Source organism: Methylobacter tundripaludum, assembly GCF_002934365.1.
Taxonomy (GTDB): Bacteria; Pseudomonadota; Gammaproteobacteria; order Methylococcales; family Methylomonadaceae; genus Methylobacter_A; species Methylobacter_A tundripaludum_A.
This window is the reverse complement of the sequence record NZ_PTIY01000010.1, coordinates 57,672-173,014: the sequence shown is the minus strand read 5'-3', so window position 1 is coordinate 173,014 and position 115,343 is coordinate 57,672. Positions and strand designations below refer to the sequence as shown.

The following is a 115,343-nucleotide window of genomic DNA, read 5'->3' as shown; positions in this document are numbered from 1 at the left end:
CATTTAAATTTCATTTGTTGCGATAAAAATATTGTTGAATTCTGATTTAAGGAGTGGGTCGTCTGTCATTGTCAATTTGTGGGTGTTGTCGATATTAGCGGGGGCTAATCATAGAGCAAACTGCGGCTTATACCCATTACTTATTTTTGCAGGTCAAATGAAGGGGTGCAGAGCAATATAAGGGATATGGCGCACCAACTCATTAAACTATGTTATTTAACTTAGTTTAATGAGTTGGTGTGCAATCAATTCTATTTATTTTTAATAAAATCAGTTGCTTATAAATTGGCATTAATTGTGCTCTCTGTTTTGTACGTTTTATTACTTAATTGTATAGAAGAGGTGTGAAATATGAGTCAGCAAGCAGCATCCACAGAAGTTAACAAAAATAATAACGGCTCTTTGTTATTAGGAACCGGTTTAGTTGTTGCGTCGATGATTTTAGTGCCGGCTTTGGCTGTCAGGCTGGGTCTGGGCGCTAGTTTGACAGGGGCGTTAAGAATTGCTCTGATGAAGGCTTCAAGTCGGGCGGTGAGTGGCAGGGCTGATGTGTCTAAGGCAGCTTAAGTAATCCCGGAGTTGTTATTTTTTGCTCAGACATTGTATGCCAAAATATACAATGGATGGGTTATAATGGAACAGCTTTAATTTTTGCCTCAGCTCATTTGTTAGTCATGCTGCTTGAACGATGCAATTACCCAGTTAGCGATGTGAATAAGTCGTATGCTGTTGTAGGGAGATTCATATTTTGCTAGCATTGGCAAACAGGTTAAATAACATAGTTTAAGTATAATGACCGATACTAAAAAAGTGTGCGATCTTTGCGGATTGGATGTTGAAACACCGAGTTTTACATTGAAAACAAAAGAAGGCGATAAAGCGTTTTGCTGTGAAGGATGTAAGGGCATTTATCAACTGTTAAATGAAGATCAGATTCTGCCCGATCCTGACCAGGATTAATTGTTTGAATTATTAAGGGAAAAATCAATATGAAGCTCGCAGCTAAAGGGTCAATTGTTTCATCTACAGTACATACGGGGAGTAGACTAATGAGTAATGTTGCTAAACATCCGGTTCTTGTTTTCGGTATGGGCGTGGTAGCCGGCTATCTGGTCTACAAATACAGAAAAGAAATAATTTCCGGCACCACCAAGGCAGTAGACGCCGGTAAAGATTTTGTGCTGCAACAAAAAGAAAATCTGGAAGACATCGTCGCGGAAAGCAAAGAATAACAAACAGATTCTTCAGTCAACGTCGGTTCATTTCTTACAGAATAACGGGTGTTCTTCCTGTCTGCATAAAGCCAGGGCGCCCGTTTTGTTTTTTCAGGGGTTTTCTTAAGTTATGTCTATCCAAAAAGAGTTTGTGCTGCGTTATCGTGTGGACGGGCATGTAAGATTTCAAATACCCGCTCAGGTTTGCAATGTTGATGCAGCCAAAGCGGTGACGGATGGCATCTCCAAAATAGACGGTGTGTATCGCGCCAAGCTCTATCGTGGGCAGCAGAAATTATCTATTCGCTTCGATGAAGCGGTTTGCGATTTCAAGTCGTTGGCCCGGCAATTGTTTCAATTGCTCGCCGATCTGGAAAAAAACGGCGACTTAAATCCAAAGCCTGTTTCAAAGTCAATGCTGTGGAAGGAAAAAGTCAAATCGAAATTAGACGGTTTTAAAGCGACACGCTGGGCCAAAGAAAAATTTGGGGATGCGAAAGAAACCGTTCAGGCCGCTAAAATCATTACCAAGATGGGCATGAAAAAGCCTGCGGCTTTCATGAAAGACCCGGAAAAAGCCATCATTGATTTTTTAAACGATATTTTGGTGATCTTTCTTATCAGGCTGCACTGGAACAATATTACTCAACATTGGCTGGTAAGACCTTTTGCGCATCGTTATGAATGGATGGCTCTGTTTTATATGTTCTTTTTGTTAGTTCGCTCACGCAGACAAAAATAGAGAGAGGCGAAAGGAGCATGTTGACGATTGTTTTTTAGCCTTTCGCCTAATCCTCATCTCTCACTTTGTAGTGGCGAGTTAGGTTTGATACTGTTTTCGTTATACCCTCCTGCCCATACCTGAGAACTGTCGCTATGGATACCCAAACTTCTCATCCGGCTCCGAAAAATTTTCAGCTGGTTCACCAATTAACCCGACGTATCCGAATCATCTCGCCGATCTTGAAAAACGATCAGGAGCGCGGCTATATTTTCGAGATTCTTTTAAAAAAGCGGCCTGAAATAAAAAGGGTGCGCTCAGTATACGCGTTGGGCTCTGTGGTTATTCAGTTCGACCCGACCCGGTTGCCCAAAAAGAATTTACTGATTATGTTGGATGCGGTGCTGGGCAATATTGCCCGGAAACAGGCCGAGCAGCACGAACAACAAAAGAAGGTCTTTGAAGGTCCGGTACAGGAAGTCGATCTTGCCGTTGAAGGCATGACCTGCGCATCCTGCGCCTTGCTGATCGAAATGGTGCTAAAGCGCGACCACCGAATCAAGCAAGCCAGCGTAAACTTCGGAACCTCAACCCTGACCGTTCATGGTCAGTTAGTCAAGGATGACGTGAGCGCCAAGGTTGCGACTCTGGGCTATCAAACCTACGCGATGGATACCTTATCGCAACGTAAAAAACTGATCGAAAAAGAGCAGCAAAGGATTGTTGTCGCCAAACGCCGGTTTATCTGGTCCGCTGTTTTGAGTTTTCCGGTTGTCGTTGTCGGCATGAGCATGCCGACCTCGCGCTGGCTGCATTGGATGCAGTTTGCGCTGACCACGCCGGTGGTTTTCTGGTCGGGTTGGACGTTTTTTACCAAAGCCTGGCGCTTGGCAAAGCAACGAACAGCCAATATGGACTCGTTAATCGCTCTCGGCGTCGGCTCGGCTTACGGCTACAGCTTGCCTGCATTATTCAGGCGCAGCGGTCATATCTACTTCGAAGCGGGCGCGGCCATCATCACTTTTGTGCTGTTGGGGCGCTTTTTAGAGGAGAGAGCCAAAGGTAAAGCCGGCGAAGCGATACGCAAACTGGTCGACTTGCAACCGCAAACCGCAACCCTGATTCGCGACGGACAGGAAATAGTCATTGCCGTTGACGATTGCGCGATAGACGATGTGCTGCTGGTGCGTCCCGGCGAGAAAATACCGACCGACGGCATCGTCATCCACGGCGTATCGACGGTTGACGAGGCCATGGTGACCGGAGAAAGCCTGCCCGTCGTCAAAGACGTGGGCCACCAAGTGATTGGCGGCTGCGTCAACGGCAACGGCGCGTTGCGTATCCGCGTAACGGCGGTGGGCATGGATACTGTGTTGGCGGGCATAGTGCATATGGTCGATCAGGCGCAGGCGACCAAGTTGCCGATCCAAAAACAGGTCGATAAAATTTCCGCCGTGTTTGTGCCGTCGGTGATGGTTCTTTCCGGTTTAACCATGGCCGGTTGGCTGCTGGTAGGCGCGCCGTTCGGCTTCGCTTTCGGTAACGCGATCACGGTATTGCTGATCGCCTGTCCTTGCGCATTGGGCTTGGCGACACCGGCGGCGATTATGGTGGGCGCGGGGCAGGCAGCGCGCGAAGGGATTTATATCCGCAACGGGGAAAGCCTGGAGACGGCGGCGAAGCTCAATGTCGTCGTTTTCGACAAAACCGGCACGATTACCGAAGGCAAACCTAAAGTCACCGATTTGCTCAAACTGTCCCGGCTCAGCGAAGAAAAAATAATCCGGTTGGCGGCCTCGGCGGAACACAGTTCGGAACATTTTTTGGGCAAGGCGATTGTGACTTATGCCAAGGAACGGTCTATCGAATTGCAGGAATGCACGCATTTTTACAGCGAAACCGGCCGGGGCATCGAAGCGTCAGTTGACGGCAAAATGCTGTTGCTGGGCAATAAAGCCTGGCTGTTGGAGAAAGGCGTAGAGGTTGAGGGTTTGTTGGCTGCGGCAGGCGATTTTTCAGGGCAAGGTAAAACGCCGGTATTTATGGCGGTCAACGGCAAAGCGGCGGCTGTATTCGGCATTGCCGACAAGCCCAGGCCTCAGGCCGTACAAGCCATTCAGCACCTGAAAAAACTCGGCGTACATACGCTGATGGTAACCGGCGACACCGAAAAAACCGCAAATTATATTGCCGCTATCGTGGGCATTGAAACGGTTATCGCCAATGCCAAGCCCGAACAAAAATTGGCCATCATTCACCAGTTTCAAAATGAAGGCAAAAAGGTCGGCATGATCGGCGACGGCATTAATGACGCACCTGCATTGGCAGCTGCCAATGTCGGCTTCGCGATCGGAACCGGCACCGACATCGCGATTGAGTCGGCCGATATGACGCTGGTGCACGGCGACATCACCAAAGTGACCGAGGCTATCCAGTTAAGCACCGATACCATCAGGATCATCAAGCAAAACCTGTTCTGGGCGTTCGGTTACAACGTCGTTGCCATTCCGGTTGCGGCGATGGGAAATCTCAACCCGATGATAGCCTCGGCCGCGATGGCTTTAAGTTCGGTTTCGGTTATTGTTAACTCATTAAGATTAAATAAAAAATAGGAACGCAATGGATCATTCAACGATGGATCATGGCATGCAGCATGTCGTTGCCGCTGCCGGCGGATTTGATTACGGTCTGGCTTTTATGGCCGGTGTACTGGGCAGCGGCCACTGTGTCGGAATGTGCGGCGCGCTGGTTTCAGGGTGTTTTATGAAACCCGGCATGTCAAAAAGTTATTTGCCGTATTTCGCTTATCAGATTGCCAGAATATTCGTGTACACCTTGGTCGGATTTGCAGCGGCCACCCTCGGCGTCGTGCTGGTTTCCAGCGGGGTGTTCGGCCAAGTTCAAAGCATCCTGCAAATGATCATCGGTGCCGTTGTGATTGTTCTCGCCCTGGGTATTTTAGGCTGGATTCCCTTTCAAGGCTCGGTAAAGCTGTTGCCGATGAATGTGTTGCGCCGGGGTTATGCCGAATCGAGAAGCAAAGGCCCCTTGCTTGGCGCAACGATTGCCGGATTGTTAAACGGCCTGATGCCGTGTCCGTTAACCTTTGCGATGGCGGTTAAAGCGACATCGGCGACGACCATTATGGAAGGCGGTTTGCTGATGTTGACGTTCGGAGCGGGCACGCTACCTACCATGCTGTTTGTCAGCGTGGCGTTCGGCAAAATGAGCGCCCAATTTAGAGGCTTGATGTTGAAGTCTGCCGCGCTGATTATGATCGCGATGGGCTGCAACACGATCTATATGGGATTATCGTTCTATGCCGCAGAAAGCTTCCAGCAACATAATTTCATCCACGATATAAAAAATGAAATCGATTCAGTTATTCTGTTTCTGCAACAAATGCTTGAATACTATACCGGCTTGATTAAAAACATTCAGGGCAGTTAAACGTAACGCGTTGATTTTGTGCGCAGAGGCATGCTGATTCAGATTCAGGCGTGTGAACACAATGTAAAAGTCTGGATTCGATCCGGCATAAATGAAATCGAATTTGGATTTATGCCGATATTATCTAAAGATCAAAAATATGAATATCTGCTTTCGGCCATTTCCTGTCTTTCAAAGGATTCTGGAATGGCCGGTTTATGTTAGAAACTGCTCATTCATAACGCGAAGCTCCGCTGGAGCGTTGGCTTAAGCTACATTCAATAATTTACTTGCTAAATTCCTGCTCACCGTAGGAGATGGCAAAGGCTTCCCATCATTTTTGATAGTTTCAACCCATTCATTCACAATCTGACAAAGCTCGGTATAAACTTGAATCTCATCATCTCCATGACAGCAAGTATCAATTATTCCGGGACAAGAACCAACAAAACATCCATCTTCATCGGACCATTCAACAATTTTGATATAGCGGTCACTTTCTTTCATTATTTTGACTCCATAATCTTTCTCTTTGTCTCGCGAATTTGATAGGGTTTAGCATCATCTGAGAGTTGCCCAGAAATAGTAATGCGGCTACCGTTTGGGTGTTCATAGTTTCTATGGCTACCTTTTTATATTCCAATTATTTGCTTTTAGACTGAAATGTCGGGCAACAAAAGGCGGTTACCCGACCTACCCGGCTCTATAAGATCGAGTATATTGCTTTGTTTATTTCTACTTCCTTGTTTGTAAAAAATCATTTCTTTACTAGTTTTACCTGCAATACCCTTTAATTCAATCAGAGGAGTAAAAGGTAAATAATTTGCGCCGATTCCTTCGCAACAAATTATTTCTCCTTTTCTGGATAATGCCCATTTAGCAAGTTCTGTGTAATTAATCAATGCACTACTGTGGCGGTAGCCCATCCCAGGCTCGCCTAAATAGGGTGGGTCAATGAACCATGTTGCTTCAATATCAGGAGCTTCCGTAAAGTCTCCGCAGATGATTTCCCAATGCTTGATTTCATGCAAATGTTTGGCAAATACTCTTCTACTAATTTCCCAGTTACGAGCAAGAACTGGCGTTACCTTAATTCTTTTGAATGCAAAAGCCATTTTGGTTGCCGCGTGAATTATATGAAGAAACTCTGTACTTCTTTCCCCTGGCTGTAGGTCAGGAAGCGACTGTATGTCTCGTTCAGTTGCTTCGTGAATAAACCATTTCCAAATGTTGGCAACCTTTTCATCCTTTTCAATCAAAATAACTTTTTTAGCTATTGAATTATGATGAAACGAATATGCCGCCGCCCCTGCAAATGGCTCTATAATGACATCATAGTTTGGTATTGGGTAGTGCTTAGCAATCTGCTTTTTTCGACCATAGTAATAGAACATGTTTATCGTTCCAGAATAATCTTTAATTTAGCTGAATATTTTTTCAGATACATTTCTTTATCAAGTAGTAAAACCCATCCGCTACCCATTTTCTTTTTTCCTGATATTTTCATGCCAGTAACTTTAGTATTTCTTCCTGTTGTCCCGCTAATTTCTCCCCAGTCGTTTTCGGTAAGATCATTTGCATAAAATACCCCAGTTATAACAGGATAATATTTACCCTCATGTAAAGTTCCTGCAAAATCAATAGTAAGACCAAGTAGACTTTTTACCTCTCTATGGTGTGCTTGCCATGTTATTCCCGTTAATTGATTTATGCGTGGAGTACCAGGTTGTAAATTACTACCTGTTGATACGTTGCCAACGGTAACTTTAATTTCAAGTCCATCTGGATAGTTTCTCAGTTGTGCTTCAGTAGCGATGTGTCCAGAAGCGGGAATAATATCAGGATGCCCTTTTTCAATAGGATTGACAATTGCACCCACTTGTTCGGCAAGGTCACCTACAAATACTGCGCCAACAATAGCACTCAATGTTTTTAGGTCGATACTTTGGTAAAGGGAAAATGGGAGTAGTTGTAATTGTTCTGCAGTTGCATTTGACGCAGTCAAGATGTCTTGCCCCGATACTTGGAATCCACATTGAATTGAAAAATTGTCTTTAACCTTATAAACAATTTCGGGTTCTTTGATGGCTTTCGGAGATAAATAAGATTCAGAAAATAATGCTGCAATAGGAACATTAAGAGCATCAGCCATGATTTTAATATTTTGAAGGCTGATATTTCTTTTACCTTGTTCAACTTGACTAACATAAGTGCGATCAAGCTTACATTCAAAAGAAAAACTCTCTTGAGAAAAGCCCTTGCTTTTTCTAAGTTCACGAATGCGTACCCCAAAAATTTTTTGTATGTAGTCGGATGTTTTCATGAAACAATTCGACCACGTTGTTGATTATGAGTCTACGGACTATAAGTCACATTACAATGAATTTCAAGAAAAAAAGCAAAGTCTAACAAGTAATTAAATGGTTTTCTCTATATCATCAAAACTGCGTCAATAGACGTTTTTGGAGGTTGCTATGTTGGCCGTTCCCGAATCACTCAGTCAGGCATTCGAAGCTCGCTCAGTTGTAGGTCGAGCAACATCTTTTCGTTGCCCGACGTTTCAGTGTTCGGGCATGGGCAAATTGATAGTCATTTCCATATTCAACCATCGAAATGTTGGGCATAAACAGCATGCCCAACCTTTTTGAAGCCTTTCCCCCATCCATCTACTTGCGCTGCAACCTCAGGGAATTAAGCACTACCGAAATGGAGCTTAACGCCATCGCACCCGACGCAATCATCGGGTTGAGTTTGCCCAGGGCCGCGACCGGAATAGCAATCGTGTTGTAACCCAACGCCCAGAACAGGTTTTGCTTGATCACGCGCAAGGTCTCGCCGCTCAATTCCATCACATCGGCGACCTTGCTGATGTCGCCGCTGACCAGAGTAAGGTCTGCGGTTTCGATAGCGACATCGGTGCCTGTGCCGATCGCAAAGCTGACATCGGCCGATGCCAGGGCGGGCGCATCATTGATACCGTCGCCGATCATGCCTACTTTATTACCCTGAGCCTGCAACTCGCGGACAATTTCGAGTTTCCGGTCCGGTTTGGCGTTCGCAATGACGGTATCGATGCCTACCTGTTCGGCAATGTAACGGGCGGTTTGTTCGGTATCTCCGGTGACCATCATGGGCTTGAGCCCCAGCTTGCGCAGTCTTTCTATAGCCTCCCCGGCGTTCGCCCTTGGCTGGTCGGCGATGCCGAACAACGCGGCGACCTTGCCGTCCACGCTGACATAAACCGGGGTCTTGCCTTGTTCGGCTAAGGGTAGGGCGCGTTTCGCCAGGGTTTTTAAATCAACGCCCGATTCTTCAAGCCAGGAGCGGTTGCCGATCAAGACATCGCAACCGTCCACCCTGGCATGAATGCCGTGGCCGGGGACATTGGTAAATGCTTCGACCTTGACCGGGCTGACATGATGTTCTTGGGCATAAGCAACGATTGTTTTCGCCAGAAAATGCTCGGAGCCGGATTCGGCCGCAGCAACCAAGGTTAATATGCGTTCTTCGCTCTTTTTAGCAAGGGTAATAAAGTCGGTAACCCGAGGCTTGCCCTCGGTGATGGTTCCCGTTTTATCGAACACGATCGTGGTCAGCTTCGACGCCATCTCCAGGCTTTCCCCGTTGCGGATGTAAACCCCGCGCCGAGCCGCCTGCCCGGTGCCGACCATGATCGCCATCGGCGTCGCCAAACCGAGCGAGCAGGGGCAGGCGATCAGCAGTACCGCTACGGCATTGCTGAAGGCGATTCGAAAACCCACGCCGACCGACAGCCAGGCCAGGAAGGTAAGTGACGATACCGCTATCACGGAGGGCACAAAAACAGCGGAAATACGATCCACGGTTTTTTGAATCGGTAATTTGGACGACTGGGCCTGGTCCACCATATGAATAATGTTTGCCAGCACCGTATCCGTGCCGACAGCGGTGACGCGCATTTTTAGAACGCCGTTGCCGTTAATGCAGCCGCCGACAAGATGGTGACCGTGCTCTTTTACAACCGGCAGACTTTCGCCGGTTATCATGGATTCGTCGACCGTCGAAAGGCCGTCAATCACGATGCCGTCAGTCGGTATTTTTTCGCCGGGGCGAATCAGCAATATGTCGTTGACGTGAACCTGATCAACGCTGATCAGGACTTTTTTATTGCCATGCATGACGGTTGCGTTTTGCGGCTGCAAATCGACCAAAGAGCGGATCGCTTCATGGGCTTTGCCTTTGGCTTTTTCCTCCAGGTAGCGGCCGATCAGGACGAAGGCTATGATCCCGGTTGCGGAATCGAAGTACTGCCCCCGTTTACCGGCCAGCAGGGACGCCACGCTGTAACCGTAAGATGCACCCACTCCCATCGCAATCAGGCTGTCCATGTTGGTGGCCCGTTGCCGGGCCAGTTTTACGGCTTTATCAAAGAACGGCCATCCTGCCCAGAGCACGATAGGCGTGGCGAGCAAATGCTGCGTCCAGTGCCAAAACCGGGACGTGGGCGCGGTCATGCCGATAATCATGACAGGCAGACTCAGCACTCCGGCCAAAATGGCGCGCCGCCGGGCATCGATCAGGCGTTGTTTTTCGCGCGCGATCATAATTTGGCGCTGAGCCAAACTATCAAGATTTTGCGCTTTGTAGCCCATGTTCCCGATCAACATGCAGACGTTTTCTTTGGTGGTTCGACCGGTCACCGTAGCGGTTTCTGTAGCGTAATTGACGTTCGCCGACGAAATGCGCGGGTCCCGGTTCAACAGCATCTCGATTAAAAGTGCGCAGGATACGCAGCTCATCCCATCGACACTGAGATTGAACTCCTGTTCGGCAAGATGTTCATCGCCCTCGGCAGGTATTAATTGCGTAGCGTTATTGAAAACAGTTGTGGTTTTTTTGCCCAGATTCGCCAGTAACGCATCCAACAGGGAGAGCAGCTTTGTTTTCGGCAGTTTATCGGGATCGAAGTGGATGACTATGGAAGCAATATCGGGAACTGTGCGGACTTTTTCGATGCCTTCCCGCTTTTGCAGCAGGATCTCCAGAACGCATGCCCGTTCAGGATCTTTGCGCAGAATCGGGGCAATAATACGGACTCGCCGGTTCAGTGCATGAACTACTTTGCCGTGGGTTAAACTGCCGGTATCGGAAGCTTTCATTTCAGTGTCCATGATAGTGATATTTCAGAACTTTTACCGGCTATGCCTTAAGTAAAAGACTGTCAACTTTAAGGTGGCGGGATGCACGCCTCAAGGCTTAACCGCTTGCCTGAGCCTGTCATGAGCTTGTCGAATGGGGGCCGCTCATGCTTCGACAAGCTCAGCACGAACGGATTTTGTGCATTCCAACTGATCTTTTTAGGTTTATTCTTGTTACCGGGTTTCGTCGGAAGCCGAAATGATAGACTTGCGATACTTATAAATATAGTAGCCTGCAACGACACCGAGACCGAAAAGCGTCAAGGGATGTGTGATGATTTTTTTGATAACGCTTTTCCCGGCGCTGGAACCGGCGGATACGGCAACGCCCGAAGCAATTGCAGGCGTTTTCATCATCGATCCCATGCCCTCGCTCATCATTGAGCTCATGCTTCCCTCCATCATCGACCCCATGCCCATTTTTCCCATTGTGGAGTCCATCATTTTTGCCGTTCCAGTCTCGGCTACAGCCTTTGCTCCGTGTACATGTGCCATAATTTACGCTCCTTATTCAATGTTATTAACAGGGCTCAAAAGCTGAATACACATTTTGAGCCGGACGATAGTTTGCTCTTAACCGCTTATTCTGTATCCGTAAAGATTGCGATGAATCATAAAGCCGCGTTGACAACATGACGGAGTACAAGGCTAGCCTTGTACTTGTAAATTGTTCAAAGCCGGCTTTGAACTCCAGAACGTCATTATCGGCTTATCGCGCGCTACGGGATTACCTTATTTTGTAGTGTCAGTGTCTTCGGCATCCTGCAGGCTTTCCGCAAGGAAGTCTTGAAGATGTTCTTTTTGCTTCAAGACAAAATCCTTGCTTTGTTCGGCGGTTTTGCTAGTGAGCACAATAATTTCTTTACGGTATTTATGCGTCAGATAACCGGCAACAAAACCCATTCCGAACATCACAAGCGGGTGTTTGGCCAGCGTAGTCATGACGCCTTTGCCCGTTTCCAGGATTGTTGCCGCCGCCATGGTCGTTGCAACGCCCTTCACTACCAGCTCGCCTTTAGTCGAATGGCTTGCTGTCATGGCCGTTTTTCCCTGGTTCGGGGTCGAATGTGTTTCTGTAGATATGTGATTCATCGAATACCCTATATTGTAACTAAAATTTATTTAAGACAATTTTTATAATTAAGTCAATTAATATTCAGTTTTCTATGTCATTGCAGTAAGGATATTATCAAAAGCAGAAAAACTTACTGCCGTATATATAACTTGACAGTTTATTTAAATGTACTCCACTGAACTTCATTGTGCAATAGATCTGCTGGGTAAAAATAAACTCTTACTTGACCCCTATGCTGGGTATTTAATAAGCTATATCCGATTTACTTCAATAATCCTATTGTTAATGGATTTATTCTTACGGTTCTATGCCAATCCGAAGGATTTTACCGATGCTTAACATCTAATCATGAATAGTAACAACGAGAGTTTTCAACCTGATCCGGTTCATCGTCCTAACGCTTTGTTTTCGGTATTAAAAAAAGTCGTAGCGGTCACATTTGCGCTTTTTGGCATCGGCTTGATTCTTTGGCTCGACAGCTGGTTCATGAGTCATTCCGACATGCCTAAACTCAGTCGCGACATGAGTTATGGCCTGTTGATCCTGATCGGCTTCCTGACCAGCTTTCACTGCGTCGGCATGTGCGGCCCGCTGATTCTCGGTTACACGGCAAAATCGGCTACCAACGGACATAAATCCTACGCCACGCATTTTCTTTACGGTATCGGTAAAACGATTTCTTATACATTGATCGGCGCGCTGTTTGGTGCGTTCGGCTCAATCGTTGCGTTCACCCCTTACACGCAAGGTGCAGTCGGCGTCGCGGCGGGCGTTTTTCTTGTTCTGTTCGGATTGCACATGCTGGAAGTGTTTCCGTCGTTGAGCCGTTTTCAGTTTAAAGCGCCGAAGTTCCTGATGCGCTTTGTCGGCAAGGAGTACCGCAGGCACAGCAATCCATTTGTGATCGGCTTGCTGAACGGTTTGATGATTATTTGCGGGCCGCTGCAAGCGATGTATGTGATGGCGGCCGGCACCGGCAGCTGGTCGCAAGGCGCGGCGATTCTGTTCTTTTTCGGCATCGGCACTTTGCCGTTATTGCTGGGTTTCGGGTTTCTGACCAGTCTGCTTTCGACCAATCTGACGCCGAAACTGCTGAAAGCTTCCGGGGTGATCGTCATGGCGCTGGGCGCAATCATGCTGAACCGCGGCTTGGCGGTCACCGGTACCGGCGTTGATTTCAATACCCTGGTTGCCCGCGTGTCGCAGCAATTGTCGCCGACGGTCGCTGAAAGCCCTTCCTGCGAAACCGAACAAATCATCAACATGGATGTGATTAAAACCGGATTCAAACCGAACAAATTTACATTACGCAAAGGCGTTCCGGTCAAATGGGTGATCAACGCCAAGGAACTAAACGAATGCAACAAGGCAATCGTGGTGCCGCAGTACGGGCTTGATATTAAGTTCGAGCCCGGCATTCAGGTCATTGAGTTCACGCCCCCCGAGACCGGCGTGGTGCCGTGGAGTTGCTGGATGGGGATGATTTCCGGAACCTTTATTGTCGTTGACAACGAGCCTGAAGCGGGTAGGGCGGAAAAAACGCAGCCTGTGGAGCAGGAAATTCCGGCAACAGAAACCGAGCAGCAACGCTTGATTCGGGAGTTGAAGCAGTTGTGGCGCCGGGTTATGCCGGAATAATGGGGTCCAGCTGCCCGGCGGTTGCCGGGAACACGGATGGCGCGGATTTTACGGATAAACGCCGATAAAAAAGAAAATCAAATTCGTCCGGTTCTGTGCTTCCGTGTTTTAAAAATCCGGCCGGTCTAACTAATCTCTGCCGAATAGCTACGATCGGTTTAAATAAGTAGTTATTAAGGATATTAATTCTTTTATTAAACTGTGTTATTTAACGTAATTAATGTGGGATATAACATAGTTTAATTGGGTTTTTTTCGTTCTTTTTCTAATGTTTTGATTAATTTTAATTAAATATAAAAGGCATATATTGTGCTCTCTTAATCGAATCGCGCTTAGTGATATTTGAGTTTTATACTAAAGTTTTATAATAATCGAATATATTGTTGCCAGACCTGGATCATTTGCCGATAATTTAAAAGCAAGAGCAATTGAACCGCCTTTAAAAGCGGGTAATTCAGTTACCCATTACGCACAGAACAATCCTTGAACGACTGGCGCATTTTTGAGCATTGCCGATGAGAAATTCCTCGTTATTTTTTTTGTATTTATCGACCGGCGTTTTTTTTCTGGGTCTGCTGCTGATGCATGCCTCTTTTAGCGCAAAGGCGCAGCAGGAAAGCCTCGAAGAAAAATCGGCGCTGGTCAAGGCACTACAGCTTACCGATCTGTGCCTGTTCACCGAAGCCCGCTACACCCGGCATCTGTCGCAAGCCGATTTAAATACCGCGTTCCAGGACCATCCGCTGTCGCTGGAACACTTCCCGTCCGGTTCGTTCACCCAACCACCCGAAAGGATTATCGATCGCCCATGAGAAACTGGATTGAAAAACAACGTTACATTATCGATTTCACGATCTCCTCGTTGCTGCGCAGAAAGGTGAAAAACTTCGGCTTGCTGGCTTTATATACGCTGATCGTCTTTATTCTGGCCTCGACGATGTTCTTCACTTATGCGATTAAAAAAGAAGCCTCGCTGATCCTGAAGGGCGCGCCGGAAATTGTGGTGCAAAAAATCGTCGCCGGGCGGCACGATCTTTTTCCGGCCAGTTATATCGAAACCATTAAAAGCATCCGAGGGGTGGCCTCGGTCGAAAGCCGGTTATGGGGTTATTATTACGACAGTCTGGTTAGCGCCAATTACACGCTGCTGACGCCGCCAAGCAGCGACGCCGCCAAGCCGTCCGCGAAGACCACGGTGGTTGAAAGCGAATCCGGCGGACAGTCGGCCAGACCCTTGTATGAGCTCAATGGCGCGGTGCTCGAACCGGGAACGCTGATTATCGGCAACGGCGTCGCCCGTCTTCGCAACATCGGCAAGGATGATTACATGCCGTTTCGCGCCTTTGACGGCAAGGTGATGAATTTCAGGATCGCGGGCGTCCTGTCCTCGCAATCGGAACTGGTTTCCTCCGATTTGATGCTGATTACCGGCGAAGATTTTAGAAAACTGTTCGGCATCGACCAGAGCCATGTGACCGATCTTACCGTCGCCGTCAACAATCCCAGCGAAGTGGAAATGGTGGCGTCGAAAATAAAGAAACACCTACCCGATGCCCGGCCGATTATTCGCGACGAGATTCTGAGGACTTACGACTCCATTTTCAACTGGCGCGGCGGCATGATGATCGTCATTTTCTCGGCGGCGGTGCTCGCATTTGTTATTTTCGCTTGGGACAAGGCTTCGGGTCTGAGCGCAGGGGAGCGGCGGGAAATCGGCATACTCAAGGCGGTGGGCTGGGAAACGTCGGACGTGATCCAGATGAAATTTTGGGAAGGGGCCGTGGTTTCGCTGACGGCTTTTTTCAGCGGCGTGATTCTGGCTTATGTGCATGTGTTTTTTACCGGCTCCATTGTCTTCGAACCGGCGCTGAAGGGCTGGTCGAGTCTTTACCCGAATTTCGAGCTGACGCCTTTCGTCAATCTCGAACAGCTGACGACGCTGTTTTTCCTGACTGTGGTTCCCTACACGGTGGCGACCATTGTTCCGATCTGGCGGGCTGCAACCATCGACCCTGATTCGGCGATGCGATTTACTGGAGAATAGTCATGATCGAACTGGTCAATGTTAAAAAAGTGTTTAATGCGGGCAATCCGAGCGAGTTTTCGGCGCTGAACAGTGTCAATTTGCGTATAGCGGAAAACCAGGTCACCGTGCTGAAAGGCCCCAGCGGTTCGGGAAAAACCACGCTGCTCAGCATCGTCGGTTGCATGAGCCGCCCTTCGGCGGGGCGGGTAAAGCTGCAAGGACGCGAAATCACCAGCCTGCCGGAACGGTTCCTGACCGACATACGCCGCAAGACTTTCGGTTTCATTTTTCAGCAACCGAACCTGATTAAGGGTATATCGGTATTGGATAACGTGATGTTGCCTGCCTACCCGCTCGGGGAAAAGCGTTCGCATCTGAAAATCAAGGCGATGAACGGTCTGTCCGAACTTAATATCGCCAACAAGGCCGCTTCTAAGGTGGAGTGGTTGTCCGGCGGGGAAGCCCAGCGCGCCTCTATCGTGCGCGCCCTGATCAACGATCCGCATATCATCATTGCCGATGAGCCGACCGCCCATCTCGATACCAAGCTGTCGTACCGGTTCATGGAAATCATCGAGAAATTCAAGGCGGAAGGTAAAACCGTGATCATCACCAGCCATGATCCGCTGGTCTATGAATCTTCGATGGTGGACCGGGTGGTCAACCTCCGCGACGGCCAAATCGAGGGTTAGTTGTGATTCTGCATCCCACTGTTATCGCCAATCTGCTGGCCGCCTATATAGGCAGCGGTATGGTTTTGTATGCGGTGTTTTACGGCGTGCAAATCCTAAGACATTGGGATATACAGAGCGGCCACGAATTGCAGTTGGTGCTGGAGCGCAAAACCTACCTGATTTCGACGCTGCTCTCGTATGTTTTCGGCCTGCAACTGCTGTCGCTGTTTTTGTACATATTTACCGCCGACAGCCTGACCCCGCTGTTCGTCGGCGCAATGTGCGCCGCCGGCACCTTAAACGTCGACGGTTTCGGCTATCCGACGCTGGTACTGAAGATTTTCAGCTTTATCCTGGCCGGATTGTGGCTGGTTTTGAATTATGCCGACAACCAGGGTTACGATTACCCGCTGATCAAGAAAAAATACCTGCTGCTGGCGTTCATCGCGCCCTTTATTATCCTGGAGACGATACTGGAAAGCGCCTATTTTTTGAACATGGAGGCCGATGTGATTACCTCCTGTTGCGGCAGTTTGTTCAGCAGCGAGCGGGTAACGGGCATAGGTTCCGAAATTGCATCAATGCCTGCATTGCCGATGATGTGGATTTTTTACAGCGCCATGTCGGGTACGCTGCTTTGCGGGATTTTTTTCTATTTAAAAGGTTTAGGCGGCTATCTGTATGCCGCGTTGAGTCTGCTGATGTTTCTCGTCTCGCTGGTTTCCATCGTATCTTTCATCTCGCTGTACATCTATGAACTGCCGACCCATCACTGTCCGTTCTGCATCATCATGGAAGACTACAGCTATATCGGCTACCTGCTTTATATGCTGTTGTTCGGCGCAGTGGTGTCGGGTCTCGGCGTCGGCGCGCTGCTTCCCTTTCGCCAAGTGGAAAGCCTGCAAGCTATGCTCGGCGGATTCATCCGCAAACTGGCTCTGGCTTCCGTCATTTTATATGCCGCGTTTACCGCGCTGGTCAGTTATGAAATTGTTTCCTCAAGTTTGGTGATTGCCTATGAAGTTGTCTATTAAATCGGTTCCTGCACGCCCTAAGCCGGGAACGGGGATATATCCCAAAATAATGCTCGGGCTGTTTCTGCTGTTCAGTATCAACATCAGCTATGGCGACGAACCCACGGTTACGATCAAAAAAACCGACCGCTGTCCGGTATGCGGCATGTTTGTCTACAAGTACCCGAAATGGGTAGCCCAAATCATGTTCACGGACGGTTCTTACTATTTCTACGACGGCGCGAAAGATATGTTCAAGCATATCTTCGACACAGCAAAATATACGCCCGGAAAAGCGGCGGAAAACATCAAGGATATTTACGTTACCGATTATTACGAAGTGGAGTTGATCGATGCCAAATCGGCCTTTTATGTGCTCGGTTCGGATGTATTGGGTCCGATGGGGCATGAATTGCTGCCGTTCAAGGATCGGGAAGCGGCCCAGGAATTCCTGGAGGATCATAAAGGCAAATCCATCATCCGCTTTCAGGAGGTAACCCCCGCCGTTATCGAATCGTTGGATCGCAGGACATGAGCACGATCAACCCGGTGAAACTACTGCTGCTGGCCCTGCTGATCGCTACGGCGCTCGGCGGCTGCAATAAGCGGGCAGGCTTGCAGATCGGTGATGTTATCCCTGATGTCACGCTGACCGACTTTCAGGGGAAATCGGTGTCCTTGCCTAAAGACATTAAAGGCAAAATCGCGCTGCTGCGCTTTTGGGGTGTCGATTGTTGTTTTTGCGACAAAGAGATTCTGTTGTCGCTGGAACCTCTTTACCAAAAGTACAAAGACCGGGAATTTATGCCGGTAGCCATTAATGAAAGCCGAACCGACAAAACCGACGAGCGACTCAAAAAATTCGCTCACCTGACCTATCCGATGCTGATCGATGAATACGGATTGGTGGCCAAACAGTTCGGCGTCATCGGCTTGCCGACCACTTTCATTATCGACGAGGAGGGTATTGTCCGGGACAAGATCACCGGGGAAGCCGGCATCGAAGAATTTGAAAAACGCTTTACAACCATTCTGAATAAAGGAGTTTTTTATGAAAACGGTCATTAAAACAGCGTTCATACTGATGTTAATCCAGTTTACATTGCTGTCGGCCTCTGTATCGGCCGAAGAGGCGCACAAGCGTGAAAGTTGCCGGGTTTGCGGCATGTGGATCGACCAGTACCAAAAGAGCGCCGCCGAACTGGTCTACAAGGACGGCAAGAAGGAATATACCTGCGGCGTCGCCTGTATGCTGAGGGAAGTTGAGGATGCCGGCGGCATATCCGCATTTGAGTCGGTAAAAGTGCATGATTGGGTTTCAGGCGAGTTGGTGGATGCGCAAACGGCTACTTATGTGCTCGGCAGTAAGGTGATTCCCGATATGGTGCCCAACTACATTGCTTTCGCCAAGCGCGAGGAGGCCGAAGCGTTTGCCGCCAAGGAAGGCGGCGAACTGATCGATTTTAACATTGCCTACGATGATGTTTCGCCGGTAGGCACAACCGCACCGTTTCGTATCCGTACCGCGGTGACGCCGGGTAAAGGGAACTTCAGCGTCGGCATGGTCTACGGTTATACTCAAAAAGACAATCTCAAGATCGGCTCCAATGGCGAAGACCCGAATAATTATATTCGCAGCAACAGGGCCCAGCCGAAAACGCCGAAAGAAATGCAGGTGCAGCAACAAGCCTTGACGGTGAATTACTCGCCGACCGACAATCTCGCGCTGTTCATGAACGCACCCTGGTTTGAAAAAAGGATGACTACCCTGCTGCAACCTACAGCAGGAACATTTGGGGAAACGGTCGATAATACCAACGGATTCGGCGACATTACCCTCGAAGGGCGCTACAATTTATGGCGCAGCACCCGCTGGGATCAGTTCGCCACCGTCCTGCTCGGCACCAGCTTGCCTACCGGTCAATTCAACGCCACCCGCGATGCCGCGACCGGCTTGATTTCCCAATCACCGGGACTGCAACTCGGCAAAGGCACCGCGACCTTCACGGGGGGGATGCTCTATTCCCAACGTTGGAAGGACTTCTGGCTGCACGCCTCAGCCCTTTACAATGTCAACCCGGAAAATAGCGACAATTTTGAATTCGGCGACGTTGCTACAGCGGGTCTGGCCTTGCATTACACGCCAAACTACGACTGGATGATCGGTATCGAAATGGATGCCGGCTATACGGATAAAAATAAAGACCGGGGCAGCAAGATCGGCAATTCAGGAGGCACGTCCACCAATCTGGCGTTCGTTTCCGACTACCGGTTCCTGAATGCCTTTGGCGGCAACTTCAAGTTACGGGGGTCGGTCGGCTTACCGATTTACGAGGACCTGAATTCCCAAAAGACTAGAAACGCCAGAGGAGAGTACCAGCAGGTGCAGTTGGGTGACGGCTTCTTCGGTAACCTTTCCGTTATTTGGACCTTCCGGGCCGCCCCGGATTATTGACCATCGGTCGCTCTCAGCGGTTAGAAAAATAAGACATCCCGGAATTATTCACCACGAAGACACGAAGAGCACGAAGAAAAAATATAAACTTCGTGTCCTTCGTGGTGAAAAACAGACCATGATATGCTTGGGTAGATTCTTCACTGGACATCGCCTAAGGATATGGCCAGTAATAACTTCCCGATATTGAACGGATGAAATTTTTCCGTTCGCCCTGAGCTTGTCGAAGGGTGGGCGGAAAAATTTTGTCCCGCCGCGTCAAGCCGATCATGCTTCGACAAGGCCTTTAGTCCTGAGCGTAGTCTAAGGGTCAGCACGAACGGTTTGACGAGCGAAAATAGTGATTTCAAGAAGTTATTTTTAACCAAATCCTAATATTGAATTTCCCCTGCTTTCAATCTAACTCGTTGGAGAGCTTGCTTATGGTTAAAGCTGGAATCTTAAAACTTCTAATTTGCCTGATGTTCGGCGTTGCCGGTCAGGCGTTCGCTGCCGATTCGGCGGATTTATTGCCGGCCGAGCAAGCTTTTCAATTCACATCCAAGGTGAAAAAATCGGACAAGTTATTACTGTCCTGGGACATTGCGAACGGCTATTACCTGTATCGCAACAAATTCAAATTTGTCTCGCTGACTCCCGATATAAAAGTGGGAGAACAGATATTTCCACCAGGCCATACCAAACAAGATAAATTCTTCGGTGACGTGGAAATTTTCCGGGATCATTTAGAGGTAGAAGTCGCTCTTCAGCGGCAGGACCCAAAACAGGACAAGCTGGTATTGGAAGTCACTTTCCAGGGCTGCGCGGATGCGGGCGTTTGTTATATGCCCGTTCAACAAACCGTTTCTTTCGATTTGGCGGATGAAAGTTTCAATTGGTGGGGCATGACTTCCGGTTCCGATAATTTAGCTCCGTTTATCTCGGAACAGGACAGTATCGCCGCCTCGCTGGCGGACAGATCGTTGTGGCTGATTATCCTGAGTTTCCTCGGATTTGGTTTGTTGCTGGCGTTTACGCCGTGCGTGTTTCCGATGATTCCGATTCTTTCCGGCATCATCGTCGGTCAGGGGGCGCGACTGACGACCCGAAGAGCCTTTGTGTTGTCTCTGGCTTATGTATTCGCTTCCGCTGTGACTTATACGATTTTCGGCGTATTAGCGGGACTTTTCGGTAGCAACCTGCAAGCTTTTTTCCTGGAGCCTTGGGCCATTATTGCGTTCAGCGGGATTTTTGTTTTGTTGGCTTGCTCGATGTTTGGAGTTTTTCATCTGCAAATGCCTGCCTTTGTTCAATCAAGAATCGTGACTATCAGCGCCAAGCAACGGGGCGGAAATCTGTTGGGTGCGGCGGTTATGGGCATGCTTTCGGCGTTGGCTGTCGGGCCGTGCATTACGGCCCCTTTAGCGGGCGCGCTGATTTACATCGGGCAAACCGGCGACGCGATGTTGGGAGGATTGGCGCTGTTCTCATTGGGGATAGGTATGGGGCTGCCGCTGCTTATTATCGGGACTTCCGCCGGAAAACTGTTACCCAAAACCGGTGTCTGGATGAATGTCACGAAAGCTGTTTTTGGGGTAGGGCTGTTGGCCGTCGCGATCTGGCTATTGGGACGTGTCATGCCGGAGGTGGTTACCCAATCGCTTTGGCTGGCTCTGCTGATGATTCCGCTGATGTATCTGGGTTGGAAGAAGCTCTGGAAAGGCGCCGGGCTGGTGGCACTGACTTACGCGATCTTTTTACTGGTAGGGATTGCTACGCATCAGCAACGCGACGCTATGCAGCTTTTATGTGTCGCGGCAATCGCCTGCGCAGAGCAGCCGAAGCTGCCGTTTCAGCAGATCAAATCAGCCGACGAGTTGCAGCAAACGTTGGCAGAAGCTCATGCGCAAGGGCGTTGGGTCATGCTGGATTTTTATGCCGACTGGTGCGCCTTATGCAAGGAAATGGAGCTTTATACCTTTTCCGATCCCGATGTTAAGGATGCTTTATCGTCAGTTGTGTTAGTGAGGGCCGATGTTACGCAAAATTTACATGCCGAGCAGGCACTGCTGAAAAAATTTAATTTGCTCGGCCCGCCAGCGATACTTTTTTTCGGACCTGATCAGCGAGAACGCCAGTCATATCGGGTTATCGGTTATATGGAAGCCGAAAAATTTCTCGCCCAGTTGGGCATTGTCAAAAAATAAAGCGGTTGCCGGAATCCCGCTAGCAACAGGGTCGTTGATTCGTAGCCGCCAACGCCAACCGTTTGCGCAGGACAAAACGTGTCGAGCGCAAAGGAGTTAGGGGCTGACTTAAGCATAGCGCCGGACATACTCGCGGACGAATAGCCGCATCGGCGCGTTGCGTAGTTGATATTGTTGGTAAGCCTGATCAGCATCCACCGGCGTGATATGGGCATACACCCCAAATCCGGTTTTCGCGGCAAATTCATCACTTAAAATTTCGATAAACATTGTCCATGATGAATCTACTGTATTTGTGTTTTGCGTTGTCATTGCCGTACTCCTAAAAAAATAGCTAAACTAGATTCATTATGCACCCAGCAAGAAAAATGCCGTTTTCAAAATATTTTTGTAATACATTGCACTAGCGTATCTTAATGCGTTGCTTTTTGGGAGAGATGACAATAAACCGGCAATTCTTTTCCCTTAACTTGTTATCGGCAGTTAGGGTTGTTTTTAAAGAGATACAGAAAATTTATCAGGCGGGACTTGATAATTAATAAACACGAAGATACGAAGGGCACGAAGTTTTAACGTACTGAATATTGTCTTCGTGTCTTCGTGGTGAAAATCCTTTAGTTCTAGTGATCCCGCTGAATAATATAAAGCGACAAATCGCGCAATAAATCGGCCTCGCTGCCGAAAATACTCAGGTTATCCAGCGCTAGTTCATGCAGCTCCTGAGCTTTTTGTTTGGCTCCGTCCATGCCTAAAAGAGCAGGGTAGGTGGGTTTGTTGTTGTCCTTGTCTTTGCCCTGGGTTTTGCCCAAGGTCGCAGTGTCGCTTTCCTCGTCGAGTATGTCGTCCTTAACCTGGAACGATAAGCCTATGCACTTGGCATAATTATCCAGTTTCTTGGCAACATCGGGGTCTATATCGGCTTTAGCCAACGTCGCCATATTGACGCTGGCTCGGATCAATGCGCCGGTTTTATGGATATGCATGTTTTCCAGTTCAGGCAAGGTCAGGCTGGTGCCTACGGATTGCAGATCGATCGCCTGACCGCCGACCATGCCTTGAGAGCCGCTGGCTTTGGTTAAAACGCTGATCATTTTCAAACGGTTTTCGGCGCTTGCGGTGATGCTGGGATCATTGGCCAGTGTTTCAAAAGCCAAAGCCTGCAAGGCGTCGCCGGTTAAAATAGCGGTCGCTTCATCGAAAGCCACATGGCAGGTGGCTTTGCCGCGTCTGAGATCGTCATCGTCCATCGCCGGCAGATCGTCATGGATCAACGAATAAACATGTATGAATTCAACCGCGCAAGCCGGGCCATCCAATGTTTCGGGAGCAACACCCAGTGTTTTGCCGGTGCAATAGGTCAGCATCGGGCGCATCCGCTTGCCGCCGTCCAATGTGCTGTAGCGCATGGCCCGATGCAGTTTTTGCGGCAGTATGTTTTCGCCGGGAAGACGGGCGTCCAAAGCTCTTTCTACACGGTTTTGACAAAAATCAAGATATTCTTTTAACGCATTACTCATCGGTAAAGGGCTCCAGGGTTTGAGTGCCGTTTTTTTCAATCAGGATTTGAACTTTCTGTTCGGCCTCTTGCAGGGCTTTTTGACAGGTGCGGGTCAGGTTAACGCCGCGCTCAAATGACTTTAACGATTCTTCCAGCGAAATATCGCCTTGTTCAAGCTGGTTAACCAACTGTTCAAGTTCGGCGAGTGAATCTTCGAATAAAGTCGGGGTTTTCTTTTTCGGCATGAGATAAAAAAAATTTTAATGGTACGATGTATTATTAAGGCGAAGGGCAAAAGGCAAAAGGCGAAAAATTTTGTGCCTTTCGCCTTTTGCCTTTCGTCCAGCATTATATATGAAATTGAATTTTGAGTGATTAGGAAGTATGAGTAACGAATATAACGCGGCCGCAATCGAAGTTTTAAGCGGCCTGGAGCCGGTGCGGAAACGCCCCGGCATGTACACGGACACCACAAGGCCTAACCATTTGGTGCAGGAAGTCGTCGATAACAGCGTTGACGAGGCGATGGCGGGTCACGCTACGGCTATCGATGTAGTGCTGTATAAAGACGGCTCGGTGCTGGTCAGCGATAATGGCCGGGGCATGCCGGTCGATATACACCCGGAACAAGGTATTCCCGGCGTTGAGGTGATTTTGACCCAGCTGCATGCGGGCGGAAAATTCTCCAATAAGAATTACCAGTTTTCCGGCGGCTTGCACGGTGTCGGCGTCTCTGTTGTTAATGCCTTGTCGGCAAAGCTGGAAATAGAAGTCAAAAGGAACGGCAAGATTTATCAAATGGAATATGCCGACGGCGAAAAACAAACCGAACTGACCGAGACCGGCACGGTCGGCAAGAATAATACCGGCACATCTATCCGCTTCTGGCCGAATGAAAAATATTTCGATTCCAACAAGGTATCGGTCTTAAAGCTTAAGCATGTGTTGCGCGCCAAGGCGGTTTTATGTCCGGGCTTGAAAATATCGCTGAAAGTCGACCAAACCGACGAAGAATATTTCTGGTGTTATCAGGACGGACTCAAGGAATATTTGCTCGACCGCATCGGCGATATTGACTACAGCCCGGAACAGCCGTTTATGGGCAGCATGGCCGCTAATCATGAAGCCGTCGAATGGGGCATCGTTTGGGCGATTGAAAATCCGGCGGAAGTGCTGGCCGAAAGTTACGTTAATCTGGTGCCGACCGCGCAAGGCGGAACCCATGTCAACGGCTTGCGCGCAGGTCTGACCGAAGCGATGCGCGAGTTTTGCGACATCAGGAATATCCTGCCGCGCGGCGTTAAAGTCGCGCCGGAAGATGTCTGGGAAAACTGCCATTTTGTGTTGTCGGTAAAACTGGAAGATCCGCAGTTTTCCGGGCAAACCAAGGAACGACTCAGCTCCCGCGAATGCGTGGCCTTCGTGTCCGGCGTGGCGAAAGACAGTTTTAGTTTATGGCTGAACCAGAATCCTGCCGAAGGCGAGAAAATCGCCGAAATCATTATTTCCAGCGCGCAAAAACGGCTGCGTTCCAATAAAAAAATTATCCGCAAAAAAATCACCTCAGGCCCTGCATTGCCGGGCAAATTGGCCGACTGTTCGGCGCAGGATATAGCCCGGACCGAGTTGTTCCTGGTCGAAGGGGATTCGGCGGGCGGTTCGGCCAAACAAGCGCGGGAGCGTGATTTTCAGGCCATTATGCCGTTGCGCGGCAAGATTTTGAATACCTGGGAAGTTGAGTCCAATCAGGTGATGGCGTCGCAGGAGGTTCATGACATTGCGGTGGCCTTGGGCATAGAGCCGGGTTCTTCCGATTTGCAGAACCTGCGCTACGGCAAGGTCTGCATCCTGGCCGATGCCGACTCCGACGGCAACCATATCGCCACCTTGATCTGCGCATTGTTTTACCAGCATTTCAAGTCGCTGGTGGAAGCCGGTCACGTATTTGTCGCGATGCCGCCGCTGTATCGGATCGATGTCGGCAAGCGGGTGTTTTACGCGTTGGACGAAGCCGAACGCCAAGGGGTGTTGGACCGTATCGCCGCCGAAAAGCTAAAAGGCCAAATCAATGTGCAACGCTTTAAAGGCTTGGGCGAGATGAATCCCAGCCAGCTTCGGGAAACCACGATGAATCCCGACACCCGCAGGCTGGTGCAGTTAACGGTAGCCGAAGGCGATGACACCAACGGCCGGCTGGATTTATTGCTGGCTAAAAAGCGCTCGCAGGACAGGAAGGTGTGGCTGGAAACCAAGGGGAATTTGGCGGATATAGCTTGATGTAAGGCTTGTATAAATGCACCACGAAGACTCGAAGGACAGAAGAAAAATATAACACTTATTTCAGTATTCCTTCGGGCAGGACAAGCAACGCACATCCACATAATTTGCCGGATTCGCGTCGCTTAAAGCGACTATTTTTGAGTGTCCTAATAACAAGCGAATAGTTACAAAATAAAAAAACTTCGTGTCTTCGTGGTGAAAATCTCTTACAGGATTTCAGTATGATCGATTCGCTACCCTATTTAAAAAACTCCGATTTTCCTGCCATTACGCGCAACAAACTGGAAATTCTGCAAGTTAACTTGGGCTATTTATGTAATTTGAGCTGCACCCATTGTCATGTCAATGCCGGGCCTAAACGCACCGAGTCAATGGATAAAGCTACCGTTGATCAGGTTTTGGCTTTTATCGATAAGCATGCGCTTCATACGCTCGACTTAACCGGCGGAGCGCCGGAAATGAATCCGCATTTTCGTTATCTGGTGACCCAGGCGCGGGACCGATGCTTAAAGATTATCGACCGTTGCAATCTGGTTGTTCTGCTGGAAAACGGTTTTGAGGACATGGCCGGATTTCTGGCGGAAAACAAGGTTGAAATCGTTGCGTCGTTGCCGTGTTATTTTAAAGAGAACGTCGATAAGCAGCGCGGCAAAGGGACGTTTAATGCCAGCATCAAGGCTTTGCAATTGTTGAACAAGCTGGGTTACGGAAAAGCCGATACCGGGCTTGAATTAAACCTGGTTTATAATCCGCAAAGCGCACCTTGCCGCCCGAACAGCAGACGTTGGAGAGCGCTTATAAGCGGCATTTGCACGAGCATTACGCTGTCGCGTTCAATCATCTGTTTGCGATGACCAATTTACCGATACAACGGTTCGGCGCCGTCCTGCTCAGTACCGGCCGGTTTGATCAGTATATGCAGTTGCTAAAGGCTAACTTCCATGCGCCAAACTTGGGCAAGCTTATGTGCAAGAATACTTTGAGCGTCGATTGGCAAGGCTTTGTCTACGATTGCGACTTTAACCAAATGCTGCAATTGCCCCTGGGCGGCAAGCAAAATCTGCATTTGGTTCAGGTGCCAGTATTAACCGGCAAAATCATTGCCACCTTGCAACATTGTTATGGCTGCACGGCAGGACAGGGCAGCAGCTGCGGCGGGGCAATCGGTTAAAACCGGATTGCGCGGAATGACTATAGATGCCGAAGTTTTAGAGCGTTATTCGCAAGATGCAGAATAAATGCAGGCAGATAACGCGCCTCGTTGCTGGTAAAATGCTTGCGCGATAGATTCATCGTAGTGCGCCGTATGTTACAGGATAAAGTGTGAGCCCCGAGTTAGCAGAAAATGGTTTTGATGTTAAAGCGTTTTTAAAAAACCTGACCACCCGCCCCGGCATTTACAAGATGCTGAATGATCGGGCCGAGATTATTTATATCGGTAAGGCCAAGAATCTTAAAAACCGCGTTTCCAGTTATTTTAAAAAGCAAACCGCCGGGGCCAAGCAGCAGGCGATGGTCGCCAAGATTGCGAATATTGAAGTCACGGTCACGCATACCGAGGGCGAGGCGCTGTTGCTGGAATGCCAGCAGATCAAGCGACACAAGCCCCGCTACAATATCTGCTTGAGGGATGATAAATCCTATCCCTATATCTTTCTGTCCAGCGAACATGATTTCCCCCAGATCACGCTGCATCGCGGCGCAAAAAAACGTAAGGGCAAGTATTTCGGCCCTTATCCGGGCATCGGTGCGATCAGGGAAAGTCTCAAGCTGCTGCAACGGATTTTTCCGATCAGGCAGTGCGATGATTCCATTTACAACAACCGTTCCCGGCCCTGTTTGCAGCACCAGATAGAGCGCTGCACTGCGCCGTGCGTCGGCCTGATCGACAAGGCCGCCTATGCTCAGGATGTCGACAGCACGGTGTTGTTTCTGGAAGGCAAGGGCGGCCTGCTGATCGACCGGTTGATTGCCAAGATGGAACAGGCGGCGGCTAATCTTGAATATGAGCAGGCCGCAGGTTTCAGGGATCAAATCTTGAAATTGCGCTCGGTGCTGGAAAAGCACTTTGTTCACGGCGAGCGCGGCGATGTCGATATTATCGCCTGCGCGACCAAGGCCGGTGTGGCCTGCGTGCAGGTGTTTTTTATCCGTAACGGCCAGCATTTGGGTAACAAGGTATTTTTTCCCAAGATAACCGACGAGCACGATCCGGCGGCTATCGTCCAGGCGTTTATTCCGCAATACTACCTGGATAAACAGGCGCCTCATGAATTGATCGTCAGCCACCAGCCGGAAGAAGCCGAGTTGTTGATGGAAGTGCTGGCGGCCCAAGCAAAGCATGCGGTGGCTATTGCCCACAACGTCAGGGGCGAGCGCTTGAAATGGCTGCAAATGGCCGGCACCAACGCCGAAAATTCGCTGTTGAGCAAGTTGTCCGATAAACAGGGGCTTTATGCCCGCTTTCTCAGTTTGCAGGAAGAATTGGGTTGCAAGGAGCTGCCGAAACGTCTGGAATGCTTTGACATCAGTCATACCCAGGGCGATCAAACCGTTGCATCCTGCGTTGTTTTCGACCGGGAAGGGCCGGTAAAATCGGCTTACCGCCGGTTTAATATCGAAGGCATCACCGGCGGCGACGATTATGCGGCGATCCATCAGGCGGTGTTCAGGCGTTTTAAGCGGCTGAAACAGGGCGAACATACCGCGCCGGATATATTGCTGATAGACGGCGGTAAAGGCCAGGTGCATGAAGCGCAAAAGGCGCTGGCGGAATTAGACATAAACAATGTTATGATAGTGGGCGTTTCCAAAGGGCCGGATCGAAAACCCGGTATGGAAAAGCTGATACTGGTGGACCAGGATCAGCCGATAGATATAAAGCCCGGAGCCAGCGGTTTGTTGTTGATCCAGCATATCCGCGATGAAGCGCACCGGTTTGCGATAACAGGACACAGGCAGCGCCGGGGCAAGGCCAAAAAACAGTCGGCTATGGAAGCGATTCCGGGATTGGGGCCTAAACGGCGGCAGATTTTATTGAAACAATTTGGGGGGCTGCAAGGTATTTCACAGGCTGGAGTGGATGCACTTTGCAGTGTGGATGGCATAAGCCGTCAGTTGGCGCAACGGATTTACGAACTATTTCATCATCAAGATGACCATTGAATTTAACTTACCGACAAATCTGACGCTGTTAAGGATCGGGTTAATCCCGCTGATAACAGTGGTTTTCTACCTGCCTTGGGAATATTCAAATCTCGCCTGTACGCTGATTTTTATTATTGCGGGTTTTACCGATTGGTTGGACGGTTATCTTGCCAGAAAAATGAGTCTGGAAACCCCTTTTGGGGCTTTCCTTGATCCGGTTGCGGATAAATTGATGGTGGCTATGGTTTTGGTGTTGATCGTTCAGCAACAAGGTAGTCCTTATCTGGCTGTTCCTGCCGCGGTTATTATCGGCAGGGAAATAACGATTGCATCGTTACGGGAATGGATGGCGGAGATCGGCCAACGGGCGAAGGTCAAGGTCTCTCAATTGGGCAAATGGAAAACCACCGCGCAAATGCTGGCGATCGGCATGCTGCTATATCGCGATGATATTCTGGGTTTGCCGGTTAATTATTGCGGCTACGGTTTATTGTATGTCGCAGCCATCTTGACCTTATGGTCGATGGTTAATTACTTAAGGGCGGCACTGGCGGTGTTGTCCGCAAAATAAAATTGGGTCTATGTCTTATAGACCGTTCGGATTTTCACTAACACACAATACAGCGCATTGAATCAGCTGTTAAAGAAGAACATGGATCAGGAAATAGAAGACATTCAGACAAAATCTGAAGTGCAGGATGAAATATTGCTGGCGGCATTGCAATTGTTTGCCGGAAAAGGTTATTTCAATACATCGCTAATCGATATTAAAGAGGCGGCCGGCCTAGAAGATGTCGGCACAATCTATCGGCACTTCAAGAGCAAACAAATAATTGCCGCGCAGTTACGGGCAAATATTCTCGACAGTTTAAACATCTCTATCGATGACATAAGGCGCAAGAATGAAAAGCCATCCGAGCAATTGCGAAGCATAGTCGACTTATTATTCAGGTTAACCGACGAAGCGCCGGATGTGATGCGGTTTCTGTTGATTGTAAAAACCGATGAATTTTTACCGGAAGCGAAGCCGTTGCACGAAGCCGCCGCCTTTATAAAAATCATCAGGATCATCGAGGCAGGCATCAAGGCGGGAGAACTGCGCAATATCACCCCGCAGCTAGGTTATGCCCAGTTCTTCGGTATTATTGAGAACATTTTGAAACTGGTGTTGACCGGCTTTTTTGATAAGAAAGCCGATTTCTACCAATCGCAAGCCTGGCTTACGGCGTGGAATACCATCGTTAAAAAGTGATGTCTTGGGTCAGGCATTAAGTGCATTCATTTGGGACTGCGCTTTGCTTGTCTGTTATTGGCATTAAAACCGATTGCATGCCACTGGTTTCTTGTGGAAGCTTGTTTATTCCGCTTGGAGGAAAATCATGGGCGACGTGGTTCCATTTAAACGACCCAAACCATCTCAGCTGCATAAGGGCAATACCCTATGCAGCAGCGGCTTTCATAAATGGGAAGTCTTAAACGAAAAGCAGTTTGATGTGAAACAGGGTAAGTTGATCACTGTTTATCAATGTAAACGGTGCGGAAAGAGGAAATCAAAAGCGCTTTAGAACGTTTTTATCTTGAGGAGGATATGCTTGTGCGCATCTTCGATCTAAGAATGCGCACAGTTTTGTGTTCAAAGGGCGGCTAAAGCCGCCCTAACAGCATTATCTCGGCAGTTCCGATGTGCCCATCAGGAACTCATCGACCGCTCGGGCGGCTTGCCTGCCTTCGCGTATCGCCCAGACCACCAGCGATTGACCGCGCCGTCCATCTCCGGCGGCAAACACTTTGTCGACCGAAGTACGGTATTGTTTATCGGTGGCTTTGATGTTATTGCGCTCAAGTTCAACGCCCAGCTCTTTTAGCAAGCCTTCGTGTACCGGGTGAACAAAGCCCATCGCTAAAAACACGATGTTCGCTTCCAGCGTGAATGCGCTATCCGGCTTCTCGCTCATTTTCCATTGTCCGCCTTCTTGCTTCCATTCCACTTCAACCGCGTTCAAGTGGGTTATTTTGCCGTCTTTGCCGGTAACGCTTTGGGTGTTGACGCTAAAGTAACGCTTTTTGATGCCTTCATCGTGCGAAGACGTGGTGCGCAACTTGTTGGGCCACAGCGGCCAAGTCAGCAATTTGTTCTCTTTTTCAGGCGGTTGCGGCAGGATTTCGAGTTGCACCACGGATGCTGCGCCTTGGCGGATTGACGTGCCTATGCAATCGGAACCGGTATCGCCGCCGCCGATCACGACGACATGTTTGTCGGTCGCGGTAATCGCATCCTCTTCGGCTATGGCGTCGCCCGCGTTGCGCTTGTTTTGCTGGCGCAAAAAGTCCATCGCATAATAAACGCCTTTATAGTCGTTACGTCCGGGAACTTCCAGGTCGCGCGGCTTTTCAGAACCTACCGCTAAAACCACGGCATCGTATTCGGCGAGCAGTTTTTGCGCGGAAATGTCTTTGCCGATATGGCTGTTGGGCCTGAAGCTGACGCCTTCCGCCTGCATTTGCGCAATGCGCCGGTCAATCAAGTGCTTTTCCATCTTGAAGTCGGGAATGCCGTAGCGTAACAGGCCGCCGATACGGTCATTCTTCTCATAGACCGTGACTTCGTGCCCGGCGCGCGCCAGCTGCTGGGCGCAGGCCAATCCTGAAGGCCCCGAACCTATTACCGCAACGCGCTTGCCGGTGCGAAGTTCCGGGATTTGCGGTTTTACCCAGCCCATTTCCCAGCCTTTGTCGATAATCGCGCATTCTATCGATTTAATGGTCACCGGCTGATCTTGCAGATTGAGTGTGCAGGCCGCTTCGCAGGGCGCAGGACAAATGCGTCCGGTAAACTCGGGGAAATTGTTGGTGCTGTGTAAAATATCCAGCGCCTGCTGCCAATCGCCTCGATAAACACCGTCATTCCAATCCGGGATGATGTTATTGACAGGGCAGCCGTTATGGCAAAAAGGGATGCCGCAATCCATGCATCTTGAGCCCTGTTCAGCGACTTCGGAATCGCTGGGGGATAGCGTAAATTCATGATAATGCTGGATACGATCACTAGGAGAGGCGTAATGCCGCTCTGTGCGTGGTAGTTCCATAAACCCGGTTGGTTTACCCATCTTTAATACCTTCTACTTAAATAGTGTGGCTACTAACTTAACATGATACGTTTAAGGTTAAGCCGTTCGTGGCGAGATCTTCGACTGCGCTCAGGAGGGGCTTGTCGAACCATGAACGGTTTAACCGTTCGCCCTTAGACAGGTTTAGGGCAAGCGGTTAAGCCTTGAGTTGTTTTTGCGTTAAGTTGGTAGCGCCAATAGTGTCGTAACGATTATGCCGCCGCGGTAGCTTGTTCCGCCTGAATTTGTTTGAGCGCTTCTCGGTAATCGACCGGCATGACTTTAACAAAGCGAGGCAAGTAATCTTGCCAGTTATCCAAGATGTGCTGAGCTCTTGCACTGTCGGTATAACGCTTATGGTTTTCAATCAAATGCTTTAAACGCTGCGCATCATGCCGGGTCATATCGGACATAATGTTGACGCGTCCATGTGTTTCCATGTCGCCGCCCTGATGTGCGATAGCTTCCAGCGTGTCGTCTTCCTCCGGGATTGGTTCGAGTTCAACCATCGCCAGATTGCAACGCTTTTCGAAGCTGCGGTCTTCATCCAGCACATAAGCCACGCCACCGGACATGCCCGCCGCAAAATTGCGGCCGGTTTGTCCGAGTACGACCACTACGCCGCCGGTCATGTATTCGCAGCCATGATCGCCGACGCCCTCTACAACCGCCATGGCGCCCGAATTGCGCACCGCAAAACGCTCGCCGGCAACGCCGCTGAAATAGCATTCGCCGCTGATCGCGCCGTACAACACGGTGTTGCCGACGATAATGTTTTCCGCCGGCGTAATCGGGCAGTCCTTAGGTTGGCGTATGGCGATACGCCCGCCGCTCATGCCTTTGCCTACATAGTCGTTGCCTTCGCCTTCAAGATCGATGCTGATGCCTTGCGCCAAAAACGCGCCGAAACTTTGGCCTGCGGTGCCTTTGACGTGAATCGCAATGGTGTCGTCAGGCAAGCCTTTATGGCCATAACGTTTGGCCACTTCACCGGATAACATCGCTCCGAAAGTACGGTTAATATTGTGGATCGGCGTATTGATAACCACCGGTTGCGCGTTTTCCAGCGCAGGTTTGGCCGCTGCAATCAAGGTGTGATCCAGTGCTTGTTCCAGGCCGTGATCTTGGCTTTCGTGGTTATAAATAGCCGTTGCACCGTCAACTTCGGGTCTGTAGAAAACCCGGCTGAAATCCAGCCCCTGGGTTTTCCAATGGTTCAGCGAACGCTGCATGTCCAGTAAGTCCGAGCGTCCGATCATTTCATTGATGTTGCGGAAGCCGAGTTTCGCCATCCATTGACGCACATCTTCCGCGACCATGAAGAAGTAATTGACCACATGCTCGGGTTGTCCGGTAAAGCGTTTGCGCAGTTCGGGGTCTTGCGTCGCTACGCCGACCGGGCAGGTGTTCAAATGGCATTTGCGCATCATCAAACAACCCGACACGATCAACGGCGCCGTGGCGAAGCCGAATTCGTCCGCGCCTAATAATGCGCCTATGACGACATCGCGTCCGGTGCGTAGGCCGCCGTCGACTTGGACGGCGATACGTCCGCGCAGTTTGTTCAATACCAATGTTTGATGGGTTTCGGCAAGGCCGATTTCCCACGGCAAACCGGCGTGTTTGATCGAAGTCATCGGGCTGGCGCCGGTGCCGCCGTCATAGCCGGAAATGGTCACATGATCGGCATGGGCTTTGGAAACGCCCGCTGCCACAGTACCGACACCGTGCTCGGATACCAGCTTGACGCTGATCCGGGCTTCGGGGTTGACGTTTTTCAGGTCATGGATCAGCTGGGCCAAATCCTCAATCGAATAAATGTCATGGTGCGGCGGCGGCGAAATCAAGCCTACACCGCGTGTCGAATGACGCACTCTGGCGATAACCGCATCGACTTTATGGCCGGGCAGCTGTCCGCCTTCGCCGGGTTTTGCACCTTGGCTGATCTTGATTTGAATGTCGTCGGCGTTAACCAGGTATTCTGTAGTCACGCCGAAACGGCCGGAAGCGACTTGTTTGATTGCCGAGCGCATTGAATCGCCGTTGGGCAGAGTCTGGAATCGTTCTGGAAGCTCGCCGCCTTCGCCGGTATTGGATTTGCCGCCGATGCGGTTCATCGCAATAGCCAGGTTGGTATGTGCTTCGTAGGAGATTGAACCGAACGACATTGCGCCGGTTGCGAAACGTTTGACGATTTCCGCAGCAGGTTCCACTTCGTCCAACGGCACCGGTGTAGCACTTTCCTTGAACGACATTAAGCCGCGCAAGGTCAACAAGGCTTCGTTTTGCTCATCAATCAGGCGGCAGAATTCGGCATATTTTTCATAGCTGTTGCTGCGTGTTGCGTGTTGCAAGGTGCTGATGGTCGCAGGCGTCCAGGTATGCGCTTCGCCGCGTACCCGGTATGCGTATTCTCCGCCAATATCCAACGCGTCGCGGTATAACGGCGCATTGCTGAACGCAATACGGTGACGGCGAGTGGTTTCTTCGCTGATTTCAGCTAAACCGGCGCCTTCAACGGTGCTGGTTGTGCCTGTGAAGTAACGATCCAGGAAAGGTTCCGACAAACCGATTGCATTAAATATTTGCGCGCCGCAATAAGACTGGTACGTCGAAATGCCCATTTTGGACATGACTTTAAGCAGGCCTTTGGAGATCGCCTTGATGTAACGCTTGTGCGCTTCATATTCGCTGAGGTCGCTGATCTCTTGGCATAGCCCTGAAATCGTGTCGAACGCCAGGTAAGGGTTGACCGCTTCCGCGCCGTAAGCCGCCAGCAGCGCAAAATGATGGACTTCGCGCGCTTCGCCGGTTTCGACAACCAGGCCGACTTTGGTACGCAAACCTTCGCGAGTCAGGTAGTGATGTACGGCCGATGTTGCGAGCAGGGCGGGTATCGCGATGTGCGCAATATCCAGATCGCGGTCGGACAGCGCCAGGATGTTATTGCCTTCTTCAACCGCCTGTTTCGCAGCAAGACATAGCTTGTCTATCGCCGCTTCCATGCCGCCGGCACCCAAGTCGGAAGGATAGCAAAGCGTCAGGGTTTTGGTTTTGAATGCGCCGCCGGTGCGTGTTTCGATACGGCGAATTTTTTCCAGATCCTGATTGGACAAAATAGGCTGTTCCACTTCCAGGCGCATGTGAGTGCCGCCTTCGTCCAGGCCCAATAAATTGGGGCGCGGGCCGATCAGTGAAACCAGTGACATGACCAATTCTTCGCGGATCGGGTCTATGGCCGGATTGGTGACTTGGGCAAAGCCTTGCTTGAAATAATCGTACAGCATGCGCGAACGTTGCGATAACACCGCCAGCGCGGCGTCGATGCCCATTGAGCTGATCGGCTCCTGGCCGGTTTGCGCAATCGGTTTCAGGATGAACTCGATGTCTTCGCGGGTATAACCGAATGCTTGTTGCCGATCCAAAAGGGTATGCGCGTCCGGTGCCATGGCTGAAACTTCGGGCGGCAGTTCGGCGAGCAGGATTTGTGTTTTGGTCAGCCATTCAGCGTAAGGGTGGAGCGATGCCAAATTGGCTTTCAATTCCGCGTCATCAATGATGCGACCCTGCTCGGTGTCAATCAGCAGCATTTTGCCCGGTTGCAAACGCCATTTTTTGATGATTTTGTGTTGGGGAACTTCCAATACGCCCATTTCCGACGCCATAATGACGAAATCGTCATCGGTGACCAGATAGCGGGCAGGGCGCAAGCCGTTGCGATCCAAGGTCGCGCCGATTTGGCGGCCGTCGGTAAAAGCGATGGCGGCGGGGCCGTCCCAAGGCTCCATCAGGGCGGCGTTATATTCGTAAAACGCGCGCAGTTTTTCATCCATCAGGACGTTGCCGGCCCAGGCTTCGGGAATTAGCAGCATCATCGCGTGGGCCATTGAATAGCCGCCTGCGACTAATAATTCAAGCGCATTGTCGAAGCAGGCTGAATCCGATTGTGCTTCGTCGATTAAAGGCCACAGTTTGTGCATGTCGTCGCCCAATACTTTGGACGCAATAGAATGGCGACGCGCCGCCATGCCGTTAACATTGCCGCGCAAAGTGTTGATTTCGCCGTTATGGGCGATCAGGCGGAAAGGATGCGCTAGATCCCAGGTTGGGAAAGTGTTGGTTGAAAAGCGCTGATGAACCAATGCCAGGGCGCTGACCATGCTTTCATCGCTTAAGTCGGCGTAGAATGATCCGACCTGGTCTGCCAGCAGCATGCCTTTGTATACGATGGTGCGTGAGGATAAGGATGGGATATAAAACGCATGACCACCATCCAGCTTTAAATCACGGACGGCATTTTCGACTTGCTTGCGGATTACAAACAGCTTGCGCTCGAACGCATCCTGGTCTGCGCAATCTTCGCCACGGCCAATAAAAATCTGCCGGATAAACGGCTCGACCAGTTTGACCGACTCGCCCAGTGTGCGGTTATCGACAGGTACATCGCGCCAACCCAACAGTACGGCTTTTTCCCGCGCAATAATGTCGGTTAATAATTTTTCGCAAGTCGCTCGATTGGCTGCGTCACGCGGCAAAAACACCATGCCGGCGGCATAATCGCCTGCGGTCGGGAGGGATATGTCTAATTTGCCGCATTCTGCGCGCAAGAAAGCATCGGGCATTTGAATCAAAATGCCGGCGCCGTCGCCTGCATATATGTCAGCACCGACCGCGCCACGGTGGGTCAGGTTTTTAAGCAGTTCTAAACCCTGACGTACGATTTCATGGCTTTTTTGACCCTTTATATGAACGATGAAACCCACGCCGCATGCATCATGTTCGTGGCGCGGATCATATAAACCCTGTCTGGCGGGTAGCGTACTTTGACTCATTGTTACCTCTAAAAAATATTACAAAAGGGTTGCTAATCTGTAATTCAAGAACCCTCGTTCCGCGCTCGTTCTGATGCGTATATCAGAGGCGGCGATACGGCAAAACCAAGTAATTATACGGATTGCAGGCGATTCTGTCACGCAGTCTTTTGTTGTGTACGCCTGTAATTAGTTGATATGTGGTTCATAGTAGCAAAGTTGGTTGTGGTTTTTGTCATGTTGCTTATGATAGATGTGGTATCTTTCCGCTTTGGTTTTGATGGCTGATTGTTTCCATTGAATATCTCTTCGATTTTTGCAAGCGAACTGTGCTTTTTAGGGTATTGCAATAGTCCGAGTGAATTCACCTTAATATGATTTGGTTGATTATGAAAGAAAATTTTGATGTTGTAGTGGTGGGCGGGGGTATGGTTGGCGCTGCCGTTGCTTGCGGGCTCGGCGGGAGCCCATTGCGTGTCGCAGTGATAGAGAGCGCTCCGCCACAGGCTTTTGCTGCCGATCAGCCGCATGATTTAAGGGTTTCCGCACTCAGTATTGCGTCAAAAAACATACTCGAAACCGTCGGCGCTTGGCGTGGCGTCGCCAATCGCAGGCTTTGCCCGTTCCGTCGGATGCGGGTGTGGGAAACGGCGGGGGATACCGAGTTTTGCAGTGATGATATTAATTATCCCGAACTGGGTTATATCGTTGAAAATAGGGTGACTCAACTGGCGTTATTGGAGCGTTTGCAGGATTTTGATAATGTCGAGCTGATGTGTCCGGCTGCAATTAATAAAATCAATTATTCGGCTGGAAAATCGACCGAAGTGGAGTTGAATGACGGCAGGATTTTGTCGGCAAAAGTGCTGGTTGCGGCAGACGGCGGTCAATCCAGGGTCAGGCAGGCAGTGGGTTTGGGCGTAACCAGTTGGGATTACAAGCAGCACGCTTTGGTGATTTATATCGAAACGGAGTACGGGCAACAGGATATAACCTGGCAACGTTTTGTACCCAGTGGTCCGCAGGCGTTTTTACCGTTAACCGGGCATTATGGCTCTATTGTTTGGTATAACTCGCCGGATGAAGTGTGTCGGTTGAAAGCGTTGTCCAACGAAGATTTGCTACGAGAGTTGACGGCGGCTTTTCCCGATTGCCTGGGTCAGGTTAATGCCATCCTGGGGGCTGCGAGTTTTCCATTGAAACGCCAGCATGCGCAAAGTTATGTTAAGCCCGGCGTGGTTCTGGTTGGCGATGCGGCGCATATGATCAATCCGTTGGCGGGACAGGGGGTTAATATCGGTTTGCTGGATGCGGCGGCATTGGCCGAGGTGCTGATTGATGCAAATAAACAGGGGCTTGAGCTGGGCGATGTGTCGGTTTTAAAGCGTTATGAAAAAATGCGCCGCAATGAAAACTTGAAAATGATGACGGTAATGGATGTTTTTTACCGGGTGTTTAGTAATCGGGTGTTGCCGGTCAAGTTTTTACGCAACTTGGGACTGGGTTTGGCTGAGCGGATTTTGCCCGCTAAAAATAAAGTGATGCGCGGTGCGATGGGCTTGGAGGGGAATTTGCCCAAGCTTGCCCGAGGTGAACCGATTATTTGATCATTGTTTCCGGCGGTATCGGATGCTGGAATAATTAAATTTTTAAACTAAAATCTTTAAATTTGTGTGATGTGATAGTGGGTGTGGATAGTTATGGAAAGAAGGCTTTATCAACGGGTTCCAATACAGGTTTCTGCTATTGTCACTACCGAAGACGGTGTGCGCATTAAGGTGGTTGCGGTAGATGTATCCAGTGATGGGCTTGGTGTTGAGTGTAATATCAGACAACGGAATATGATTACGCCGGGTGGGAGTTTTGTTCGTGACGGTAAGCCGGTGTCTGTATTTGTTGATCTGAATCTGTTTGATGGGGAGGGGCAGTCGTCCAAAATCGCCGCGCGATGCCAAGTGGTTTTTTCGCGGCGCATGTCTAGCGATCAGTGCAAAATCGGGTTGCGCTATGCCGATATTGGAAGCCATGATCATGAGTGGCTGGTTCAATTTATTGAGAGAAGCGCCGGCATCGAGATGAGTTAATCGGGGGCTATGCAGAACACATGTTGGTGTCAGCTTGTTGCACCCAGCATTTTCAGCATCTCTTCGCGTATTTGCTCCTGTTTGGCGGTGTCCGCGATAGGTTGTGAGTGGTTGTCTGTAATGTAAAACATGTCTTCAGCCCGGCTGCCGATGGTGGTTATTTTTGCGCTGTGCAGGTGAATGTTTTTTTGCACAAACGCACGGCCTATTTTTGATAAAAGCCCGGCATGGTCCGTAGTGATGAGTTCAATGATCGTATGCCTGTTTAAAGGGTCCGCATGGAATTGAATGCTGGTGGGGATGGGGAAATGTTTGGCCTGCCTTGATTGGCGGTGAATATTTTTGTGTTTTTTCACTTCGTGATGCAGCAGGTTATTGCGAAGTGCGGTGCAGATATGCACTTCTCTGAACAATTCATTGATGGGGTCTCCCGATTGTTCAAGGACCAAAAAACTATTAAGTACATAGTCATCAGTGGTGGTCATGATTCTGGCGTCAAGAATGGTGAGCCCCAGTTGATCAAGCGTGGCTGTGCTGAGTGAAAAAATAGCTTCTTCATTTTTTGTGTAAACAAAAACCTCCGCGCTGCCTCGTTGGGTTTGCGGACGCAGCAAGACCAGGGGCAGCTCATCTTCCTTGGATGAGGCTATGGCGATGGTATGCCAGGCTATTTCATCCGCTGAATATCTTAAGAAATAATCGTCGCTGGCGTGTTGCCAGGATCTGATGATGACCGGTTCGGAGATACCGAGTTTTATCAGTTCGTCTTTTGCTTCTTTTTTATTTTCAAGCAGGCGGTCCGCTATTTTTACGGGATTGTGCAAGCCTCTGTGCAGGGTGCTGTAGGTCGCCGAATAAAGCTCTTTTAGCAGGGCGTCTTTCCATGCGTTCCAAAGTTCGGGGTTGGTTGCGCGAATATCGGCCACGGTAAGCAGGTACAGGTAGTTCAGGTATTCGATGCTGCCGACGGTTTGTGCGAATTGATGAATGATGTCCGGGTCGCTGATGTCTTTTCGTTGCGCGGTCATCGACATGACCAAGTGATTGCGCACCAGCCAGCATATCAGGTTGGTGTCGTGTGAGGAAAGTTCGTGCTGAATGCAGAATTCCCTGGCGATTTCTTCGCCAATGGCGGAGTGGTCGCCGTTCCTGCCTTTGGCTATGTCGTGGAACAGGCCGGCAAGATACAGTATTTCCGGTTTTGCAATCAGTTGGAAAATGTCATTGCAGAAAGGGAGTTCGTCCAGATGTCTTTCTAAGGCGAAGCGGCGTAAGTTACGGATAACAAAAAGAGTGTGTTCGTCTACCGTGTAAATATGAAATAAATCATACTGCATACGGGCGACAATATTGGCAAAGCAAGGGATATAGGCGGCTAAAATCCCGTAACGATTCATCCGTCTGAGCTGGTCGGTAATGCCTAAAGGTTGGCGAAAGGCTTCTATAAAAAGACGGTTAGCGGCTTTGTTGTGGCGAAATGCGTCGTCGATTAAGTGCAGGTTTTTGCGAATCAGGCGTATGGTTGTTGCCCGGACGCCTTTAATTGAGGAATTCTGTTCCAGGACTAAAAAGAGTTCCAGTAAGGCAAGCGGGTGTCGTTCGAAAAGGGTGTCATCAGCGGCTTCAAGGTAGCCGTTGATGACGACAAATTTGTCGTTAAGGGGGATGGCTTTGCAAATGGCCTCCCCGGAAACGAAGCGTTCATTAAACAATTGCAGCAGCATTTCATTGAGGCGCTCAAGTCCGAGTACGGTTTTAAAGTAAAACTGCATGAACTGTTCGACGTCCTGATTGTATTCCTGATGCTCGGTGCTGAAGCCGAATTGTCTGGCAAGATCGCGCTGATAGTCGAAAATAAGCCGATCTTCGCAGCGATTGGTTAAAAGATGCAGTGCGTAACGAATCCGCCATAGCACTTCCAGGGCGGCAACCAGCTCTAGATATTCGGATTCGGGCATAAAGCCGTATTTAATCAGCTCCTTGAGTGTTGATGAGTTGTAATGGCGCTTAAATACCCAGGCGATGACTTGCCTGTCGCGTAACCCGCCGGGTCCTTCTTTGACGTTGGGTTCAAGATTGTAGGCGGTGTCATGAAATTTCGCGTAACGCTGGCGCTGTTCTTCCATTTTCGCGGCAAAAAACTGATCTGACGGCCAGATTTTGTCTGAAGTGGTTTGTTGTTTTAGTGTTTTGTGCAGCTTTGCGTTGCCGATGATCAGCCGAATTTCCATAAGGCTGGTCATGATGGTTTGATCGGCTATCGCGGCGTCGATGCATTGATTGATAGTGCGGACGCTTTGTCCCAGTTTTAAGCCGATATCCCATAGAAAGGTAAAGAAATTTGACAATGCTTCCTGGTAGGCGGTTGTGTCTTCGGAATCCAGCAAGACAACCAGGTCGATATCGGAGTAGGGGAATAGCTCCCTTCTTCCGTAACCGCCGACGGCGCACAGCGAGAGCTGATCGGTGTGTTCGCCGAGAAAATGTTGCCAGCAGCAGATCAAGATTTCATCGATGAAATCGGATTTGTCTTGAAGTAGTTTGGCGACTGATTTGTGCGGGTTGAATTTTTGTCTTAGTTCAGCATCTTTTTGCTTTAACAGCTGTTTGAATTGTTGCAGGCTGTCTTTTTGGCTGAAAATCGTTTTATTCAAAGTGTTCACATTTCTTCTTGGCGTAAAGTCAGGATTTCATAGCCGTTCTGGGTTACCAGGATGGTGTGTTCCCATTGCGCGGATAAGCTTCTGTCTTTGGTTACAGCCGTCCAGCCGTCGGCCAACACCTTCATATGCCGTTTTCCGAGATTAATCATGGGTTCGATGGTTAATATCATGCCAGCCTCAAGGACTTCTCCCTCACCGGCTTTGCCGTAATGCAGCACTTGGGGCTCTTCGTGAAAGTTTTTACCGATACCGTGTCCGCAAAACTCCCTGACGACGGAGTAGCGATTGGATTCCGCATGTTTTTGTATGGCATGGCCGACATCGCCTAGTGTGGCGCCCGGCTTGACTTGTTGGATGCCTAAAAACATGGCTTCCTGGGTTATTCTAACCAGGCGTTTTGCATGCCGGCTTACTTCGCCGACGCAAAACATTTTACTGGTATCTCCGTGGTAGCCGTCTTTGATGACGGTAATGTCGATGTTGACGATATCGCCTGATTTGAGTTTTTTCCCGCTGGGAATGCCGTGGCAGATCTGCTGGTTAATTGACGTGCAAATTGATTTCGGAAATCCGCGGTAATTGAGTGGCGCAGGTACGGCGTTTTGGATGTCGACAATATAATCGTGACAGATCTGATCAAGCTCGTCTGTGGTGACGCCGGGAACGACATAAGGCTCGATCATCTCTAAGACTTCGGCCGCCAGCTTTCCGGCGATACGCATTTTTTCAATTTCACTTTCGGTCTTAATAATTATGCTCATAAAAATCAGGTGTAAGGCAAAAGGCAAAAGGCGCAAGCGACTGGGTTTTTAGTCATGAATTTCTCTTCTTGCTCCCGTGTAATAAAGCCATTTTAACAGAGATCAGCTTGTTGTGAATGGCTAATTATGGTATAAAGGGAAGTTCTTTTTTGAACTAATACTCACGCCTATCGTCACGTTTGGAAGGGTGCTGGTTACAAATTATTGTAACCGGTTTCCAATCGGGATAGGTGGAGGCGTAACCCAACTCGGAACAGCGGTTCCGAATTTTTTATCTTAGGAGAAATTAATGGCAGCAGTATCTATGCGTCAAATGCTTGAAGCGGGTGTTCACTTTGGACATCAAACTCGTTATTGGAACCCGAAAATGGCTACATACCTATTCGGCGCACGTAACAAGATCCATATCATTGATTTGGAAAAAACGCTTCCAATGTTCAACGACGCAATGAATTATCTGGGTCAGATGACAGCAAACAAAGGCACCGTCCTGTTTGTCGGCACCAAAAAAGCAGCGCGTAAAGTGGTTGCCGAAGAAGCAACACGTTGTGGCATGCCTTATGTTAACCATCGTTGGTTAGGCGGCATGCTGACAAATTTCAAAACCATCAAGAAATCTATCAATCGCTTAAAAGAATTAGAAGCGATGAAGGCTGACGGCACCCTTTATCAACGTTTCGGCAAGAAAGAAGCGTTGGGTATGGAACGCGAGCTTGAAAAGCTGGAACGCAGTTTGGGCGGAATTAAAGACATGAAAGGCGTCCCTGACGTGATTTTCATATTGGATGTCGGTTATGAAAAGAATGCGATTAGTGAAGCCAAGAAATTAGGTATTCCAGTCGTCGGCATTGTGGATTCGAATAATTCACCGGAAAAAATTGATTACATCATCCCTGGTAATGATGACTCGATCCGTGCCGTTAAACTCTACTGCGAAAGTGTTTCCGCGGCAGTCATGGAAGCTAAAACAGCTAGTTTGGGATTATCAGCAAAAGCGGATGATTTTGTTGAAGAAGCGGCAGCTGAATAAAATACGGTTTTATTTTTTTACAGGCGCTTTTTGGGCGCTTAGAAGTTAGGCAAAAAAACGCCTCCTCACGGGGGCGTTTTTATAGTGATGAACTAATGAGGAAAAACAAAGAATGAGTAATACTATTAGTGCTGCAATGGTTAAGGAACTACGTGAAAGAACTGGCTCCGGCATGATGGAGTGCAAAAAAGCGTTAGTTGAAGCGAATGGCGACATGGAATTGGCGATTGAAAATATGCGCAAATCCGGTTTAGCCAAGGCCGATAAAAAATCCGATCGCATTGCTGCCGAAGGCATCATCGGCGTAAAAGTCAGTGATGACGGCAAAACTGTGGCGATTGCCGATGTCAATTGCGAGACTGATTTTGTTGCCAAGGCTGATGATTTCGTGAATTTCGTCAATAACGTCACGGCGGCTTTGTTGAGTTCCGATGTCGAAACAGAAGAACAACTGCTGGCAATGAAGTTGGCCGACGGCACTATCGTAGACGAAGTTCGTCGCGGTCTGATTGCCAAGTTGGGCGAAAATATTACTGTCAGAAGGTTCCTGAAATACCACACCGCTACGGGTGGTACAGCTTGTTATTTGCACGGCAAAAAAATCGGCGTGATCGTTGAATTAGCCAAGGCTGATGACGAATTAGGCAAAGATATTGCGATGCATATTGCAGCAAGTAAACCGACTTGTGTTTCCGACGAGCAAGTGCCTGCGGAACTTATTGAGAAAGAAAAAGAGATTTTCTCGGCTCAAGCTGCAGAAAGCGGAAAACCGGCAGACATTATTGAGAAGATGGTAGTCGGCCGTATCAGCAAGTTTTTGGCCGAAATCACCCTGGTGGGTCAACCTTTCATTAAGGACGATAAAGTTACTATCGGCAAACTGCTTGCATCTAAAGGTAACAGCGTAGTCCGTTTTGCCCGTTTGGAAGTGGGCGAAGGTATTGAAAAGAAAGAAGAAAACTTTGCCGAAGAAGTTATGGCGCAAGTTAGAGGCAATTAATTCACTCTTCGGCTAACTCCGTAGAATACGCATCGATAATAACTACCAGCCCCCGATAATTAAAATGACTAAATTGATTTGCCAGAGAATTTTACTTAAGTTAAGCGGTGAAGCTTTAATGAGTGAGACAGGTGGCAGTATTGATGCAGATATTGTTAAACGTCTTGCTACTGAAATTAAAGAGTTATGCGATGCCGGTCTTCAAATTGGTTTGGTTATCGGTGGCGGTAATATATTGCGTGGCGCGGAAAAAGCTTCGGAAGGATTGGATAGAGTAACCAGCGACCAAATGGGTATGCTGGCTACCGTGATCAATGCCTTAGCCATGCAAGATGCGCTGGAAGCTCACGGACAGCAGGTCAGGGTAATGTCCGCGCTGAAAATCAATCAGGTTTGTGAAGATTATATCCGCCGCAGGGCGGTCAGACATCTGGAAAAAGGCCGGGTTGTTATTTTTGCGGCGGGAACCGGCAATCCTTTTTTTACTACCGATTCGGCAGCCAGTCTCAGGGCGATTGAAATCAATGCCGAGTTGATGATTAAGGCGACTAAAGTGAAAGGCGTTTATTCCGCCGATCCGCAAAAAGACAAGAATGCTAAATTCTATCCACGATTAACTTATGACGAAGCGCTGGATCAGCGCCTCAATGTAATGGACACCACTGCGTTGGTATTATGTCGGGATAATAATGTGCCAATGCGGGTGATGAATATTTTTGAGAAAGGTGCAGTAATGAGATTGATGATGGGCGAAGAGATAGGATCTCTTATTCAACGAGGAACAGATAATGATTAGTGACATTCAACAGGATGCTTCAACCCGCATGGGCAAAAGTATTGAAGCCTTGAAACATGAATTCTCAAAAATAAGGACGGGTAGGGCGCATCCCAGTTTGTTGGATCAAATCAGCGTTACCTATTATGGGACTGAATCCCCTTTATCATCGGTTGCCAACATAGCGGTCGAAGACGCACGTACATTGACGATTACACCGTGGGAAAAAGGCATGGTCCAGGCGATTGAAAAAGCCATTTTGAAATCGGATCTGGGTTTAAACCCTGCTACCAACGGCATGACTATCAGGATTCCATTGCCGCCGTTGACTGAAGAGCGCCGTCGTGCCTTGGTTAAAGTGGTCAAGAATGAAGCGGAGAATGGTCGCGTTGCAATCAGAAATATTCGCCGCGATGCCAATTCAGCAATAAAAGATGCCTTAAAGGAAAAAATGATTTCCGAAGATGAGGCACGTGCGGCCGAAGAAAAAATTCAAAAATTGACCGATCAATATGTAAAAGACGTTGAGAAATTGCTGGAAGCAAAAGAAGCTGATTTACTGTCAATGTAATTGGGATTTAAACAATGTCTACGGATGACTGTAACAGTTTGGAATCGGCCCCCACCCTCAATACAGGGATAAATAGCAACAATCCGCGCCATATCGCCGTTATCATGGATGGTAACGGTCGTTGGGCGCAGAAAAGATTTATGCCTCGCGCCGTCGGGCATCAGGCCGGGGTTAAAGCGGTTCGGAAAATTGTCGAGTATTGCGCGAAGCACGAGGTTGAAGTCTTGACTTTGTTTGCTTTTAGCAGTGAGAACTGGCGTCGCCCCGAAGAAGAAGTGTCATTGTTGATGGGCTTGTTCATGGCGACTCTGCAAAGAGAAATCAATAAGCTGGACCGTAATAACATCCGCTTGCGATTTATCGGCGACAGGACGGCATTTTCTGATAAGTTACAAGCCAAAATGGCCGATGGAGAGGCGCAAACCAAAGATAATAATGCCTTAACGCTGGTTATCGCGGCAAATTATGGCGGGCGCTGGGATATGTGTCAGGCGTTTCGGACAGTGGCGGCAAAAATTGCCGCCGGAGAATTGGAAAATCAGGACATTAATGAGCAGCTGATCAACCAGTACTTATCAACCGCGGATCTGCCAGAACCCGACTTGTTTATCAGGACCGGCGGCGAGCAGCGCGTCAGTAACTTTTTGTTATGGCAACTGGCTTATACAGAATTGTATTTTACCGAAACGCTATGGCCGGATTTCGACCAGAGTTCACTCGAAGATGCTATCAAGAGCTTTAAAAGCAGGCAAAGGCGCTTTGGTTATACCGGAGAGCAACTTGAATCAATTACTTTAAAATAACTGGCCGATTTTTTACTGAAAATTAACACTTAATTCCAACTTCATCATAATAATAATCAAAATGTTACTACAGCGAATTATTACCGCATTAATTCTGGTTCCTCTAGTTGTGCTTGCCGTTTTTCAGCTGCCTTCAGAGTATTTTTCATTGCTTATAGGGCTGATCACTCTTTTGGCGGCATGGGAGTGGGCTAACCTTATCGGTATCAATTCGCCGCTTAAACGCGGGTTGTTTTTGTTCGCGTTGATTCTGCCGATGCTATGGCTGCATTTTTGGACACAATTTCTGGAGCTGGCCGCCCAAGTATTGGATTGGCCTGATATCAGGGACTATTCAGGCGCTCTGGAGTGGCTGGTTATACCGCCGGTGCTGTTCTGGATACTGGTCATGATATTAATCAGGAACACGCCTGAGGGCGTTTTAAAGCTGGGAATGAGAGCCCGATATAAAGCCTTAATCGGATGGGGTATTTTGTTGGCGACATGGATGTTTTTAAGCAGGTTAAGAGCTTTTTACGGCTCGGAAATGACCTTGTACTTTTTGATTTTAGTTTGGACGGCGGACATTGCGGCTTATTTTGCCGGTAAGAAATTCGGTAAAATCAAGTTGGCGCCTGAAATCAGCCCAGGCAAGACGGTGCAAGGCATGTATGGGGCTTTACTAGCCGGCGCCGTTTGGTCCATAGCGTTCATTGGCTATTATAGCTATCGAGATGGTTTTGTCTGGATGAGAGTATCCGATTTTATAATGTTGTCTGTATTGACGGTGTTGATCTCTATTTATGGCGATTTATTTTTTAGCGTGGTCAAACGTCAGCGCGGCGTTAAAGATACGGGCTCAATACTACCCGGTCACGGCGGTATTCTGGACAGGGTTGACAGTTTGATTGCAGCCATTCCATTTTTTTATGCCGGCATATTATTGATAGGACTGATGTCATGAAAGGCATTTGCATACTTGGAGCGACCGGCTCGATCGGTGTCAGCACCTTAGATGTGGTAGCCAGGCATTCAAGTCTGTACAAGGTTGTTGCGTTAACCGCCAATACCAATATTGACACCCTCTACGAGCAATGTCTGGAGCATCATCCAGAGATCGTCGTTGTAGTGGATGAAGATAAGGCGCGAATCTTTGAACAAAAGCTTAAAGACTCGACGATAGCCGATATAAAAGTCCTGTCAGGCGCCAAGGCCTTGGAACATGTCGCCACACTGGACAACGTCGATTCAGTCATGGCGGCCATCGTAGGCGCAGCGGGCTTATTGCCGAGTCTGGCGGCGGCCAAAGCGGGTAAAACCGTATTATTGGCCAACAAAGAAGCGCTAGTGATGTCGGGTTCTATTTTCATGCAAGCCGTCAGCGACTCAGGAGCACAGTTGCTGCCGATCGATAGCGAGCATAATGCGATATTCCAGTGCATGCCAGCAGGCTATAAAACAGGCATGCAGGCGAAGCAAGCCAGACGTATTTTATTGACCGCTTCCGGCGGCCCTTTCCGGGAAATGCCGGTCGATCAGCTGGTTGCTGTAACGCCCGCCCAAGCAGTGGCTCACCCTAACTGGGATATGGGCAGAAAAATTTCCGTGGATTCGGCAACGATGATGAATAAGGGCCTGGAGATGATCGAGGCTTGTATTTTATTCGATATGGCCCCAGATCAGATACAGGTGGTTATCCATCCGCAAAGCGTTATTCATTCGATGGTGGATTATGTAGATGGAACGGTTTTGGCGCAAATGGGCAATCCCGATATGCGCATACCGATCGCTTATTCGATGGCATGGCCGGAACGCTTCGATTCGGGCGTTGAGCCGTTGAATATTTTCGATGTAGGACGTATGGATTTTCAGGAGCCAAGCCTTGAACGTTTTCCGTGCTTACGCCTGGCGTATGAGGCTATTGCTGCGGGCGGTACCATGCCGACTGTTTTGAATGCGGCGAATGAAATTGCTGTCGAAGCATTTTTGAATGAACAGGTTCGCTTTACCGATATTCCGGTTATTATTGAGCGCTGTATGGGAGAATTCGAGGCCAAGCCTGCCGATACGCTGGAAATCATTTTAGATACGGATCAGCAGGCCCGGTTAACGTCTAGGCAGATTATTGAAGAGCTTAATTATTGATGGATTTGCTGCATACACTGTTTTATTTCCTGGTCGCCATCAGCGTCCTGGTTTCATTTCATGAATTCGGACACTTCTGGGTGGCGCGCAAAGCCGGAGTCAAAGTACTCCGGTTTTCGGTCGGTTTTGGCAAGGTTTTATGGTCGTACCGGAAAAAACCAGGTGCGACAGAGTATGCCATATCGGCAATCCCACTGGGCGGCTATGTCAAGATGGTCGATGAGCGGGAAGGGGAAGTCAGCGAAGCCGATTTGCCGTTTGCGTTTAATCGCCAATCTGTATTAGCCAGAACGGCCATCGTTGCGGCAGGCCCCCTGTTTAACTTGGTGCTCGCAGTCGTGTTGTTCTGGAGCGTGTTGGTCATTGGCGAGACCGGCATAAAACCGATACTCGGCGCGGTAGAGCAGGGTACATTAGCCGCAGCCGCAGGCTTTGTTGAAGGCGATGAGATCGTCTCGGTTAACGGCAAGACGACGCCAACCTGGACCGAGGCCATGAGTGTATTAGTATCCTCGGGGCTTGATGGAGAACACAGCATAAAGGTTGAGGTAAGAAACTTTGATGGTCAACAAGCTATCAAGGTGCTTGAGCTTGCCGATAAAGACAGTGAAAGCCCTGATGTATTGTATCAACGCTTAGGCTTTAAGCCTTGGTCGCCAAAATTGCAGCCTATCATAGGAAAAGTGCTCCCCGATAGCGCCGCACTGGCAGCCGGATTGCAACAAGGCGACCTGATTGTCAGCGCTGACGATACGATGATCAAAGACTGGATGCAATGGGTCGACACTGTAAAACGTCACCCCGATGTCGCAATCAAACTGTTGATTGAGCGGGATGGTGCGCGTTTGACCTTAAGTATTACGCCGAAAAGCGTCAAAGTGGGCGATCAAATTGAGGGTAAAGTCGGTGCATCGGTTTACATCCCTGAAGCACTGATGAAGTCGGTGAGCGTTGAATATGCGTTGTCGCCTCTGGCAGCGATTCCTGTCGCATTTGAAACTACTTATTATTATTCCGTCACCAGCTTAAGAATGATGGCGAAGATGCTGATCGGCAAGGCCTCCGTTGAAAATTTAAGCGGCCCTATCAGCATTGCCCAATATGCGGGGCAGTCCGCCACGATGGGCTTGACTCCTTTTATAAAGTACATGGCCTTGGTTAGTGTTAGTTTAGGCATATTGAATTTATTGCCAATACCGGTGCTGGACGGCGGGCATTTATTGTTTTTTGCGATAGAAGGCATTAAAGGCAGCCCTGTTTCAGAGAGGGTGCAAATATTCTTTCAACAAATCGGTATTGCATTACTTGTGTCGTTAATGGCATTGGCTATGTTTTTGGATATTGGACGATTATTTCAATAATTCAGGAATAAGCGGTTTGTCCCTACTCAATTTAAGGAACATTATGAAAAAAGTTATTAAGATTGCCGCAGTATCGCTACTCGGCCTGGCTTTCTCCGTAGCGCATGCCGATGAAAACGCAATCAGGCAAGCGTTGGGCAAAGCCATGCCATCGGTCACAGTGGGAGCAGTCAAACCTTCTGAAATCAGCGGACTTTATGAAGTAACAGTCGGCGGTAATATCGTTTATGTTTCCGATGATGGCAAGTATTTGATTCAGGGACACTTGGTTGATGTTGCAGCGCGTACCGACTTAACCGAAGAAAAATTGGGCGGCGCTCGTAAACAGGCGTTAGAGAAACTCGGTCAGGATAAAATGATCGTGTTCAAGCCTAAAACAAGCAAATATACGGTCAGCATCTTCACCGATATTGACTGCGGTTACTGCCGTAAATTGCATTCGGAAATCGATCAATACATGGCTGAAGGCATTACTGTCCAGTATTTGTTTTTCCCCAGAGCCGGTAAAGGTTCCGATTCATACCACAAAGCCGTATCGGTCTGGTGCGCCGATGACCGCAAAGCGGCTTTGACGGCGGCGAAAAAAGGCGATACACCGCCGGCTAAAACCTGCGTCAATCCGGTTGATGAGCACATGCAATTGGCCGAGGATTTTGAAGTGAAGGGAACGCCGATGATTGTTACCGAAAAAGGTAATATCTTCCCCGGTTATCTGCCTGCAAAGCAGCTGGCTGAAGCGCTGGCCGATGAGCAAGGTAAAAAATAAGCCAACTGCTGGTAGTGTGGGGGCGGCTTTAGCCGCCCTTGTATAGCCTAAAATTACACCTTCCCCTTAAGCCTATAAAGCAACTCCCAAGCCTGCTTCGGGCATATCTTCGAGCAAATCTACGCCAGAGGGTACGCACAGCGTACCCTACTTGACTATAATCCTTTGTTTCGTAAAGAGGCAAGAAGTTCTGGACAGTAAAGCAGTTTGGCATCCTCACTCCAGGTATTAAGCCAGATTAAAACGGCACGTAACGTATCGGTATCCAGGGATTCGGCTTTGACGATGAATTTGAGGAAATATATCGCATCGGCAGCTGTCGCATGGTCGCGCAACCAAGCACAAGGATAGGGCAATATAGCCGGAGGCAGTGTTTTATCAGCCTTACCCAAGCGCTGTAGATAAAGTCCGCGCCTTGGGCCGTAGCATTATTGCCGTGGGCTAGCCAACTTAAAACCGCGTCTTCGATAATGCTACGTTCGCCATGAGCGTTTAACCAAGTGGTGTATATGTAATTGGCTTCAAAACTGAAGCGGTTTTTAACCGCTTTCAGCCAATGCGGCGATGGCAGGCGTGAGCGGGAGAATATTTAGGCCAAGCGACTCAACGATGTCTTCCATGTAAGAGCTTGGCGTATGTTGCGTTGGCAACACCAGCCGATTTTTGCGAAACAGTAAGGCGATTTCCCAGAAGCTAATTGCAGCACAGGCCAGATTGCCTTCTGCTCGCCCGCTATCCAGTGCTTGTTGCGCAACAGCCGTTAATCGATCCTGACGATCCGCCCAAAATAATAGGACATTGGTGTCATAGATTGTCAGCATCGCCCGTCCATTCTTCATCCGACGGTGCAATAATATCGCCGACGATGACGGTGCCGCGCAATGCTTCCAACCGTTTTAACGCGGCTTCGCGTTTGCTTTCATTGCGATCGGGCACGATGCGGGCAATGGTTTTGCCGTGCAGCGTAATTGCGATTTCTTCGCCTTGCTGCACTTGTTTGAGATAATCGGGCAAATGCTGGCGTAATTCGGTGACATTGACTGAGTTCATATCCGCTCCTCATTCTGTACAGTATTAATGTGCATTGTAGGCTTTTATCTTGGTCGGGCTAGCGGTTATTTTTGCCTATGCTTTCACGAAGGAGACGCGACTTCAGTCGCGCACGAGAAACAATAATCACGATACTCTCAATATCGGGCGCGACTGAAGTCGCGGTTTCGGAATAGATCATGAAAATATTTAAACATTTGCATCATTACAGTCGGCTAAACGCAGTCTAGTTTGTCACGTTCAGGACTCAAGACAGCTTAGATGCCTACTTAAATCAGCTGATTGGTTCCGACCTTGAAATGTCCAAAAAACAATGGCGAATCGATCAATATTTGGACAAGTCGCGCGAAGGCGCTTATTTGTATGGCAACATGATTTGCCTTTTGGCGGCATACCTTAAAAGCCTTGAGTCCGATTTTTACGATTTAATCGCTTTTAGCATTATGCCTAACCATGTACACCTTCTGTTTACCCAAAAAACAGGGCTGTCTTGCCTTATGCAGAAACTAAAGGGCGAGTCTGCGATACTCCTAAATCAAGCGTTAGGAAGACAAGGGAAATTCTGGCAAAAGGATTATTACGACAAACAAATATGCGATGAAAGACATTATTGTATTGCTTACGAATACATCAAAAACAACGCGCTTAAAGCTGGATTAAAAGATGCTGATAAGCGCTTTTACGGCATTCACGAGGAACCGCAACTTTAGCTATGCAGATCGGCGCTTTCGACATCGGGCGCGACTGGAGTCGCGGCTCCTTGTACATTTGGGTTTTATTACACCATCCCCTTAAGTCGGTATAGCAAGTCCAATGCCTGTCTCGGGCTCAAATCATCCGGGTTCATGTCTTCGAGCGCCACCACCGCCGGATGGCATTCCTTCGATGAAAACAAATCCAGCTGGTTAACCCCGGTTTCCGCCTGTTGTTCAAGATAGGCGTGGTCTTCCAGATGTCGTAACTTGGCTTTGGCCTTATCGATCACCGAGCGAGGCACGCCCGCCAAAGAGGCTACCTGCAAGCCGTAACTCTGGCTGGCCGGGCCGTCTTTGACCGCATGCAGGAAAATAATTTTGTCGCCATGCTCCATCGCATCCAGATGTACGTTGTGGATGGTTTTTTGTTCTTCGGGCAGCGTGGTCAGCTCAAAATAATGCGTCGCAAACAGCGTAAACGCCTGGGTTTCTTTAGCCAGATGATCGGCGCAGGCCCAGGCCAGCGACAAGCCGTCGAAGGTGCTGGTGCCGCGGCCGATCTCGTCCATCAAGATCAGGCTTTTTGAGGTTGCGTTATGCAGGATGTTGGCGGTTTCCGACATTTCCACCATAAACGTGGAGCGTCCGCTGGACAGGTCGTCGGACGCGCCGATACGGGTGAAAATCTTGTCGACAGGGCCGCAGGTTAAAGACTTGGCCGGAACATAACAGCCGATGTGGGCGATTAACACGATCAGCGCCGCCTGGCGCATGTAAGTCGATTTGCCGCCCATGTTCGGACCGGTAATGACCAGCATTCGGCGCTTGCTGGAAAACGACAAGTCATTGGGCACAAACGGAATATCCGAAACCTGTTCAACGACCAGATGCCGACCGGCTTCAATCGTGATGCCGGGCTTATCGACCAACGTCGGCTGAGATAAATTCAAGGTTTCTGCGCGTTCGGCAAAGTTGACCAACACATCCAGCTCGGCCAGCGCTGCGGCGCACTGCTGCAACGGGATTAACGACGCGCCGATGATGTTCAGCAATTCCTCGTACAAGGCTTTTTCAAAAGACAGCGATTTTTCTTTCGCGCTGAGCACCTTATCTTCAAACGATTTCAATTCCTCGGTAATGTATCGCTCAGCGCCTTTTAAAGTCTGCTTACGGGTGTAATGTGCGGGGACTTTTTCCGCATGCAGGTTGGAAATCTCGATATAGTAACCATGCACCCGGTTGTAATTGACCTTCAGCGTGCTGATGCCGGTTGCCGCTTTTTCGCGGTTCTCCATATCGATCAGGAACTGGTCGGCGTTCTGGCTTAAGTTCCGCAACTCATCCAGTTCCGGGTGATAGCCGGGCGCAATCACGCCGCCGTCGCGAATCAGCACCGGCGGGTTGTCGATGATCGCAGATTGCAGCAGCTTTAACATCTCGGGATGCTCGCCGATCTGTTCGCATAAAGCTGTAAGCTGCGGGTTATCGCCGCCGGACAGCGCCTGTTGCAGCGCGGGCAGTACCGCCAAGGTATTGCGCAGCACCAGCAAGTCGCGGGGCCGAGCCGATTTTAACGCGATACGGGAGCTGATCCGTTCAATATCGCCGACCTGTCGCAGGTGGCTTTGAATGTCGCGATACAACAAGACATTAAGCAGGGTGTCGATACAGGCGTAGCGGTTGTTCAGAATGTCGTGGTCGCGTAACGGCCGGTTAATCCAGCGCCTCAAACAGCGGCTGCCCATCGCGGTTGCGGTTTTGTCCAGCACTCCGAACAGCGTGTATTGCAGTTGCCCGGACGGGTGAAAATCAAGCTCAAGATTGCGGCGGCTGGATGCATCGAGCAAAATGCTATCGTCGCTGTTTTCGGTGCGGATGCCTTGGATGTGGGGCAGAGCGCTTTGCTGGGTGTCCTTGACATATTGCAGCAAACCGCCCGCTGCGGCGATGGCGGCGGGCATGTTTTCACAGCCGTAGCCTTTCAAATCCAGCGTGTTGAACTGCTTGAGCACCAGTTGTTTGGCGCTTTCCGCCTCGAAATGCCAGGGCGGTCTTCTGCACAAGCCGCTACGCTGTTTTAAGCCGGCAGGCAGCGGCCAGTCTTCGCTAAACAGCAGTTCGGCCGGGTTAAGGCGGCCGATTTCGCTTAATAACTGATCGATGGATTCGACCTGTTGCAACACAAAACGGCCGCTGGTTAAATCCAGGCTGGCGATGCCGTGTCGTGAATTTGGGAAGGAGCACACCGCGACCAGCAGATTATCTTTGCGGTCTTCCAGCAAGGCTTCGTCGGTAACCGTGCCGGGTGTCACGATGCGCACTACCTTGCGCTCGACCGGCCCTTTGGACGTTGCCGGGTCTCCGATTTGTTCGCATATTGCGATGGATTCGCCGTGTTTTAGCAGCTTGGCAAGATAGCCTTCGGCGGCGTGATAAGGAATTCCCGCCATTGGGATAGGAAGCCCCGCCGATTGTCCCCGGCTGGTCAGCGTAATATCGAGTAGTTGCGAGGCTTTTTTGGCGTCATCGAAAAACAGTTCGTAAAAGTCCCCCATACGGTAGAACAGCAGGGTATCGGGGTGTTCGGCCTTGATGCGCATAAATTGCTGCATCATCGGCGTATGGTCGGCGGTCTTTTGTTTTATACTCATGGACCTATTTTATCCGAAGTCGCGCGAGGTCACATCATGGAGTCTGAATTATTTGAACTGGCCGAGCAACTGGGCCGCAAATTAAAAGCCAACGGCAAAAAAATAGCCACAGCCGAATCCTGCACCGGCGGCTGGATTGCGCAAACGATTACCGACGTGCCGGGCAGTTCGGCTTGGTTCGACCGGGGCTTTGTGACCTACAGCAATTCGGCAAAAGTGCAGATGTTGGACGTCAGCCCGGAAACTTTGGAAAAACACGGTGCGGTGAGCGCCGAGACCGCAACTGAAATGGCGGCAGGTGCTTTGGCGCACAGCGAGGCGGATGTTGCAGTTGCGGTGACCGGCATAGCAGGGCCGGATGGCGGAACGCCTGATAAACCGGTCGGCACCGTATTTATCGCATGGGCGGATAAATACGGGGAAGCTAAAGTGATCAAAAAGCAATTTGCAGGCAACCGGCGGCAAATAAGGGCGGAAACAGTTGAAAGCGCTATTGAAGGCGTCGCATTGTTTTAGTTATTCTTCAGGAATCGCCTTTTGCGGCATTGCCTGGGGAGAGTCGTTTATTTTGAGCTGTTTAACCGGCCAGAAAATGTGTGCGCCAGCAATGCGCAGAGTATAAGCAGTGTTCCCGCCACCACTTTTATGGTCAGCGGTTCGTGATTGACGGCATGACCCAACAGCAGGGCCATGACCGGCGAAATCAAGGTGATCAATGCAACTCTGGTAGCGCTCTGGTGGATCAGTAAATAGTAATAAAGCACAAAGCCGACCGTCGTGGCTATCATGCCCAGATAGACAATAGATGCCAGACCTATCGATGAAATATCAGCCGGCCAATGCCCGTCAAGTAGCGCCCAGGTAATCAGATAAACTGGCACAGACAGCAGCAGGCCTCCGGTTACCTGAGATAAGGCCGGTATTTTCCCGGCAATGCGCTTGACCCAAACCGAGCTGATGGCTTGCAAAAACGTCGACACCAGTACGCCGACTATACCGAGCACTGCGTTATGACCCAATTGCATCGCCGAGCCGAACATAATCCATAAACCGCTAATGCCCAGGACATAAGCCAGCAGGTTGCCCGGCGTCAGGCTCCGCTCTCCTAACCAGATCGCCGCCAATAAAGCCGTCATCAACGGCGACAGACCGAATATCACCGAAATCCAGCCGGAAGGAATAAATGGCGCCGCCCAATAAACCGCCAGCATCGAACCGTAAATTTGCACGGCCACGGCCAGGTAAGTCTGTAGCGCCTTACGATGCCAGGCCAGGCGTTGCCGCGACAGCGCCAGCATCAATAACAGGCATGCCAAACCAATCGTCATTCGTCCGGCCGCCGCGAACAGAAATCCCGTCCCTTCAGTGCTCCATTTGATCGCCAGCGGTGTCGTCGCCCAAAGTAACACAATACTGATGTAGGCCAGATAGATGCGCATCAATTTAGATCGAATGGCGTACAAAAGCGTATAAGGCAATTTTGAATACTAGGAGTCCTGCTTGGGATAGTTTCGATCGGATAAGTTACTTGGTTGGCGCTAACTCGAAAATAATGAGTTCAGCAACATTGTCGCCGATGTTTTCCACCGACATCAGATCACCGGTTTCCCAAAAAACCTGGCCGGCAGAATAGGTGTTGGTTTTGCCGCCTTCAACGACTTTTAATGTACCCTTGACGACATAACGCGGCCCCGGCCCTTCATGGGTGTGCCAAGGTGTTTTAAATGCGGGTGGAAATTCGACCCGTATCATTTTGGTATCAATGCTCGGGCTCGGAAGCTCCAGCTTTTTTTCTAATAAAACGGTTCTATTGAAGCCTGTTTTCGGTTCAGCAAAAACAGTATGCGGGCCGGCAAGGAACAGCGTTGAAAGTGCTGCCGTAATGAGTCCGGTGGTTGGTATTTTTAACATCTTTGGTCTCTCGATTGTATGTTTTGAGGGTATCACTTTATGCTTAAGTTCTGATGTTGCGCAATAGCTAAGATACTTTTTATCATGAAGATGCGAAGGATATGAACGGCTGTATGGACGGATATTGTGTCTGCCTACGCCCGCAGCCAGGATATGCAGGATGTAGGGCGCTAAGGAAGCGCTGATTAAGTCCTTCGACAGGCTCAGGACGAACGGTAAATTGTTGATTCCGTTCGTGGTGAGCTTGTCGAACCATGAGCGGAATCGATTTGTTCAGCGCTTCCCTAAAGGCAGGCGTTTGGGGGAGGTGGAGGAAAAAATATAAGATTTCGTATTTTCTCGGTGCCGGTATTTGACTTGCGTGACATCAGTTAAAGATAATCCGGCGCTTTATAAATCAGTAAGCTCCAGAATTTCCTGTCCGACGAGAACGCATTGATCCGCCATTTGACCATAAATAAAATGCATCCGATAAGTTCCTTTGTAGATGTGTCCGTATACTTCCAGAACATCGAATTTGCTTTTTCCGGCCGGATTTTTTATCGGCTTAAGCACGGTGACATGCTGATCAATTTCGGTTCTGTCATCCAAGCCAAAGTGGAAATCCAGTAGTTTTTTGGCTTGAACGACGGCATCTTTCTCACAATGATGCGCCGGTTCGCCGGACGCAAGACTCGATACGGTCAGCAATAAAGTCAGTATGGCATATTTAATCATTTCTTCTCCGAAAAAAGGGACTGCTGGATGATTGGATTTTGACAAGTTCCGTCTGCCGGAGAAGCATAGCGCATCTCGCAGACGATTAGCTTAATATCGCATAATATTCATTAAAAAGCTTGGTGCGATCAGCTAGGCCGTTTGTTCCCCCGTTAACTTTCTTGGTCACGGACGTTATCACTGAATCCGTTGAACCGCCGTCGCAGACTGTCCAGATGTTATTGGTGTCAAAGAAGAACCCGGCGGAAGCCAGCGGATAGCGGGTGGCCACTAAATCGGGATTGGCAACGGTGTCTTCGCCGACAGATTTGCCAAAACTTGCATAATTGGATTTTCCGGTTAATTGAATATAACCTCTGCCCCTGAATGTATAACCGTCACCGCTCGCTTCATTGCCATTGCCCATTCTGTCGGCATAAACTCTTGCACCAATTTTCTCGGGGTTTCTCGCATAAGATTCACTTAACTGCCCAGGGAAATAGCTTGGAAATGTTGCTTTCAAGCCGTCGGCCGAATAATTCAGGTTTTCATAGACGACCGTAAAGACGCTGCTTTCGTGAGCGCACTGGGCTAAAAAGTGGGCCAGTCTTAAGGAATTGGTTATAGCGGTTATAGCGGGTATCTGAGTAATGACGCCATCGGGAATATGCCCTTTAAGTTTGGTCTGGGCGTCGGTGATATTAAAACCTGCTGACGATGGCGGAAACAGCTTTGCCCAGGTGGCGTCGCCTACAATGCCGTCGGCGACCAAGCCGTTTTGTGCTTGCCATGTTTTTACTTGCGCTTCGGTACCCGATCCGAAAACGCCGTCGGCGGTTAAACCCAAGCGGTTTTGGAGCTTTTTAACATCGTCGCCTGTTGAACCTTTTTTTAATAACATGATTTCTCTCCTGTTGATTGCTTTTAATCGCGGATAGGGTGTTTGGCACTCAGGTGGCGGAGCAAACCGCCACTGCGTATCAGGAGTTGTTGTTCGCAAGGCATCAGCGAAAAGCTGTATTTCTAGCGCCTCCTGTGAGTGGAAAAGTATACCTCATTAATTCTTAATCCCAATGCCTTTGTACAAAAGGTAAAGGCTGAATAAGGTCAAGGTAACGATAAACCCGCCGGTAATGATAAATGTCAGCTGAATATCAATATCGGTCACGCCGATCAAACCGTAGCGAAAGGCATTGACCATGTACAAAATCGGATTTCCCATTGAGATGTTCTGCCAAATGCCGGGCAGCATATCGACCGAATAGAAAACGCCGCCCAGATAACTTAGCGGGGTCAGCACAAAGTTCGGGATAATAGAAATATCGTCAAAACTCTCCGCCAATATCGCATTGATAAAACCGGCCAAAGAAAATACCGCGGCTGTCAGCACCGCGATAGACAAGGTGACGGCGATATTATTGACCTGAATGTCGGTAAACAGCAGGGATATTAAGGTGACGACAACACCGACCAGCAATCCGCGGACAATACCCCCGCTGACATAGCCGCCGAGAATCACCCAGTTGGGAATCGGGGCGACCAGTAACTCTTCAATATTGCGCTGGAATTTGGTCGAGTAAAATGAGGACACGACATTGGCGTAGGAATGGTTGATAACCGACATTAAAATAATGCCGGGGACGATATAGTCCATATAACTGGCTCCGCTGATAGTGCCTATGCGGTCGCCGATCAGCTTGCCGAAAATCAGGAAATACAACGCGGTGGTGATGGCAGGCGGGAGCAGGGTTTGAGGCCAGATACGGATGAACCGGAATACCTCTTTGACGACAATGGTTCTAAAGGCAATGGAGTAATTCATTCGTTATCACCTGAAGGTTTTGAGTATTTGGGGTTTGAGTCAATCAAATCCATAAATAACTGTTCCAGCCGATTGGTTTTGTTTTTCAGGCTAATGACTTCGATATTTTGCGCGGTTAATTGGCTGAATAGCTTGTTAAGCCCGTGTTCTTTGGGGATGGCGACATTAAGAGATTTGTCAGACATAAGTTCAATTTGGCAGCCTTCAATCACCGGCGCCGCAGCGACGGGGTGAGCCAAGTCCAGCACAAAATGCTCCACATGCAGTCTCGCCAGCAAGCCCGCCATATCGGAATTTTCGACAATACGCCCGTGATTGATGATGGCGATATTACGGCACAGGCTTTCCGCTTCTTCCAGATAATGCGTGGTTAAAATGATTGTCGTACCTTGTTCATTCACTTCCTGCATCATTTGCCACATGGAACGGCGTATTTCTATATCGACGCCTGCGGTCGGCTCGTCGAGAATCAACAGCTTGGGCGAATGAACCAGCGCACGGGCTATCATGACCCGGCGTTTCATGCCGCCTGACAGACGCCTGGAAACGGTATCGCGTTTGTCCCACAAATCCATTTGCTTAAGACAGTATTCGGCGCGTTGCAGGGCCAGTTTACGCGGCGTGCCGTAATAACCGGCCTGATTGAGTAAAATACTCTTGACGGTGTCGAACTGGTTGAAATTGACTTCCTGAGGAACTAGGCCGATGCAGCTTTTAGCTTTTGCCAGATCATGTTTTAAGTCATGTCCGAAGATGCTGACCGAGCCGCTGGTTGCATTGACCAGCGAACTGATAATGCCGATAGCGGTTGACTTACCGGCGCCATTTGGCCCCAGCAAAGCGAAAAAATCGCCGGCCTCGACATCAAGATCGATGCCTTTTAAGGCCTCGAAGCCATTATTATAGGTTTTTTTTAGATTACGCAGGGATAATGCATTCATGCTGAAACTAACACTTAACGGAAGCCTTCAAATAAGTTAAATTACGCGCTGCATCCGTGTGCGGATGGCTAAAACCGTGTAATTTTATCAGATATTGACACGCTTCATAGACAAAACTGGATAACCCGTGCCGAAGAAACCTCCCGAAATCGTTGCCGCTGTAGACCTGGGGTCTAACAGCTTTCATATGATTGTTTGCAGTTTAACTGATGGCAATTTACAAACGCTGGACCGGCTTAAGGAAATGGTCAGGCTTGCGTCCGGCCTGGACAAAAAGAATTACCTGGATACCGAAACTCAGGAAAGAGCTTTAGGTTGTCTGGAGCGGTTCGGACAGAGAATCCGTAACTTTCCGCCGGAAAGCGTTCGAGTGGTCGGCACCAGCACCTTGCGTCAGGCTAAAAACTCGCAACAGTTTTTGGAAAAGGCCGAGAAAGCGCTCAACCATCCCATTCATATCATTTCCGGCATCGAAGAAGCCCGTTTGATTTATCAGGGCGTTGCGCATAGTTTGGGCAGCAACGCCAATCTGCGTCTGGTCATGGACATAGGCGGCGGCAGCACCGAGTATATTATCGGCTCAGGCGATACGCCCAGGATAAAAGAAAGTACGCCGATGGGTTGCGTACTGGTCAGCAATGCTTTTTTTAAGGAGGGTAAGCTGTCCAAAAATGCGTTCACCCAGGCAAGCTTGTTCGCCGAACAGCAGCTTGAACCGATCCAGAAGCAATTCCTGCGCAAAAACTGGGATGAAGCCATCGGCGCATCAGGCAGCTTACGGTCGATCGATAAGGTCCTGCAAGCCAAGAACTGGAGCAATAACGGCATAACCAGGGAAGGCCTGGAGCTTTTGGTTGCCCATATCAATCAGTGCAGCCATGTTAATGAGCTTAATCTGCCTGAACTCGATCCAGAGCGTCTGCCGGTGTTTCCAGGCGGTGTAGCCATCGTTTACGCGACTTTCAAAAGTCTGGGCATTGAGCAAATGACCGTTTCCGATGGCGCGCTTAGAGAGGGGCTGATTCAGGACTTGCTGGGCCGAATCTATGATCACGATATTCGCTCCGCAACCGTGCAGGCTCTGGTTGATCGTTACCATATCGATAAAGAACATGCTTCCCGCGTTAAACGGACGATTGGTAATATACTTGCCCAGTTGGGCGATGACTTTTGCAGCCCCAACCAGGAACACGTTGCACACTTTTTAAACTGGGCGGCGGACCTGCATGAGATAGGGCGTGACATCGCGCACAGCCAGTATCATAAACACAGCGCCTATATTATTGAGAACGGCGATTTTGCCGGTTTTTCCAGACAGGACCAGATTTTGTTATCGGCTATTGTAAAGTCGCACCGGCGCAAGTTTCCACGATCACTGTTCGATGAGCTGCCATCTCCGTGGAGTGTCGATGCCCCTAAATTGACTGTTATTTTGCGACTGTCAGTATTGTTGCACCGCAATCGCCAGGAGCATGAGCTGCCTGATTTTAAAATATCGCTGATAAAATCAAAAATCCGCTTACAGTTCCCAGATCATTGGTTGGCGCAAGCGCCGTTAACCCATGCCGACCTAACTCAAGAAGCCGATTATTTAAAATCCGCAGGATTCAAGCTGGAATTTGCCTAACCGTCGGTTGATGAAACATTTATTACGCGTTCTATTTTATAGTTTTATTGCGCTGATCATTTTATGCGCGATGTTGGTTTTTTTCGGTGTTGGCGACAAACCTGATCTTCAAGTGGGCTGGTCGCCAACGCGCGATGATTTGGTCAGGGCAAAAAAAATTCTGCATGAAGGGGCTAAAACCAAACCGGATGAAATCGGTATTATCGAGTTAAGCGAAGCCGATCTCAATCTTGCCGGTAATTATTTGCTAAATCGCTACAGCAAAAGTGCGGCCGATTTAGATATAAAGAACAATGAGTTGAGATTTGTTGTTACGATAACGTTGCCCGAGAATAGGCTAGGCAAGTATTTAAACGTCAGCTTTAGATTGGGCAATATTGAAGGCAGCGATCTTCCGGTCATTACCAAGTTTAAAGTCGGAAAGCTATTGTTGCCGGCAAAATTGGCCGCCTTTGTTATCGATACCATTATTCAGCGGACATCGTTGAATGAATATTTTATTCTGGCAACCCGCCCCATCAAGGCTGTTAAAATCGATGCGGAAAAGCTCTGCATTACCTACTTTCCGAACAAGGATACAATGATTCAGGCGAAAAACTTCCTGACTCACACAGGCGACAATTCCACGCTGAACATTTATCAACAAAAATTGGTCGAGATCGTCGCCAAACATGATCCTGCGTGGCGCTTATCGCTGGCCGAGCTGTTACGCCCGCTGTTTGAGCTGGCTTACCAGCGTTCTACACTGGAAACCGCGATAGACGAAAACAGAATTGCTATTGCCGCAATCAATGATTATGTCAATAAGCAGGAGACTAAAAAGCTTCTGTCCATGCCGGAATCCATGCCCGCAACCGGACAACAATATTCTGCTTTTTTATACAAACGCATAGATCTGGCCCAACATTTTATAGGTTCGGCCGCGCTGACCGCGTCGGTAAACAAGCAGGCGTCGCAAATCGCCGGTGAAGAAAAAGAATTAAGCGACGCGCACAGCGGCAGTGGTTTCAGTTTTATTGATTTGGCCGCAGACAAAGCCGGTACGCGCTTCGGTGAAATGGCGACATCGTCACCGGAAAGTGCGCGCAAAATGCAAAAAGCCATGTCCGGGATAAAAGATTACAGCGATTTCATGCCGGACCCCAGAGATCTTCCCGAGCATATGAATGAGGCTGAATTCAAACAGCGCTTTGAATCCATAGACAGCCCTGTTTATCAGGAGATATTGCAGCAGATCGATGCCCGTATTGCCGCAATGCCTATTTACAACGCAGAATAACGCAAAAACGGCGGCACAAAAAAGGGCGCATACAATGCGCCCTTACAAAGTGATAGCGATGGCAATGAGTCATCGCTTGATCACAATCTAGTTAAAAGTGGACCCCGGAGTGCCAGGTAAAACAGGCATTTTCTGTTTAGGGAACTCGCCGGTCAAACTATTCAAAAACGCCACAATATCGGCAACTTCGTCTTTGCTCAAATCTTTGCCCAATTGCAATTTGGCCATCAAAGTGACTGCTTGATCCAGTGTTTTAACCGAACCGTTGTGGAAATAAGGCGCGGTCAAAGCCACGTTACGCAAAGTCGGTACTTTCCACAAATGCTCGTCCGCCTGTTTTTTACTGACTTCCGCTAAACCTTTATCCTTGCCGAAATGATGTTGTGCTTCCCAGTAACCATTTGGAATCACAGGAAACTTCTGGAACGTACCCGGACCGTTAAACGCCGGGCCGCTATGGCAGCTTGTGCAGCCCAATTCAGCAACTTTTTCCATGCCGCGAACCTGTTGCGCCGACAAAGCCGATTTATCGCCGCCTACATATTTATCGTAAGGGCTGTTTGGCGTAATCAATGTTCTTTCGTATGCGGCAATCGCTTTGGTTGCATTTTCTTTGGAAATAGTGCCTTTTCCGAAAGCTTCCTCGAATGCTTTTTGATAGCCTTCGATCGACTGCAAGCGGGCGACTACGTCATCCCAGCTTTTCATGCCCATTTCAATAGGATTGGTCACGGGGCCTGCTGCCTGCTCTTCCAGGCTTGCGGCTCTGCCGTCCCAAAACTGGACTTTATTAAATGCGGAATTCCAAACTGTCGGTGCGCTGCGTCCGCCGGTTTGGCCGTTAACGCCCATGGAATTAGGTCTGTTGTCTTCGCCTCCGAGCATGGTGTTATGGCAGGAAGCGCAGGAAACAGTGCCCGTAGAAGATAAGCGCGGGTCATGATAAAGCATTTGCCCCAGCTCAACTTTAGCCGCGGTAGTGGGGTTATCAGCCGGAGCATCAGCTTGTGTCGGTAATGCATCCCAAGCCGAAGCGACAGAAACCGAACCTGCTAACGCCAGCGCTGTAACCAGCGAACGAATTTTAAACATACTATCCTCCAGAATATTTATTAATGTTATTTGTTATTAATGTGGTGGAACCTACACGCCCAGTAACCTTACTGTACACCCGGCAGGATTGTAAGATATGAAGCGGACAAGGTACAACCAAATTTCCCCTGCGTGGGTTTAAAGGTTTCAAAAAAAACATGGGTTGGCCACGCCGGAATAACAAATTGGCTTCTGATTGTGTATTCATCTGAGGTTTGTGGCGGGGTGTATAGATGCTTGAAGCAGGAAGACTGTCCCAGTATTTTTAGGTATTCATCCCTCTAGCAGGCTGCGCAATGGGAGCATAAAAATAGGGGGCTATGAAAAATACTTATCTTTACCGGGCAGCAGTGGATTAAACTGTTTATTCACAACGAGCAGCGCCAAGCCGGAACAACACATTGCAACAGGTGAGCCATAATGCGCAAGATAATGATCAATCAGGTCGCTAAAAACATTCTGCCCTCCGATTTAAATTTTCTGGATCTTGAGCAGCTTGCTCAAGTAGAGTTTACGTCGGAGTGCCGTGAATATCCTGTAGAGTCAGCCTTGTTGCTGACTGACGATTCATCAACAGGATGGCAGGCGGCAAGCAGCGGCGAGCAAACGATTCGTATTGTGTTCGATCAACCTCGCATCGTTGAACATATTTTTCTGGTGATCGATGAGCAACAGCAGTCACGCACCCAGGAATTTATCCTATGTTGGTTGATGGATAAGGAAAGCGCTTACCGGGAGCTTTTACGTCAGCAATATCACTTTAGTCCTCCTGATACCACCCGCGAAATCGAACATTATGAGGTCAGGCTTGATCAGGTAAAGACGCTGGAGTTAAGAATAATGCCGGACATCAATGGCGGTGAAGCTCGCGCTAAACTCAAACAGTTGCGTCTTGCGTAACGGCGGTTTATACCCTTTACTTGGCATCATTGCGGCTTTCGGTTGCCTGTCGGCAGTGGTGATGGCTAATGCGGCCGGTGCGTGGGATAATGCGAAAAAATGAATCGAAACGGGGTGGTTTCTTTCGGTTCGTGGCGGTTTAATTTTTAAAGAACAAAATCTAAGCGCGAGGGTGATATGTTTAAACGGCTGATTGTTTTGTTGATGATGACGGTTTTGTCCGGCTGCGGTTATAACACGTTGCAGTCCAGTGACGAGGATATTAAAGCGACCTGGGCGGAAGTATTAAACCAGTACCAGCGCCGCGCCGATCTGGTGCCTAACCTGGTGAATGTGGTGAAAGGCTATGCGGCTCACGAAAAGGATGTGCTGACCGAAGTGACCGAGGCCCGCGCCAAAGTGGGCGCGTTGCAGGCTACGCCGGAATTGGTCAATGATGAGCAAGCGCTCCAGAAATTTATTGCCGCACAGGGGCAAATGACCAGTGCGATTTCACGGTTGTTGGCGGTGGCGGAAAATTACCCGCAGTTGAAAGCCGATGGCTTGTTCCGTGATTTACAGGCACAGCTGGAAGGCACGGAAAATCGTATTACCGTGGCGCGCAATCGCTATATTGCTGCGGTAAAGGAATACAATATTACAGTGCGTTCTTTTCCGTCCAACCTTACCGCGATGATGTTCGGTTATCAAACCAAGCCGAGCTTTACGGTAGAAAACGAACAAGCCATTGCGCAGCCGCCCAAAGTGGATTTTGGCGCAGCTGCACCGGTTAATAGTCATTGAGTATGTTATCTTCGATATTTTTCCGCACCCGTTACGGGCTCGGCTTTTTCCTGCTGCTATGTTGCATGCAGGCCTGGGCGGTCGTTGGCGTTCCCGAGCTGTCGCGCCGCGTTACCGACCTTACCTCTACACTCAGTGCCGAACAGGTTGTTGCGCTGGAAGACAAGTTGGCTGCATTTGAGGCTCAAAAAGGCAGTCAGATTGCGGTATTAATCGTCCCGAGCACTCAGCCCAAAGATATAGCCGAATTCGGCATTGAGGTTGCCGATTTATCGCAAATCGGCCGTAAAGGCGTCGATGACGGCGTCATCATGATAGTGGCTAAAGATGACCGGAAGCTACGTCTCGAAGTCGGCTACGGCCTGGAGGGCGTTATTCCCGATGCTGTCGCAAAGCGGGTGATAGAGGAGACCATTACGCCGTATTTTAAGGCCGGCGACTATGCGGGCGGTATCGATGCAGGGGTTATACGGCTAATGAAGCTGATAGAAGGCGAGGTTTTGCCTCCGCCGCCTGAAAATCAAGGCGATCCACAGGATGAGGCGGCATTTATGATGACCTTGTTCGGAGGCTTGATTGCGGGTTTCGTGCTGTCCCTGATAGTAGGACGCTTAATCGGCTCGATGCTGGCAGGATTGGGTAGCGGTATGGTGGCTGTATTGTTTTTTGGGTTGACTTTGTGGCTGGCGTTATTTATCGGGATAATGGTTTTTGCTATTGTCGGGCTTTTACAAGTGGGCGGGCGAGATTGGTCTGGCGGCGGCTACGGAGGAAGCCGCAGCGGGAGTTCATGGAGCGGCGACAGCGGCTTCGGCGGGAGTAGTGGTGGAAGTTCGTGGAGTGGCGGCGGAGGCGATTTTGGCGGAGGAGGCGCATCAGGGTCATGGTAAATATTAAACGTTGGTTTCGCCATGCCTTCATGCCGCCTTGGCGTTGGCGCGTGTTATTTTCCAAAAAGGCGTTGGACGGCATAGAAAAATCAATTAAACACTCCGAGCATCAGCATAGCGGCGAACTTCGTTTTGCCGTTGAAAATGCGCTTGCACTGGGTAAAGTTTGGCGTGGCGTGTCGACCCGTCAACGTGCGATAGAAGTGTTTTCGGATTTGCGGGTCTGGGATACCGAGGAAAACAGCGGTGTCTTGATTTACCTGCTGCTGGCGGATCGTGAGGTTCATATTATCGCAGACCGGGGTATTACTAAGCTTGTGAGTCAAAGCGAGTGGGATGCTATAGCAGAGGCTATGCGAAAAGCATTTAAACGGGGTGATTTTTTGCGTGGATCTCTGCAAGGCATTGAGAGAATTACATTGTTGCTGGCTACTCATTTTCCGTCCACCGCAGATAATTCGAATGAACTTTCCAATAAACCGGTAATAGTTAAGCGTTGATACTCGGCTTGTAATCAATTAACTTGCATCTTATTGCTTGAATATACGGGCTTTTAATGGTATCCGCTTGAGCGCCGGGAGTTTTTTGGATTTGACGGATTTGTTGTTTCCATATACCATTGCGCGGTTATGTTAGCTCGATTACCTGAATTCATAGATCCTTTGCACCTGGCGGATAAGCGTGGTGAATTGAAGGGGCAAATACCTGTAAGTAGTCTGGATCGTTTGGCGGATATTCTGTTTAGCGATTCGGGAGTTGTGACTGTGGATCTTTTTTTTGGCCGGGAAGGAAGGTTGGCCAAAGTTGAAGGAAAAATAGAAGCGGTTTTGGAACTTGAATGCCAAAATTGCCTGCAGGCGGTGCAATGGCCTGTTAGCAATAGCATTAAACTAGGTATCGTTACTTCAATAGATCAAGCAAACAGGTTGCCCGAGGAATACGAGCCGTTGTTGGTCGATGAAGGGAAGGTTCTTCTAAAGAACATTGTTGAAGACGAGTTATTGCTTATCTTGCCGACGTTTCCCAAGCATCAGCACAATTGTCTCGCCCAGAAGCCGGACATCAAAAAGGTGGACTCTTTATCTCATGAGCAGCAGTCGTCTACCGAAAATCCTTTTTCCATCTTAGCCAAACTTAAAAACACTGGAGATTTATAATGGCCGTACAAAAAAGTAAAGTAACGCGTTCAAGACGCGGTCAACGTCGTTCACATGACGCGTTAACAGGCAAAACCTTGTCTCAAGATGCAATGACAGGTGAAACCCATATCCGTCACCATGTAACTCCCGATGGCTTCTTTAAAGGCCGTCAAATCGTAAGCGCCGGCGACGAAGATTAATAAAATTTCCGTCCTTTAGCATGATGATATGCCGAACCTGATCTAATCAGCTTCGGCTTCTTTTTAATAACTCAGGAGTCATCCGTAAGCGTGAGCCTAACAATTTCGATTGATGCAATGGGCGGGGATTACGGTCCTGAAGTCACTATTCCTGCATCATTGGATTGTCTTAAAAGCAATCCAGACTTAAAACTGATTTTAGTGGGCGATGAGGCTGTTCTGAAGCCGCAGTTAGCCCGGGCGCTAATTGATTACCGGGACAGGCTCTCTATTCAGCACGCATCACAATGCGTAGGAATGGATGAATCGCCGTCCAAGGCGCTAAAAAATAAAAAAGATTCGTCAATGCGGGTTGCTATTAACCTGGTTCATGACGGGCGTGCGGACGCCTGCGTTAGCGCCGGTAATACCGGAGCCTTAATGGCCACTGCCCGTTTTGTGCTTAAAATGATTCCCGGTATTGACCGTCCTGCCATCATTTCCACATTACCGTCAATTAACGGGCATACCCATGTGCTTGATTTGGGTGCAAACGTGGATTGCACGGCGGAACACCTTTTTCAGTTTGCAGTAATGGGCTCAGAGCTGGTCAAAGCGGTTGAAAATATTGATAATCCCAGAGTGGGCTTGTTAAATATCGGCGAAGAAGACGTGAAAGGTAATGAGCAGGTTAAATCGGCTGCAAAATTACTGGAAAATTCGCCGTTAAATTACATAGGCTATGTGGAAGGGGATTCTTTAAATGCCGGTCATATCCAGGTCGACCTGATTGTCGCGGACGGTTTTGTCGGCAATGTCGCACTCAAGTCCATTGAAGGCGCGGCAAAAATGATCGGCACGGCGCTAAAAGAGGCTTTTGGCAAAAACGCGGTAACCAAATTGGCGGGGCTGCTGGCCTATCCGGTGCTTAAATCGTTTAAAAACCGTATTGATCCGCGTTTATATAATGGCGCAAGCTTTTTAGGATTGCGCGGACTGGTTATTAAAAGCCATGGCGGCGCTGATGTGTTGGCGTTTAAAACAGCCGTTCATCTTGCTGAAGTTGAAGTCAAGAAAGATGTTATTAGAAAAATAAGCGAACAAGTCGAAAAGACTTTGGCTCTGAGAGAAAATGCATGACTCGTTATTCAAGAGTAATCGGTACCGGCGGCTATTTGCCGGAAGAAGTTCGCACCAATGAGCAAATATCACAAACCGTTGATACTTCCGACAGCTGGATTTTTGAACGAACCGGCATTAAAAGCCGTCGGATTGCAGGGGCTGATGAAACCGCCTCAAGCATGGCTGAAATTGCCGCAAGGCAAGCCATAGAGGCTGCGGCTTGCGATCCCAGCGAAATTGATTTGATTATTGTCGCGACCGGGACACCTGATCGTGTTTACCCTAGCACAGGCTGTTTGTTGCAGCAGCGCTTGGGTATTAAAAACTGCGTCGCCTTTGATGTGCAGGCGGCATGTTCAGGCTCGATTTTTGCTCTGAGTATTGCCGATCAATATATTAAATCAGGTGCGGCCAAGAAGGTTCTGGTCGTGGGGACCGAAATTTGTTCGCGTCTTGTTGACTGGACGGATCGGGGTACCTGTATTTTATTTGGTGATGGCGCGGGAGCGGTATTGCTGAGTGCATCGGATGAAGCCGGTATTTTATCGACTCATATTCATTCTGACGGTGAGTATGAAGACCTGTTGTATTGTCCAAATCCTCAGGTGGCAATTGAGTCGAGTAAAGATGAAACCGGTTACATCAACATGCGCGGCAACGAAGTATTTAAGGTCGCTGTTAACACGCTGGGCCGTATAGTCGATGAAACGCTGGCTGCAAACAACATGCAGCAATCCGATATTGACTGGCTGGTTCCTCATCAGGCGAACATGCGGATTATTGCGGCGACAGCAAAAAAATTAAAAATGTCCATGGATCATGTGGTTTTGACGCTTGAGAATCAGGGTAATACCTCATCCGCATCGGTGCTGCTTGCCCTCAATGAGGGGATTCGGGATGGGCGTATTCGGCGTGGCCAAGTCGTTTTGCTTGAGGCATTTGGGGCGGGATTCACTTGGGGTTCCGCATTAATTAAATACTAAAAGCGTATTGAAATGAATAACCAAATTTACAACTTAGCTTTTGTGTTTCCGGGGCAGGGTTCGCAATCTGTCGGCATGTTAACCGATTTGGCTGCCAGCTATCCTGAAGTGAAACATACTTTCGAGCGTGCATCCGACGCGTTGGGCAAGGACCTATGGTCTATCGTCGCCAAAGGACCGGCAGAGGAGCTTAATCAAACGCATAATACCCAGCCTGCAATGTTGGCTGCCGGTGTCGCCGTTTGGGAAATATGGTGCAAGCACAGTAATGTCCGTCCGGCGTGGATGGCCGGGCACAGCTTGGGTGAATACACCGCCTTGGTTTGTTCCGATGCGATGGCGTTTGAAGATGGTATCAAACTGGTTGCGACAAGAGGCCTGCTGATGCAGGAGGCTGTGCCTTCCGGCGCCGGTGCAATGGCGGCGATTTTGGGGCTTGAGGATCATCAAGTCGTTAAGGTTTGCGCAGATGCGGCTGAGTCCGAAATAGTGTCTGCGGTCAACTTCAATTCGCCGGGTCAGGTGGTTATTGCCGGCAATGCTGCTGCCGTTGAAAGGGCGATGCTCGGGGCAAAAGCGGCGGGAGCCAAGCGGGCGGTACTGTTGCCGGTCAGTGTTCCTTCTCATTGCGCTTTAATGGAGTCGGCGGCTCAAAAACTGGATCGGCAATTGCAGGATACCGTTATTGATACGCCAAAAATGACGTTGATTCATAATGTAGATGTCGCATCGCACAGCGCTCCCGAAGTTATTCGCAACGCATTAAAAGAACAACTCTATAAGCCGGTGCGCTGGGCCGACAGCATCAAATTCATGCATGACCAGGGCGTTACCTGTTTTGTCGAATGCGGTCCAGGCAAGGTGTTGATCGGCTTGAACAAGCGAATTGCCAGGGATGCGGAGCATTTGTCTATTTATGACCCCGGAACATTAAATACAGTATTGGAGCAACTCAATGGCTAAACAAGTAGCTTTGGTAACAGGCGCCAGCCGCGGCATAGGCCGTGCAATTGCGGAAAGATTGGCTCAAGATGGTTTTCTTGTTATCGGCACCGCGACTACAGATAATGGCGCCGACTCAATTTCCACCTATCTGGGTGAGAACGGCAAGGGTTTAAAGCTTGATGTCGGCAATCCTGAATCTATCGCGGAAGTCATGGACATTATTAATGCCGAGTTTGGAGCGCCGACGGTGCTGGTTAATAATGCCGGCATTACCCGCGATAATTTGTTGATGCGCATGAAGGACGAAGAATGGGATGATATTATCAATACTAACCTGACTTCGATTTTTCGCATGAGCAAAGCCGTACTGCGAGGCATGATGAAAGCCAAAACAGGTCGTATTATCAATATTTCATCCGTAGTGGGTTCGACCGGTAATGCCGGCCAAGCCAATTATGCAGCAGCAAAAGCCGGGATGGTTGGCTTTGCCAAATCGATGGCCAAAGAAGTCGGGTCGCGTAATATCACCATCAACACCGTGTCGCCTGGGTTTATTGACACCGATATGACCAAAGAGCTGAGTGATGATATTAAAAACAATTTATTGTCGTCTATTCCCCTGTCTCGTTTGGGCAAAGCGGAAGAAATCGCCCATACGGTTTCATTTTTGGCTTCTGAAGGTGCCGCGTATATTACCGGTGAAAATATTCATGTAAATGGTGGCATGTTCATGCCGTAAGAGGTGTTGCCTATAGGCCGTATAGTATGTCCGCCTTAATATTGTGATATTTTTACAATATAAAGTATAATCCCCCCGCCGTCTGGAATTTCCGGAGACGGGATTTCAAATAAAATTAATAACAATACTATTGTAGGTCTCAGATTAGACGCTGGGTAACTTACATTGTTTGAGGATAATAATTATGAGTAACATTGAAGAACGAGTAAAAAAGATTGTTGCAGAACAATTGGGTGTTAAAGAAGATATCGCTACCGATGCTTCATTCGTAGATGATTTAGGTGCTGATTCTCTTGATACAGTTGAACTCGTTATGGCTCTTGAAGAAGAATTCGAATGCGAAATTCCAGACGATGAAGCTGAAAAAATCACCACTGTTCAGCAAGCTATCGATTACGTAGTAAAAAACGCTTAAAACTGATTTTTAGTTTAAGCGTGTAGGTTTGGGTTACAACCCCAGGGACGGGGGAGATGGAATGCCAAAATAGGCGTTCCAGACGTGCGTGAAACACAAACCGTGCGTAGCGTAACCCATACTTAGTGCATATTGCTTCAACTGTTGTGTTGCGTTGCACTTTCCGACCTACATAACTAACCTTTTGTCCCCCGCCTTTCATTCTTACGGTAAATCACATTGAGCAAACGTCGAGTTGTAATAACTGGATTAGGCGCAATTACGCCTTTAGCTAACACAGTCTCGGAAACTTGGGATGGTATTATTAATGGTAAAAGCGGCATAGGCCCAATTGATTCCTTCGATATTTCTCCTTTCGCCACTACCTTTGGCGGCGTTATAAGAAATTTTGATATTAGCCAATATATTCCCGAAAAAGACGCCAAACGCATGGACGGTTTCATCCATTACGGTATCGCGGCGGGCTGTCAGGCTATTGAAGATTCAGGTATTGAAGTTACCGAGGCTAATGCCGATCGCATCGGTGTTGCTATCGGATCGGGTATCGGCGGCATTACCGGCATTGAAGAATGTTATGCAACCTATGACAAAAGCGGTCCGCGACGTATCTCGCCGTTTTTTGTTCCCGGCAACATTATCAACATGATTTCAGGCAACCTTTCAATCAAATACGGATTAAAAGGGCCGAATTACGCAATTGTTACCGCTTGTTCCACAGGTACGCATAACATTGGCGATGCGGCACGCTTAATTCAACATGGCGATGCTGATGTAATGATTGCGGGCGGCGCTGAGCGTTGCACAACCTCACCGACGGCAATGGGCGGTTTTGCTTCGGCAAAAGCCTTGTCCCGCCGCAATGATGATCCGCAAGCCGCCAGCCGTCCCTGGGACAAAGACCGAGACGGCTTTGTATTAAGCGATGGCGCCGGTGTTGTGGTTCTTGAAGAACTGGAACACGCCAAAGCCCGCGGCGCAAAGATTTATGCTGAATTGGTCGGTTTTGGCATGAGCGGCGACGCTTATCACATGACGACGCCTTCACCCGGCGGCGAAGGCGCTGCGCGTTGCATGAAAAATGCACTGCGTGATGCCGGTTTAAATGCCGATGCAATCGATTATATCAACGCACACGGCACATCAACGCCAGCCGGCGATGTGGGTGAAACCCAGGCGATGAAAGCGGCATTGGGCGACCACGCCTATAAAGTTGCGGTCAGTTCGACAAAATCCATGATTGGCCATTTATTAGGCGCTGCAGGCGGTATTGAGGCGGTGTTGACTGCATTAAGCATCAAAAACCAAATTGCTCCGCCAACCATTAACCTGGAAAATCAGGATCCTGAATGTGACCTTGATTACGTCCCGAATACCGCAAGAAATATGAAAATCGATATAGCCATGTCCAATTCCTTTGGCTTTGGCGGCACTAACGGCACGTTAGTTTTTAAACGCTACGAGTAATTAGTCGTAGGGCGGGCAGCGCTTTTCTGCCCGCCATTTGCCTATCAGGCTAAAAAATGATCCTCATCAATGGTGAAAGCAAGGCGCATATCGAAATATCCGATCGCGGGTTTCAATATGGCGACGGCTTGTTCGAAACCATTGAAGTCAGGGACGATCAGCCTGTTTTTCTGGAACGCCACTTAGCGCGGTTAAATTCAGGTTGTCGTCGGCTGCATATCCCTTGTCCCGATGCCGAATTGCTCCGCCTTGAAGCTAAGGAGCTTTGCCGCCGATGGCATACGCACCGCCGGGCTGTGCTTAAAATCATAGTCACGCGCGGCTCGGGGGGGCGGGGTTATCGCCAACCCGATGCCATTCACCCGACCCGCGTCTTAAGCCTTCATCCTTATCCTGATTATCCTGAAACCTATTCGGAGCGGGGCGTAGTCGCCCGTTTTTGCGCAACCCGGTTAGGCCTGAATCCGGCTTTGGCGGGCATCAAGCACCTGAACCGGCTTGAGCAGGTTATGGCGAGGGCTGAATGGAGTGAACCGGACATTCAGGAAGGGCTTATGCTGGACGTCAATGATTATGTTATTGAAGGAACAATGACCAATTTGTTCTACGTTAAAAATAACAGCCTCTATACTGCGGAACTGGTCCAATCAGGCGTTGCCGGTATTATGCGCGGCATTATAACGGCGCTTTCGGTCGACCACGGTCTTCCGGTCATTGAGCATAGGTTTAGCAAAGACGAGCTGTTATCGGCTGATGAAGCGTTCGTCTGTAATTCTATTATCGGCGTCTGGCCGATCAAGCAAATCGAAACGGCGCACTTTTCAGTCGGCCCGGTAACCCAACGCATTCAAAGCTGGCTGGATAAATTTGCCCGTAATGACTGCATGGAGGCAGGATGAAAAAGATAGAGCCATTCAAGAAGTGGTTGTCGGAACGCTTAACAATGAACAATAAAATCATTGGCTTTGTTGTGCTGACCCTGAGTTTTGCCGGCGGCTGGATGTGGATGGACTATCAAAGCGCATTACAACAGCCTTTGCTGGTCGATAGAACGGTTCTGATAGAAATTGAAAAGGGCGACTCGCTTGACCGAATTATCAATAAGCTGGAGGCCGAAAAACTGGTTCTTAAACCGTTCTGGTTTAAAGTCATCGCCTTGCAGAAAAACGCACTGAAAAAACTTAAAACCGGAGAATACGAGTTAACGCCGGGCTTAACCGCTCCCAAAATAATAACGTTATTTGTTCAGGGAAAAACAAAGCAGCATGCCATTACTTTTCCGGAAGGTTGGAGCTTCAAGGAAATAATGCGTCAAATTGAGAAAAATACGAATATTGAACATACCTTAAATGGCGTTGCTGTTGAAAATGTAATGAACAAACTCAATTTAGATGCTAAATTTCCGGCAGTTGTTTCGTCTCCAGAACCTGAAAAAAATGCCGCAAGTACACCCGATGCGGTCGCGGCCAAGCAGTCCCCCGAAGGTTTGTTTTTCCCCGACACGTATTTCTTTGAAAAACATACACCCGACGTATCGTTATTAAAAAGAGCCTACGACAAAATGCAGTCGGTGCTGCAACAGGAATGGCTCAACAAAGCGGAAGGCCTGCCGTTTAAAACGCCTTACGAAGCCCTGATTCTTGCTTCAATTGTAGAAAAGGAAACCGGCGCAGCCGCCGAAAGGCCTCAGATAGCCGGCGTGTTTATCCGCAGGCTGGAACAAAAAATGTTGTTGCAAACCGACCCTACCGTTATTTACGGGATGGGCGACAGTTATCAGGGCGATATTAAATCTAAAGATTTAACCGCAGCCACGCCGTACAATACTTATGTTATCAGCGGCTTGCCGCCAACGCCGATTGCGATGCCGGGGCGGGCCGCGCTTAATGCGGTGCTGCATCCTGATCAGGGCGACAGCCTTTATTTTGTAGGCCGCGGCGATGGTACGCATGTGTTTTCAGCGACCTTAAAAGACCATAATTCGGCCGTAGACAAATTTCAAAGGAAAAAGAAATGATCCGAGGGAAGTTTATTACACTCGAAGGTGGAGAGGGTGTAGGAAAATCCACCAACATGGCTTTTATAAAAGACTACCTGGAGCAGCACAATATTTCCGTTGTTGTGACGCGCGAACCGGGTGGCACTGAGCTTGCCGAAAAAATACGTCAATTATTGTTGAACAACAAAAGCGAGGCCATTTCGGAACAGGCCGAGTTATTGATGATGTTTGCGGCAAGAGCCCAGCATATCAAGCATGTGATTGAACCCGCGTTGGCGCAAGGAAAATGGGTGCTTTGCGATCGCTTTACCGATGCCACCTACGCCTATCAGGGCGGGGGGCGGAACATGAAGATCAGCACCATCGAATGGCTGGAACACCTGGTGCAAGGCCCATTAAAACCGGATTTAACCCTGTTATTGGATGCACCGGTCGAGATTGGCATAGAGCGGGTCAGAAAACGCGGCGCTTTTGATCGTTTCGAGTCGGAAAAAATCAGTTTTTTTGAAAGCGTCAGGCGGGCTTATCTGTTGCAGGCCGAACTGTACCCGGAGCGTATCAAGCTTATAAAAGCCAACCAGCCGTTAGCCGATGTACAAAGAGCCATTACCGACGTCATTCGCACTTTACTCGGTTTGTGTGCCCTGAATTGCCCGACTTCCTTCAGGCATGGCGGCATAAAGTGACCTTAGCAAACCGGCTATTACCCTGGCAACAGCAAAACTGGGAGCATCTGTGCAGTTATATTGTGCAAAAACGCATTCCCCAGGCTTTACTCATTACCGGCAATAAAGGGCTAGGCAAACAGCAGCTGGCCGATCAGTTCGCCGCAGCCCTGCTTTGCGCAACGCCAAAGGCCGATGGGATAGCGTGCGGCCTTTGCAATAGCTGTTTGCTGATCAATGCCGAAACGCATCCCGATTTTATCCGGCTACAGCCCGAGGAACCGGGCAAAGACATTACCATCGGTCAGATACGCAACCTGATTACCCGCTTGACTTTAAAACCCCAGTTTGAGACGCATCGCGTTGTGATTATCAATCCGGCCGACAAGATGAACAATGCGGCGGCTAATGCGTTCTTAAAATGTCTGGAAGAGCCGACCGAGCGCACCCTTATCATCCTAATCACTGAAAAACCGGCCAAATTGCCGGCGACTATCGTCAGCCGTTGCCAAAAAATGCCGGTAGCCACGCCGGACAGGGAAACCGTCGTTGCCTGGCTGGCAGAAACCTTGCAGCGTGATGCCGACAAGAACAAGACCCTGTACGCCAACGTTTCTTTGGCGCAAGGTGCACCTTTACTGGCGCTGGAGTATGCCAACGACGAAACCTTAACTTTGCGTAACGACTGTTTCAACGCCTGGGTAGCGATAGCAAAACAGCTTAAATCCCCGGTCATGATTGCCGAAGATTGGCACAAGCTGCCCGCATCGCCGTTAATATTCTGGATCACATCCTGGGTTATCGATTTAACCAAATGTTTTTATCATCCGAAGACCGAAAACTTGTACAACCCGGACTTGAACGGACAGTTGCAAGAGCTGTCCCAACGGCTAGAATTAAAAGGACTTTATAAGTTGTATGATTTATTATTGGCGGGTCGGCAGCGGCTGGATACCCAAATAAACAAGCAGCTGTTGTTTGAAGAAATTTTAATCCAATGGCGCGAACTTAACCGGAGTCAATGACCATGGCAGATGCAGCCGGACAAAGCATATTGTCCCTTTCAATCAAAGATAAAAACGCTTTGTATGCAGCCTACATGCCTTTTGTGATCAACGGAGGGCTGTTTATTCCGACCGACCGTAAATATGAAATGGGGCAGGAAGTCTTCATGCTGCTCAACTTAATGGAAGAAACCGAGCGTCTGCCGATAGCCGGGAAAATAATCTGGATAACCCCGCCCGGTTCCGAAGGCTACAGAGCCGGCGGCATCGGCGTGCAATTTAGCGACCAGGACGGCGGCATATCGCGCAACAAAATAGAAAACTATCTGGCCGGTTCCTTAGAGAGTGACCGTTCGACGCATACTATGTAAATAAGACAAAAGGCGAAAGGCTAAGGGCAGACGTTGACGCTCAGGTTTTTTCGCCCTTAGCCTTGTGCCTTTCGCCTGCTTTTATAAAAAAACTTTCATGTTAATAGACTCCCATTGCCACCTGGATCGCATCGATCTGGCGCCCTATCAAAATGATTTTTCCTGCTTCATGCGCGAAGCGGCCAACAGCAAAATTGAGCATCTGCTTTGCATCTCGATAGACTTGGAAACCTATCCGGCAATGCTGGATTTGGTTAGCCCTTATCAGCAAATATCCGTGACCGTGGGCGTTCATCCTAATGTTCAGGATGGCAAAGATCCCAGTGCCGAAGAACTGATCGCTTTAGGCAAGCCCGACAAAGTCATCGGCATCGGCGAGACCGGCCTGGATTATTTTCGCAGCGAAGGCGATTTAGGCTGGCAACATCAACGCTTCAGAAACCATATTAACGCCGCAAAAGCGTTGAAAAAACCGCTGATTATCCACACCCGCGAAGCCAAACACGATACGCTGCGCATCCTGGAAGAAGAAGGCGCAAGTGAAGTAGGGGGGATTATTCACTGCTTTACCGAAGACTGGGAGTTTGCCAAGAAAGCCTTGGATTTGAATTTTTATATTTCCTTCTCCGGCATCGTCACCTTTAACAGCGCCAAGGAAATCCAGGAAGTCGCCAAAAAAGTGCCCGCCAACCGCTTTCTGATCGAAACCGACTCGCCTTATCTGGCGCCCGTACCCTTTCGCGGCAGGCCCAACTATCCGACCTATGTACGCTACGTTGCGGAAAAGCTGGCGGAGTTGCGGGGAACGACGGTCGATGAAATTGCAGGGTTATCGACTGAAAACTTTTACAGATTATTCAAGCTTGTACAGCTTTAAATAGTGTAAGTCAAAAGGGGAGGGTAACTTGGCAATTCCTAAGCCTTTCGAATAAACACAACATTAGGCAAGCCTTCAAAATGAGCGTCGCAAGTGATTAAATCTGCGTCGTATGCCAATGCTGTCGCATACACAATGGCATCGGCAGTAGCGAGCTTGTACTGGCGGTGCAGTTCCGCAGCTTGTAGTGCAATTTTTGTATCAAGAGCTGCCACCACGCAGTTTTGTGTATAAGCGATGACTTGGTCGGCCTCGGCTTCACCTACTTCACGCGTCAGCCATTTGGACAGCTCCAGTTGTACTATGGTCGGGACAATGCACTCGGTTGTTTCAGGAAAACTCTCGGCAATTGTCTGATTTAACGAGCTGTTGATTAGCCACTCTATCCAAATTGAGGTGTCAACAACGCGCATTAAAATCTATCATCCCGATCCCTAAAATCCGATGGATCTGCACCTGCCGCAATGCCTTTTAACTGTTCAAAGCTCGGTACCGGCATCATTAACATGCCTTTGCCTTTTGGAATAAAAACAAATTGTTGACCGGATTGCCAGTGCTGTTCTTCACGCACGGATTTAGGGATGGAAATTTGATATTTGCTTGAAAGTGTTGCAATTGCAGCCATTCTCATACTCCTGGTTTATCGATGTTAACTTGGTAAGAGTGTAGCAAAAGCTTGTCTTACAAGCCAATAGTCGAACTAATTCGCACCAGGAGGCTACAGGGCTTCATTTCCTTCATCGTTCGCATCTTCACGGATGGCGGGCAGCCGTTCAAGCAGTTGCGGCAACGCCGTCTGCACCGTTTCCCATACCACATCAAGGTCGATGTCGAAGTAACCATGCGCGATGCGGTTGCGCATGCCCTTCATGCTTCGCCACGGTACGTCAGGATGCTGGTCGAGAAATTTGCTGTAGTCTTTGAGTAGTTTGGTGGCGGCTTCACCGATGATGACGAGGTTCAGGATCACCGCTTGCTGAGTGCGCTTGTCGGCAATAAAGTCATTCTTATTCAGACCCTCTGTGTAGTTGCACGCTTGTTGCGCGGCTTCGAACATGTGGTCCAAGTAGTCGGGAAGACGGTTTTCATTCATATCGACCGAGCCTCCGCAAGCACTTGATCGCGGAACTTCGGAGGTAGATCGCCGGGCGTCAGCAAATCGACGGGGACGCCGAGCAGTTCTTCCAGTTCAATTTGCAAACCGCCAAGATCAAATAAAGTGGTACCGGGCAATGCGTCCACCAGCAAATCAAGGTCGCTGCCGTCTTGGTCTTCTCCATGCAGGACAGAACCGAACACGCGGGGGTTTGCGGTATGGAAGCGGCTCGTCGCTTCGCGCACTGCATCTCGTTTCAGGTCAAGGGCTATGGAAGGTTTCATAAAATAATCATATCCAAACATTTGTTCCTGCTTAAATGGAGCTGCTTAGCTCGGATGTCTCGGAAACGTTAGGGCCGGGGTTGCAAACCCCGGCCCGCTTGGAAGTGTTTAGTCAAATCCAAAGTAAGCGGCATTTTCCTCTAGTCCTAGATATGCACCACTTGTATTGTTTATCCACGTTCTGTAGAGCGCAATCGCTATACCATAAATGCGTGCTTGTTCATCAGCTTCAGGCGAGTTATAACAACAGTGGCTTTTACTTTTTCCGAGATCACGAGAAACCGTGGATGGATAGAAGAATTTGCCCTCATCAGTTAAGCCAGCGAAGGCGACTAGCAAACATGTAGAAGGAACCCAAATAAAATCAATGAACTCATGAATTGACGCTACTATTTCACTTGCAAAATATTCTCTATTCATTTCGTTTTTGTCACAGTCAAGAGCAATGACAGCGTAAAAAGGCGCATATGTTCCGATACTCAGTGTTGGCGCTACAATTTTGTGAGGTGAGTTTTTTGACTTTATACCTCCTTTGTAAGTGTCAAGAACTGTCTTTGTAGCATGTAAATGCCCTATTGCTGATTTTAGTGAATCTTTCGTTAATGTCCTTTTGACCTCAATAATCCCACAAACGGATTCAGCACAAACAACCTCGATATCACTAATCCCAAATGAATGTATGGGTGGCATTCTTCCATCAACTATGATGATGTCGTGTTGAATTAAATTGGTGTCGCTCCGCATTGAGTCGGCAGTTGCTATGTAGCCGCTGCAAATCCTATAGCTTTCAGGTAGGTGTTTGCTAAGCAAACCTTTAATATAGTTTTCAACTATTGTACCTGAAGACTTTAATTCGCCATTAAACCCGTTCGCTGGCTTTTGAAGTAAAAGTGCTGATTGTTGCTGTATGAGTCGTATCTCGGCATCATTGACTTTTTGAATGCTGGTTAGCCTATCCATAATTGCCTAAGGTAAAGTAGACACCTTTTCAAGTGTATATTAATTTTTAATCGCAGGTGTATAAAGCAACTCCTGTAATCCGTCAGGTGCTTGCCGGAAACGCCAATTCTCGCCATCGCTCGAACCAGCTTATTTCGGCCTACGGGATTAACCAACAGCCCTACCAATCAACTCCCCCAACTTAACCGTTTTACCCGCTTTAAACTCAGCATCCCACTGCGCCTTATCCTTGCCGAACAATACAATAATCGTAGAGCCCATATTAAACCGGCCCATTTCTTCGCCGATTTTCAGCGTAGGCGCATCATCGCCATACTGCCAGCTTTGCACTTCGGTGACGCTCGGCGGCGTGACGACGCCGTGCCAGACGGTTTCCACGCTGGACACGAATATTGCGCCGACCAGTATCAACGCCATCGGGCCTATCTCCGTGTCGAATATGGCCGCAACGCGCTCGTTTCTGGCGAATAATCCGGGAACGGAATTGGTGGTGGCCGTATTGACGCTGAACAGGCGGCCGGGGATATGCACCATTTCCTTTAAGGTGCCGGTCAACGGCATGTGCAGGCGGTGATAGTCTTTGGGCGACAGGTAAATAGTGGTGAATACGCCGTTGTTAAACGGTTCGGCGCGGGCCTCATCGCCGCCCAGCAAGTCGGTCGCGGTAAAGCTTTTGCCTTTGGCCTGGAAGATTTGGCCGTCGGTGATGTCTCCGGCCTGGCTGACTGCGCCATCGGCAGGGCAGACGATAGCGTTTCTTTCGCTGCTGAGCGGTCTAACGCCGGGTTTTAGTTCGCGGGTGAAAAAGTCGTTAAAGCTCTTGTAGGCATTGATGTCCTGCTCCAGCGCTTCGTCCATGTTGACGCCGTAATGCCTGATGATTTGTTTGATAAACAGGTTTTTCCAGGTCTTGTTTTCGCAGTGGGTCAGTTTGCTCATCATCGCGGACAGGGCATGATGGGGCAGGACGTATTGGGGCAGGGTGGTCAGGGCTTCTTTAAAATTCATGGCTGGTAATTGTCGGGTGTTTTGCCGCTTAAGAAGTACGCGAAGGCGATCACTTCCGCGACAGCGACATAGAGTTCATTGGGGATTTCATCGCCTAACGGGATTTGAGCCAGAATTCTTGCCAGTTCCGGCTCGGTTTGCAGCGGTATTCCGTGGTGTTCGGCGATTGCTAAGATTTGCTCTGCGGTAAGACCCGAGCCTTTGGCGGTAACCTTGGGCGCATTTTTGCCGTCGTATTTTAATGCGACGGCAATGTCCGAGGTGTAGTAGGTCTTAGCCATGATGGCTTTTACCCACCACGAAGACACGAAGAGCACGAAGAAAAACATAAGCTTCGTGTTCTTCGTGTCTTCGTGGTGAATAATAGAGCCGGATATGCATGGTATATCTTAGCTGTATATCGCTTTAAGGCAGCGTAACCGGTTCCGGCGCTTGCCAATCGGGATTTTTGTGTTCGACGACGACGGTGGTGTAGATGCCGCCGCGCACGTTAAACTCGGCGCGAATGCGCATGAAGTTCGGCGCTATGGCTTTTACCAGGTCGTCGAGGATTTCATTGGTGACGGCTTCATGGAATGCGCCTTGATCTCGGAATGCCCACATATACAGTTTAAGCGCTTTAAGTTCCACGCACAGCGCTCCGGGGATGTATTCGATTTGGATGGTGGCAAAATCCGGTTGGCCTGTTTTTGGGCACAGGCAGGTGAACTCAGGCACGTCGATGCGGATCGTATAATCGCGGCCTGGTTTTGGGTTGTCGAAAGTTTCCAGATCTTTGCTTGGTTGTGTTGTCATTTTCAGCTTGTATATAAAATCAAAGGGGGTACCAAAAGTAGGCGCTTTAGGCGAAAAAATTCGATACTCGGCTAATTATCGTTAATAATAGGCCGTTATTTTAATTCAACTGTCGGGATATTCATACCAGTACTATGAAACTGGAAAAAATCAAGCTTTCGGGTTTCAAATCTTTTGTTGATACAACGGTCATACCGATCAGCGGTAATCTGACCGCCATCGTCGGGCCTAACGGCTGCGGCAAATCCAATATTATCGATGCGGTGCGCTGGGTGATGGGCGAAAGTTCCGCCAAGCATTTGCGCGGCGGCAGCATGGCCGACGTGATCTTTAACGGCTCGTCGGGACGCAAGCCGGTGAGTACGGCTTCGGTCGAGCTGGTTTTTAATAACAGCGAAGGCAAGCTGGGCGGCGAATATTCCCAATACGATACCATCGCGATCAAGCGGCAGGTCAGCCGCGACGGCACTTCCGTGTTCATGCTGAACGGTTCGCGTTGCCGCCGTAAGGACATCACCGACATATTCCTGGGCACCGGGCTGGGTTCGCGTAGCTATGCGATCATCGAGCAGGGCACTATTTCCCGGATGGTCGAAGCCAAGCCGGATGATTTGCGGATTCATATCGAGGAAGCGGCGGGCGTGTCCAAATATAAGGAACGCCGCAGCGAAACCGAAACCCGGATGAAACATACCCGCGAGAACCTGGAGCGACTGGACGACTTGCGCGACGAAGTCGAAAAACAAATCAAGCATCTGCAAAAGCAGGCCGAAAAAGCCGAAAAATATACCGAGCTTAAAAAGCAGGAGCGCCAATACAAGCTGGAACTGTTGGCGATGCGCTGGAACACCTATCATCAGGCTGCCAAGCAGTTGGATGAAAAATTGCAGGAAGTGGCTCACGAGCATAACCGTTTGTTTGTGGAATTGCGCGACATCGATAACAACATCGAAGCCAAACGCGCGGAGCATAAGACCCAGCAACAACAGACAACCCGCTCCCAGGGCGATTATTACCAGATCGTCGCCGAAGTCAGCGGCCTGGAGCAGACCATCAAACACAGCGAAAGCAGCCGCGAGCAAACCGAGATTGAAATTAACCGTTTGCGCCAGCAGGCCGACCAGTCGTTAAAAGAACTCGAAGCCGATGTGCAGCAGCTGGAAGAGATTAAAGAAGCTTTGCTTGAAGCGGAAGAAGCGTTGATTGTCGCCGAGGAGCGGCAGGAAGACGTTTTATATAACCAGCAGGAAGTGCAGCAGCAAAAAACAGCTTGGCAGGAGCAGTGGGAAGCGTACCGGACGACCAGTTCCAGCTACAAAGAACAGGCCGAAGTGCAGCGGGTAAAATCGGTGCAATTGGAAAACCAGAATCGCCAGCTGCAAATCCGTCTGGATAAACTGCACGGCGAGCGTAGCGAGCTGGAGGCCGGCGACTTGCAAAACGAGATTGAATCGCTGGATGCAGGCATCGAAATGATTGAAAACCAGCGCGCCGAGTTTCATCAACAGCTTGAAGACCTGCATCAGCAGATACGCGAGCAACGTCAGCAGATCAAGCAATATCATGACGAGCTGCATGCGCGCCGCTCGGAAATGCAAAGCGTAAAAGGCAAAATCACCTCGCTGGAATTATTGCAGCAACATGCGATGGGCAAAGACAACAAACACCTGAGCGCATGGCTTGCGTCCGTGGATTTGACCGAAAACCGGCGTCTTGCCGAGTTCCTTGACGTGCAGGGAGGCTGGGATAGGGCGGTTGAAACGGTTTTGGGCAGTTACCTTGAGGCGATTTGCGTAGAAAGCGCCGATCAGGTTATTCCAGGCTTGCAGCGTTTGACGGATGAGTCGTTGATGCTGATTGAGACCGGAACCAATACGGTTGACGAAAGCGGTACAAAGCCCTCTCCAGAGGGAGAGGGTTGGGTGAGGGGAAATCAAAATAAGGAAAATAGCTTATTTGAATCCCCTCATCCCAGCCTTCTCCCTCAGGGAGAAGGAGCCCATGTTCCGATGCTGCTGGATAAGGTAAAAGCGCCGTGGGATTTAAGCAGCCTACTGGCCGGGGTTTACTGCGCCGACGATGCCGAAACCGCTAGAGCTTTATCCGCCCAACTAAAACCGCATGAATCGGTCATCACCCCGGACGGCACCTGGTTCGGTTCCGGCTGGATCAAGATCATCCGCGCCAAAGACAGCAAAACCGGCGTGTTGCAGCGCGAAAAAGAGTTGCGTTTGTTAAAGCAGCGGCAGGAAGAACTGCATAGCGAAATCGAGTCGTTTGAAGACCAGCTGGAAACGGTCGAAACCGGTTTGAAAGAGGCGGAAGCCACGCGCGAATCGATCCAGCAACAGGATAATAGCCTGGGCGCTGAATTGTCGGCAAAAAGCGCCGAATTCAGCGCGCATTCGGCGCGGCTGGAGCATCAGCAACGTCGTCTGGAGCAGGTCTGCAACGATATTGATGAGTTAAGCCGCGAAACGGCCGAAAACGCCGAGACGATTGCCGAATCCCAGCTATTGCAGGAACAGGCCGAACAGGTCATGGCCGAGCAGGAGCAACAAAAGCAAAGCCTGGAGGCGCTAAATCAGGAGCTGCAATCCCGGCAACAGCAAATCGATCAGGCGGCCAATGAAGCCCGCCAACAGGTTTACAGCATCAAGTCGCAGATCGAATCGCTACGATCATCCGAAACTTTAACCGGCAAACAGCTCGACAGGTTACAGTTGCAACACCAGCAGTCGCTTGAACGCATTGCCGAACTGGAGCTTAACCTGAACCAAACGCTGACCCCGATGGACGAGGAAAAAAAGCAGCTGGAGCAGATGGTTGTGGGTAAGGAGCAGCTGGAAAAGACGCTGAAGCAACAACGCCGGCTTCAGGAAGAGCTTGAAGCGGAAATAACTGAGCTGTCCGAAGAACATGTCCGGGTGCAACGCGCCTTGGAAAAGCAAAAAGAAGCGCTGGATACGATCCGCTTTGAGTTGCAGGAAAGCAAGGTGCGCCAGCAAACCGTCAACGAACAGCTTAAAGAAATCGATGCGGACGTCGAGCAGGTGCTGCAAAACCTGCCGGAGCAGGCCGAAGAAAACAGCTGGAAAAGAACCGTTGACGACTTATTGGCTCAAATCGAAAGATTAGGTACCATTAACCTGACTGCTATAGAAGAATACAAGGCGCAGTCCGAGCGGATGGATTTTCTTAACGAGCAACATGCCGATTTAGTCGAGGCGCTGCAAACCCTGGATCAGGCGATCAGCAAGATCGACAAGGAAAGCCGGCTGCGTTTTAAGGAAACATTCGATAAAATAAACACCGGTTTGCAGGAGAAGTTCCCAAAATTATTCGGCGGCGGTCACGCTTATCTGGAATTGACCGAACAGGACGAACTGGAAGCAGGCGTAAACATTATTGCCCGGCCTCCGGGCAAGAAGAACAGCTCCATCCATTTGTTATCCGGTGGAGAGAAAGCATTAACGGCGGTCGCATTGGTGTTCTCGATTTTCGAGCTCAATCCTGCGCCTTTTTGCTTGCTGGACGAAGTTGATGCGCCGCTGGATGACGCTAACGTCGGGCGGTTTTCAAAAATGGTCGAAGAAATGTCGGCATCGGTGCAGTTTTTGTATATTTCACACAACAAGGTGACTATGGAAATTGCAAAACAGCTGGCAGGTGTTACTATGAAAGAGCCGGGCGTGTCCCGGATGGTCGCAGTTGATATTGAAGAAGCAGTTAGTCTGGCGGAAAACTAATGGATAAAGAGATATTAAGAATTGTAATTATTGCAACCGGCATGGTTGTAGTCATCGGCATGTTGATCTGGGCATATATCAAGGACAAAAAGGCCCAGGAAGAAATGGAACTTTACGATGACGAGGGCGATTATGATGACGATGAGTCGTTGGAAGCAGATACCCTCAGGGACACCAGGGACGACTTTGATATTATTCCGCTGGGAGCCGCTAAAAGTAGCGCCGGTGTCCATCATGCCCATAGCAAAGCGGATCGCTATTATGATGAAGACGATGGCGAAGATGATTACTATGAACAGGATGACGACGTAGAGCCGCCGCCACGCGCCGCCGCGCCGGCTATCATTCAGTTCAGTATTATCACCAAGGCGGACGAAGATTTTAACGGCGCTGATCTGGTTGAAGCCTTTGAAATGGTCGGCCTTGAATACGGCAATTTGAAAATATTTGAACGTCTGGATTCCAACCGGCTGGTCGATTTCGGCGTGGCCTGTATTGTGGAGCCCGGTACTTTCCCGGAAAAAGACCTAGACCAGTTTTACTGCCCCGGCATCGTGTTTTTCATGCAGCCTGAAGCATTGGATGATGCACCGGCTGTTTTCGACGACTATATAGAAACAATCAACTTGATAGCCGATAAACTGGATGGCGTGATACTCGATCACAGAAGACAGCCGCTGACCGAAGCGACCATTCAGGCCATTCGGCAGAGTTTGTGATTTTGATGTTCTAACTTAGAAAATAGAACACAGATGACACGGAATTGACGGATAAACACGGATAAGGTATTTGACCTTATCCTTTAATATATCCGTTTAAGTCCGCCATCGTGTGCTAATGGGTGAAAGGGAAAAATTATGAGTACAGTTACTTTCGACACTTTGAAATATGTGGAAGCCTTGAAAAATGGCGGTGTCCCAGAAAATCAAGCCAGAGCGCAATCAGAAGCGTTAAAGGAAGTGCTTAACACCGAGGTGGCTACAAAGCACGACATCAAAGAGCTGGAACTAAAGAGTGACACTCGATTTGAAAAAATACAAGGCGAATTCACACTTGTAAAATGGATGATTGGTTTTAATCTAGCTATGTCTGTTTCCATTCTGTTTAAAATTTTCAGCTAATCCACACCTTTGTAGGGTGCGCTGTGCGTACTATTGAATGCCTAATGGGTATGCACCGCATACTCTACGAAACTACGAATCGACCTACACATTTGCGTTTACCTGTTCAGGTTATTTAGATGCCATCCCTTAGCAATACCCAGTTGGCGCTTTTAAAAGAAGCCGATCTTGATTTCAGCTTATCCACTGAGCTGATCGCTCAAATCGCAGCCCAAGCCAATCCCAAAGAACTGACCGACGAACAGCTGCTTCAGTTTCTGCAGGTCTGCAACGCGCTGTATCGAGGTGGCGAACCGCTAATTTCCGATGCGGATTATGACTTCGTTTTCCTGGTCGAACTGCAAAAACGTCACCCGCACCACCCCTATTTAGAAACCGTCGAACCGGAAGCCGGGTTTGTCGGCAAGACCGTCGCGTTGCCGGAGCCGATGCTCTCGACCGAAAAAACTTATTCCCAGAGCGGCATCGAAAAATGGCTGGCCCGGCTGGAAAAAGCCGCCGATGACTGCGATGTGGATTTTTCCACGCTGCTGATTCGCGCCACGCCCAAGCTGGACGGTTATGCGGCTTACGATGACGGAAAACTGCTGTACACGCGCGGCGACGGCCGCAAAGGCACCGACATCAGCCGGGTTTTCGAGCGCGGCCTGAAAGTCGGCGGCAACGGCAAACGAGGGCAGGGCGCAGGCGAAATCGTAGTCAGCCAGACTTATTTCAACAGCCATCTGGCCGAGTATTTTGAAAATTCCCGTAACTTCCAGGCCAGTATCATTAAAGAAAAAGAGCTGGAACAACACGCCTTGGAAGCCATACAAAACCATGCGGCGGTGTTTTTCCCGTTCTCCCAGTTGCCCGCCTGGCAAGGCACTGCTGCCGAAGTGCTGGCCGATTTCGACCACGTTATCGAAAAAGTGTACACATTGGTCGATTACGATGTGGACGGTGTCGTTTTCGAGCTGGTCGGCAATGAACAGATAAAAAAATACCTCGGCGCAACGCGGCACCATCACCGCTGGCAGATAGCTTATAAAAGCAATGTCGAAACCGCCGAAGTTATCGTGCTGAATGTCACCCCGCAAACCTCCCGTTCCGGCCGGGTCAATCCGGTTGCCGAGCTGACGCCGACCAAACTCAGCGGTGCGGTGATTTCCAGGGCAACCGCGCATCATTACGGCATGGTCAAGGAGCTCGGTATCGGTAAGGGTACGTTAATTGAATTAACGCGCTCAGGCTTGGTGATACCCAAAATCGAGCGGGTCATTACCCCGAAAAAACCTCAAATCCCGGAGCATTGCCCCAGTTGCGGTAGCGAGCTGGTTTGGGACAGCGATTATCTTTATTGTCTGAACACCACAAAATGTCCCGCGCAAATTGAAAACACCATCGAGCATTTTTTCAGGACCCTGGCGAATGTCGACGGTTTCGGGGGGAAAACAGTGGAAAAACTCCACGCTTGCGGCATCAACTCGGTTTATGCCGTTTACCAGCTGGACATGGAGCAATTGCAGGATATGGGCTTTGGCGACAAAACCGCGCAAAACCTGCTGGATCAATTGCAACGCAGCCGTACCGAAGCCATAGAAGACTGGCGCTTCCTGGGCGCTTTCGGAATCCACCGGATGGGCCTAGGCAACTGCGAACGCCTGCTGCAACATCATCACCTGATGGATATTTTCAAGCTGACCGTTGAAGACGTGATCAATATCGAAGGCTTCGCCGAGAAAACCGGCGCCGCCGTGGTTGAATGTCTGGCGAAAATCAAAACCGATTTCATGCAAATCTATCAGCTGGGTTTTAATTTAATCCCAACGCCGTTACTCGCCGAGCAGCAGCAAAACGTCAGCCCGATTTCCGGCAAAACCATCGTCTTTACCGGCACCATGATTCACGGCAAGCGTGATGACATGAGCAAGGAAGCCAAACGCTTGGGCGCAAAAGTGGGCAGTTCGGTTACCGGGAAGACTGATTTTCTGGTTACCGGTTCCGATGTGGGGGCTGCGAAAATTGCCGCCGCTATGGAAAAGGGTGTAAGTGTTATTAGTGAAGAGGAATATTTGGGGTTGCTGGGGGAGTGAGTTTTTGGGTGTTGATGGTGTCGTATTTGTTTGTGCTATTGAAAACAAATAATTAGATGGTTTTATGAAGAATATACGACAACACGATTTATTTATACGACAATCGATGTCGTATATATTACGTTAGGAGTTAAAAATATGGCTAGCGGTGGAATCCCACTTTCTGAATGGTCCGGCTCTGGTGCAACGCGCGAACTGCACGAAACTATTAAATTGCAAATTGCGTCCACAGACAGACAATCGAAAGTCATTGCACGTTTAACCGTTTTTATGGCTATCCTTGCGGTTGTTCAAACGTTTGCCGCAGTTGTTCAAATCATTCCGATTATTCAGGGTTACCAAGATAAAAATGCAACAAACAAACTAAGCGATTCTGCTGGCACACTGAATAAACAGGAAAATAAGCCGCCACTCCCCAAGCGGGCCGGGGTTTGTAACCCCGGCCCTAACGTTTTTACAGTGTTTGAGTTAAGTGACGACAGTTAACCAACGCAAAACATTATGGACGGGGCAACATGCCCCATCCTGCGGGGGACTGGTAGCCTATAAGATGATCGTTTGTAGATACTAAGGTTGGACGTGTCTTTTATACTCAACATCACGCTGTTTCAACACAGCAGATTTCGGAATTGACGACAGTTATTCCTCCACGGTTTTTCCAAAATGTTGGGCAACGAAAAGCTGTTGCCCAACCTGCACGAAGAGGCGAAAAGCCGCGTAGGCAGATAATTTTAAATGTTAGGCGTAATCGGGTATCATGCTTGTCCCTCTCTTTTACCCGGCGCGCCGATGCTCATGAGCCTTGCTTAGTACAAGACTGATTGTTTGATTATGAAATACGCCTATTTACCACTCTAAAAAACGGAGCCGCTTATGTCTGAAACTAACCGCACCACTTGGGATTTTCTGGCCGACACATACTGGTATGTGACTTACCCGGATCTGCCCGCTCTTCAATTTTCGCCCGATGATAATGTGTTGACCTGGAAAGGCGATCAAACCGTATGGCACATTTCCGGCTATAAAAACGGCTATTTCTGGGGCGTATCCTCCGCTCTTTTGTTTGATCAGGGAGAACATAACAGCAAACATTCAGGCTCTCCCCGGCAGTGGAGCCTGTTGGGTACGGTGACCGCCGACGGGCAGGTGCAAATTACCTTTATTCGCAGCGGTCGCCGAGAAGATGCCATCATCACCGGCTTTGGCCGTATGAGTAAAATCGGCGAGCAATGGGTGTTTCAAATGCAAATGAGCACATCGTCCAGCGGTAACCAAACCTTGCATTGGGCTAATATGATGCAAACAAAAGAAGGCGAGGCCAGTTGGGATCAATTGCCCGGTGTGAATTATTCAGTGCCGTCGATGCTGGAAGGGGCGAGCTATCCGCAATTTGCCGATGCGTAAGTGTTAGTCTTGTAGGTTGGACATGCTTTTTATGCCCAACATTACGATGTTTAAATATGACGGCGGATTTGGGATTTGATTACGGTCATTCCCGTCACTGGTGCCAAAATGTTGGGCAACGAACTGTTGCCCAACCTACGCTCTGGGCCGCTTTACCACTTAACCGCAGCGAAAGCACGCGACAACACGGCTCGCGCCTCGAACATTGAATTTTTTGTGTCTTCGACGCCGCGCCTGGCTTCGGCTTCGGCTTGTTCGGCGCTACGGGCGTGTTCCAGGGTGCGAGCCGAAGCCTCTCGCGCCTGATCCCGTAACGACTGTGCCTCGTCACGCAGTCTCTGGGCGTCATCGCGCGCTTGTTCAGCTTGGCGCTGGGCATTCTGCGTTTCCGCAAGCGCTTGTTGCAGCTGTGATAATACGAACTCGGCCTGGCGATGGAGTCCCCGTATTCTATCCGTCGAAGTTCGCGCTTCGCTGAGCCGTTGTCCAATTTCTTGAGCTCGACTGGCCGACTGTTCGCTAAATTGGGCCGATTGGGAGGCGTGTTCCTGAGATTGTCCCGCAGCCTGACCGGCTGTATCGGCGGATGCTTGAGCTTGACCGGCAAACTGAGCGGCTTGTTGCGCTTCGTTCTCTGCCTGACTTGCTGCTTGGGCTGCGGTTTGGGCGCTGCCGTTTGCATCCTGGGCCGAGTTACCGGCATTTTCAGCCTGTTGTTGGGCCTGTTCGGCACAATCTTGCGCCGTCCGCGCATGAGTCCCGCTCTCGGCTGCGGCCTGTGCGGCCGACTCGGCGTAAGCGCGGGCTTCTTGCCCGGCGCTGTTCGCATTGTCGGCGATGGCTTTGGCTTGCTCGGCATTGCCGGCTGATGTCTGGGCGTGTTCTTGAGATTGACCCGCGGCCTGATCGGCGGCATAGGCGGATGCTTGGGCCTGACTGGCAAATTCAGCGGCTTGTTGTGCTTCGTTCTCGGCTTTAATGGCCGCTTGGGCTGCGGTTTGTGCCTGTAGTTCAGCGGCGCGTTGGGATTGTTCAGCGTATTGAGAGAAATCTTCACAACGGTTTGCCGCCTGTCTGGCGCGGTCGGCTTCTTGATTGGCGATATCGACGGCTTCGGAAATATATTCGGACATGAGCGTTACCTTCTAGTTTTAATTTATTATTGTTTAAGGTCGATTCGATTCTATCAGCAAAAGTATTGTCTGAACAGCATCGGTATTATCCCGATAATCAGTATCTTGCCTGTTTTCGATAGCCGGTCATGCAGATTGAATACCGATATTACGATGATTCGATATGCGGCAGATTTCGGATTTGTCCGTGGTCATTCGTCACTAAAGACTAAGATATTGGGCAAGGAAAAAGCGGTTGTCCTTAACAAATCGCTTTCGTTGATGGTTCGGCAGGACCCACCACGAACGGAATCGACATACTAATTATTCCAGCAATGCGGCCAATTTCAGCGCCCGGTCAAGTTCCTCAAACGTATTGTAAAAATGCGGCGAAAAACGTATACCGCCGCCGCGCAAGGCGCAAACCACGCCGTTTTTCTGTAAATGCTGGTATAGCACCTCGTTGGCAACCGTCCGGTGCTTAAAGACGACAATGCCGGATTTGAGCCGGTTTTGCTTCGCCGACAGTAAAACCAATTGCCCGTTTTTATCAATCGCATCCGTTAAATAGCCGGATTTTTCTAAAACTTGCGCTTCGATAGCGGGCATACCGGTTTCCAGCAACAACGACAAGCTGGCGGAATAGGCATGGATGCCCAGCATGTTGGGGCTGCCGCATTCAAAGCGGCGGGCGGAGGGGTGGGCTTCCCACGGCTGGTTTTCGTAATTATGAATATCTTTCATCATGTGCCAGCCGTACTGGGTCAGTTTCAGTTTGTTCCTGGCTTCGGGCGTGGTGTAAAAAACGCCCAAACCTTCGGGACCGAACATCCATTTATGGCCGTCGGCCATTACAAAATCCGCCTGATAAGCCTGCACATCGAACTGCACTGCGCCCAGGCTCTGGATCGCGTCAATGCAAAACAAGATGCCGCGCCGCTTGCAGAATTCTCCGATCCTTTCCAAGTCCATGCGCAGCCCCGAGGCGAATTGTATGGAGCTGATGGTCAATAAGCGCGTGTTACCGTCCACCAGCGCAAACAAAGCATCCTCGGGCGCATCCGCGCCGTGTAAATCGGCTTGGCGGAATTCCACGCCCTGATCGGCCAGGGATTCCCACGGCAACCGGTTGGAGGGGAACTCTTCGTTGCTGGACACGATGTTGTCGCCGGGCTGCCAGGTCAGGCCGTAGGCGACAAAGGACAAGGCTTCCGACGTGTTTTTAACCAGGGCGATATCGTCGGCGGAAGGGGCGTTTAACAAAGTCTGCAATTGCGTGTGCAACTCGGCTTCCTTGTTCAGCCAGTCCAGGTAGAAATGCGAGCCGAAACGGGTGTTTTGTTCGGCAAACTTGATCACCGCGTCGCCGGTTCTTTTAGGCCAGGGGGCTACGGCGGCGTGGTTGAGGTAAATCAATTCGTCGGTCAGCGGGAATTCGGGGTGTTTCATGGTATCCATCTGCAAGTTTAGGTTGGGATGGGTAATTTAATCACAAATATCGGGTTCGCAGTCTACAAACTGTTTGTAGGGCTGGATTGGATGACGAATCGGAACGGCGCTTGGTGCGTGCAAGCAACCGTTGCGGTTTCCGGCCGGATTTTCAAGCGCTGAATTCAATTCGGAAGATTATTAGGCGATAATAGCCGCTTTGCCCCGCCCGTATAATAATCAACAACAGGAACGATATTTTATGTCCACATGGTTAGCCTCGTCTTTTTTATCAAAAGACCGAATTGTCGCCAAACCGGGTTTTAACCGCTGGTTGGTGGCTCCCGCCGCATTGGCTGTGCATCTGTGCATCGGCCAAGTTTACGCCTTCAGCGTTTTTAATTTGCCGTTGACCAAGGTATTGGGCGTGACCGAGTCGTTGCCGGAAGATTGGAAGTTGACCGAATTGGGCTGGATCTTCAGTCTGGCTATTATGTTTTTAGGGCTCTCGGCCGCCTTTGCCGGAAAATGGTTGGAGCAAGTCGGGCCGCGCGTGACGATGTTCTGCTCGGCGCTTTGCTTTAGCGGCGGTTTTTTCATTGCCGCGGCCGGAATAGCGCTGCATGCAATCTGGCTGCTTTACTTGGGTTACGGCGTGTTAGGCGGCATCGGTTTGGGGCTGGGTTATGTGTCTCCGGTTTCGACCTTGATTAAATGGTTTCCCGACCGGCGGGGCATGGCGACGGGCCTCGCCATCATGGGTTTCGGCGGCGGCGCAATGATCGGCGCGCCGTTGGGCGTGTTGTTGATGAAGCATTTTGCGTCGGCGACATCGGTCGGCGTTGCCGAGACTTTCATGACCATGGGCGGTATTTACCTGGTGTTTATGATGATCGGCGCTTTCACTATCCGCTTGCCGGAAGAGGGCTGGTTGCCGGTGAATTTTCAGCCGGACACCCGGAAAAATAAGTTGATAACGGACAAGCACGTGCATGTCGAGCAGGTGCTTAAAACGCCGCAGTTTTATCTGTTGTGGCTGGTGTTATGCCTGAATGTGACCGCCGGAATCGGCGTGCTGGGCCAAGCCTCGGCGATGAGCCAGGAGATGTTCAAGGATCAAATCACGCCGGAAAAAGCCGCCGCGTTTGTCGGTATGCTCAGTTTCTTCAACATGGGCGGGCGTTTTTTCTGGTCTACGCTGTCCGATTACCTGGGCAGGAAAAGCACGTATTTCACCTTCTTCATGCTGGGCTGCGTGCTTTATTCGATAGTGCCTTATACCGGACGGATGAACAATGTCTGGCTGTTTGTCGGCTGCTACGCGGTGATTATGAGTATGTACGGCGGCGGCTTCTCGACCATACCTGCCTATCTGGCCGATATTTTCGGCACCCAATACGTCGGCGCGATTCATGGCCGATTGTTGACCGCCTGGGCCACGGCGGGGGTTGCGGGGCCGGTGCTGGTCAATTATCTCAGGCAAAGCCAGATCGATCAGGGGGTACCCAAAGCCGATGCCTATAACATGACCATGCAGATCATGGCCGGCATTTTAGTGCTGGGATTTTTTTGCAATCTGGGCATCAAGGCGGTCGATGAAAAACATCATCTTAAGCATGATCAAGTGAATGATGAGTTTGATACGGCGTAATGTTGCGTTAGGTCAATTCAAGTTCAGGTCTTTTTAAACAGCCCCGAGTCGGCGCTTGCGTGATCAGTTGAGGGATAGCCGACAACGGCAGAATGCTATCGACGCCGCCGAACTTAAAGGCTTCTTTGGGCATGCCGTAGACCACGCAACTGGTTTCATCTTGTGTGATAGTCAAGGCGCCGGCATCGTGCATTTCTTTCATGTCATGGGCCCCCGTCATCGCCCATGCCGGTCAGGATAATGCCGAAACCTGATATTGCGTGTCGCTACGTTACAGCAACATGCGTTTTCCGCTCTACTCGGCGCAACGCGTTGACACTGCATTCTCAGGCAACGCGTCACGGCCATTAAGTTAAGCGGGTTAGACAAAATGATTGCTGATGTGGGGAGACTTTAGTTGGCCTACACTTTGTAGCTGGCGCCTCTTTCGCCACTGTTGCCGCCTGATTCACTTGAACAGGTACTCAATGGAGCGTTTACGCAGCCTGTACGACTGCCTGCGATTGCTCGCATCGAGCTCTGAGCAAAGCGGCGATAGTCGCAATGGTGCGGATTTCCCTGATGTCGTCGGTCAGGCGGCTTTCCAGGCCAAAATGTTCGCGCAGAACAGCCAAAATCTCGCCCAGTTTTACCGAGTCGATGCCCAAGTCCTCTTCCAGCTCGGCATTGGGGGCCAGTAGTTCAATAGGGTAACGGGTCACTTCGGCTACTACGTTGGTTACCTGCGCCAGCAAATCCTGCTGATTGTTTGCCGCAGGCAATTGGCTGACGATGATCGCCGGTGCCGCCGCGGGCATTGCCTGAGGCCGGTCCAGCCGGTCTTCAAGCAAAGCGGCGATAGTCGTAATAGTGCGGATTTCCCTGATGTCGTCGGTCAGGCGGCTTTCCAGGCCAAAATGCTCGCGCAGAACGGCCAAAATCTCGCCCAGTTTTACCGAGTCGATGCCCAAGTCCTCTTCCAGATCGGCATTAGGTGTCAGTAGTTCAATAGGGTAGCGGGTTACTTCGGCTATCACGCTGGTTACCTGCGCCAGCAAATCCTGCTGATTGTTTACCGCAGGCAATTGGCTGGCGGCGGCTGGCATTGCCTGAGGTCGGCCCAGCCGGTCTTCAAGCAAAGCGGCGATAGTCGCAATGGTACGGATTTCCCTGATGTCGTCGGTCAGGCGGCTTTCCAGGCCAAAATACTCGCGCAGAACGGCCAAAATCTCCCCCAGTTTTACCGAGTCAATGCCCAAGTCCTCTTCCAGGTCGGCATTAGGGGTGAGCAGTTCCCGTGGATAGCGGGTTACCTCGGCAAAGAGGTGCTGAATAGTGTCTAAGGTGGTGCTGTTAGTCGTCATAAATAAAGTCCTTTCATGGATTTTCAGAAGTTGATTAAACGCAAAGATAGATAATGGTAATTACGCACTGCCCGTTGAAACAATAAGCCGCACGCACATGGCGATGCTGCGGCAACGAATTGGAACGGAGTTGAACAGGCAGCAGGGTCACGGTGTTGGGTTGTGACCAATCCGAGTGTTGATCGTTGATGAGATCGGGTAGATCGACAATGATCGTGTCTGCGGCGCCCATGCTTGGCTGTGGCAGCCGGCCGGTCTTGAACAACGATTCTTTAAACGCCCAAAGCAGGGTGTAGCCGAAAATTTTCCGGTTTTGGTCGCTTCCCCCCAGTTGTTGCGCCCATCGGTGTTCGGATTCGGCGAATGAACTGCGGTAATAGGCCGCCTCCCGAAGCTCACAGGTTTCGACGTCAATACCTATTTCGCCGGTCGGGTTTATGCCGACGCAGACCAGCCCGCCGGCATGAGCGACGGAAAGACCGCCTTTCACCGGCGATCCCTTCCAAAACAATTGCGGCGCTTTGCCCCGCTCGGGTGCCAAAATCTCGATTTGATGTAGTTCCTTCATGGGCAACGCCGCCAATGTCGATGGCGTCAGCTGTTGTACTTGATGGGATTCTGACGAGTCGGCAGCGTTGGATCGTTCCAAGCGCTGCCAAAAGAGGGCTTTAGCGGCCAGACGTCCGGCCAGCCACTCGCGCTGACGCCGGTGGTGCCGGAATTGTCGCCAACACTGTGTTTCACGGGCTGAGAGACAAGCCGGAGCCGCCAACACATGTTCGCAGCTCTCCATATCGATTAAGGCGACGTCAGGATCGCGGTTCGAGCTATTCACAGAACCTCCTCCAGATTACTTGGAGCGGCGGCAGTCAACAAGGTTACCGAGTCGACCACGCCATAAGGCTGGGCAACCGTGCCGGTTATGGTCATCGCCAACTTGCCGTCGGCAGTGCGAACCTCCATCCAGTCGCCGAGTATTCGGCCATTGACGTGCCGGGAAGCGCTGGTGGTGATCGTCACCGGTTGCGGTGCGCGATTCAGCGCGTTGTCATTCAACGGCGCATCCCAGCGGATTGAACCGATTTCAGCCGCGACGCAGACCGGCATGGAACCGTCCGAATTCCAGGTGAGGATCGATAAGGTGAGCGCAGCGTCAATGGCTAAGAACGGCGTAATGTACCTTGCCAGCAGCGCTTCGTATTGGTGGTCGACAAACCGGAAATTGGCTTGGTGAGCACTCGTCCCTAAGGTGATCCAATGCAAGTGATGAAAAACTCCGCCGTGATAAACCGCAGCGCCGTCAGCGTTGTACGGATCCATGACGGTCATGCCGGAGACCGGTTGATCGCCTTGGTTTCTGGGTTGCAGCGCCACACCCGGTAATTCGCCCAAAACCACCTCGCATTCCAGATGACGCACATCGGTTTCAAGAACGACGCCTGAGCTATGCACAAAATCCGACAGCAACACGACTTCCACGCGTGCCTGCCGTCCTGTGCGCTCCAGAATCCGAATTTGGCTGCGTAGATTGGTCGGCGCGTCGCCGCTTAACTTGACGAAACGCAGGAACCGGCAATGGTCGAAACCGATGACCGGCAACTCCGGCAGCGCCGCTTTTGCCGCTTGGGCCGCCAGCTCCAGCTCGTAAGCGCCGGGTATGGTCGGTTTGCCGTTGACCTGATGCCCGACTGCAAAAGGAATGTCTGCTAAAGACAGCGACCAAGCGGGCGGGGCTGCCTGCGTTGGGACGCTGTCGGTCAGCGGGACTTGGAAAAACTCAAGTTCGCCGGCCGTCAGCAGGACATTGATCGGTTGGGCAGGCGGTCCCGCCAACAGCGATTGGAACAGCGCCTTGCCTTCCTCCGCCGTGACCCCGCGAATCTGCCGCTCACTACCCAATGCGGCAAATTCCGAGCCTCGGGTCATGCCGATGCTGTCCCAACCCAACCAAGCGATTGTCGACCAAGTGCTGGAGCCTCCGTCTGCGGTCATTCGCGCGGCAATCCGGTTCAAGGCCTCATTGGCGGCACCGTAATCCGGTTGGCCGTCATTGCCCATTACGCTGAACGCCGAGGTGAGCAAGTGATAATGCACCGTCCGGTTCGGCAGGTGGCGCCGGCAGGCCCCGTAAATGTGATGCAGGCCGGACACCTTGGTGGCGATGGTGCTGCGGATCTCATACAAGGTTTTCTTGGGTAAACGCCGCGAGGTCTGAATGCCTGCGCCGTGGACAACCAGGTCAATCCGGCCCAGTTCCTTGGCGACGTCGGCGATGACGCCGTCGACCGCCTTCCGGTTGGTAATGTCAACGGCACGATAGATGACAGTTCCGCGAAGCTTGCCCAATTGATTCAAAATCGCCTGTAATTCTCGGGCCGCTGCCAAAGCTTGATAACGCTGTCTGCTTTCCGACAGTCGGGCACCCGGTTGCAAGGTCATCTGTTCGCGGTAAAAAAGCGTCTCGTAATCCCGGAACGTTTGATCATCCATTGTCAGCACGGTTGCCGGTATCGCCGACAGGTCGGTTCGTCCGAGCAGGACTACGGTGCAGCCGATGCTTTCAAGCATCGATTCGACCAGGACGGCGGTCACGCCGCGGCCGCCGCCGGTGGCTACCACGACTGACGAGGCATTGAGCAGCGGTTGTCCCGGCGCTGCATAGGTCGGCCTTTCGGACAACATTAATACGTGACGCCGACCGGCAAGATAGCAGGTCTCGACCGGCAAACCTCCGGTGCATCCATCCCCGAGTTCGGCAGACAGCTCCTGCAAACCGGTTTTTAGGTCAAGGGCGGTGGTCTGGACTATGCGGCAGGTTGCCGTAGGCAGTTCACGGGTTAGCGATTTGAGAAAACCGGCAACCAGGCCGGTTTCAGGATCAAGCAGGCCGTTCGTATCGGTTCCGCCCAAACATAAAGCGCCCAGCACCACCTGGCCGGTGCCAAGGTTTTCGTAGGCGTGTTGTGCAACAGCAAAAATCAACTCGACGAAACGGCTGTCCCAAGGTTGTTCCAGCAAGGCTTTTCCTGTTTGACGGCTTAAATCACGGACGGCGATGAGCGTATCGAAAGGAAAATCGGCCAAGGCGCGTAGCGACTCGGCAATGCTGGACTCGGATGTGGTGTCGACGGTCAAGGTGGCAGAACCCGGCAGAGCAATGGGGCTGACGATCCGATAGTTGAGGCCGGTCAGGCCGCCGTCAGCCGCCATCGCTTGGAAGCTTTGCGGATCGTCGGTCAGGAACAGAATGCGTCGGCTCGCCAGGGACAGGGCAGGGCGTTCCAGAGTCAGCGATTCAGGCACCAGGGTCGGCGTGTAATTGATGATCGGGGTCCCCGTTACGAAACCGCTGTGCTGGATTTCCGCAGGACTTGTTGTTCCGTTGGGCAGCAGGCGTATCTGCCGTTTAGCGGTAGCGCCCCAACGCAAGATCGTTGCCTGGCCCGATTGGGCGCGATCCACCGCAGCCATCAATTCAACGACGCCTTCGGCTCCGCGGTAGTCCCACGCTGTAGCGCCGACTGCTTGACTGATCCCGTCGGATTGGCTTGCGGCGGTTTCGACCTGTACCAAGCCTAGCACCGGCCAGCCTTGTGCCGCCGCTTCGTCCGGGGTTGTGACGGCCAGCATCAGCGCCGCTTCGCCGACCGGTTTTGCGCCGTCTGCCGACTGACGCGGACTGGACTTGGCGGCCAGATTGCCGCCATGAGCGTTGATCGCGCCCAACAAGGCCAATTTACAGTCGCCGTGGCGCAGCAACTGGGTGGCGACTTCAAAGGTTTGCGCTAACGACTCGGCGCCTTTGTCGATCACCATATTCGGGCCTTTAAGATTGAAATAATTGGCTACCCGGCCGGCGACGACATTAGGCATACAGCCGGGCAAGGTGTAAGAACCCGACGGACGGTTGCGGGTCTGTATCGCGGTATCGAGCTGTTCCAGCAGGGCCGACCATTCGCTGTCGTTAACCGGGAAATCGTTGCGCCGGTCGCGTAACTGACGGAACAAACGGTCTTTGAAGATCATTTCGTTAGCGCTGATGCCGAGCGTTGTCTTGCCCTCAATTCCAACGATAACAGCGATGTCTTCGGCGATGGATTGCCAATCCTTAAGGTCCTGCAATGCCTGCTCGACGGCGAGTAAAGCCAACAGCTGGGAAGTGTCCATTTGATCGACCGCATCCGGTAGCAACGGCTTGCCGGTCGGCAAGCCCAATGCCGATTTGGCAAAACGAGGTGGGAGGCCGCCCGATGCGGGTAGCCCGGCAGCACCGCTCAAGGCATTGGGAAACAAGTCGCCGACGCCGACGATAGCCAGCGTGGTTGCCGTTGGCGGGTTTACGGGACGTACCGGTAATCGATCATGGTACGCGGGGAGATATTGATCCACGATCAAATGGGCGTTGGTTCCGCCGAAGCCGAAGCCGTCAACCCCGGCACGGCGCGGTTGACCGTCGCTGTTAGGCAGCCACGGCTGTGCTGCGGCGCTGATGCTGAAAGGCGAGTTGGCCAGATCGATTTTGTCGCTGGGACGCGTCCAAAGATGCTGGGCCGGAATCAGGCTTTGCTCCATGGATTTGCACAGTTTGATGACCGATGCGGCTCCGGCCAGCCAGCCGGTATGGCCTACGGTTGCCTTAACGCTGCCGAGGATAATGGCGGGATGACGGCCGCTAAGATGCCCGAACATTTGGCTCAATGCCTTAAATTCAGTGGTATCGCCGACTGGCGTGGCAGTGGCGTGGGCTTCGACGACTTGCACGGTGGCGGGGTCAATGCCGCTGTTTTCGTAGGCCCGGTGCATTGAAAGAAGCTGGCCTTCAGCTTGGGGTACGTTGACCGAGGGGCTTTTGCCGTCGCTGGAAAGGCCGATGGAGCGGATGACACCCCATATTTTATCGCCTGCGGCAACGGCGTCAGGTAAACGTTTGAGAACTAAAATAGCGGCTCCGCTTCCGAACACCACGCCGTCCGCACTGGCGTCCAAAGGCCGGCTACCACTGGATGACAAACCTTTGAATTGTGAAAACAGGCAACTGTTTGCCATATTGGCTTCATAGACGCCGCCCGCCAAGGCCACATCGCATTCGCCGTCGCGCAAGGCATGGATTCCGAGCGCCGCCGTATAGAGCGACGAGGAGCAGGCCGTGTCCACGACGTAACCGAATATCCCCTGGCCCACCTGACGGTCGACTACCGCTTCATACATATCGGATTGGGCCAGTGAGCGGATCGTCTCGGCTGAAACGCCGAGGGCAGCGTCCAGCGCGCCGATGAATCGCTCTTCGGCTGAGTCCGCAGCCGGTTGCAACATGTCGGCAATACAGGCGGAAAATTGGGCCATATCATGATCGATGGAACCATCGGCTGTAGCGCCGACCAGACATCGAATTCGTTCTGCGGCGATATTCGAGAGAGCCGCGGCTGACTCGCCGAGTGCTTCTGCCAAAGCAACGGCCAAGTATTGTTGGACTTTCGGTAGAGCAAGGAATTCGGCCCGGCTGTAGCGTAAGCCCGGATGATCGGCGTGATCCAGCTCGGGAGCCTGTCCAATCAGTAGGGAATAGGCTTTGTCCGGTTGTACCCCCTCCGGGCTAAGAAAATCATCGCGCATGTCAGGGTCAAGTTCGCCGAGATCGACGATGCCGCTCACGCCTTCCACAACATGATGCCAAAAGCCGGCGACGTCTTTAGCTCCTGGGAAGACTCCGCCCAGGCCGACGATGGCGATAGGTGTTTCCATCGCAGCCTGATCGGAGTGCGGAACCTCGGGATTGACTGACGCAATCGCCTCGGTCTGGCGCACAGCTTGAGCGGCTATAGGCGTGGATGGGACCGGGGAACTGACCTGATCGGTTATTTTCAAACGGTCGATGCTGACCGATGCAGAGGTATCTTCGACCAGGGCGGGCAATGCCCGTAAATCGGCCGGTTCGCCAAGCGCTTTGGCAATGATCGTGGCGATCGAGTTGCCCTGTCCGCAGTGAATGAAGGTTCGGACGCCCTCGTCGTACAACTGGGTTAACGCAGTTTGGAAATCCAACGGGGTAATTAAGTGCGAGGGCAGTTGCTCTAAAATATCGCGGCCATGACTATGCCAATGACCGTCCATCGGGGAAAAAAGATCGATTGTAGTGGCCCGGGCAGTGATGTGGCCTAGGCTGGCAGCAAACGCTCCGACGGCCGGACTCAGCAAAGAGGAATGAAACGGATAATGGCTGCGCAATGGCGTAAAACCAATCCCCTGTGTCGCCAAATGTCGGCCAAAACGGTCGGCATCCGCCGCATTTCCCGACACGACGGTTTGACGGGCATGGTTAACCACGGCAATTTCCAAACTGGAAGACCCCAGTTCGGCTAATGCCAAGCTCACCTCTTGGCGTGATTTGGGGATCGCAGCCATAATTCCACAACCCTTCAGGTCGCGAAGCGCGATGATCCGCCGGCAAATGATTTCCAGACCGGCGTCCATTGAAATCGCTCCGGAAACCGTCAAAGCGCCAATCTCACCAACGCTATGGCCTAGGACGCCGTCAACTTGGAGTCCGGAATTTAGCACCGCTTGAGCCGTTAAGACGCCGGATAGGTAAATGCCGATCTGGTCGAGGTTCGGACACTGATTGAGCAGGTTGTCATGCTCGGCATCGGTTTTTGCCATGACCAACGGCAGGAAGGCGTAGCCGAAATATTTCAGGGCCAGACGGTCTGCGTCTGCAAAGGTCGCGTGAAATTCAGGGTAGGCCTCGTAAAGCGACCGTATGGTGTCGCGTTGATAGGAGCCTTGGCCGGGCAGCACTAAGGCGGTACGAGGGCTCGACGTCTTCAAAAGCGGTTTGGCGGCGGATTTATCGGTTTGGATATCGCCGGAATCTAAGGCCGTCGTGGGTTGGACATTGTCAAAATCGAAGAGCGTTTCGCCGGAGAGGTTGATAAATGCAGCGCCGTGATTTTTGCCTGCGGTCACCCGTTTTCCTAAAGCGCAGACTTCATCGGTGAACAGTTTCTTCAGAGCGCTGCCGCCTTCCAGCGCTGCCGCTGCGAAACCGGCTCCAGTCAGCGGCTCGTCAATGATCCCGTAATACTGGGAGAGCGATTCGGGCACCACCAAAAACTCTTTGGTATCTTTCTCCACGCAGAGAATTCGCTGAAAGCCGACGGTGACCGGCGTTCCGTCTTCTTTCACAGCCCTGACGCACAGTTGCAAGGAGGAGCGGGTGACTTCGCCATAGGTCAGCAGCAGGGCCAGCTTGTCGCCCAACCTGACTGGGGCAAGGTTGCGGCTGTAACCTTCGTAGGTCAGCATGACAAGATTCGCCAAGTCATCCCGCCAGCGGTTTTTGCCGTCCAATCCCGGCCCAAAGTAAAACGCTTCTCTCGCTGCGCATTGAAAACGAAAATTGGTCAGATAATGGTGTGATCCGTAAGCCATTGTGTCTTCGAAATGGATTTGATAGGGAATTGTGAAAAATGACATCGTGGTGTAACTCCTGGTTATATTAATGGTAAGTTTTGTTGTTTCTTTCATTTGAGGCTTAGCCGGGTTTTGAACGGTTCGTTGAAAACTTCGGTTTTGGCTGTAGATTGCTCTTAGTTCAGACAATAAGCATTGAGCCTAAGACGGCCTGTTTTACGCAGTGGAATGGCGCTGCCCCGGTTGTGCTTTAATTCTTAAGTGAGTTGTTTTGTCTCGCTGATCTTCTCTACAATCCTTGTTCCGTCTCCTTTTGCTGTGCGAAACAGCTGCGTAGGTAAGACATAAATTATTGGTGAGAGACTTCGGCTACCCACCCGCCGCCAAAAGCCCGGTAAATTGAAACCAGGGCAACGTACACCTCAGTCTCGGCCTTGGCTCGCTCATCGGCGACGGCAAGTTTGGTGCGCTGGGCGTCCAGTACGGAGAGATAATCGCTGGCGCCATGCTGATATAAGCCATTGACGAGCCGGTAGGCTTCTTCAGCAGCGGTTTCGGCTTCGGTCATTCGGTTGCGGCGCTCCAGCGACGAGACGTGCGCGACATAGGCGTTTTCCACGTCTTCCAGTGCGAGCAGAAAAGTCTTCTCGTAGTTCGCCGCGACTTGATCCAGCCTGGCGTCGGCGGCGGTAATGTGGGCCTGGATGCGTCCGGCATTGAATATCGGCGCGGTAAGGCCCGAACCGAGCGTATAAACACTCTCGGCAATACTTGAAAACCCGCTCGAAGCCAACGCGCCGAAACCGCCGCTAGCGGACAGCACCAGCTTGGGCAGCAAATCGGCCCGCGCCGCGCCGAGACGGGCGGCCATTGTAGCGACTTCGGTCTGCGCCAAGCGCAGATCAGGTCTTTGTTCCAGTAAGTCCGAGGGCAGAAGACGGGGGATGTCCGGCGAATTTGTAGGCAATGGCTCGGCATGAGCCAAGCGGATTTGCATTTTTTCCGGCGGCTCGCCCAGTAACACGGCAAGACGATGAATCAGGTTTGAGCCGGCGCTCTTGAGCGTAGGAAGCGCACCGGCAGTGGTGTTCACCAAGGTTTCCTGACGGGCGATGTCCCATTGGTTGGTCAAGCCTGTGCGGTTGAATACCTTTAACACTCTCAGGCGTTCCTGCTGGATGGCGATGTTTTTCCGCAAGATGGCTGTGCGTTTTTGTATCCCGCGCAGCTCTAAATAGTGGGTCGCTACTTGGGCCAGCAGTCCCACTTGGGCGGCATGTAGGGCCTGTTCGGCCCCTTCCGCCTGAGCGGCGGCAGCTTCCGCTTCCAACTGTCGGGTGCCGAACAGGTCGATTTCCCAGCGGGCGGACAACCCGCCGCTGATAATATCGGCAGTGGGTGTGAATAGCCGGATGCCTTGATCGCTCGGTACGCCGATGATCCGGTCGATCTTTTTTTCCCGACCGCCGCCGGAGTACAGGTCGATGCTTGGATAGAGCATCGAGTCGGCGACGGTGGTCATGGCTTTGGCTTCACGAACACGCGCTATGGCGCTCCTGAGATCGTGATTGTTCGCCAATGCTTGGCTAAGCAGGGCGTTCAGTTTCGGATCCTGGAACCCTTTCCACCATTCTTTAAGATCGGCCGGGTTAGAACGTGTTTGGGCATCGGGGGCGTGATGCCAATCTTTGGGGGGTGTTATCAAGTTCATTGGATTGTCGACACGGGTTGGGGTGCAGGCGCTCAAGTTAAGCAACGCCGCCAGAATGGGGATCGGTAGCCAATGCGACATGTTCATCCCTCGTTCCCACGTAGCGCGTGGGAACGAGAACAACTCCCTCTCCTGCTGGACGACTGCATGGATGCAGGAGGTAGAGCAACGCATGGAGCAGTTGCCGAGAGGGTTGGAGTGAGGAGAATAAAAACAACCCTTTATATCCCCCTCATCCCAACCTTCTCCCTCAAGGGAGAAGGGGCTATCCGGCACATTGAACAGATGCAATTTTTTTAGGTTCATTGGGAAGCTCCGTTGCCGGACGGCAAAATCACGAATGCCTCTGCATTTAGCGGCGAGCGTTCCACCCTGAACCACGCCGCATAGAGCGCAGGCAAAAAGAAAACCGTCAGGAAGGTGGCGATAGTGAGTCCGCCCATAATCGCGATAGCCTGCGGGCCGAAAAAATCGTTGCGCGATAACGGGATCATCGCCAGGATGGCCGCCGCCGCCGTCAGCAGGATCGGCCTAAAGCGGCGTACAGTCGATTCGATGATGGCGGTCCAGGCATCGAGCCCGGCTTTTTGATCCTGTTCGATCTGGTCTACCAGGATCACCGAGTTGCGCATAATCATGCCGGACAGGGCAATGATGCCGAGCAGCGCCACGAAGCCGAAAGGCGCGCCGAACAGCAGCAGGGCGAACGCCGCGCCGATGACACCCAACGGTGCGGTGATGAACACCAGAAAGGTTCGGGACAGGCTTTGCAATTGCATCATCAGCAGGATCAGCGTAATGACCAAAACCAATGGAATCCAGACGAATATTGATTTCTGGGAAGTCCAGGCGTCCTCTTTGGAGCCGCCGGTTTCGATGAAATAGCCGGGCGGTAGCTGTTCCTGGATAGGCTTAAGTTTCGGGATGATCTCGGCCGCCACGTCGGGAGCCATCTTTCCGTCGACCACGTCGGCGCGCACCGAAATGGCGGGGAAGCGGTTGCGCCGCCAACGGACGCCGTCCTCGAATGCGGTTTCGAACGTGACGAACTGCGACAGCGGTGCCGATCGACCGTTGCCGGTGCGCACGGTCACATCGGGCAACCGGTCGGCGGCGGTGCGCAAGTTGTCTTGCGCCCGCCAGACGATGTCGATCAGCTTGTCATCCTCCCGGAATTGTCCTGCGGGAATCCCGGTGTAGTGGGCTTGCAAGGCTTGCGACAGGCTTGCCGTAGAAACGCCGAGCGCACGGGCCTTGTCCTGGTCGAGCACCAAGCGTAGCGACGGAATCCGGTCATGCCAGTCGTCGTTCACATCCACGGTGCCGGGATGGTCGCGCATCACCTCGGCCACTTCGTCGGCAATGCTCCGAACCGTTCTGGGATCTTCGCCAAACACTCTGAACACCAACGGATAATCCATCGGTGGACCGACGTTAAGGCGCATGACGCGTCCGCGCAGTTCCGGGAAATCGGTGGCAAAAGCCAGCCGAATGCGTTGCATGACCCGTTCGCGGGCCGCATTGTCTTTGGTCATCACTACAAACTCGGAGAGATTGGTATTGGCCAACTGCTGTACGATCAGCAGGAAGAAGCGTGGGGTGCCGCTGCCGATATAGGCGGTGTAATTCACCACGTCTTCATCTTTGCTCAAAATCGCTTCCATATGCTTGGCGGTCGCTTCGCTATGCGCAAAGGAACTGCCCTCGGGCTGCCACAGGTCAATGATGACCTCGGGGCGATTCGACAGCGGAAAAAATTGTTCGGGAACTTGGCTCAGCGTCGCCAAGCCGACACAAAATAGGGCGGCGGTAGCGACGATGACTTTTTTGCGATGATCCACGCACCAAGTCACCCAATAGCGCAGGCGATTGTAAAACGGCGTGTCGAACAGGTCGTGATGGTGCGCGCTATGCGGCTGGATCTTGAGCAACAGGAAACCCAAATAGGGCGTAAAAACGACCGCGCCGATCCACGACAGCAACAGCGAGATGCCCATCACCTGAAATATCGAAACGGTGTATTCGCCGGCTTGCGATTTGGCCAAACCGACCGGCAGGAAGCCGACGATGGTGATTAAGGTGCCGGTCAACATCGGGAAGGCGGTGGCGCTGTAGGCATAGGTCGCAGCAGTCATTCTGTCCATACCTTCTTCCAGTTTGCGCGCCATCATCTCGATGGCGATCATCGCGTCGTCTACCAATAAGCCGAGCGCCAAAATCAACGCGCCTAATGAAATACGGTGAATTTCCATGCCGAACAGCAACATGCACAGCAGCGTTCCGGCCAATACCAGCGGCACCGTCAGCGCGACCACCGAGCCGGTGCGAAAACCCAGGCTTAAAAAACTGACCAGCAGTACCGCGGCCAACGCTTCAAAGAAGGTGGACAGGAATTCGCCGATAGCGGTGTTGACGACGCGCGGTTGATCGGCGACTTGCTCGAGATCAATACCTATTGGGAGTTCGGCTTCTATTTCGGCCTTGGCGGCTTCCAGCGCCTTGCCCAGCGCCAGTACATCGCCGCGTTTGTTCATGGTGATGCCGAGGCCGACGGCTTCCTTGCCGTTGACGCGCATTTTAAGTTCCGGCGGGTCAATGTAGCCGCGCTTAACGTGGGCGAAGTCGTCAACGCGCAAGGTGCGGCCTTCAATATGCACCGGCAGGCCGGCGATGCTGTCCACCGAATCGAACTGACCAGTGATGCGGATCGGCAAATTACGCTGGGTGGTGTACACAATTCCTGCCGACAGCATACTGTTTTGCGCCTGCAAGGCTTCCGCGACCACGTTGGCGTCAAGCTCCAGTTCGGCCAGTCTTTTGTCGGAAAATTCGATATAAATTTTTTCGTCCTGTACGCCGAGCAGGTCGATTTTTTCGACATCTTTGACCCGCAGCAGTTGTTGGCGGACTAAATCGGCGGCTTTTTTCAGCTCGGCGTAACTAAAGCCTTCGCCCGAAAAGGCATAGATCAGGCTGTAAGTATCGCCGAATTCGTCGTTGAAAAACGGTCCGACGCTGCCGGGCGGCAGCGTCATGCGGATGTCGTCAACCTTTTTGCGCACCAGATACCAGAGGTTGGGGATTTCCTTGGGCGGCGTATCTTCACGCGGAGTCACGAAAATGACCGACTCCCCCGGCTTGGAGTAACTGCGCAAAATATCCAGATCGGGCAATTCCTGGATTTTCTTTTCCAGCCGGTCGGTCAGTTGTTGTTCGACTTCTAAAGCCGTTGCGCCCGGATAGAGGGTTTTGACCACCATCACCCGGAAGGTAAATTCCGGGTCTTCCCGTTGTCCGAGGCGGAAATAGGCGAATAGCCCACCCAACAGCAACAGCACCATGATAAAACCGGTGAAAGCGCGGTGTTTTAACACCCAGGCGCTTAGATTGAAGTTATTCATGACTGGAATTCTTTGCCTGCGTTAACGCCAGGATAAATTGTTGCGGCAAACGCACGGGTTGGGCTTCGCGCAGGCGGTTTACGCCGGCGCTGACAATCAGTTGCCCGGAACTCAATCCTGTCACTGCAACCCGCTCGCCGGGCAGTGCTGCGCCGATTTGTATCGGCGTGGCTTTGACTGTAGACGTGCGTTCGTCAACCAGCCAGACACGGGTTTGTTCCGGCTTATTCTGGGGCGTAAAAATAGCCGAGAGGGGAACGGCGAGGCGGGAAGGCGTGATTGAAGGTATCCAAACCATTGCGGTCATACCAAGCCGCGCATCATCCCGGCCTTCCAGAAGAGTTGCTTTGACCCGATAGGTACGGCTGACCGGATCGGCTGCCGCCGCGATTTCGCGGATACGCGCCTTGATTTGTTTGTCGCTGTCGGCCCACAAGGTAACCATGACGTCTTGGCGCTGTTTGAGTTCGGCTACGCGGTGCTCGGGAATGTCGATATGGATTTCCTTTTCATCGAGTTGGGCCAGCCTGATAACCGGCTGACCGGAGGAGACGACTTGCCCGGTTTCGATTTCCAGCGCGGTCACCACGCCGTCGCGGTCGGCCCGCAAATCGGTGTAAGTCAGTTGGTTGTCGGCCTGACCGAGTTGGGCTTCGAGCGCCGCAACCTTTTGCCGCGCGGTAATGTAAAGCGTTTGGCGGCGATCTAACTCAGGTTTGCTGATGATGTTCTGATCGAACAATTCCCGGTATCGGCTTAAGTCGTCTTTGCTGTATTCGCTGTCGGCTTTAGCGGATATAAGCTGAGCCTTAATATTCAGCGCGGCAAGCCGGAAATCGCCGGGATCAAGCCTTGCCAGCAACTGCCCTTTATGCACTTGCTCGCCTATATCGACTAAGCGGCCGGTTAGTTTTCCCGCCACCCGGAATGATAAAGTCGTCTCAAAACGCGCTCTAACCTCGCCCGAAAACGGCCTGTCGTTCAGTGTCTCTTGGCTCGTTATGCGAACAATATTGACGGGGCGAACAGAGGGCTGCTCTTGGTTGCGATGCGTACATCCAACTAATGTCAAAAGTAATACCGTTATCAAATGGTTGATAGGGGTATTTTTGAATAGCAAAGGTAAGCGACCTCTACAGCGAGAATTGGGGGAATTCATCTGCTCTCCAGTTAATGTAGTTACACACGTAATGAGAACATTGGATACGTCCAACGGTGCGCGTTCGAAACAGATTGCGCGGTGTGGTAATGTTCTGTTGCGATACAATTTAAACTAAGCGATTGAACAGCGCGTCACCCGTTCGGGTGAAAAAGGAAAATAATTTTCAACTATCCGCCCTAGTGGGTACTGGATTCCGGGCGCTATAAAAACACGCAGTTTGCCCCCATCAACCTAACCTTTTTCCGTTGAATAATGCCGTTAAGTTAATGAAAGTCTTCTGTATTTGGAGTGCAGGCTCCGCCTGCTAATGCAAGCACCCAAAGTGGGCGCTTTAGGCGAAGCTTGCACTCCAGCGATCACTATTTTTTATGTGAGCTAAAAAATCGTCTAACTTAACGGCATTATTTCCGTTGTAGAAAGGATGCATGTGAACTTATTGAGATTGGTATTGCTTTAGGCGAATAATAAGCAGGTGCGGATCAGATTTTTGTTATAACCGTCTTAGCTGGGGCTGCAAGCATGCCGAAACCTGTAGTCAGCAATTGTATGAGTTCGGATTGACGATGCGTTTGGGTTTTCTCCAGCACCTGTTTTAGTTGGGTTTTTACCGTGTTGTTGCTGATGCCTCGTGTTTGGGCATAATCGCTAACCGTTTGTCCCCGCAGCAAAGCGACCGCAAGTTTGGCTTCGGCCGGGGATAGACCGTAGCATTGAGTCAATAGGCTATCGTCCAAGTTAAGCGGCAGATCGGGATCGCAAAGAAATAACGCAACGCTCGGCACCGAGCCGATGAAAGGTAACGGTTGGTTTTGTAGCGATACCACTATTGCCGATAAAGGACGGCTTGAGTTGCCTCGGTGCAAGTTCATCGCATTGCCGTGCCCCAGTTCTATGGCATTGCTGATTAACTGACGCAAGGCACGGGTTTCATTGGCGTTATCCGCTTGGCAGCGGCCAGAGGTATTGAGACGAAAGCCGTCTGAACAGCGGATTAAAGATTCCGCTCTGTGATTGACAAATACGGCTTGGCCGCATTTATCGAACAAGACCAACCCGACCGGCAAGCGGTTCAGCAGCTCAGTGTCTGTGTTCAGTACACTTTTAACTTCGGAAAATTTTTTGTGGATCATGCAAGAGCGGCGTAAATGCGGCACCAAACGCGCGAACAGCGCTGTTTCGTCGGCAGAAAAGGGTTGTTGTTTGGATCTGAAAATCGACAGACGCACCGTCAGCGTATCCTGCTTGAGAAGATGACCGATCATGGCATGAAAATAATCCTGCGGTTTAAGCCAATCGTTATACCATTCAGTCTTGACAAATTCCTGCACGGGAAACAAGCGATCAGATGTTATCAGTTCGCCTTCAGGTAAATTTTTGGAGTTTTCAAGCCAGACATTGACCTTGGAATAATACCGCTCGTAAGACACGACGGTTTCAGGGTCGGTGCGGACGGTTTGAATAAAGGAAGATTCATCGCTACGGCAAGTGGAGTTGAGACTGGCAAAATCCACCAGATGAAGCGCTGTACCCCTGCTTTTGAAGGTATCTGACAACTGTTCCAAGAAAATTGACCATAACTCCGGCATGACGGCGGCATCGTAAATTGCCTCAATTAAACTATCATATTGGCTTTTATTCATAAGGTGGATTCAACTCCGAATGCAATCTCAATAAGGGGGGCGTAACGGTTAGGTTCTTTTAAACAGCGCCCGGGTAGGAGCCTGCATGATCAGTTGCGGGATGGACGACAGCGGCAGAATGCCATCGACGGCGCCGAGTTTGACGGCTTCTTTGGGCATGCCGTAGACCACGCAACTGGCTTCATCTTGCGCTATGGTCAGCGCTCCGGCATCGTGCATCTCCTTCATGCCGTGCGCGCCGTCATCGCCCATGCCGGTCAGGATGATGCCCACGGCGTTAGCCCCGGCAGATTGAGCGCTGGAGCGGAATAGTACGTCAACCGATGGGCGGTGTCTACTGACCAGCGGGCCGTCTTTGACCTCAACCTGATACTGCGCGCCGCTGCGTTGCAGCAGCATGTGCTTGCCGCCGGGAGCGATCAACACCAAGCCGGGCAAGGCGCGGTCATTTTGCGCGGCTTCTTTTACCGTCACCTGGCAAATGCCGTCCAGCCTTTTGGCAAATGCGGCGGTAAAATGTTCCGGCATGTGTTGCACCACGACAATAGGCGGGGCGGTACGCGGCAGTTGGGTGAACAGGTATTCCAAGGCCTGGGTGCCGCCGGTCGAGGTGCCGATCACAATGACCCGGTCGGTCGTTTGCACCATCGGCTTTGGGACGCACGCACTGAGAGTGTTTGCCGGGGCGCGGCTGGGCGAGGTTGAGGCGGACTTGATGACGCTGGGGCGGGAGCCTACGGCGGCTTTGATAACGTCGACAATGGCAGTTTTGGATTCTTGCAGGAAACCGCGCAAGTTTACCTTCGGCTTGGTAATAATATCGACCGCTCCGGCACTCATCGCCTGCATAGTCACTTCCGCGCCTTTTTCCGTTAAGGTGGAGCAAATGACCACCGGAGTGGGGCGCTCGCTCATCAGTTTTCTAAGGAAAGTCACGCCGTCCATGCGCGGCATTTCAATGTCCAATACGATGACATCAGGCCATTCGGTTTCCATGCGTTTCATCGCGAAAATAGGGTCGGGCGCTGCGCCGATGACTTTTAATCCCGATACGCCGTCCAGTAAGCCGGTTAATACCTGTCGCACCACGGCGGAGTCGTCGACAATCAATACTTTAATTTCAGTTGGCATGTTGTTTAATTATTGAGTGCGGTTACCAGAAATCGGCCTGATTCGGCGGCTGCTGTGTCTGTGCAGTGGTGTTTTTTTCCAGGAAACGTTTTTCTTGTTTAATAACGGCTTGTTCTTCGCTTCTTTCAATGGTTTTGACATAAACGGAGAAATCGCTGGCCAGGAAAAAAATATTGCGGCCTATAGGGCCGCCCAAGGCGGATGCTATTAATGGGATGCGCTCGGTACGCAAAAAAGTTTTAATAAACTCGCAATTGACCGCGCCTATGGATTGCCCGCCGCGTAATTCATTGCCCAATTTCAGCACATCGCCGCCGCCAAAGGCTTTGGCTTTTAAATGGATGCGTTGCGCGCCCTGTTTCAACATTTGATTGATCAGCAGCTCCATCGCATGGATGCCGTAGCGTCCGCCTTCCGAGCCCAATAAGGCCGCATTATGGGCTGCATGCTGCTGAGCCAGCAGGAAATGATTCATGCCGATCACATGATTTACCGGATCATACAAACATGCCGCCACGCAAGAACCCAGCAGGGTGGAAATTATTTCATCTTTTTTAGTGACATAACTTTCGCCGGGATCGATGATGATGCGCGGCAGTCCCTGATATTGCCCTATTTGCATGGTTTTTGATAAATGGAAGGCGCCACTACGGATAATCCGGTTTTAATGTTGTGCAACGTTTCGGAATGGCTGATAAAAAAATAGCCGCCCGGTTTTAACGCCGAAATGACGCGCTGGACTATATCTTGCTTGGTTTCGGTATCAAAGTAGATCAGCACATTGCGCAAAAAAATAACATCAAATTGCCCAAGGCTTTTGGGAAGCGGGGTTTTAAGGTTGATCTGGCCGAAACTGACGCGTTTTCTTATTTTTTCATCGACGCGAAAATAGCCTTCTTGCGAACGCACGCCTTTCAGGCAATATTTATCCAGGAAACGCTTATCCATATTATCCAGTCTATCCATTAAATAAACGCCTTGACGCGCGGTGTCCAGCACTTCGGTATTGAGATCCGAGCCGAATACTTCCCATTTTCTCATGCCCAGAGTCTCGGCCAATGTCATGCCGATGGAGTAACTTTCTTCGCCTGTCGAGCTTGCGGCGCTCCACAGGCGGAAATTATCGCCGCGCCAGGTTTTAACAATCTGTTCCTGAAGGAAATCAAAATGCTTGGGTTCACGGAAAAAATAAGTTTCATTGGTGGTCAGAATATTAACCATCAATTGAAATTCCTGGGGATGTTGTCCTGTATTCAGCAATTGGTAGTATTGCCCGTAGGTTTGCAAACCATAATGCAGTAAGCGCTTGGCTAAGCGACTGGCCACCATGATTTTTTTTTCCGGGGTGAGCGCAATGCCTGCGTGATCGTAAATAACGCGCCTGAAATGGGAAAACTCTTCGGCGCTTATGGGTTCTAAGCTGATAATAAATTCCTGCTTTAAGTGATCTTAATATGTCATCTCGGCCGTAATCGCGCCTATATAAAACCGTATGGTCTATAGGGAGGAGGATGGCTTAAGGCGCTATGCGAAAATAAAGCTCGTAAGCAATTGATTATAGATTCTTTGTAAAAGTCAATATAATTAAAATGTTATTGCCGTATATTCCGTACAGTTTTGAATGGATATAAGTATGATTACATACTAAACTATGTCCTTCGCAAGAACAACGGGGATTTTAATGCAGCAGATCCAGAACAATGCCGACGGTAAATTTTTGTACATTTCACTTTCTGCATTGCCGGTAATATTGGGTGGTATGGTCGTGGGGTGGCAATACGGCGCTACCTTATATAATGTGTTGTTCAGTGTGCTGCTGGTGTTTTTCGGGATTGGAAGCGGTTTGTTTTTGTGGCGCCGCCATGATAACGAATTGGCGCAAACCAATTTCCGCTGGGCTCAGGACGAAAACAGCAAGATAGCGGCGGTTTCGACCTATACCGGCGAGTTGGAGCGGCTGCTGCTGACCATCAGTCCTATACTTTCCCAGCACGTAATGGTTTCGCGCGAGCATACCGAGCAGGAAATTACTTCGCTATCGAGCCGTTTTTCCTGCATGGTCAACGAACTCCAACTGATTGTAGACAGCACCGATAATGCCTTTGGCGGGCGGCAAAGCAACCACCTGGACAGCGTAATCGATGCCTGTCGCGATTTGCTGCAACCGATTCTGGATTTGCTCGGACAGCTTCGTCAGGCAGAGCAAAAAGCCGTTGATGACGCAGTCTTGTCCC

At 50.3% G+C, this 115,343-nt stretch carries 107 protein-coding genes (2 of these 107 cut by a window edge); 62 read left to right on the top strand and 45 right to left on the bottom strand.

The window, feature by feature from the left end:
• Positions 1 to 3, bottom strand: partial view of a hypothetical protein gene (locus B0F88_RS13280; RefSeq protein ID WP_258076665.1) — the start only. The gene continues 1,371 nt to the left of window position 1, outside the view; only the first 3 of its 1,374 coding nucleotides appear in the window; it begins with the start codon at positions 1 to 3; the stop codon falls past the left edge of the window.
• A 348-nt stretch (positions 4 to 351) separates the two neighbouring features.
• Here B0F88_RS13280 and B0F88_RS13275 point away from each other — a divergent pair, with 348 nt between their 5' ends.
• The 6 genes from B0F88_RS13275 to B0F88_RS13250 all read left to right on the top strand — a co-directional run bounded on the left by B0F88_RS13275 (position 352) and on the right by B0F88_RS13250 (position 5,385).
• Entirely contained in the window at positions 352 to 567 is a 216-nt protein-coding gene (locus B0F88_RS13275; protein ID WP_104424399.1) for a hypothetical protein, read from the top strand.
• A 225-nt stretch (positions 568 to 792) separates the two neighbouring features.
• Entirely contained in the window at positions 793 to 960 is a 168-nt protein-coding gene (locus tag B0F88_RS13270; protein ID WP_104424398.1) for a heavy metal translocating P-type ATPase metal-binding domain-containing protein, read from the top strand.
• A gap of 89 nt (positions 961 to 1,049) precedes the next feature.
• On the top strand, positions 1,050 to 1,232 hold the full coding sequence (locus B0F88_RS13265; RefSeq protein WP_258076664.1) for a hypothetical protein: 183 nt from the start codon (positions 1,050 to 1,052) through the stop codon (positions 1,230 to 1,232).
• A 112-nt stretch (positions 1,233 to 1,344) separates the two neighbouring features.
• Positions 1,345 to 1,956 carry a hypothetical protein gene (locus B0F88_RS13260; protein ID WP_104424396.1) on the top strand — a complete coding sequence of 204 codons (612 nt, stop codon included), beginning with the start codon at positions 1,345 to 1,347 and terminating at the stop codon, positions 1,954 to 1,956.
• 134 nt (positions 1,957 to 2,090) lie between these two features.
• The gene (locus B0F88_RS13255) at positions 2,091 to 4,547 is read left to right on the top strand and encodes a heavy metal translocating P-type ATPase (RefSeq protein WP_104424395.1); all 2,457 of its coding nucleotides are present in this window, start codon (positions 2,091 to 2,093) and stop codon (positions 4,545 to 4,547) included.
• A gap of 7 nt (positions 4,548 to 4,554) precedes the next feature.
• A complete protein-coding gene (locus B0F88_RS13250; protein WP_104424394.1) occupies positions 4,555 to 5,385 on the top strand; it encodes a sulfite exporter TauE/SafE family protein in 831 nt (276 codons plus the stop codon).
• A 246-nt stretch (positions 5,386 to 5,631) separates the two neighbouring features.
• Here B0F88_RS13250 and B0F88_RS13245 read toward each other — a convergent pair whose 3' ends face one another.
• The 6 genes from B0F88_RS13245 to B0F88_RS13215 form a co-directional block, all read right to left on the bottom strand.
• Entirely contained in the window at positions 5,632 to 5,871 is a 240-nt protein-coding gene (locus B0F88_RS13245) for a type II toxin-antitoxin system HicB family antitoxin (protein ID WP_104424393.1), read from the bottom strand.
• Positions 5,872 to 6,017: 146 nt separating this feature from the next.
• The gene (locus tag B0F88_RS19230) at positions 6,018 to 6,758 is read right to left on the bottom strand and encodes a DNA adenine methylase (RefSeq protein ID WP_146083351.1); all 741 of its coding nucleotides are present in this window, start codon (positions 6,756 to 6,758) and stop codon (positions 6,018 to 6,020) included.
• A 2-nt stretch (positions 6,759 to 6,760) separates the two neighbouring features.
• Positions 6,761 to 7,687 (bottom strand): helix-turn-helix domain-containing protein, encoded by a 927-nt coding sequence (locus B0F88_RS19560; protein ID WP_219820854.1) that lies wholly within the window; start codon positions 7,685 to 7,687, stop codon positions 6,761 to 6,763.
• Between the two features lie 343 nt (positions 7,688 to 8,030).
• Positions 8,031 to 10,502: a heavy metal translocating P-type ATPase gene (locus B0F88_RS13225; protein WP_104424433.1), complete on the bottom strand. Its 2,472-nt coding sequence runs from the start codon at positions 10,500 to 10,502 to the stop codon at positions 8,031 to 8,033.
• Positions 10,503 to 10,715: 213 nt separating this feature from the next.
• Positions 10,716 to 11,036 carry a hypothetical protein gene (locus tag B0F88_RS13220; protein WP_104424392.1) on the bottom strand — a complete coding sequence of 107 codons (321 nt, stop codon included), beginning with the start codon at positions 11,034 to 11,036 and terminating at the stop codon, positions 10,716 to 10,718.
• A 237-nt stretch (positions 11,037 to 11,273) separates the two neighbouring features.
• Positions 11,274 to 11,579 (bottom strand): hypothetical protein, encoded by a 306-nt coding sequence (locus B0F88_RS13215; RefSeq protein WP_258076663.1) that lies wholly within the window; start codon positions 11,577 to 11,579, stop codon positions 11,274 to 11,276.
• Positions 11,580 to 11,964: 385 nt separating this feature from the next.
• On the opposite strand from B0F88_RS13215, the gene B0F88_RS13210 reads away from it, so the two are divergent.
• The 9 genes from B0F88_RS13210 to dsbD all read left to right on the top strand — a co-directional run bounded on the left by B0F88_RS13210 (position 11,965) and on the right by dsbD (position 21,608).
• Positions 11,965 to 13,254: a sulfite exporter TauE/SafE family protein gene (locus B0F88_RS13210; protein ID WP_258076662.1), complete on the top strand. Its 1,290-nt coding sequence runs from the start codon at positions 11,965 to 11,967 to the stop codon at positions 13,252 to 13,254.
• A 515-nt stretch (positions 13,255 to 13,769) separates the two neighbouring features.
• Positions 13,770 to 14,066: a hypothetical protein gene (locus B0F88_RS13205; protein ID WP_104424391.1), complete on the top strand. Its 297-nt coding sequence runs from the start codon at positions 13,770 to 13,772 to the stop codon at positions 14,064 to 14,066.
• Positions 14,063 to 15,298 (top strand): ABC transporter permease, encoded by a 1,236-nt coding sequence (locus B0F88_RS13200; protein WP_104424390.1) that lies wholly within the window; start codon positions 14,063 to 14,065, stop codon positions 15,296 to 15,298. The genes B0F88_RS13205 and B0F88_RS13200 overlap by 4 nt, the downstream gene beginning before the upstream one ends.
• A 2-nt stretch (positions 15,299 to 15,300) precedes the next feature.
• Positions 15,301 to 15,972 carry an ABC transporter ATP-binding protein gene (locus tag B0F88_RS13195; protein WP_104424389.1) on the top strand — a complete coding sequence of 224 codons (672 nt, stop codon included), beginning with the start codon at positions 15,301 to 15,303 and terminating at the stop codon, positions 15,970 to 15,972.
• Between the two features lie 2 nt (positions 15,973 to 15,974).
• Positions 15,975 to 16,988, top strand: a complete 1,014-nt coding sequence (locus B0F88_RS13190; protein ID WP_104424388.1) for a hypothetical protein — start codon at positions 15,975 to 15,977, stop codon at positions 16,986 to 16,988.
• The gene (locus tag B0F88_RS13185) at positions 16,972 to 17,502 is read left to right on the top strand and encodes a nitrous oxide reductase accessory protein NosL (RefSeq protein ID WP_258076661.1); all 531 of its coding nucleotides are present in this window, start codon (positions 16,972 to 16,974) and stop codon (positions 17,500 to 17,502) included. Before B0F88_RS13190 ends, B0F88_RS13185 begins: the two co-directional genes overlap by 17 nt.
• Positions 17,499 to 18,035 carry a peroxiredoxin family protein gene (locus tag B0F88_RS13180; protein WP_104424386.1) on the top strand — a complete coding sequence of 179 codons (537 nt, stop codon included), beginning with the start codon at positions 17,499 to 17,501 and terminating at the stop codon, positions 18,033 to 18,035. The genes B0F88_RS13185 and B0F88_RS13180 overlap by 4 nt, the downstream gene beginning before the upstream one ends.
• Positions 18,019 to 19,422 (top strand): nitrous oxide reductase accessory protein NosL, encoded by a 1,404-nt coding sequence (locus B0F88_RS13175; protein ID WP_104424385.1) that lies wholly within the window; start codon positions 18,019 to 18,021, stop codon positions 19,420 to 19,422. Before B0F88_RS13180 ends, B0F88_RS13175 begins: the two co-directional genes overlap by 17 nt.
• A 422-nt stretch (positions 19,423 to 19,844) precedes the next feature.
• Positions 19,845 to 21,608, top strand: a complete 1,764-nt coding sequence (dsbD, locus tag B0F88_RS13170) for a protein-disulfide reductase DsbD (RefSeq protein WP_104424384.1) — start codon at positions 19,845 to 19,847, stop codon at positions 21,606 to 21,608.
• A 108-nt stretch (positions 21,609 to 21,716) separates the two neighbouring features.
• Here dsbD and B0F88_RS13165 read toward each other — a convergent pair whose 3' ends face one another.
• The 3 genes from B0F88_RS13165 to B0F88_RS13155 form a co-directional block, all read right to left on the bottom strand.
• The gene (locus B0F88_RS13165; RefSeq protein ID WP_104424383.1) at positions 21,717 to 21,920 is read right to left on the bottom strand and encodes a hypothetical protein; all 204 of its coding nucleotides are present in this window, start codon (positions 21,918 to 21,920) and stop codon (positions 21,717 to 21,719) included.
• 308 nt (positions 21,921 to 22,228) lie between these two features.
• Positions 22,229 to 23,125, bottom strand: coding sequence for a (2E,6E)-farnesyl diphosphate synthase (gene ispA, locus B0F88_RS13160; protein ID WP_104424382.1), 897 nt, complete (start codon positions 23,123 to 23,125; stop codon positions 22,229 to 22,231).
• A complete protein-coding gene (locus B0F88_RS13155; RefSeq protein ID WP_104424381.1) occupies positions 23,118 to 23,351 on the bottom strand; it encodes an exodeoxyribonuclease VII small subunit in 234 nt (77 codons plus the stop codon). The genes ispA and B0F88_RS13155 overlap by 8 nt, the downstream gene beginning before the upstream one ends.
• Before the next feature lie 139 nt (positions 23,352 to 23,490).
• Here B0F88_RS13155 and parE point away from each other — a divergent pair, with 139 nt between their 5' ends.
• The 6 genes from parE to B0F88_RS13130 all read left to right on the top strand — a co-directional run bounded on the left by parE (position 23,491) and on the right by B0F88_RS13130 (position 29,785).
• On the top strand, positions 23,491 to 25,383 hold the full coding sequence (parE, locus tag B0F88_RS13150; protein ID WP_104424380.1) for a DNA topoisomerase IV subunit B: 1,893 nt from the start codon (positions 23,491 to 23,493) through the stop codon (positions 25,381 to 25,383).
• Between the two features lie 224 nt (positions 25,384 to 25,607).
• Positions 25,608 to 26,240, top strand: coding sequence for a radical SAM protein (locus B0F88_RS13145; protein WP_374953585.1), 633 nt, complete (start codon positions 25,608 to 25,610; stop codon positions 26,238 to 26,240).
• On the top strand, positions 26,150 to 26,557 hold the full coding sequence (locus B0F88_RS19930; RefSeq protein WP_374953583.1) for a DUF3641 domain-containing protein: 408 nt from the start codon (positions 26,150 to 26,152) through the stop codon (positions 26,555 to 26,557). The genes B0F88_RS13145 and B0F88_RS19930 overlap by 91 nt, the downstream gene beginning before the upstream one ends.
• Before the next feature lie 152 nt (positions 26,558 to 26,709).
• A complete protein-coding gene (uvrC, locus tag B0F88_RS13140) occupies positions 26,710 to 28,551 on the top strand; it encodes an excinuclease ABC subunit UvrC (protein ID WP_104424379.1) in 1,842 nt (613 codons plus the stop codon).
• Entirely contained in the window at positions 28,541 to 29,104 is a 564-nt protein-coding gene (gene pgsA, locus B0F88_RS13135; RefSeq protein WP_104424378.1) for a CDP-diacylglycerol--glycerol-3-phosphate 3-phosphatidyltransferase, read from the top strand. The genes uvrC and pgsA overlap by 11 nt, the downstream gene beginning before the upstream one ends.
• 81 nt (positions 29,105 to 29,185) lie before the next feature.
• Complete coding sequence (locus tag B0F88_RS13130; protein ID WP_104424377.1) at positions 29,186 to 29,785, top strand: TetR/AcrR family transcriptional regulator; 600 nt, start codon at positions 29,186 to 29,188, stop codon at positions 29,783 to 29,785.
• 412 nt (positions 29,786 to 30,197) lie between these two features.
• Here the strand turns inward: B0F88_RS13130 and B0F88_RS13120 are convergent, their stop codons facing one another.
• Positions 30,198 to 31,640 (bottom strand): glutamate synthase subunit beta, encoded by a 1,443-nt coding sequence (locus B0F88_RS13120; RefSeq protein ID WP_104424375.1) that lies wholly within the window; start codon positions 31,638 to 31,640, stop codon positions 30,198 to 30,200.
• Between the two features lie 212 nt (positions 31,641 to 31,852).
• Positions 31,853 to 36,472 (bottom strand): glutamate synthase large subunit, encoded by a 4,620-nt coding sequence (gene gltB / locus B0F88_RS13115; protein ID WP_104424374.1) that lies wholly within the window; start codon positions 36,470 to 36,472, stop codon positions 31,853 to 31,855.
• Positions 36,473 to 36,840: 368 nt separating this feature from the next.
• Here gltB and B0F88_RS13110 point away from each other — a divergent pair, with 368 nt between their 5' ends.
• Both B0F88_RS13110 and B0F88_RS13105 read left to right on the top strand, forming a co-directional pair.
• The gene (locus B0F88_RS13110; protein ID WP_104424430.1) at positions 36,841 to 38,058 is read left to right on the top strand and encodes a UbiH/UbiF/VisC/COQ6 family ubiquinone biosynthesis hydroxylase; all 1,218 of its coding nucleotides are present in this window, start codon (positions 36,841 to 36,843) and stop codon (positions 38,056 to 38,058) included.
• A 93-nt stretch (positions 38,059 to 38,151) separates the two neighbouring features.
• Complete coding sequence (locus B0F88_RS13105) at positions 38,152 to 38,535, top strand: PilZ domain-containing protein (RefSeq protein ID WP_104424373.1); 384 nt, start codon at positions 38,152 to 38,154, stop codon at positions 38,533 to 38,535.
• A gap of 29 nt (positions 38,536 to 38,564) precedes the next feature.
• Here the strand turns inward: B0F88_RS13105 and glnD are convergent, their stop codons facing one another.
• Together glnD and map are read right to left on the bottom strand one after the other, a co-directional pair.
• A complete protein-coding gene (gene glnD, locus B0F88_RS13100) occupies positions 38,565 to 41,189 on the bottom strand; it encodes a [protein-PII] uridylyltransferase (RefSeq protein ID WP_374953582.1) in 2,625 nt (874 codons plus the stop codon).
• Positions 41,190 to 41,194: 5 nt separating this feature from the next.
• Positions 41,195 to 41,959 (bottom strand): type I methionyl aminopeptidase, encoded by a 765-nt coding sequence (gene map / locus B0F88_RS13095; protein ID WP_104424429.1) that lies wholly within the window; start codon positions 41,957 to 41,959, stop codon positions 41,195 to 41,197.
• Between the two features lie 289 nt (positions 41,960 to 42,248).
• Here map and rpsB point away from each other — a divergent pair, with 289 nt between their 5' ends.
• The 9 genes from rpsB (at position 42,249) to B0F88_RS13050 (ending at position 50,389) form a co-directional block, all read left to right on the top strand.
• On the top strand, positions 42,249 to 42,989 hold the full coding sequence (gene rpsB, locus B0F88_RS13090) for a 30S ribosomal protein S2 (RefSeq protein WP_104424371.1): 741 nt from the start codon (positions 42,249 to 42,251) through the stop codon (positions 42,987 to 42,989).
• 112 nt (positions 42,990 to 43,101) lie between these two features.
• Positions 43,102 to 43,989 (top strand): translation elongation factor Ts, encoded by an 888-nt coding sequence (gene tsf / locus B0F88_RS13085; protein WP_104424370.1) that lies wholly within the window; start codon positions 43,102 to 43,104, stop codon positions 43,987 to 43,989.
• 64 nt (positions 43,990 to 44,053) lie between these two features.
• Positions 44,054 to 44,785: a UMP kinase gene (gene pyrH / locus B0F88_RS13080; protein ID WP_104424369.1), complete on the top strand. Its 732-nt coding sequence runs from the start codon at positions 44,054 to 44,056 to the stop codon at positions 44,783 to 44,785.
• The gene (gene frr / locus B0F88_RS13075) at positions 44,778 to 45,335 is read left to right on the top strand and encodes a ribosome recycling factor (RefSeq protein ID WP_104424368.1); all 558 of its coding nucleotides are present in this window, start codon (positions 44,778 to 44,780) and stop codon (positions 45,333 to 45,335) included. The genes pyrH and frr overlap by 8 nt, the downstream gene beginning before the upstream one ends.
• A gap of 14 nt (positions 45,336 to 45,349) precedes the next feature.
• Positions 45,350 to 46,138 carry an isoprenyl transferase gene (locus B0F88_RS13070; protein WP_104424367.1) on the top strand — a complete coding sequence of 263 codons (789 nt, stop codon included), beginning with the start codon at positions 45,350 to 45,352 and terminating at the stop codon, positions 46,136 to 46,138.
• A 61-nt stretch (positions 46,139 to 46,199) separates the two neighbouring features.
• Positions 46,200 to 47,081 carry a phosphatidate cytidylyltransferase gene (locus B0F88_RS13065; RefSeq protein ID WP_104424366.1) on the top strand — a complete coding sequence of 294 codons (882 nt, stop codon included), beginning with the start codon at positions 46,200 to 46,202 and terminating at the stop codon, positions 47,079 to 47,081.
• Entirely contained in the window at positions 47,078 to 48,262 is a 1,185-nt protein-coding gene (gene ispC / locus B0F88_RS13060) for a 1-deoxy-D-xylulose-5-phosphate reductoisomerase (protein ID WP_104424365.1), read from the top strand. The genes B0F88_RS13065 and ispC overlap by 4 nt, the downstream gene beginning before the upstream one ends.
• The gene (gene rseP / locus B0F88_RS13055) at positions 48,262 to 49,623 is read left to right on the top strand and encodes an RIP metalloprotease RseP (protein ID WP_104424364.1); all 1,362 of its coding nucleotides are present in this window, start codon (positions 48,262 to 48,264) and stop codon (positions 49,621 to 49,623) included. Before ispC ends, rseP begins: the two co-directional genes overlap by 1 nt.
• Positions 49,624 to 49,666: 43 nt before the next feature.
• On the top strand, positions 49,667 to 50,389 hold the full coding sequence (locus B0F88_RS13050) for a DsbC family protein (RefSeq protein WP_104424363.1): 723 nt from the start codon (positions 49,667 to 49,669) through the stop codon (positions 50,387 to 50,389).
• Between the two features lie 539 nt (positions 50,390 to 50,928).
• On the opposite strand, the gene B0F88_RS13045 is transcribed toward B0F88_RS13050, so the two are convergent.
• Both B0F88_RS13045 and B0F88_RS13040 read right to left on the bottom strand, forming a co-directional pair.
• Complete coding sequence (locus tag B0F88_RS13045) at positions 50,929 to 51,210, bottom strand: hypothetical protein (RefSeq protein ID WP_219820852.1); 282 nt, start codon at positions 51,208 to 51,210, stop codon at positions 50,929 to 50,931.
• Positions 51,194 to 51,439, bottom strand: coding sequence for a type II toxin-antitoxin system Phd/YefM family antitoxin (locus B0F88_RS13040; RefSeq protein ID WP_104424362.1), 246 nt, complete (start codon positions 51,437 to 51,439; stop codon positions 51,194 to 51,196). Before B0F88_RS13040 ends, B0F88_RS13045 begins: the two co-directional genes overlap by 17 nt.
• 299 nt (positions 51,440 to 51,738) lie before the next feature.
• Here B0F88_RS13040 and B0F88_RS13035 point away from each other — a divergent pair, with 299 nt between their 5' ends.
• The gene (locus tag B0F88_RS13035; protein ID WP_104424361.1) at positions 51,739 to 52,149 is read left to right on the top strand and encodes a transposase; all 411 of its coding nucleotides are present in this window, start codon (positions 51,739 to 51,741) and stop codon (positions 52,147 to 52,149) included.
• Positions 52,150 to 52,217: 68 nt separating this feature from the next.
• Here B0F88_RS13035 and mutS read toward each other — a convergent pair whose 3' ends face one another.
• Positions 52,218 to 54,785 carry a DNA mismatch repair protein MutS gene (gene mutS, locus B0F88_RS13030; RefSeq protein WP_104424360.1) on the bottom strand — a complete coding sequence of 856 codons (2,568 nt, stop codon included), beginning with the start codon at positions 54,783 to 54,785 and terminating at the stop codon, positions 52,218 to 52,220.
• A 36-nt stretch (positions 54,786 to 54,821) separates the two neighbouring features.
• Here mutS and B0F88_RS13025 point away from each other — a divergent pair, with 36 nt between their 5' ends.
• On the top strand, positions 54,822 to 55,301 hold the full coding sequence (locus B0F88_RS13025) for a CinA family protein (RefSeq protein ID WP_181049904.1): 480 nt from the start codon (positions 54,822 to 54,824) through the stop codon (positions 55,299 to 55,301).
• Between the two features lie 47 nt (positions 55,302 to 55,348).
• Here B0F88_RS13025 and B0F88_RS13020 read toward each other — a convergent pair whose 3' ends face one another.
• From B0F88_RS13020 to B0F88_RS12995, 6 genes are all read right to left on the bottom strand, one after another.
• Positions 55,349 to 56,224 carry a DMT family transporter gene (locus B0F88_RS13020; protein WP_104424359.1) on the bottom strand — a complete coding sequence of 292 codons (876 nt, stop codon included), beginning with the start codon at positions 56,222 to 56,224 and terminating at the stop codon, positions 55,349 to 55,351.
• Positions 56,225 to 56,309: 85 nt separating this feature from the next.
• Positions 56,310 to 56,696: a cupin domain-containing protein gene (locus tag B0F88_RS13015; protein ID WP_104424358.1), complete on the bottom strand. Its 387-nt coding sequence runs from the start codon at positions 56,694 to 56,696 to the stop codon at positions 56,310 to 56,312.
• Positions 56,697 to 57,086: 390 nt separating this feature from the next.
• Positions 57,087 to 57,413 carry a hypothetical protein gene (locus B0F88_RS13010; RefSeq protein WP_219820850.1) on the bottom strand — a complete coding sequence of 109 codons (327 nt, stop codon included), beginning with the start codon at positions 57,411 to 57,413 and terminating at the stop codon, positions 57,087 to 57,089.
• Between the two features lie 85 nt (positions 57,414 to 57,498).
• Positions 57,499 to 58,293: a peptidoglycan-binding protein gene (locus B0F88_RS13005; protein WP_104424357.1), complete on the bottom strand. Its 795-nt coding sequence runs from the start codon at positions 58,291 to 58,293 to the stop codon at positions 57,499 to 57,501.
• Positions 58,294 to 58,449: 156 nt separating this feature from the next.
• Positions 58,450 to 59,214, bottom strand: coding sequence for an ABC transporter permease (locus tag B0F88_RS13000; protein WP_104424356.1), 765 nt, complete (start codon positions 59,212 to 59,214; stop codon positions 58,450 to 58,452).
• Complete coding sequence (locus tag B0F88_RS12995; protein WP_104424355.1) at positions 59,211 to 60,155, bottom strand: ABC transporter ATP-binding protein; 945 nt, start codon at positions 60,153 to 60,155, stop codon at positions 59,211 to 59,213. The genes B0F88_RS13000 and B0F88_RS12995 overlap by 4 nt, the downstream gene beginning before the upstream one ends.
• Positions 60,156 to 60,282: 127 nt before the next feature.
• Between B0F88_RS12995 and ppx the strand changes: the two genes are divergently transcribed.
• A complete protein-coding gene (gene ppx / locus B0F88_RS12990) occupies positions 60,283 to 61,782 on the top strand; it encodes an exopolyphosphatase (RefSeq protein ID WP_104424354.1) in 1,500 nt (499 codons plus the stop codon).
• Positions 61,783 to 61,792: 10 nt separating this feature from the next.
• Entirely contained in the window at positions 61,793 to 63,061 is a 1,269-nt protein-coding gene (locus B0F88_RS12985; protein WP_104424353.1) for a hypothetical protein, read from the top strand.
• 87 nt (positions 63,062 to 63,148) lie between these two features.
• Here B0F88_RS12985 and B0F88_RS12980 read toward each other — a convergent pair whose 3' ends face one another.
• Positions 63,149 to 64,153 carry a cytochrome-c peroxidase gene (locus B0F88_RS12980; protein WP_104424352.1) on the bottom strand — a complete coding sequence of 335 codons (1,005 nt, stop codon included), beginning with the start codon at positions 64,151 to 64,153 and terminating at the stop codon, positions 63,149 to 63,151.
• Between the two features lie 420 nt (positions 64,154 to 64,573).
• Here B0F88_RS12980 and B0F88_RS12975 point away from each other — a divergent pair, with 420 nt between their 5' ends.
• The 18 genes from B0F88_RS12975 (at position 64,574) to B0F88_RS12890 (ending at position 78,628) form a co-directional block, all read left to right on the top strand.
• Positions 64,574 to 65,053: a hypothetical protein gene (locus B0F88_RS12975; RefSeq protein ID WP_104424351.1), complete on the top strand. Its 480-nt coding sequence runs from the start codon at positions 64,574 to 64,576 to the stop codon at positions 65,051 to 65,053.
• A 177-nt stretch (positions 65,054 to 65,230) separates the two neighbouring features.
• Positions 65,231 to 65,836, top strand: a complete 606-nt coding sequence (locus tag B0F88_RS12970; protein ID WP_104424350.1) for a LemA family protein — start codon at positions 65,231 to 65,233, stop codon at positions 65,834 to 65,836.
• 2 nt (positions 65,837 to 65,838) lie between these two features.
• Positions 65,839 to 66,726: a TPM domain-containing protein gene (locus B0F88_RS12965; protein WP_104424349.1), complete on the top strand. Its 888-nt coding sequence runs from the start codon at positions 65,839 to 65,841 to the stop codon at positions 66,724 to 66,726.
• Entirely contained in the window at positions 66,720 to 67,226 is a 507-nt protein-coding gene (locus tag B0F88_RS12960) for a TPM domain-containing protein (protein ID WP_104424348.1), read from the top strand. The genes B0F88_RS12965 and B0F88_RS12960 overlap by 7 nt, the downstream gene beginning before the upstream one ends.
• Positions 67,227 to 67,355: 129 nt before the next feature.
• The gene (locus B0F88_RS12955) at positions 67,356 to 67,883 is read left to right on the top strand and encodes a YceD family protein (RefSeq protein ID WP_104424347.1); all 528 of its coding nucleotides are present in this window, start codon (positions 67,356 to 67,358) and stop codon (positions 67,881 to 67,883) included.
• A complete protein-coding gene (gene rpmF, locus B0F88_RS12950) occupies positions 67,883 to 68,065 on the top strand; it encodes a 50S ribosomal protein L32 (RefSeq protein WP_104424346.1) in 183 nt (60 codons plus the stop codon). Before B0F88_RS12955 ends, rpmF begins: the two co-directional genes overlap by 1 nt.
• Positions 68,066 to 68,155: 90 nt before the next feature.
• Positions 68,156 to 69,184, top strand: coding sequence for a phosphate acyltransferase PlsX (plsX, locus tag B0F88_RS12945; protein ID WP_104424345.1), 1,029 nt, complete (start codon positions 68,156 to 68,158; stop codon positions 69,182 to 69,184).
• A complete protein-coding gene (locus B0F88_RS12940; protein ID WP_104424344.1) occupies positions 69,181 to 70,149 on the top strand; it encodes a beta-ketoacyl-ACP synthase III in 969 nt (322 codons plus the stop codon). Before plsX ends, B0F88_RS12940 begins: the two co-directional genes overlap by 4 nt.
• 12 nt (positions 70,150 to 70,161) lie before the next feature.
• Entirely contained in the window at positions 70,162 to 71,112 is a 951-nt protein-coding gene (gene fabD, locus B0F88_RS12935; protein ID WP_104424343.1) for an ACP S-malonyltransferase, read from the top strand.
• Positions 71,105 to 71,833 (top strand): 3-oxoacyl-ACP reductase FabG, encoded by a 729-nt coding sequence (gene fabG, locus B0F88_RS12930; RefSeq protein ID WP_104424342.1) that lies wholly within the window; start codon positions 71,105 to 71,107, stop codon positions 71,831 to 71,833. The genes fabD and fabG overlap by 8 nt, the downstream gene beginning before the upstream one ends.
• 184 nt (positions 71,834 to 72,017) lie before the next feature.
• Positions 72,018 to 72,248: an acyl carrier protein gene (gene acpP, locus B0F88_RS12925; protein ID WP_006890004.1), complete on the top strand. Its 231-nt coding sequence runs from the start codon at positions 72,018 to 72,020 to the stop codon at positions 72,246 to 72,248.
• 219 nt (positions 72,249 to 72,467) lie between these two features.
• Positions 72,468 to 73,712 carry a beta-ketoacyl-ACP synthase II gene (fabF, locus tag B0F88_RS12920; protein ID WP_104424341.1) on the top strand — a complete coding sequence of 415 codons (1,245 nt, stop codon included), beginning with the start codon at positions 72,468 to 72,470 and terminating at the stop codon, positions 73,710 to 73,712.
• Between the two features lie 56 nt (positions 73,713 to 73,768).
• Positions 73,769 to 74,611, top strand: coding sequence for an aminodeoxychorismate lyase (gene pabC, locus B0F88_RS12915; RefSeq protein ID WP_104424340.1), 843 nt, complete (start codon positions 73,769 to 73,771; stop codon positions 74,609 to 74,611).
• A 44-nt stretch (positions 74,612 to 74,655) separates the two neighbouring features.
• A complete protein-coding gene (gene mltG, locus B0F88_RS12910; protein ID WP_181049903.1) occupies positions 74,656 to 75,729 on the top strand; it encodes an endolytic transglycosylase MltG in 1,074 nt (357 codons plus the stop codon).
• Positions 75,726 to 76,397 (top strand): dTMP kinase, encoded by a 672-nt coding sequence (tmk, locus tag B0F88_RS12905; protein ID WP_104424338.1) that lies wholly within the window; start codon positions 75,726 to 75,728, stop codon positions 76,395 to 76,397. Before mltG ends, tmk begins: the two co-directional genes overlap by 4 nt.
• The gene (locus B0F88_RS12900; protein ID WP_258076660.1) at positions 76,394 to 77,401 is read left to right on the top strand and encodes a DNA polymerase III subunit delta'; all 1,008 of its coding nucleotides are present in this window, start codon (positions 76,394 to 76,396) and stop codon (positions 77,399 to 77,401) included. Before tmk ends, B0F88_RS12900 begins: the two co-directional genes overlap by 4 nt.
• Before the next feature lie 2 nt (positions 77,402 to 77,403).
• Positions 77,404 to 77,751 carry a PilZ domain-containing protein gene (locus B0F88_RS12895; protein WP_104424426.1) on the top strand — a complete coding sequence of 116 codons (348 nt, stop codon included), beginning with the start codon at positions 77,404 to 77,406 and terminating at the stop codon, positions 77,749 to 77,751.
• A 97-nt stretch (positions 77,752 to 77,848) separates the two neighbouring features.
• Complete coding sequence (locus tag B0F88_RS12890; protein ID WP_104424425.1) at positions 77,849 to 78,628, top strand: TatD family hydrolase; 780 nt, start codon at positions 77,849 to 77,851, stop codon at positions 78,626 to 78,628.
• A 38-nt stretch (positions 78,629 to 78,666) separates the two neighbouring features.
• Here B0F88_RS12890 and B0F88_RS12885 read toward each other — a convergent pair whose 3' ends face one another.
• The 8 genes from B0F88_RS12885 to queF all read right to left on the bottom strand — a co-directional run bounded on the left by B0F88_RS12885 (position 78,667) and on the right by queF (position 82,771).
• Positions 78,667 to 79,041 (bottom strand): type II toxin-antitoxin system VapC family toxin, encoded by a 375-nt coding sequence (locus B0F88_RS12885; RefSeq protein ID WP_104424336.1) that lies wholly within the window; start codon positions 79,039 to 79,041, stop codon positions 78,667 to 78,669.
• Entirely contained in the window at positions 79,041 to 79,253 is a 213-nt protein-coding gene (locus B0F88_RS12880) for an AbrB/MazE/SpoVT family DNA-binding domain-containing protein (RefSeq protein ID WP_104424335.1), read from the bottom strand. Before B0F88_RS12880 ends, B0F88_RS12885 begins: the two co-directional genes overlap by 1 nt.
• A gap of 93 nt (positions 79,254 to 79,346) precedes the next feature.
• Positions 79,347 to 79,721 carry a HepT-like ribonuclease domain-containing protein gene (locus tag B0F88_RS12875; RefSeq protein ID WP_104424334.1) on the bottom strand — a complete coding sequence of 125 codons (375 nt, stop codon included), beginning with the start codon at positions 79,719 to 79,721 and terminating at the stop codon, positions 79,347 to 79,349.
• Positions 79,718 to 80,008 (bottom strand): nucleotidyltransferase family protein, encoded by a 291-nt coding sequence (locus tag B0F88_RS12870; protein ID WP_104424424.1) that lies wholly within the window; start codon positions 80,006 to 80,008, stop codon positions 79,718 to 79,720. The genes B0F88_RS12875 and B0F88_RS12870 overlap by 4 nt, the downstream gene beginning before the upstream one ends.
• Before the next feature lie 108 nt (positions 80,009 to 80,116).
• Positions 80,117 to 80,968 (bottom strand): DUF6602 domain-containing protein, encoded by an 852-nt coding sequence (locus tag B0F88_RS12865; protein ID WP_104424333.1) that lies wholly within the window; start codon positions 80,966 to 80,968, stop codon positions 80,117 to 80,119.
• A gap of 147 nt (positions 80,969 to 81,115) precedes the next feature.
• Positions 81,116 to 81,976: an archaetidylserine decarboxylase gene (asd, locus tag B0F88_RS12860; RefSeq protein ID WP_104424332.1), complete on the bottom strand. Its 861-nt coding sequence runs from the start codon at positions 81,974 to 81,976 to the stop codon at positions 81,116 to 81,118.
• Positions 81,973 to 82,257, bottom strand: coding sequence for an EscU/YscU/HrcU family type III secretion system export apparatus switch protein (locus B0F88_RS12855; protein ID WP_104424423.1), 285 nt, complete (start codon positions 82,255 to 82,257; stop codon positions 81,973 to 81,975). Before B0F88_RS12855 ends, asd begins: the two co-directional genes overlap by 4 nt.
• A gap of 124 nt (positions 82,258 to 82,381) precedes the next feature.
• The gene (gene queF, locus B0F88_RS12850) at positions 82,382 to 82,771 is read right to left on the bottom strand and encodes a preQ(1) synthase (RefSeq protein WP_104424331.1); all 390 of its coding nucleotides are present in this window, start codon (positions 82,769 to 82,771) and stop codon (positions 82,382 to 82,384) included.
• 134 nt (positions 82,772 to 82,905) lie between these two features.
• Here queF and smc point away from each other — a divergent pair, with 134 nt between their 5' ends.
• The 6 genes from smc (at position 82,906) to B0F88_RS12820 (ending at position 91,120) form a co-directional block, all read left to right on the top strand.
• Positions 82,906 to 86,520, top strand: a complete 3,615-nt coding sequence (gene smc, locus B0F88_RS12845; RefSeq protein ID WP_104424330.1) for a chromosome segregation protein SMC — start codon at positions 82,906 to 82,908, stop codon at positions 86,518 to 86,520.
• Positions 86,520 to 87,239: a cell division protein ZipA C-terminal FtsZ-binding domain-containing protein gene (locus B0F88_RS12840; protein WP_104424329.1), complete on the top strand. Its 720-nt coding sequence runs from the start codon at positions 86,520 to 86,522 to the stop codon at positions 87,237 to 87,239. Before smc ends, B0F88_RS12840 begins: the two co-directional genes overlap by 1 nt.
• Positions 87,240 to 87,377: 138 nt before the next feature.
• Entirely contained in the window at positions 87,378 to 87,641 is a 264-nt protein-coding gene (locus B0F88_RS12835; RefSeq protein ID WP_104424328.1) for a hypothetical protein, read from the top strand.
• 119 nt (positions 87,642 to 87,760) lie between these two features.
• Positions 87,761 to 89,716 carry a helix-hairpin-helix domain-containing protein gene (locus tag B0F88_RS12830; protein WP_104424327.1) on the top strand — a complete coding sequence of 652 codons (1,956 nt, stop codon included), beginning with the start codon at positions 87,761 to 87,763 and terminating at the stop codon, positions 89,714 to 89,716.
• A 138-nt stretch (positions 89,717 to 89,854) separates the two neighbouring features.
• Positions 89,855 to 90,202, top strand: coding sequence for a hypothetical protein (locus B0F88_RS12825; protein WP_104424326.1), 348 nt, complete (start codon positions 89,855 to 89,857; stop codon positions 90,200 to 90,202).
• A gap of 387 nt (positions 90,203 to 90,589) precedes the next feature.
• Complete coding sequence (locus tag B0F88_RS12820) at positions 90,590 to 91,120, top strand: hypothetical protein (protein WP_104424325.1); 531 nt, start codon at positions 90,590 to 90,592, stop codon at positions 91,118 to 91,120.
• A 152-nt stretch (positions 91,121 to 91,272) separates the two neighbouring features.
• Here the strand turns inward: B0F88_RS12820 and B0F88_RS12815 are convergent, their stop codons facing one another.
• Together B0F88_RS12815 and B0F88_RS12810 are read right to left on the bottom strand one after the other, a co-directional pair.
• On the bottom strand, positions 91,273 to 92,253 hold the full coding sequence (locus tag B0F88_RS12815) for a hypothetical protein (RefSeq protein ID WP_104424324.1): 981 nt from the start codon (positions 92,251 to 92,253) through the stop codon (positions 91,273 to 91,275).
• A 303-nt stretch (positions 92,254 to 92,556) separates the two neighbouring features.
• Positions 92,557 to 93,681 carry an aminotransferase class V-fold PLP-dependent enzyme gene (locus B0F88_RS12810; RefSeq protein ID WP_104424323.1) on the bottom strand — a complete coding sequence of 375 codons (1,125 nt, stop codon included), beginning with the start codon at positions 93,679 to 93,681 and terminating at the stop codon, positions 92,557 to 92,559.
• 241 nt (positions 93,682 to 93,922) lie between these two features.
• On the opposite strand from B0F88_RS12810, the gene B0F88_RS12805 reads away from it, so the two are divergent.
• Positions 93,923 to 95,311, top strand: coding sequence for an L-lactate MFS transporter (locus tag B0F88_RS12805; RefSeq protein ID WP_104424322.1), 1,389 nt, complete (start codon positions 93,923 to 93,925; stop codon positions 95,309 to 95,311).
• Positions 95,312 to 95,318: 7 nt separating this feature from the next.
• On the opposite strand, the gene B0F88_RS12800 is transcribed toward B0F88_RS12805, so the two are convergent.
• The 11 genes from B0F88_RS12800 to B0F88_RS12750 all read right to left on the bottom strand — a co-directional run bounded on the left by B0F88_RS12800 (position 95,319) and on the right by B0F88_RS12750 (position 114,519).
• Positions 95,319 to 95,513 carry a chemotaxis protein CheB gene (locus B0F88_RS12800; protein ID WP_308555273.1) on the bottom strand — a complete coding sequence of 65 codons (195 nt, stop codon included), beginning with the start codon at positions 95,511 to 95,513 and terminating at the stop codon, positions 95,319 to 95,321.
• A gap of 274 nt (positions 95,514 to 95,787) precedes the next feature.
• A complete protein-coding gene (locus B0F88_RS12795; protein WP_104424321.1) occupies positions 95,788 to 96,654 on the bottom strand; it encodes an acyl carrier protein in 867 nt (288 codons plus the stop codon).
• Positions 96,655 to 96,688: 34 nt separating this feature from the next.
• Positions 96,689 to 97,489, bottom strand: a complete 801-nt coding sequence (locus tag B0F88_RS12790) for a 4'-phosphopantetheinyl transferase family protein (RefSeq protein WP_104424320.1) — start codon at positions 97,487 to 97,489, stop codon at positions 96,689 to 96,691.
• Positions 97,486 to 104,127 (bottom strand): type I polyketide synthase, encoded by a 6,642-nt coding sequence (locus B0F88_RS12785; protein WP_181049902.1) that lies wholly within the window; start codon positions 104,125 to 104,127, stop codon positions 97,486 to 97,488. Before B0F88_RS12785 ends, B0F88_RS12790 begins: the two co-directional genes overlap by 4 nt.
• 286 nt (positions 104,128 to 104,413) lie before the next feature.
• Entirely contained in the window at positions 104,414 to 106,081 is a 1,668-nt protein-coding gene (locus B0F88_RS12780) for a TolC family protein (protein ID WP_308555270.1), read from the bottom strand.
• The gene (locus B0F88_RS12775) at positions 106,078 to 109,176 is read right to left on the bottom strand and encodes an efflux RND transporter permease subunit (RefSeq protein ID WP_104424317.1); all 3,099 of its coding nucleotides are present in this window, start codon (positions 109,174 to 109,176) and stop codon (positions 106,078 to 106,080) included. Before B0F88_RS12775 ends, B0F88_RS12780 begins: the two co-directional genes overlap by 4 nt.
• Positions 109,169 to 110,248 carry an efflux RND transporter periplasmic adaptor subunit gene (locus B0F88_RS12770; protein WP_258076659.1) on the bottom strand — a complete coding sequence of 360 codons (1,080 nt, stop codon included), beginning with the start codon at positions 110,246 to 110,248 and terminating at the stop codon, positions 109,169 to 109,171. The genes B0F88_RS12775 and B0F88_RS12770 overlap by 8 nt, the downstream gene beginning before the upstream one ends.
• Positions 110,249 to 110,817: 569 nt before the next feature.
• Positions 110,818 to 111,978, bottom strand: a complete 1,161-nt coding sequence (locus B0F88_RS12765; RefSeq protein WP_104424315.1) for a helix-turn-helix transcriptional regulator — start codon at positions 111,976 to 111,978, stop codon at positions 110,818 to 110,820.
• 48 nt (positions 111,979 to 112,026) lie between these two features.
• Positions 112,027 to 113,109, bottom strand: a complete 1,083-nt coding sequence (locus B0F88_RS12760; protein WP_104424314.1) for a protein-glutamate methylesterase/protein-glutamine glutaminase — start codon at positions 113,107 to 113,109, stop codon at positions 112,027 to 112,029.
• A 22-nt stretch (positions 113,110 to 113,131) separates the two neighbouring features.
• Positions 113,132 to 113,731 (bottom strand): chemotaxis protein CheD, encoded by a 600-nt coding sequence (locus B0F88_RS12755; protein ID WP_104424313.1) that lies wholly within the window; start codon positions 113,729 to 113,731, stop codon positions 113,132 to 113,134.
• The gene (locus B0F88_RS12750; protein WP_258076666.1) at positions 113,722 to 114,519 is read right to left on the bottom strand and encodes a CheR family methyltransferase; all 798 of its coding nucleotides are present in this window, start codon (positions 114,517 to 114,519) and stop codon (positions 113,722 to 113,724) included. Before B0F88_RS12750 ends, B0F88_RS12755 begins: the two co-directional genes overlap by 10 nt.
• A 271-nt stretch (positions 114,520 to 114,790) precedes the next feature.
• Here B0F88_RS12750 and B0F88_RS12745 point away from each other — a divergent pair, with 271 nt between their 5' ends.
• On the top strand, positions 114,791 to 115,343 hold the 5' portion of the coding sequence (locus B0F88_RS12745) for a hypothetical protein (RefSeq protein ID WP_104424311.1). 356 nt of this gene lie beyond the right edge of the window; the window shows 553 of its 909 coding nt (coding positions 1-553); the start codon lies at positions 114,791 to 114,793; the stop codon falls past the right edge of the window.

Bases quoted from the DNA above. Each gene is read 5' to 3' on its own strand.
- B0F88_RS13275 (WP_104424399.1), top strand. From the start codon at position 352: ATGAGTCAGCAAGCAGCATCCACAGAAGTTAACAAAAATAATAACGGC.
- B0F88_RS13270 (WP_104424398.1), top strand. From the start codon at position 793: ATGACCGATACTAAAAAAGTGTGCGATCTTTGCGGATTGGATGTTGAA.
- B0F88_RS13265 (WP_258076664.1), top strand. From the start codon at position 1,050: ATGAGTAATGTTGCTAAACATCCGGTTCTTGTTTTCGGTATGGGCGTG.
- B0F88_RS13260 (WP_104424396.1), top strand. From the start codon at position 1,345: ATGTCTATCCAAAAAGAGTTTGTGCTGCGTTATCGTGTGGACGGGCAT.
- B0F88_RS13255 (WP_104424395.1), top strand. From the start codon at position 2,091: ATGGATACCCAAACTTCTCATCCGGCTCCGAAAAATTTTCAGCTGGTT.
- B0F88_RS13250 (WP_104424394.1), top strand. From the start codon at position 4,555: ATGGATCATTCAACGATGGATCATGGCATGCAGCATGTCGTTGCCGCT.
- B0F88_RS13245 (WP_104424393.1), bottom strand. From the start codon at position 5,871: ATGAAAGAAAGTGACCGCTATATCAAAATTGTTGAATGGTCCGATGAA.
- B0F88_RS19230 (WP_146083351.1), bottom strand. From the start codon at position 6,758: ATGTTCTATTACTATGGTCGAAAAAAGCAGATTGCTAAGCACTACCCA.
- B0F88_RS19560 (WP_219820854.1), bottom strand. From the start codon at position 7,687: ATGAAAACATCCGACTACATACAAAAAATTTTTGGGGTACGCATTCGT.
- B0F88_RS13225 (WP_104424433.1), bottom strand. From the start codon at position 10,502: ATGAAAGCTTCCGATACCGGCAGTTTAACCCACGGCAAAGTAGTTCAT.
- B0F88_RS13220 (WP_104424392.1), bottom strand. From the start codon at position 11,036: ATGGCACATGTACACGGAGCAAAGGCTGTAGCCGAGACTGGAACGGCA.
- B0F88_RS13215 (WP_258076663.1), bottom strand. From the start codon at position 11,579: ATGACAGCAAGCCATTCGACTAAAGGCGAGCTGGTAGTGAAGGGCGTT.
- B0F88_RS13210 (WP_258076662.1), top strand. From the start codon at position 11,965: ATGAATAGTAACAACGAGAGTTTTCAACCTGATCCGGTTCATCGTCCT.
- B0F88_RS13205 (WP_104424391.1), top strand. From the start codon at position 13,770: ATGAGAAATTCCTCGTTATTTTTTTTGTATTTATCGACCGGCGTTTTT.
- B0F88_RS13200 (WP_104424390.1), top strand. From the start codon at position 14,063: ATGAGAAACTGGATTGAAAAACAACGTTACATTATCGATTTCACGATC.
- B0F88_RS13195 (WP_104424389.1), top strand. From the start codon at position 15,301: ATGATCGAACTGGTCAATGTTAAAAAAGTGTTTAATGCGGGCAATCCG.
- B0F88_RS13185 (WP_258076661.1), top strand. From the start codon at position 16,972: ATGAAGTTGTCTATTAAATCGGTTCCTGCACGCCCTAAGCCGGGAACG.
- B0F88_RS13180 (WP_104424386.1), top strand. From the start codon at position 17,499: ATGAGCACGATCAACCCGGTGAAACTACTGCTGCTGGCCCTGCTGATC.
- B0F88_RS13175 (WP_104424385.1), top strand. From the start codon at position 18,019: ATGAAAACGGTCATTAAAACAGCGTTCATACTGATGTTAATCCAGTTT.
- dsbD (WP_104424384.1), top strand. From the start codon at position 19,845: ATGGTTAAAGCTGGAATCTTAAAACTTCTAATTTGCCTGATGTTCGGC.
- B0F88_RS13165 (WP_104424383.1), bottom strand. From the start codon at position 21,920: ATGACAACGCAAAACACAAATACAGTAGATTCATCATGGACAATGTTT.
- ispA (WP_104424382.1), bottom strand. From the start codon at position 23,125: ATGAGTAATGCGTTAAAAGAATATCTTGATTTTTGTCAAAACCGTGTA.
- B0F88_RS13155 (WP_104424381.1), bottom strand. From the start codon at position 23,351: ATGCCGAAAAAGAAAACCCCGACTTTATTCGAAGATTCACTCGCCGAA.
- parE (WP_104424380.1), top strand. From the start codon at position 23,491: ATGAGTAACGAATATAACGCGGCCGCAATCGAAGTTTTAAGCGGCCTG.
- B0F88_RS13145 (WP_374953585.1), top strand. From the start codon at position 25,608: ATGATCGATTCGCTACCCTATTTAAAAAACTCCGATTTTCCTGCCATT.
- pgsA (WP_104424378.1), top strand. From the start codon at position 28,541: ATGACCATTGAATTTAACTTACCGACAAATCTGACGCTGTTAAGGATC.
- B0F88_RS13130 (WP_104424377.1), top strand. From the start codon at position 29,186: ATGGATCAGGAAATAGAAGACATTCAGACAAAATCTGAAGTGCAGGAT.
- B0F88_RS13120 (WP_104424375.1), bottom strand. From the start codon at position 31,640: ATGGGTAAACCAACCGGGTTTATGGAACTACCACGCACAGAGCGGCAT.
- gltB (WP_104424374.1), bottom strand. From the start codon at position 36,472: ATGAGTCAAAGTACGCTACCCGCCAGACAGGGTTTATATGATCCGCGC.
- B0F88_RS13110 (WP_104424430.1), top strand. From the start codon at position 36,841: ATGAAAGAAAATTTTGATGTTGTAGTGGTGGGCGGGGGTATGGTTGGC.
- B0F88_RS13105 (WP_104424373.1), top strand. From the start codon at position 38,152: ATGGAAAGAAGGCTTTATCAACGGGTTCCAATACAGGTTTCTGCTATT.
- map (WP_104424429.1), bottom strand. From the start codon at position 41,959: ATGAGCATAATTATTAAGACCGAAAGTGAAATTGAAAAAATGCGTATC.
- rpsB (WP_104424371.1), top strand. From the start codon at position 42,249: ATGGCAGCAGTATCTATGCGTCAAATGCTTGAAGCGGGTGTTCACTTT.
- tsf (WP_104424370.1), top strand. From the start codon at position 43,102: ATGAGTAATACTATTAGTGCTGCAATGGTTAAGGAACTACGTGAAAGA.
- pyrH (WP_104424369.1), top strand. From the start codon at position 44,054: ATGACTAAATTGATTTGCCAGAGAATTTTACTTAAGTTAAGCGGTGAA.
- frr (WP_104424368.1), top strand. From the start codon at position 44,778: ATGATTAGTGACATTCAACAGGATGCTTCAACCCGCATGGGCAAAAGT.
- B0F88_RS13070 (WP_104424367.1), top strand. From the start codon at position 45,350: ATGTCTACGGATGACTGTAACAGTTTGGAATCGGCCCCCACCCTCAAT.
- B0F88_RS13065 (WP_104424366.1), top strand. From the start codon at position 46,200: ATGTTACTACAGCGAATTATTACCGCATTAATTCTGGTTCCTCTAGTT.
- ispC (WP_104424365.1), top strand. From the start codon at position 47,078: ATGAAAGGCATTTGCATACTTGGAGCGACCGGCTCGATCGGTGTCAGC.
- rseP (WP_104424364.1), top strand. From the start codon at position 48,262: ATGGATTTGCTGCATACACTGTTTTATTTCCTGGTCGCCATCAGCGTC.
- B0F88_RS13050 (WP_104424363.1), top strand. From the start codon at position 49,667: ATGAAAAAAGTTATTAAGATTGCCGCAGTATCGCTACTCGGCCTGGCT.
- B0F88_RS13045 (WP_219820852.1), bottom strand. From the start codon at position 51,210: ATGCTGACAATCTATGACACCAATGTCCTATTATTTTGGGCGGATCGT.
- B0F88_RS13040 (WP_104424362.1), bottom strand. From the start codon at position 51,439: ATGAACTCAGTCAATGTCACCGAATTACGCCAGCATTTGCCCGATTAT.
- B0F88_RS13035 (WP_104424361.1), top strand. From the start codon at position 51,739: ATGTCCAAAAAACAATGGCGAATCGATCAATATTTGGACAAGTCGCGC.
- mutS (WP_104424360.1), bottom strand. From the start codon at position 54,785: ATGAGTATAAAACAAAAGACCGCCGACCATACGCCGATGATGCAGCAA.
- B0F88_RS13025 (WP_181049904.1), top strand. From the start codon at position 54,822: ATGGAGTCTGAATTATTTGAACTGGCCGAGCAACTGGGCCGCAAATTA.
- B0F88_RS13020 (WP_104424359.1), bottom strand. From the start codon at position 56,224: ATGCGCATCTATCTGGCCTACATCAGTATTGTGTTACTTTGGGCGACG.
- B0F88_RS13015 (WP_104424358.1), bottom strand. From the start codon at position 56,696: ATGTTAAAAATACCAACCACCGGACTCATTACGGCAGCACTTTCAACG.
- B0F88_RS13010 (WP_219820850.1), bottom strand. From the start codon at position 57,413: ATGATTAAATATGCCATACTGACTTTATTGCTGACCGTATCGAGTCTT.
- B0F88_RS13005 (WP_104424357.1), bottom strand. From the start codon at position 58,293: ATGTTATTAAAAAAAGGTTCAACAGGCGACGATGTTAAAAAGCTCCAA.
- B0F88_RS13000 (WP_104424356.1), bottom strand. From the start codon at position 59,214: ATGAATTACTCCATTGCCTTTAGAACCATTGTCGTCAAAGAGGTATTC.
- B0F88_RS12995 (WP_104424355.1), bottom strand. From the start codon at position 60,155: ATGAATGCATTATCCCTGCGTAATCTAAAAAAAACCTATAATAATGGC.
- B0F88_RS12985 (WP_104424353.1), top strand. From the start codon at position 61,793: ATGAAACATTTATTACGCGTTCTATTTTATAGTTTTATTGCGCTGATC.
- B0F88_RS12980 (WP_104424352.1), bottom strand. From the start codon at position 64,153: ATGTTTAAAATTCGTTCGCTGGTTACAGCGCTGGCGTTAGCAGGTTCG.
- B0F88_RS12975 (WP_104424351.1), top strand. From the start codon at position 64,574: ATGCGCAAGATAATGATCAATCAGGTCGCTAAAAACATTCTGCCCTCC.
- B0F88_RS12970 (WP_104424350.1), top strand. From the start codon at position 65,231: ATGTTTAAACGGCTGATTGTTTTGTTGATGATGACGGTTTTGTCCGGC.
- B0F88_RS12965 (WP_104424349.1), top strand. From the start codon at position 65,839: ATGTTATCTTCGATATTTTTCCGCACCCGTTACGGGCTCGGCTTTTTC.
- B0F88_RS12960 (WP_104424348.1), top strand. From the start codon at position 66,720: ATGGTAAATATTAAACGTTGGTTTCGCCATGCCTTCATGCCGCCTTGG.
- B0F88_RS12955 (WP_104424347.1), top strand. From the start codon at position 67,356: ATGTTAGCTCGATTACCTGAATTCATAGATCCTTTGCACCTGGCGGAT.
- rpmF (WP_104424346.1), top strand. From the start codon at position 67,883: ATGGCCGTACAAAAAAGTAAAGTAACGCGTTCAAGACGCGGTCAACGT.
- B0F88_RS12940 (WP_104424344.1), top strand. From the start codon at position 69,181: ATGACTCGTTATTCAAGAGTAATCGGTACCGGCGGCTATTTGCCGGAA.
- fabD (WP_104424343.1), top strand. From the start codon at position 70,162: ATGAATAACCAAATTTACAACTTAGCTTTTGTGTTTCCGGGGCAGGGT.
- fabG (WP_104424342.1), top strand. From the start codon at position 71,105: ATGGCTAAACAAGTAGCTTTGGTAACAGGCGCCAGCCGCGGCATAGGC.
- acpP (WP_006890004.1), top strand. From the start codon at position 72,018: ATGAGTAACATTGAAGAACGAGTAAAAAAGATTGTTGCAGAACAATTG.
- pabC (WP_104424340.1), top strand. From the start codon at position 73,769: ATGATCCTCATCAATGGTGAAAGCAAGGCGCATATCGAAATATCCGAT.
- mltG (WP_181049903.1), top strand. From the start codon at position 74,656: ATGAACAATAAAATCATTGGCTTTGTTGTGCTGACCCTGAGTTTTGCC.
- tmk (WP_104424338.1), top strand. From the start codon at position 75,726: ATGATCCGAGGGAAGTTTATTACACTCGAAGGTGGAGAGGGTGTAGGA.
- B0F88_RS12895 (WP_104424426.1), top strand. From the start codon at position 77,404: ATGGCAGATGCAGCCGGACAAAGCATATTGTCCCTTTCAATCAAAGAT.
- B0F88_RS12890 (WP_104424425.1), top strand. From the start codon at position 77,849: ATGTTAATAGACTCCCATTGCCACCTGGATCGCATCGATCTGGCGCCC.
- B0F88_RS12885 (WP_104424336.1), bottom strand. From the start codon at position 79,041: ATGCGCGTTGTTGACACCTCAATTTGGATAGAGTGGCTAATCAACAGC.
- B0F88_RS12880 (WP_104424335.1), bottom strand. From the start codon at position 79,253: ATGGCTGCAATTGCAACACTTTCAAGCAAATATCAAATTTCCATCCCT.
- B0F88_RS12875 (WP_104424334.1), bottom strand. From the start codon at position 79,721: ATGAATGAAAACCGTCTTCCCGACTACTTGGACCACATGTTCGAAGCC.
- B0F88_RS12870 (WP_104424424.1), bottom strand. From the start codon at position 80,008: ATGAAACCTTCCATAGCCCTTGACCTGAAACGAGATGCAGTGCGCGAA.
- B0F88_RS12865 (WP_104424333.1), bottom strand. From the start codon at position 80,968: ATGGATAGGCTAACCAGCATTCAAAAAGTCAATGATGCCGAGATACGA.
- asd (WP_104424332.1), bottom strand. From the start codon at position 81,976: ATGAATTTTAAAGAAGCCCTGACCACCCTGCCCCAATACGTCCTGCCC.
- B0F88_RS12855 (WP_104424423.1), bottom strand. From the start codon at position 82,257: ATGGCTAAGACCTACTACACCTCGGACATTGCCGTCGCATTAAAATAC.
- queF (WP_104424331.1), bottom strand. From the start codon at position 82,771: ATGACAACACAACCAAGCAAAGATCTGGAAACTTTCGACAACCCAAAA.
- smc (WP_104424330.1), top strand. From the start codon at position 82,906: ATGAAACTGGAAAAAATCAAGCTTTCGGGTTTCAAATCTTTTGTTGAT.
- B0F88_RS12840 (WP_104424329.1), top strand. From the start codon at position 86,520: ATGGATAAAGAGATATTAAGAATTGTAATTATTGCAACCGGCATGGTT.
- B0F88_RS12835 (WP_104424328.1), top strand. From the start codon at position 87,378: ATGAGTACAGTTACTTTCGACACTTTGAAATATGTGGAAGCCTTGAAA.
- B0F88_RS12830 (WP_104424327.1), top strand. From the start codon at position 87,761: ATGCCATCCCTTAGCAATACCCAGTTGGCGCTTTTAAAAGAAGCCGAT.
- B0F88_RS12825 (WP_104424326.1), top strand. From the start codon at position 89,855: ATGGCTAGCGGTGGAATCCCACTTTCTGAATGGTCCGGCTCTGGTGCA.
- B0F88_RS12820 (WP_104424325.1), top strand. From the start codon at position 90,590: ATGTCTGAAACTAACCGCACCACTTGGGATTTTCTGGCCGACACATAC.
- B0F88_RS12815 (WP_104424324.1), bottom strand. From the start codon at position 92,253: ATGTCCGAATATATTTCCGAAGCCGTCGATATCGCCAATCAAGAAGCC.
- B0F88_RS12810 (WP_104424323.1), bottom strand. From the start codon at position 93,681: ATGAAACACCCCGAATTCCCGCTGACCGACGAATTGATTTACCTCAAC.
- B0F88_RS12805 (WP_104424322.1), top strand. From the start codon at position 93,923: ATGTCCACATGGTTAGCCTCGTCTTTTTTATCAAAAGACCGAATTGTC.
- B0F88_RS12800 (WP_308555273.1), bottom strand. From the start codon at position 95,513: ATGAAAGAAATGCACGATGCCGGCGCCTTGACTATCACACAAGATGAA.
- B0F88_RS12795 (WP_104424321.1), bottom strand. From the start codon at position 96,654: ATGACGACTAACAGCACCACCTTAGACACTATTCAGCACCTCTTTGCC.
- B0F88_RS12785 (WP_181049902.1), bottom strand. From the start codon at position 104,127: ATGTCATTTTTCACAATTCCCTATCAAATCCATTTCGAAGACACAATG.
- B0F88_RS12780 (WP_308555270.1), bottom strand. From the start codon at position 106,081: ATGAACCTAAAAAAATTGCATCTGTTCAATGTGCCGGATAGCCCCTTC.
- B0F88_RS12775 (WP_104424317.1), bottom strand. From the start codon at position 109,176: ATGAATAACTTCAATCTAAGCGCCTGGGTGTTAAAACACCGCGCTTTC.
- B0F88_RS12765 (WP_104424315.1), bottom strand. From the start codon at position 111,978: ATGAATAAAAGCCAATATGATAGTTTAATTGAGGCAATTTACGATGCC.
- B0F88_RS12760 (WP_104424314.1), bottom strand. From the start codon at position 113,109: ATGCCAACTGAAATTAAAGTATTGATTGTCGACGACTCCGCCGTGGTG.
- B0F88_RS12755 (WP_104424313.1), bottom strand. From the start codon at position 113,731: ATGCAAATAGGGCAATATCAGGGACTGCCGCGCATCATCATCGATCCC.